This window comes from Streptosporangium sp. NPDC048047, from assembly GCF_040653115.1.
In the GTDB taxonomy this organism is placed as follows: domain Bacteria; phylum Actinomycetota; class Actinomycetes; order Streptosporangiales; family Streptosporangiaceae; genus Streptosporangium.
This window is the reverse complement of record NZ_JBEZNH010000022.1, coordinates 3,026-117,225: the sequence shown is the minus strand read 5'-3', so window position 1 is coordinate 117,225 and position 114,200 is coordinate 3,026. Positions and strand designations below refer to the sequence as shown.

The window sequence follows — 114,200 nt, the reverse complement described above, 5'->3', positions numbered from 1 at the left end:
GGAGGTGGGTGGGTGTTCCGGCCGGCTTCAAAACGCCCGCAACCATCGCGCCCGACACCAAGGCCGGAGGCCGGTCGGCACCGGACAGCAACCACAGCGCCGGCCGGAACACCCACCCACCGCAGCGCGAACCACCGCCCAGCACGACAACCCCCGACCCGCGCAAACCACAGGGGAAACGCCCCAGGCATGAAGAAAGCCGGAACACCCACAACCATCGGCTCGACCAGGTCACAGGGAAACTCCCCAGGCCGGAGGAAACCCGGAACACCCGCCGCAGCGGGAAGAGCCCCGGAACCGTCGGCGGGGACCCGTCCGAACCTCCGATGGGGAAAGGCTTAGGCGGCGATCAGGTCGGCGGCCCGTTCGGCGATCATGACGGTGGGGGCGTGGGTGTGCCCCCGGTTGATGGCCGGCATGACCGAGGCGTCGGCGACCCGGAGGCCCGCCACGCCGCGGACCCGGAGTGAGGGGTCCACCACCGACTCGTCGTCGGCTCCCATCCGGCAGGTTCCCACCGGGTGGTAGAGGGTCTCGCCGCGTTCGCGGACCCAACGGGCGAGTTCCTCGTCGGTCTCGGCGCCCCAGTAGGGGTCCATCGGCGGCCCGGCGTACGGCTTGAGCGCCACGGCGGCGAACAGCCCCTTGGCGGCCCGCAGCCCGGCCACCAGCCGTCCGACGTCGGCCGGGGCCGACAGGTAGGCGGGGTCGATCACCACGTCGCGGCCGTCGAGGCGGATCCGCCCCCGGCTCTCCGGGTGCAGCAGGACCGCGCCGATGGTCAGCCCGTGCCCCTTGGGGCGGGTCAGGCCGTGGTCGACGAAGGGGACGGGCGCGAAGACCAGCTCGATGTCCGGGGCGGGCTCGTCGGGTGCGGTCCGGATGAAGGCGACGGCCTCGCCGACGTTGGAGGTGAGCATGCCCCGGCGAGCGAGCAGGAAGCGCAGCAGGTTGCCGGTCGTCTCGGCTCCGGCCAGCGTGATCGGCTCGGGGCAGTGCAGGATGATCGCCGCCGCCAGGTGGTCCTGGAGGTTGTGGCCGACCTGGGGCAGGTCGCGGACCGGTTCGATCCCCTGGGCGGACAGCTCGTCGGCCGCGCCCACCCCGGAGAGCATGAGCAGGTGGGGCGAGCCGATCGCCCCGGCCGACAGGATCACCTCCCGGCGGGCCCGCACCACCGCGCCGTCGCCGTACTCGACGCCGACGGCGCGGCCGTCCTCGATGAGGACGCGGCGGGCGGGGGCGGCGGTAATGATCGTGAGGTTGGGGCGTTTCGCGGCGGGTCTGAGGTAGGCGTCGGCGGCGCTGCAGCGCCGGCCGCGGTCCTGTGTGACGGGGGTGGGGCAGCAGCCCTCGTTGGAGGGGCCGTTCAGCTCCGGCAGGCGCGCTATCCCCGTCTCCTCGCAGGCCCGCAGGAAAGCGGCGGTGGCCGGGTTGGGGCTGCGCAACTCGGAGACGACGATCGGGCCGCCGGTGCCGTACACGTCGCCGTGGTTGGAGCCGACGCGGCGCTCGGCCCGCCGGAAGTACGGCAGGACCTCCTCGTAGGACCAGCCGGGCACACCCCATCCGTCGTAGTCGGCGCGGTGGCCGCGCACCCACATCTGGGCGTTCATCGAGGAGGAGCCGCCGAGCATCCGGCCGCGCGGCCAGTACAGCCGCCTGCCGGACATGCCCGGCTGCCCGACGGTGGAGAAGTCCCAGTCGCGAGGGGTCTTGAAGAGCTTGGGGAAGGCGACCGGCACCCGGACCTCGAAGGCGTCGTCCCGGCCACCGGCCTCCAGGAGCGCCACGGTCACCGCCGGGTCGGCGGAGAGACGGCCGGCCAGCACGCAGCCGGCGGACCCGGCTCCCACGATCACGTAGTCGTACACCATGCGCCAGCACCCTTCGACATACGGACGGTGTCGGCTCGCCTCCCCCGTGAGCGGGCTCACATCTGCATACTCCTCCGTCGATTACCCGTCAATTTGTGACCTGGCTTACCTACCGGCAGGTATCTCAGACTGCGAGTATGGGCTCGTCAGAAGCCTGTCAGGAGGAGGACGCCCATGCTCAATCTGTCGATCGTGCTGGAGGACAGCGCCCGGCAGCAGCCCGATCGCACCGCCCTGGTCTTCGGTGATCTGCGGCTCCCCTACTCCCTGGTCGACACCATCGCCAACCAGGTCGCCAACCTGCTGGTCTCCCGCGGGATCGGCAAGGGCGACAAGGTCGCGCTGGCCTGCCCGAACCTGCCCTACTTCCCGTTCGTGTACTACGGGATCCTCAAGGCCGGCGCCGTGGTCGTGCCGCTCAACGTGCTTCTGCAGACGAGGGAGATCACCTACCACCTGGAGGACTCCGAGGCCAAGGCGCTGTTCTGCTTCGAGGGCACCCCGGAGCTGCCGCTGGGCGCGCGCGGCCGGGAGGGGTTCGAGGGGGCGGCGGGGACCGAGCACTTCTTCGTGCTGCCGGCGACCGCGTTCGCCACCGAGTCCGAGCACGGCGAGACCCTGTGGGCGGCGCTGGACGGCGTGTCCGGCGAGTTCGAGACCGTGCAGACCGCGCCGGACGACACCGCGGTGATCCTCTACACCAGCGGCACGACCGGCCAGCCGAAGGGCGCCGAGCTCAGCCACCAGAACATGGTGCTCAACGCCATGGTGTCGGACGAGATGTTCCCCCGGGGCGACGACGGCGACGCGTTCCTGGCGGCGCTGCCGCTGTTCCACTCCTTCGGCCAGACCGTCGTGATGAACCTCGGGTTCCGGCGCCGCGGCACCGTCGTGCTCATGCCGCGCTTCGATCCGGGTGAGGCGCTGACGCTGATGCGCGAGGAGAAGGTCACCCTGTTCGCGGGCGTGCCGACGATGTACTGGGCCATGCTGACGAAGGTCCACGCCGACGGCGACGAGGTGCCGACCACGCTCCGGGCGGCGGTCGCGGGTGGTTCGGCCTCCCCGGTCGAGGTTCTCAGGGACTTCGAGGCCACGTTCGGCATCGGCATCCTGGAGGGGTACGGCCTGTCGGAGACCTCCCCGGTGGCCTGCTTCAACCAGCCGAGCCGGCCGACCAAGCCCGGCACGATCGGCACGCCGATCTGGGGCGTGGAGATGAAGCTGATCGACGCCGACTGGAAGACTGTCGAGGGCGAGGGCCCCGGGGAGATCGCGATCCGCGGCCACAACGTGATGAAGGGCTACTACAACCGGCCCGAGGCGACCGCCGACGCGATGCGGGACGGCTGGTTCCGCACCGGGGACATCGCCGTCCGCGACTCCGACGGCTACTACTCGATCATCGACCGCGTCAAGGACATGATCATCCGGGGTGGTTTCAACGTCTATCCGCGCGAGCTGGAGGAGGTGCTGATGACGCACCCGGGGGTCTCCCTCACCGCGGTCGTCGGGGTGCCGCACGAGTCGCACGGCGAGGAGGTCAAGGCGTACGTCATCCGCACGCCGGACGCGACGGTCACCGAGCAGGAACTGTCGGAGTGGTGCAGGGAGAACATGGCGGCCTACAAGTATCCGCGGATCATCGAGTTCCGCGACTCCCTGCCGATGACCGCCACCGGGAAGATCCTCAAGCGCGAACTCCGGTAGCCGGCCGCCATTCCGCAGAAAACCGGAGTGCTTCGGTGTCCGAACTCCAAAGCGTTTCCCGGAGACGTGGGTTAGGCTGAAAACAGAACGCCATCGGGGGGCGTGACGGTTCTCATCGTGAGCCCCGACGCAGTCGGCCGGAAAACGCCGGAGGCGGACCGAAATGGCGACCAGCGAGTTGACGCCCCCCTGCGAGCGGCTGATCGGTGAGTGCCTCGACCGCGAGACCGGGCCGGGACGCGGTGAGCTGCCCGTCATCGTGCTTCTCGGCCCGCGCGGGAGCGGCCGGACGACCATCCTGGAGGAGGTCGCGGAAAACGCCGCGGCCTCCTTTTCATTGCCTTTCCTTCACTTCGACTGCGCACGGCAGCCCGAAATACGGCCCTGGGAAATGGCGGCGCAGGTCGCAAGGCGCGTCATGGGCGACCGGTGGCCGCAGTTCTCGCCCGTCAAACTGCCGCGGGTGGTGCTGGGAAACCTGGTGCTCTCCCTGGATCCCGAGCTGGGACAGGAGGAGGCGGAGCAGAAGCTCTATGAGCTCATCCGCGGCCGGCGCGGGATCCCGGACAACGCCAGGACCCTTCAGGAGATCTTCGATCTCCTCGGCGGGGTCCTGCCGATGCCGCCGGTCGGCCCGGTGATCACCGGGCTGATCGACAGGGTGGCGCGGGGACGGCGCCTGGTGGAGCTCCTGGAGCGCAGGGCCATGGACTGGTACCGCGACCGCCTCGGTCCCGGCGGCGCGCTCGGCCTGGTCCAGCTCGGCGAGACCAAGGAGGGGTTCCCGCTGGCCGGGCAGATCGTCTGCGAGGCGCTTCTGGAGGACCTGCGGGAGGGCTGGTCGCGGGGATGGCGGCCGCGCAACTGCCTGCTGCTGCTGGACGACGCCGACACCCCCTGCGGGCGGTCCTTCCTGTGGGCGCTGACGGCCGCAAGGACCCACCGGGCCGGTCTGCCGGAGCCGCCGGAGCACGACCCGCTCCTGGTGGTCGCCGCCTCGCGGTCGTGGCCCGACGTCGGCTCCCATTGGAACCTGCCGGGGACGCCCGAGCGGCTCACGGCCGGCGGCACCCGGTATCCCCCTCGGGTCCAGCGGGCGGGCCACGCCGACTGGCTCACCGGCCGCGCGCCGGGCCCGCGGGGCCGCTGGTGGTACCCGGTGCTGCTGCCCGATCTCAGCCGCGCCCAGGTGGCGCGGATGCGGGAGAGGACCCGGCAGCGGCCGGGCCCGGGCCACGCCGGGTTCGTGCACGCGCTGACCGGCGGGTACCCGCCGGCGGTCGAGCGCCTGCTGGCGGCCATGGCCGACCGTGAGCGCGGCTGGGGCGTCCGGGAGGAGAACGACGGCTGGACGGAGCAGGCGCTGCGAAAGCTGGCGGCCCTTGAGCTGGAACAGCCCCATGGCCTCTTCCGGGACCTCGACCGCGACCTGGACGACCTGGTCACGCTCTCCGCCGCGGCCAACCTGGCGGACGCCGAGGAGGCCGGCCTGCTGTCCCGGCGGTGGCGTTCGGTGTCCGTCAGCGAGGCACTCGACAGGCGCATGTGGCTGCGCACCGACCCGGCGCAGGACATGGCGCCGGTGCTCCATCCCTGGCTCCGGCGGTTGCTGCTGCGGAAGCTCACCCGCGGCCGGCGCGGCGGGAAGCCGTCGTGGGACGTCGCTCACGAGTGCATGGAGAGCCTGTACGGCTCTCCCCGCGAGGGGCCGCACGACGGGCTGGCCATGGTCATGCACCATCGGCTCGCCCGCGTCGACGCCGGGCCCGCGGGCCTGAGACGCCTGCGGGAGGTGGTGACGATGCTCGACGGGCGGTTCAACCGGATCGACATGGCCGAATGGGTCAGGCAGTACAACTGGATCACCTCGGCGCCGAACCGGCTTCCCACCGGCGTGCCGCTGGACGACCTGTACGGCAGGCTGGTCCTGGAGCCCGATGAGAAGCGGTCCGATGACAGCGGCGGGGACCGGCCGCGCGGCACCGACCGGATCGCGGTCGTGCGCGGTCTGGTGGTCGACCGCTGGTTCCTGACCGACCCCGTGCTGGACCCGCTGCGCGGCAGACGCCAGGGCGTACAGGTGAAACTGAGGATGCTCGCCCAGTACGCCGTCACGGGGGGAGCGGTCCTGGTCAACGAGGCCCGACGCTACGACCGGGAGGACGACGATGAGTGAACCGCGGCGCGCCGGCGGGGGCTTCAGCGGCAGGGCTCCCCTGTGGAAGGCGCACCCCTCCTGGTTCTGGCTGCTGTGCGTGCTGCTGGCCTGCGTCCTGGTCGCCGCCCTGGTCGTCGTCCTGCGGCCGCGTCCCACGGTCACCGACGGTTCGGGGAGCCATCCGGAGAACCTCGCCTCCGTCGCGGAGCTGATCCGCCAGGAGAACGAGTGGGTGCGGGCGCAGGCCGCGCCGTACGTGAGCATCGCGGTGATGCTGCCGCTGGACCCCGCCGCGGGCCCGGCGAGCACGCAGAGCACCGAGAGCGTCCGGCACGCCGTGCAGGGGTCGTATCTCGCCCAGCGCTGGAGCAACCACAACGAGGGGGACGCGAGCGCGCCGAACGTGCAGCTCCTGCTCGCCGACACCTCGGGCGACGCGGACGCCTGGCGGACCGCGGTGCGCGAGCTGAAGGAGAGGGCGGCGGGACCGGACCACCTGGTGGCGGTGACCGGCCTGGGCTCCAGCCTGGGCGGGACGAAGCGGGCGATCGACGAGCTGTCCGCCGCCGAGATCGCCCTGGTGGGCGCCGTCATCACCTCCGACGAGCTGTCCGGCAAGGCCACCATGGTGCGGGTGGCGCCCTCCAACGGCGCCGAGGCCAGGGCTCTCGCGCACTTCCTCGGCAGGCGCGGCTCCTTCACCGCGGTCATGGTGCAGGACGAGGACGAGGACGACTCCTACACCAGGACGCTGGCGGATTCCTTCACCGCGGCCTTCGGGGACGCCGTTCCCGCCGCGAAGGGGTCCGGCCGCCTCCTGGACGTCCCGCTCACCTACAACTCCGCGCTCGACGGCGCGGACACGGTGCTGGCGCAGATGACCGAGCGGATCTGCAACAGCGGCGCCGGCGTGGTCTTCTTCGCCGGGCGCTGGGGGAACCTGCCCGCCTTCCTGCGGGCGCTGACCCGCAGGACATGCGTCGACCGGAAGCTCACCGTCGTGACGGGCGACGACGCGAGCAACCTCAACCGGTCCGGGCAGCGGATCTGGGACGACACCGAGGCCGGCCTGGAGGTCTACTACACGGCGCTGGCCCACCCCGCCTCCTGGACCGCCCGCCCCGAGGCCGTCCAGCAGGTCATCGCCAACCGCTTCAGGCAGGGGGCCGACGGCTTCCCCGCGTTGTTCCCCGGCGAGAGCCTCGACGACGGGCAGGCCATCATGCATCACGACGCGATGCTGACCGCCATCAGGGCGGTGGACGTCCTGGCCGGGCAGGGGATCACGCAGCCGTCGGCGAGCGCCGTCGCGAACATGCTGACCAGCTCCTCGCTGATCGTGCCCGCCGCCAGCGGGTGGATCACCTTCGACCGGCGGGGCGAACCCGTCGGCAAGGCGATGCCCGTCGTCCGGCTCCTGCCGGACGGCACGGTCCGGTTCACGGAGCTGACCTCGGAGACCGGGAAGCCGCCCACGGGACCCGCCCGGTGAGACCGGGCGGGCCGTCGCGGGTGGATCAGGGCCAGTCGAGGGCGGGGCGCAGCGGCACGCGGGAGTCGCCCCGCGAGTCGAGTTTCACGCCGAGCACCTGGTGGAGCTGGACCTTGTTGCGTTCGAAGCCGACGATGCAGCCGGCCATGTAGAGCCGCCAGACCCGGGCCGTGCCCCGGCCGACCTCGGCGACCGCCTCGTCCCAGTGCTCGTCGAGGTTGTCGCACCAGTGGCGGAGGGTCCTGGCGTAGTGCTCGCGCAGGTTCTCCTCGTGGCGGATCTCGAAGCCGGTGTCCTCCATCTCGCGGACGAGGTGGCCGACCGACTCCAGCTCGCCGTCGGGGAAGACGTAGCGGTTGATGAACCCGCCCCCGTTGAACGTCTTCTCCTTGCCGGTGGGCCGGGTGATGCAGTGGTTGAGGAGCCGGCCGCCGGGGACGAGCTTGCCGTACAGGAAGCGGAAGTAGTTCGCCAGCTGGTCCTTGCCGATGTGCTCGGTGAGGCCGATGGAGCTGACCGCGTCGAAGCCGCTCTCGGTGACGTCGCGGTAGTCCATGTGGCGGACCTCGGCCAGCTCCTCCAGCCCGGCCTCGGCGATCGCCTTCTGCGCCCACTCGGCCTGCTGGCGCGAGAGGGTGACGCCCAGCACCTTGACGCCGTACTCGCGGGCGGCGTGCATGACCATGCCGCCCCAGCCGCAGCCGACGTCCAGCAGCCGCATCCCGGGCTTGAGGCCCAGCTTGCGGGCGACGAGGTCGAACTTGGTGAACTGCGCCTCCTCCAGCGTGGCGTCCTCCCGGGGGAAGGTCGCGCAGGTGTAGGCCATGGAGGGGCCGAGCACCCACTCGTAGAAGGTGTTGGAGACGTCGTAGTGGTGGTGGATCGCCTGGGCGTCGCGCTCCTTGGCGTGCCTGCTGCCCAGCCTGGCCAGCATGCTGCGGCGCACCTCCTGCGGGGGTGGGGGCACGCGCATCAGCAGGGGCTTGAGGCCCAGGGCGCGGACGGCCGCGACCTTCTCGCTCGCCGGGATGTCGTCGAGCGTGATCGACCACATCCTCGACAGCAGCGTGTACATGTCCCCGTGCACGTCGAGATGACCCGACACGTAGGCCCGCGCGAGACCGAGCTCGCCGGGGGCCTGCGCCAGGTAGGCGACGGCGATGGGGGACCTGATGTCGATGGCGAGGTCCGCGCTGGCGGGGCCGGCCTTGCTGCCGTCGTAGGCGGTGAGGCGGACGTTCGCCTCGGGCCCGACGACCTTTTCGAAGATCTCTGCGAGTTTCACAGAATCAACTCCTAACGCCCCCGAACACACTTGTCGTAGAGGTCGAGCAACCGGCCGGTGGCGTCGTATGCCCGCTTCACCGGCCAGTAGACCGGACCGTTATAAAACTTCCAGAACTCGTCCCGTTCGTAGAACGAGGTGGAGTACAGGGACTTGTGGCCGTCGAGCCGGTGGACCTCGTTCTCGATCATGCGGTTGTGGTAGCCGTCGAACTGGCCGCGGGGCAGCGGGACCGTTCCCCAGAACCCGAAGTTGACGTAGAGGCGGCCGGGCTCCAGCGGGTAGAGGGGCCACCGTCCCGACGACTTCAGCGGGCACATCCACACCGGGGTCATGCCGACCTTGTCGTGGAAGAACTCCAGGAACTCCGCGCCGCGCTCGACGGGCACCTCGATGTCCTGGATGACCGACTCCTGCACGGGCCGGCCGCGCCAGCGGTCCACCCGGGCGGTCACGCCGTACCTGCGGTCCAGGCCGACGAGCCTGCGGTAGACGTCGGAGCGCATCCACTTGCGGGGCATCATCGAGCGGACCAGGGCGCCCTGCACGCCGAAGGCGCGCGAGCACCAGAACCAGTCGGTGTCCCAGCGCCACAGGTAGTCGCGGACGGTCAGCCAGTCGCGCGTCCGGGTCTGGATCGACCGGTAGTAGATACGCATCCCGGTGTAGTCGGACAGGTACGGTGCCTTCTCCGCGAACTGCCCGACGGTGATGTAGAGCTCGTTCGGCCCGAAGTAGGTGCCGTCCACGAAGTCGGCCCGCTCGCCCTCGTGCTCGCCGCTCTCGCAGATCTCCCGCATCGCGGCCATGCACTTGTCGGCGTCGGTGAAGGGGATGTGGGTGAGCCGGACGTACGGCTGGACGGGCTTGAGCCTGATCCGGATCCGGAGGGCGTACCCGAGGGTGCCGTAGGAGTTGGGGAAGGCCCGGAACAGGTCCCGGTGCTCGTTGTCGTCGCGCGCCACGACGACCCGGCCGTCGCCGGTGAGGATCTCCAGTTCCTCCACCGACTCGTGCGGCAGCCCGTCGCGGAAGCTGGTGGACTCGATGCCGAGCCCGGTCACCGCGCCGCCCAGCGTGATCGTCTTCAGCTGCGGCACGACGTACGGCATGAGCCCGTGCGGGAGGGTGGCGTCCACCAGATGCTCGTAGGTGGTCATGCCCTGCACCTCTGCCGTCATGGTCACCGGATCGACCTCGATGACCTTGTCGAGGTCGCGGGCCGACAGCCTGGCGCCGCGGGAGGAGTCGCGGAAGCGGAACAGGTTGGTCGTGGCCTTGGCCAGCCGCGGCGCCGCGTCCTCGGGAATCTCGGCGTAGGCCTGCCTGATCTGTTCGACGGCCCGGCGGTGCGCCGCCATCTCCGTCATCTGTTCCACAGGACATTCACCCCCGGAGCACTCATAGGAAGATCGCCTCTAGCACGGTATATCTCGCATGTCGTCGGAGCCAGACGGGACACGTTAAACGCGCGGAAACTCTACGCCCGCCCCGTCCGGCGGCGGACGACCACCCCCGCCTCATTGACCACATCGGTCACAGGGCGGCCGTCGAGGGCGGCGCCGAGGTTGTCCAGGACCCGCCGGACCAGCCGCCCGGTGGCCTGCGCGGTCACCCCCGCCACGTGCGGCGACAGCAGCACCCTGGGGTGGCCGCGCAGCGGGTCGTCCGCGGGGAGCGGCTCGGTCTCGAACACGTCGAGCGCGGCTCCGCCCAGGTGCCCGGAGGAGAGGGCCGAAAGCAGGGCCGTCCCGTCGACCACTCCCCCGCGGGCCGCGTTGACCAGCAGCGACCCGGCGGGCATCCGCAGCGGGTCGACCAGCCCCCGGGTCTCCCCGGTCAGCGCGATCACCACCACCAGCACGTCGGAGGAGGCGACCAGCTCCGGCAGCGGCCGGTGGGCGTAGGGGGTCTCGCGGGGCCGCCGGGTCCAGTAGGACACCTCGCAGCCGTGCGCGGCGAACATCCGCCCGCACTCCCGGCCGATCGGGCCGAAGCCGACGATCCCCACGCGCGAGCCGTACAGCTCCCTGGGGCCGAGGTCGAGCTGCGGCCAGCCGCCGGCGCGGACCGCGGCGTCGGCCTCGGGCAGCCGCCGCGACAGCGAGAGCGCGGCGGCGAGGCACCATTCGGCCACCGCGACGGCGCTCACCCCGGCGGTGTTGGACAGCGGCACGCCGGCGGCGGCCAGCGCGGCGAGGTCGTGGCCGTCCACGCCCACCGAGGGCTGCTGCACGAACGCCAGCCGCGGGGCGGCGCGAACGGCCTCGGCGTCGAGCACGAGCCCGCCGCTCCAGTCGCCGACCACGATCTCGGCGCCGGCCAGCGCGGCGAGCAGCCCGGCGCGGTCACGGCTCTCCGGGACCGACACCTCCACCCGGCCGCCGAGCGGGCCGAGCAGGCCGCGCAGAGCCTCCGCGGGCAGCGGAGGCAGCGCCAGCACCCGCCAGGGGGCCTCAACGGTCATCTCATTCGCCTCCCCGCGGGTGGAAGCTCGCGAAGATCTTGTCCATGAGCCCGGGGCGCCCGTTCCACCCCTCGGCGGCCGTCCAGCTCAGCACGAAGACCGTGTCGCCGACGCCGACGAACCGGCGCGTCTCGCGGTAGGTCACGCCCGGCTTGGCCCACGGCGCGCCCCCGATCTGGTCCGTCTTCCAGGTGAACGTCCAGTCGAGCCCGGAGCCGTAGGCGAGCGGGATGTTCGCCGTCTTCTCGCTGAGGATCTCGCTCCACTGGGCGGTGTCGTCCCGGACGGTCTCCTGGAGCGAGCCCAGGTTCCCGGCGTTCTCGGGGAGCACCTCGACCCCGAGGTGGGCCTTGCCGTCGGGGCTGAGCCACTGGGTGTAGTTCGTCTCGGCGGCCCAGTCGCCCCGCCAGCCGGCCGGGTAGCCGATCGTCCAGTTGTCCGGGGCCTTGGCCTGCCAGAGCCGCAGCTGCTGGGCGGGCTTCCTGGGCTTGGTGGGGGTGGGGCTGGGCGAGGGCGAGGCGCTCGGCGTCGCCGTGTCGCCGGGCGTGCCGGTGCCGGCCGGTCCCACGGTGGCGGTCTGCGTGACCGGAGGCGCCGCGGAGGGGTCGGGCTCGCCGTTCCCGCTCATCGCCAGGGCCGCGGCGCCGCCTCCGCCGAGGACGGCCACGGCCGCCGCGATCAGCGCGATCCGCCCGGCGTGCCGCCGCTCCCGGGCGGGGGCGTGGGACCCGGTGGCCCTGGAGGACCGGGAGGTCCCGGTGGAGCCGGTGGAGCCGGTGGAGCCGGTGACTCCGGGAGCCCCGGAGAACGCGGGGGTCTCCGCCGTACGGTGCCGGTCGGCACGGCGGGGCCCCGTCGCGTCGCGTCGCGGCCCCGCGGGCGCGGCGCCGCTCGCCTCGGCCAGCAGCAGGTCGGCCTGCTCGGCGGTGAGCCGGTGGGCCGGGTCGCGCTGGAGTAGGCCGGTGAGCACCTCGCGCATCTCCGGCGGCACCCGGCTGAAGTCGGGCTCCTCGGTGATGAGCGCCCCGAGGGTGGCGATGGCCGTGGGCCGCTCGAAGGGGCCCTGGCCCAGCAGCGCCGCGTAGAGGGTCGCGCCGAGCGACCACAGGTCGGACCAGGGGCCGGAGGGGCCCGCGGTGGCACGTTCCGGCGGCAGGAAGCTGGGCGAACCGGTCACCATGCCGGTCTGGGTCAGCGAGGCGTCGCCCTCCAGGGTGGCGATGCCGAAGTCGGTCAGCACGGCCCGGCCGTCGTCGGCCAGCAGGATGTTGCTGGGCTTGACGTCGCGGTGCAGGATGCCCGCCTCGTGGGCCGCCCGCAGCGCCGACAGCACCTGGCGGCCGATCCCGGCGGCCTGGTGGACCGGCAGCGTGCCCGCCTGGTCCAGGCCGCGGGCCCGGACCAGCTCCATGACGATCCAGGGACGGCCGTCCTCCTCGGCGACGTCGTAGACCGCCACGATGCCCCGGTGGTTGAGCCGCGCCGCCGTCCTGGCCTCACGGGAGGTGCGGGCGAGCTGGCGCTCGCGCTCGTCCGGGGGGAGGTTCGGCGGCAGCAGCACCTCCTTGATCGCGACGGGCCGGTCGAGGAGGGTGTCGTATCCCTCCCAGACCACGCCCATGCCGCCCCTGCCGATCTCTCTCAGCAGCCGGTAGCGCCCGGCGACCACCCGTCCACCGTCCGGATACGTCATCACTGACCCCTAGATCCCATCGGATAAGCCGTAAGTTTCCCACACCGACCGGCCGCGGGTGGTCCGGCGCGGACGTCTTGCCACCCGGAGCCGAATGTTGTTCTACTTGGCCCCGGAGAGGAGATCGCATGGAGCGCGTGACCAGGAGCGGCCCGCTGTCCGGGGTCCGTGTACTGGAGCTGGCCGGCCTGGCCCCGGGACCGTTCGCCGGGATGATGCTGGCCGACCACGGAGCGGAGGTGCTGCGGGTCGACCGGGTGACCGCGGTCACGGCGGCCGGGGACCGGCCGCGCCGCGACGTGATGGACCGCGGCAAGCGGACGATCGGGCTGGACCTGAAGTCGCCCGAGGGGGTGGCCGCGTTCCGGGAGCTGGCCGCGCACGCCGACGTGGTCATCGAGGTCTTCCGGCCGGGCGTCGCCGAGCGCCTCGGCATCGGCCCCGAGGATCTGCGGGCCGTCAACCCCCGGCTGGTGTACGGGCGGATGACCGGCTGGGGCCAGGAGGGCCCGCTGGCCGCGACCGCCGGGCACGACATCGACTACATCGCCGTCGCGGGCGTGCTGTCCATGCTGGGCCGCGCGGGCGGCAAGCCCACCCCGCCGATCAACATCCTCGGCGACTTCGCCGGCGGCGGCCTCATGCTCGCCTACGGCGTGCTGCTCGCCCTGTTCGAGCGGGAGCGGACCGGCCGGGGCCGGGTGGTCGACGCGGCCATGGTGGACGGCGCCGCGACCCTGTTCGCCATGTTCTACCAGGGGGTGCAGAGCGGCTTCTGGGGGCCGCGCGGCACCAACCTCCTCGACACCGGCGCGCCGATGTACGACACCTACGAGACCGCCGACGGGGGGTTCGTCGCGGTGGGCGCGCTGGAGCCGCAGTTCTGGGCGGAGATGGTCGCGCTGATGGGCCTTTCCGACCTGCCCGACCGCGACGACCGGGCGCGCTGGCCGGAGCTGCGCGAGCGGCTGGCCGAGGCGTTCCGCTCCCGGACCCGGGCCGAGTGGGAGGAGGTGTTCGCCGGGTCGGACGCCTGCGTCGTGCCCGTCTTGGACCCGGCCGAGGCCGCCGAGCACCCGCACAACCGGGCCCGCGGCACGTTCGTCGAGGTCGGCGGGGTCCGCCAGCCCGCGCCCGCGCCGCGGCTGGAGGGCGCGGACTCTCCCGACCTGTCCCCCGCGACCCTCCTCTCCGACCTGTCGGACTGGGGGCTGGACCCGGAGGCCGCCGAACGGCTGCGCGCCGCGGGCGTGCTCGCCTGAGCCGGCCCGACCCCTACCTGAGGGCGGTGCATCCGCAGTGGATGTGCCGCCCTTTGTCATGCATGTTGTGTGGAATGTAGTAGATGTACTACGTTCGATGGCATGAGTACTGCGGTGAGCGTCCGCGGGTTGCGGATGGCGTACGGCACGGCCGAGGTGCTGCGGGGCATCGACCTCGACATCCGGCGCGGCGAGATCTTCACACTGCTCGGGCCCAACGGCGCGGGCAAGACCACCACGATCGAGATCCTGGAGGGCTTCCGGAACCGGTCGGCGGGCGAGGTGAGCGTGCTGGGCGCCGATCCGGCCCGCGCCGGCGACGCCTGGCGGGCCAGGCTCGGGATCGTGCTGCAGAGCTGGAGCGACCACGGCCGCTGGGGCGTCCGGGAGCTGCTGTCCCACGTCGGGGAGTTCTACGACCACCCCCGCGACCCCGACGAACTGCTCGCCGTGCTGGGGCTCACCGGGCAGGCGGCGCAGCGGGTGAGCCGCCTGTCCGGCGGCCAGCGCCGTCGCCTCGACGTGGGGCTCGGCATCGTGGGCCGGCCGGAGCTGCTGTTCCTGGACGAGCCGACGACCGGCTTCGACCCGGAGGCGCGCCGGGAGTTCCACCTGCTGGTGGAGAGACTCGCCGCCGACGGCATGACGGTGCTGCTGACCACCCACGACCTCGCCGAGGCCGAGAAGCTGGCGCACCGCACCGCCATCCTCGTCCGCGGGGAGATCGTCGCGTGCGGGAGCCCGGCCGAGCTGGCCGACGCCGTACGCGCCGAGTCGCAGGTGCGGTGGCTGGAGGACGGCCGCGAGCGGGTCCTCACCACGGCCGACCCGTCGCGGGCGGCGTGGGAGCTGCACGAGCGGTTCGGCGGCCCGGTGCCAGGCCTGCAGGTCCGGCGCCCGTCACTGGAGGAGAACTACCTGAGCCTCATCGGGAGGGCGGCATGACCGGAACGACCACGACACCCACGACGACCCCTCCGGGTGGCGCGGCCGCCGGGACGCCCCGGGCGGGAGGCGGCGTGAACGCCAGGGCGCTGCGCGTCGGGCTGCGGCGGGGCTGGACGGAGTACGTCCACCTGGTCAAGGACCGCAGAGAGCTGATCACCAACCTGGTCGGCTCGGTCGGGGTCTTCGCACTGCTGATCCTGTGGATCGGCGACGGCCCGGTGGAGGGCACCGGCGTCTCCCGGGCGACGTTCATGACCGTCGGCTTCCTGGCGTTCACCGTCTTCTCCAACGGCCTCATGGCGCTGCCGATGGCGCTGACCAACGACCGGGAGGACGGCACGCTGCTGCGGTTGCGCACCCTCCCCGGCGGCATCACCGCCTACCTCACCGGGCGGGCGGTGACCTTCCTCTGCCAGACCGTCGTGCAGGGCGCGCTGATCCTGGCCACCGGCGTGGTCGTCGGCGGCGTCGGCCTGCCCCGTGACTGGCTGACGCTGGCCTGGGTGCTGCTGCTCGGCACGGTCGCGGTGGTCCCGCTGGGCGCCGCCATCGGCTGCCTGCTGCCCAACCCGAAGACCGCCGCGGGCGTCGTGGGCCTGCCGATGATGATCCTGATGGTGACCTCCGGCGTCATGCTCCCGGTGACCTTCATGCCCGAGCCCGTCCAGTGGGTCTCGCAGGCGTTCCCGCTCTACTGGCAGGGGCTCGGCCTGCGGGCGGCGTTCATGCCCGACGGCATGCTCGCCGCGGAGATCGGCGGCGACTGGCGGCTGCCCTGGGTGGCCGTGGCGCTCGGCGCGTGGGCGGTCGCGGGGATGCTGCTGGCCCCGGGGCTGGTCCGGCGGGTGACCCGGCGGGAGTCGGGGTCCCGGCTCGCCGAGCGGCGACCGGCCGCCCAGGCGGCCTGAGAGCTGGGAGACTACCGTGGTGGCCACGGAAGACGTCTACAACAGGATCTCGGTGCTGCGGGCCGAGCGCGGCGTCTCGCGCAAGGACCTGGCCGCCGCGCTGGGCGTCCACTACCAGACGATCGGCTACCTCGAACGCGGCGAGTACAGCCCCAGCCTGCACCTGGCCCTGCGCATCGCCGAGTACTTCGAGGTGCCCGTGGAGATCGTCTTCTCCCTGAAACCGTTCCCCCGACTCGGCAGCGAGGTGAAGTGATGGGCGGGATGACCCCCGAGCAGGTGGAGAGGCACTCCCGCTCCTGGCCGCCGCGTTCCTGGTACGCCACCCGCCGCAGCCGCCGCACCCTGGCGGCCGTGGGCGCGGCCTCGGTCGCGCTGGCCTGGATCAGCGCGATCGTGTGCTGGTTCTTCGCACCCAGCTCCCTGGCGATGTGGACCACCTTCGTCCTGTGGGGAGCCGCGATAGTGATCTACACGACGGTCTACGCGGCCCTCGTCGGAGCCACCCGCGGCGTCATCGGCCTCGCCGGGCAGCACCTCGACGAGCGCCAGTCCCGCGAACGCCGCCGGCTCCAGGCCGACGCCCACCGGGGCACCACGATCATGCTCTACGCGGCCCTCGCACTCGTCCTCCTCGTCGTCACCGGCGCGAAGGAGTCGGTCGTCGAGGTCCCCGCGGCCGCCGCCGTCCTGTTCGTGTACGCCATGATCGTGACGCACCACATCCTGCCGTCCCTCCTGGCGGCCTGGCGGATGCCCGACCCGCCGCGGGACGACGACGAGGACGACTGAGGGACGGCCCGGCGGGAGGCCGGTCGGTCACCGGGTCAGCCCGGGTCAGCCCGGGTCAGCTCATCGAGGGGAAGACCGCGGCGTAGAGGTCCACGCCCTCGGGGCGGTGGACCTCCAGGTCGGTGGTGAAGGCCCGGGGCGGGGTGCCGCCGGACTCGGTGTGCTTCCACAGCCGCTGCCAGGCGTCCCGCAGCGTCTCGGGCATCTGCCCGCGCGCCTCCAGCTTCAGGCACGGCACGGCGGGCACCCGCACCGCGACCATCCCCTCGGGCATGGCGGCGGCACTGCGCACCGCCACCCCGACGATCACCGTGTAGGCGCCGTGGTGGCCGCTCTCGTAGTCGGTGTACACCGCGTAGACGTTCTCATCCACCCTGCCCGGGACGTGGGCGAACGCTCCGGGGACCCCGACCCGCGCCCACAGCGCGGCCAGCCGTCCCCGACCCTCCCCCTCCTCGGCGTTCGACGTCCGTACGGCACGGCCGACGACCAGCGACTCCGGCCGATCAACGACGATCACAACGCCTCCCATGGCCATCCCGCTTGATTCACGCAAACGGGATCCTAGCCGTAGCCCGGAGTGATGCTCCCCGTTCCCGACCGCCGGAACGGGGAAGGCTCCCGCTGCATTATTCACCGGATAAGGTGGGGGAACGTGAAGTTTCTCAATGGGATGACCCCGGCCTACGACCTCACGTACAGCGACGTCTTCATGGTCCCGGCGCGCTCCTCGATCGGCTCGCGCCTCTCGGTCGACCTCGCCACCCACGACGGCACCGGCACCACGATCCCGATCGTCGTGGCCAACATGACGGCCGTCGCCGGGCGCCGCATGGCCGAGACCGTCGCCCGCCGCGGCGGCATAGCCGCGATACCGCAGGACATCCCCATCGAGGTGGTGGCCGACGTCGTCGACTGGGTCAAGCGGCGCGACCTGGTCCACGACACCCCGCTCACCCTCACCCCGCACGACACCGTCGGCGAGGCGCTCAACCTGCTCCCCAAGCGGGCGCACGACGCGATCGTCGTCGTCGACCGGGACAACCGCCCGATCGGCGTGGTCACCGAGGTCGACTGCGGCGGCGTGGACATGTACACGCAGCTCTCGCAGGTCATGTCGTCCGGCCGCCTGCTCACCCTGCCCGCCGGCCTGGACCCGCGCGAGGCGTTCGACCGGCTCCACGAGGGCCGCCACCGGCTCGCCCCGATCGTCGACGGCGACGGCCGCCTGGTCGGCATCCTCACCCGCACCGGCGCGCTGCGGGCCACGCTCTACAAGCCCGCCGTGGACGCCTCGGGCCGGCTGCGCGTCGCCGCCGCCGTCGGTGTCAACGGCGACGTGGCCGCCAAGGCCGCCGAACTGCTGGAGGCCGGGGTGGACTGCCTGGTGGTGGACACCGCCCACGGCCACCAGGAGAAGATGATCAGTGCGCTGAAGGCGGTCCGGGCGCTCGACCCGGACGTGCCGGTCGCGGCGGGCAACGTCGTCACCGCCGGCGGGGTGCGCGACCTCGTCGAGGCCGGGGCCGACATCCTCAAGGTCGGCGTCGGGCCGGGCGCCATGTGCACCACCCGGATGATGACCGGCGTGGGCCGCCCGCAGTTCTCCGCCGTGCTGGAGTGCGCGACCGAGGCGCGCCGCCTGGGCCGCCACGTCTGGGCCGACGGCGGCGTCCGCCACCCGCGCGACGTGGCCCTCGCCCTGGCCGCCGGGGCGTCCAACGTGATGATCGGCTCCTGGTTCGCCGGCACGTACGAGTCGCCCGGCGACACCCGCACGGCCGCCGACGGCCGCAGGTACAAGGAGAACTTCGGCATGGCCTCGGCCCGCGCGGTGAAGCTGCGCACCGCGGAGGACTCTCCCTTCGAGCGGGCCCGCAAGGCGTTGTTCGAGGAGGGCATCTCCACCTCCAGGATGTACCTCGACCCGGCCCGGCCCAGCGTCGAGGACCAGATCGACGCCATCGTGGCGGGCCTGCGCTCGGCGTGCACCTACGCCGGGGCCGCCGACCTGGAGGAGTTCCACGAGCGCGCGGTCATCGGCGTGCAGAGCTCCTCGGGCTACACCGAGGGCATGCCGCTGCACCAGAGCTGGTAGCCCGCTCCCCCGCGCGTGCGCCCGCCGTACGGTGACACACCTGTACGGCGGGCGCACGCATCGTCGCCGCGCGCCGGGGTAGTCGCCTGAACGATCACCCACTGACACAGCGGGAAGGCGAGCGGACATGACACACGTACCCACCGCCACGACGCAGCCGGCGGAGCGGCTCGTCGTCGTGGACCGGAGAGTGCTGGTCGGCTACGACAACTACGCGGCGGCCCAGCGGACCGTGGACATGCTCTCCGACGCGGGGTTCCCCGTCGAGCACGTGGCGATCGTCGGCAGCGACCTGCGGCTGGAGGAGACCGTCACCGGCCGGATGACCAACGGCAGGGCCGCGCTCAAGGGCGCCGGCAACGGCCTGGCGTTCGGCGCCGTGGTGGGGGCGTTCCTCGGGCTCTTCACCTCCACCACGATGTCGTTCATCGTCCTCGTGCTCTGGGCCGCGCTCTGGGGCGCGGTGGTGGGGGCCGCGTTCGGGTTCGTCAACCACCTCTTCACCGGCGGGAAGCGGGACTTCGTCTCACGCAGCGCGATCGTCGCCGGCCGCTACGACGTGCTGGTCGCGGCCTCGCACCTGGACAACGCCCACGCCGTGATCGAGGCCGCCAGCGGCCCGGCCGACACCGTCGTCGTCGAGGTGCCGCCGTCCGCGGGCACCTACGACCCGGACGCCGTACGGCCCACCGCCCCGAGCGTCCGGTATCCCGGCGCCGCGGCCGACCGGCCGGCGGACGAGCGGCCCGAGGCCGAGCGGCGGGCGGAGGAGCGCCCCGTGACCGGGCGGCGGGCGGAGGAACACCTCGTGACCGGACACCGCGAGACCGAGGGAACGGCGGACGAGCACCCGGCGGACGGGCGTTCCCCGGTCACCGGGCTCACCGGCGGGCGGGACCTGCCGGAGGACAGGCCTCACTCGGTCCCCGCGCAGACGTCCCGGCCCGACCGCGACACGGCCGACCCGAGCCGCTCCTAGGACCCGTGGTTCCCTGCCGCGGCGAGGATCCGCGGAACGGGTACCGGCAGGGCTGATGAGAACGAAGGGCGCGGGGGCCGCGGCGAGCGCCGTGGCAGCCGCGCCCTTCGCCGTTCCGGTTCACGGCGACGACCCGCCGCTGCCGGCAGAGGGAGCTGACCAGCGCCGTGGAGGCCCCGGCGTGGCGGCCGTCCTGCTCCGAGGCGGAGCCGCGGTCCCGCCGGGGGAACGCGACGCCCCCGGCACCCGGTCTCCTCTCGGCCGTGTTCCCGCCGGTCAGGTGACTGACGGCGACCCCCACGGGGTTGTCGCCCACCTGGATCACCTTGACGATCTCGTCGGTCCGGGTGTCGACGACCAGGGCGGCGCCCAGGTCGAAGGCGGTGACGTAGAGGCGGCGGCCGTCGGAGGAGATCGTCATCCCGGTGGGGACGCCGCCGATCGGGATGTTCTCGACGACGGCTCCGGTCCTGGTGTCGACCACCGCCACGGCGCCGCCCCGGGGGTCGGTGACGTACAGGCGCCTTCCGTCGGGAGAGATCACCACTTCGCGGGGGGCGGCGCCGACGGGGATGACGCGGGTGACGGCACCGGTCCGCAACGCGACCACCGACACGGTGGCCGCCCGGAGGTTCGTGACGTAGGCGCGGGCGCCGTCCGGGGAGACAACCAGCCGCAGCGGGCTCTGGCCCGCCTCGATGGTGGCGGTCACGACGCCGGAGAGCGCGTCGATCACCGACACCGTCTCCGAGTACAGGTTGGCCACGTAGACACGGTCGCCCCGCGGGGAGACCGCCACCCCGACGGGCCCCCTGCCGACCGGCACGGTGCCGATGACGTCGTCGGTGGCGGTGTCGATCACCGATACGGTGTCGGAGACCTGGCTGGTGACGTAGACGCGACGACCGTCCGGGGAGACCGCCGCCCCGACGGGAGCGACGCCGACCTCCACGGTACGGACGGCGGCCCCGATTCCGGTGTCGATCGCCGACACCGTCCCCGAGTACAGGTTGGTCACGTAGACGCGGTCGCCCCGCGGGGTGACCACCGCACTGACCGGGGCCCTGCCGACGGTGACGACGGCGGTGACCGCGCCGGCCCGGATGTCGACCACCGAGAGGGTGCCCGCACCGAACCCGGCGACGTAGGCGGTCTCCGTGGGCCGGGCGGGCGGGCCGGCCGCTCCCGTCCCCGGCCGTTCCCGCACGGCCGGGGACACCCCGGTCGGGGACACCCCGGCCGGAGACACCGCGGACTGGGGCACCGCGGACTGGATGGGTGCAGCCACGGCGACCAGCGTGACCGCGACCACCGACGCCACGACCGTGACCGCAGGCACACGGAGCGACGACCGGTGGATCCTCCGGCGGACCGGGTGGCGGCCGGGCGGTCGCGGGTGGCGGCCTCCGGTCCCGTTCACCGTCCGGCTCCGGGGACTCCGCGGGTTCCGCGGGCTCCATGGGCCCCGTGGGCCCCGGCTCCGCCACATCCGACCTCCCCGGTGACGACGGCGGAGGTCTTTCTACGCCGTAGCGCCGGGCCGCCCGCGGCGCGACGCGCGGAGGACGGATTTTCCCTCCGCGGGCTTGGTCCGTTCATCGACGTGGCGGCGGCCGGAACGGAAGTGATCGGGCCGGGGTTGACCGCGACCTGGCACGACGCGGCGCCGCGGCCCGGTCCGGCGCCGTGATCCGACCCGACCCGGCACCGCGACCCGGCCCGGTCCGCCGGCGCTCTTGCCCGGCCGGCCCGCCACCCTGCCCTGGACCGGGCCACGGCGCCGGCCGGCGGGCCCCGGTGAAGTGACGGAGCGGCCTCGACTCGGCGGATCGAGGAGGGGATACTGGGAGTTCCCGCCTGCTGACGGTCCTGCCGGAGTGCCCGCCGTACCCGGTGGAGGGTGCGCGCCGGACCGGCGCGTCGCGGACCTCCGGAGAGGACGGTTCCGCCGTCCCGGGGATCCGCGCACGGTGACGGCGGGCGCCGGTCCGGCCGTACCCGCCGCCGGGAGGGTGGCGCGGGCTCGCCCCCGATGGACCCGCGAGAGACCGTGAGAGCGCTCTCTGGAAGAGTTGTCGGCCTTTTCCCTTGAAAACGATCTCCGTGACAGTACGGTTACCGTCGGGTTTTTTCTTGACACGCCTTCTCCGGGACGGGATTCTCGGGAGAGCGCTCTCACGCGCGTGCCCGACAGAATGGAGCCTTAGACATGACCACGTCCGCCGCAGGGGCCGGCGACACCGGCCCGCTGACCTTCCCCGAGGGGTTCCTTTGGGGGGCGGCGACCGCCGCCTACCAGATCGAGGGCGCGGCCGCGGACGACGGCAGAGGCCCCTCCATCTGGGACACCTTCTCCCGGACCCCCGGCAAGGTCCGCGCCGGCCACACCGGCGATGTGGCCTGTGACCACTACCACCGCCGCAGCGACGACGTCCGCCTGATGAGCGACCTGGACCTGGCCGCCTACCGCTTCTCCGTCTCCTGGCCCCGCATCCAGCCCGACGGGTCCGGTCCGGTCAACCCGCGCGGCCTCGACTTCTACGACCGCCTGGTGGACGAGCTGCGCGAGGCCGGCATCACCCCGATCGTGACGCTCTACCACTGGGACCTGCCGCAGAGCCTGGAGGACCGGGGCGGCTGGACCGTCAGGGACACCGCCGAGCACTTCGCCGACTACGCCGCGATCATGCACGCCCGGCTGGGCGACCGGGTGGAGACCTGGACCACCCTGAACGAGCCCTGGTGCTCGGCGTTCCTCGGCTACGGCTCCGGCATCCACGCCCCCGGCCGCTCCGAGCCCGAGCTGGGCTTCGCCGCCGTCCACCACCTCCTGCTCGGCCACGGGCTCGCCGTCGACGCGCTGCGGGCCGGCGGGGCGGAGAAGGTCGGCATCACGCTGAACCTCGCGCCGGTGGTCGGCGAAGACCCCCTCGCGGTCTCCCTGGTGGACGGCCTGCAGAACCGGATCTTCCTCGATCCGGTGCTGCGCGGCGAGTACCCGGCCGACGTGGTCGAGCGGGCCCGCCGCTTCACCGACTGGTCGTTCGTCGAGGACGGCGACCTGGAGATCATCAGCCGGCCCGTCGACCTGCTGGGCGTGAACTACTACACCCCGCAGACCGTCGCGGCCCGCCCCGGCGAGCCCGCCAGCCCGGTCTTCCCCGGCAGCGAGGGGATCGCCTTCGGCGGCGCCGACGCGCCGAAGACGGCGATGGGCTGGGCCATCCAGCCGTCCGGCCTGACCGACCTGCTCGTACGGCTGTCGCGCGACTACCCGGGCACCCCGCTGGTCATCACCGAGAACGGCGCGGCCTTCGACGACGAGGTGAAGGACGGCGCGGTCCACGACCACGACCGGGTCTCCTACCTCGACGCGCACCTGCGCGCCGCGCACGCCGCCATCGAGCAGGGCGCCGACCTGCGCGGGTATATGGTGTGGTCACTGATGGACAACTTCGAGTGGGCCGAGGGCTACGGCAAGCGGTTCGGCGTCGTGCACGTCGACTACACCACCCAGCGCCGCACCCCCAAGGACAGCGCCCTGTGGTATCGCGACGTCATCCGGCGGAACGGCCTGTGAGAGCACGCCCGACGCTGGAGAAGGTGGCCGCCCGGGCCGGAGTGTCCCGGGCGACCGCCTCCCGGGTCGTCAACGGCTCCACCCGGGTGGCCCCGCAGATCCGCGAGGCGGTCAACCGCGCCGTGGACGAGCTGGGCTACGTCCCCAACCAGGCGGCGCGCAGCCTGGTCACCCAGCGCGCAGACTCGATCGCCCTGGTCTTCCCCGAGCCCTCCACCAGGGTCTTCTCCGACGACCCGACCTTCGGCGGGATCATCCGGGGCGTCAGCATGGAGTTCGAGGAGGCCGACAAGCAGCTCGTGCTGATGCTCGCCGGCACCGAGGGCAGCTACCGCCGGGTCGAGCGCTACGCCACCAACGGGCACGTGGACGGCGTGATCGTGGCGTCGATGCACGGCTCCGACCCGCTGCCGGCGATCCTCGCCCGCCGGGGCGTCCCGGTGGTCTGCAGCGGGCGTCCCACCATGGCGGGCGAGCTGCCGTACGTGGACATGGACAACGCCGGCGGCGCCGAGCGCGCGGTGCGGCACCTGCTGGAGCGGGGACGCCGCCGGATCGCGGCCATCGCGGGCCCCCAGGACATGGTCGCCGGGATCGACCGCCTCGCCGGCTACCGGAACGTCCTGCGCGACTCCGACCGCCGCTCCATCGTCGCGGTCGGCGACTTCACCCGCGAGTCGGGAACGGCGGCCATGCGCCATCTGCTGGCCGACGACCCGGCACTGGACGCGGTGTTCGCCGCCAACGACCTGATGGCGCTGGGAGCGCTGCGGGCGTTGCGGGACGCCGGCCGCTCCGTTCCCGGCGACGTCGCCGTCGTCGGCTTCGACGACATCCCGGCCGCCTCCTACGCCGAGCCGCCGCTGACCACGGTCCGGCAGCCGACCGAGGAGATGGGACGGCAGCTCGCCCGGATGGTCCTGGGCCTGGAGGATCGGGGATCCGTGGTGCTCTCCACCGAGCTCGTCGTGCGGGAGTCCACGAAGGCCGTCTGACCGCCTCCGCGCGGGCCTCCCGCCGCTCCCCCCGGGGGGAGCGGCGGGCCGCTTTCCGCGTGGATCGCCCGGTCGGCTCCCCGGTGGACCCGCCTAGGTGGACTTCCTGACGACGAGACCGGCCGGCATGAGCACCGGCTCGGCCGGTCTCCCCTCCATCAGCGTGAGCAGCAGCCGCACCATGGTGGCGGCCTGCTCGGCGTGCGGGACGCTGACCGTCGTGAGCGGCGGGTCGGTGTAGCGGGCCGCCTCTATGTCGTCGTAGCCGACGACCGCGACGTCGGCGGGGACCCGGCGGCCGGCCTGGCGCAGCGCGTGCAGGGCCCCGATCGCCATCAGGTCGTTGGCCGCGAACACCGCGTCCAGTGCCGGGTCGTCCGCCAGGAGCTGCCGCGTCGCCGTCGCGCCCGACTCGCGGGTGAAGTCGCCGACCGCGACGATGGAGCGGCGGTCGGCCTCCCTCAGGACGTCCCGGTATCCGGCCAGGCGGTCCTGGCCGGCCACCATGTCCAGCGGCCCGGTGATGGTCGCGATCCGGCGGCGTCCCCGCTCCAGCAGGTGACGTACGGCGGTGGCGGCGCCCGCCGCGTTCTCGCCGTCCGCGTAGGGGATCTCGACCGGCACCGCGGGTCTGCCGTACGACACGACCGGGACGCGCAGCCGGGTGAACGTGCCGGGCAGCGGGTCGGCGCTGTGGCTCGACACGAGCATGACGCCGTCCACGTGGCCGCCGGCGATGTAGTTCTCCACCCGGGCGTGGCTCTCCGGCGACCCCGCCAGCAGCAGCACCGTCTGCCTGCCCGCGGCCTCCAGCTCCAGGCTGGCCACCCGGATGACCGTGGAGAACATCGGGTCGTCGGAGAACACCCGGTTCGGTGACTCCGACACCACCAGCGCGATCGAGTTGGTCCGCTGGGTGACCAGGTTCCGCGCCGCGCCGTTGGGGACGTAGCCCAGCTCGCGCACCGCCCGCATCACCGTCTCACGGATGTCCGGAGTGACGGTGGCCTGGCCGTTCACCACCCGGGAGACGGTCGCCCGGGAGACTCCCGCGCGGGCGGCGACCGCCTCCAAAGTGGGTCGTCTCATCTGCCACTCCCCCAGCAGTTCTTTTCCGTCGGGCGGCCTCGGGCGCCGCGGTGCGGTGCCCTCGCCCGGCGGCCGGTGTCCTCATCCGGCGGCCGGTCTCTTCTTCCGGCGGCCGGTGTCCTCGTCCGGCGGCCGTCCGGGACCGGGCGGCCGCTTCACCCGGGGTGGCTCACCCCTTCACCGCCCCCTGCATGATCCCTCCGATGATCTGCTTGCCGAGCAACGCGAACACCAGGAGCAGCGGAAGGGTGCCCACCGCGGTCCCGGACAGCCCGAGCACGAAGTCGTTGACGTATCCGCTGGCGAGCGTGGACAGGGCCACCTGCACCGTCGGGTTCTCCGGGGTCAGGACGACCAGCGGCCAGAAGTAGTCGTTCCAGGCGGTCATGAACGTGAGCATGCCGAGCACGGCCGCCGCCGGCCGGGCCGCCGGGATCACGACGTTCCGGAACAGCCCCCAGGTGGTGCAGCCGTCGATCCTGCCCGCCTCCAGCAGCTCCGTCGGCAGCGCGCGCTGCAGGAACTGCGTCATGAAGAACACGCCGAACGCGTTGACCAGCGCCGGGACCACCAGCGCGTACATGGTGCCGGTCCACTCGACCTTCACCATGAGCATGTACAGCGGGATGATGCCGAGCTGGGCCGGGACCATCATGGTCCCCACGGTGATCAGCAGCATGACGTTCCTGCCCCGGAACCGCAGCTTCGCGAAGGCGAACCCGGCCAGCGTCGAGAAGAACATCACGGTGACGGCGATCGAGCCGGAGACCACGAACGAGTTGAGCAGCGCCAGCCCGAACGGGACGGTGTCGAAGACCCGCTCCACGTTCGCGAAGAAGTTGCCGCCGGGCAGCAGCGGGGGCGGAACCTGGGCGAGCGCGGCGTTGTCGCGGGAGGCGACGACCACGCTGTAGTACAGGGGGAACGCGGAGAAGAACGCCACCGCGGTCAGCGTCAGATAGCGCAGCCTCATCGGCCGCTCACCTCCTTCGGCCCGTCGCGCCGGTCACCCCGGCCGTCCGGGCCGTTCCGGTCGTCCCCGGGTCCTCGGTGCGCCGGCCGGGTCATTTCAGGTCTCCCCGGGAACGGCTGATGAACAGGTAGTTGACGGCCGCGGCGACCACCACGAAGGCGAACATGACCCACGAGGCGGCCGAGGCGTAGCCGAAGTCGAAGTTGACGAAGCCGCGCTCGTACACGTAGAGCGCGAGTGTCTGGAACTGCCGGTCCGGTCCGCCGGTGACGATGTTGCCGCCGTTGGTGCCGGCGCCGAACAGCAGCGGCTCGGCGATGACCTGCATCGCCCCGATCGTGGAGACGATCACCACGAAGATGATCGTCGGCCGGATCATCGGGATGGTGATCCTCCGGAGCTGGGTGTACGGCGACGCGCCGTCGAGGGTCGCCGCCTCGTAGAGCTCCCGCGGTACGGCCTGCATGGCGGCGAGGAAGATCAGGGCGTTGTACCCCGTCCACCGCCACATGATCATGACGGAGAGGGCGATGTGGGAGGAGAGGGTGCCCTCGCTCCAGGCGACGCCGTCGGCGCCGAACCAGGAGAGCACCCAGTTGACCAGGCCGAAGTCGCGGCCGAACAGCTGGCTGAAGATCACCACGACCGCGACCACGCTGGTCACGTTGGGCAGCAGGAGCGTGATCCGGAAGAAGGTCTGCGCCCGCAGCGGACGGTTGAGCATGTTCGCCAGCCAGATCGCCATGACCAGCTGCGGGACGGTGGACAGCACCCCGATGGACAGGGTGTTGAAGGTGGCGTTCCAGAAGTAGCCGTCACCGAACAGCTTGGCGAAGTTGTCCAGGCCGATGAACTCGTGGACGTCCGAGAGCAGGGTCCACTCGTGCAGGCTCACCCAGGCGGTGTAGATGAGGGGGAACAGGCCGAACGCGCAGAACAGGGCGAGGAACGGAGCGACGTAGGCGTACGGCGAGACTTTCACGTCGAGCCGGTGGCGCAGGGAGCGCCGGGGCGGGCGGTGGGACGCCCGCCCCGTGATCGTGGCCGCCGGCCGGTCCGGGGCACGAGTGGCCATGGCTGGGCCTTTCAGGAGGTCGGATGATCACTTTTCGGAGGGCCGGCGGGCCGGGGAACCGGGACGCCGATCCGAGGCCGGGGGCGCCGGCCCGGGGCTCGGCGCGCCGGTGCGGGGCCTGGCGGGCCGGTGCGGGGATCCGGCCCGTGCCGGGTGGGGGAGCCGGCCCGGTCGTTCCGAGCCGGCCGCGCCGTCACTTGACGGTTTCGGCGTCCTTGAGGGCCTGGTTCCAGGCTTCCTCGGGCTGCTGCTTGCCCTGCTCGACACGGCCGATGCCGTCACCGAAGGCCGCACGGACCAGGGCCTCCTTCGGGCCGAGGTGCTGGGGCTTGAGCGCCTTGGCGGCCTCGGAGTAGATCTTGCCGACCGGGGCGTCGTTGAAGAACGGCTTGGTGAAGTCCTTGATCGACGGGTCGTCGTAGAGGGCGGGGATGGAGGGGAAGCTGCCCGTCTCCTTGAACACCTTGGCCTGGTTCTCCTTGGAGGTGAGGAAGTCGATCAGCTCGGCCGCCTCCTTGGGGTGCTTGCTCTGCTTGGGAACCATGAGGTGCGAGCCGCCGCTGTTGCCGGCGCCGCCGGGCACCGTGGCGATGTCCCACTTGCCCGTGGCGTCCTTGGCCTGCTCCTGGATGTAGGCGGTCATCCAGGCGGGGCAGATGATCGTGGCGAAGGAGCCCTTGGCGAAACCGGTGTTCCACGGCGGGGAGAAGGCGGCGAGCTTGGCCGACAGCCCGTTCTGGACGACCTTGACGGAGGTGTCCCACGCCTTCCGCACATCCGGGTTGCCGCTCGCGATGAGGTTGTCCTGCTGGTCGTAGAAGCCGGTCGGGGCCTGGTTGACCATGGCCCGGAACAGCTCTCCCGGGCTGTCGACGAACTTGGCGCCCGGAACCTTGGCCTCGGTGAACTTCTTGCCGGTCTCGATGTAGGCGTCCCACGTCGGCCAGAGCTCGGAGACCTTCTCCCGCTCGTCGGGCAGACCGGCCTTCTCGAACAGGTCCCTGCGGTAGCACATGGCCAGGCCGCCGACGTCGGTGCCGAGGCCGAGCAGCGTGGAGCCGTCCTTCGACAGGCCCTGCTGCCACTTCCAGTCGAGGTAGTCGCTCTTCCGCCGGTCCAGACCGAACTCCTTGAGGTCGTGGAACTTGGCGGGCTGGGCGGTGAAGGTGCTGATGAAGCCCACCTCGACGGCCTCGACGTCGGCGGCGCCCGCGTTGGTGGCCAGCTGCTTGACCAGGTTGTTGTGATGGTCGTCGAACTTCGTCACCCGCTCGACGATCTCCACGTCGGGGTGGGTCTTCCGGTACTCCTCGTACAGCGGCTTGAAGCCGAAGTCGCCGAAGAGGGCGACCGTCAGCTTGATCTTCTCTCCCGGCTTGGCGGCGTCCGCGCCGCCCGTGGCGGAACCGCCGCCACAGGCGGCGAGGCTCAGGGCGAGTGCGGACGCGGCGACCACCGGGGCGAGCAGACGGCGTGGGGTGCTCATGGAACCCTCCCTGGGTTCTCAAGATGATCATGGAGAGAGCGCTCTCAGGAAGAGAGGCTGATGGCACACGGGGGGCGTGTCAACATCTTCGGGGATAACGATCGCCGTTACCGAGCCGTGCGAAGCGGGGCGGCGCCCTCAGCGTTCCAGCCGCTTCCTCTTTATGTTTTTGCACTTCAAAGCCATTTTTAAGACAGCCGGCACGCTCCGCGGGAGCGCTCCCCCTGCGAGATGGAGCCGTACCGGGATCTTGTTCTGCAAGCGGGCCGGAGGCGGACGGACGCTCGACCGGGCCCGTTTGGGAAACCGCTCTCTCGTATGTGCCGGGCGGCTCACCCTCCCGTGGCGCCACGCCGGGAGCGGGAGGGGACACCTGCGTCCCTCGCGTGTCCGCCCGACCCCGTAGAGTCGTCCGGTCGGCCGGAAAACGGCCGGCGCGCAACCGATAAGGAGAACCACGTGGCACTGGAGAAGCCGGAGATCGACTTCCCCGAGGGCGAGGCCCCCTCGGAGCTGCAGATCACCGACCTCGTCGAGGGAAGCGGCCAGGAGGCCAAGCCGGGTGACATGGTCACCGTGCACTACGTCGGCGTCGCCTTCTCCACCGGCGAGGAGTTCGACGCCTCGTGGAACCACGGCGACACCTTCCAGTTCCCGCTGGGGGGCGGACGGGTGATCGCGGGATGGGACCAGGGCGTCGCGGGCATGAAGGTCGGCGGCCGCCGCCGGCTCGTCATCCCGCCCCACCTCGGCTACGGCAACCGCGGCGCGGGACCCCTCATCAAGCCTGGCGAGACGCTCATCTTCGTCGTCGACCTGCTCGGCGTGAACTGACGTCACCGCGGGCGGCCGCCCGTTCCGGATGACCGGACCCGGCCGGCCGCCCGTCGCCGGGTGAGCGCCCGGTCCCGGCCGCCCGCCCACCGCCGGTCCCCCCTGTCCCCGGGCAGGCGCCCGCCGCACGGCAGGGATCCGTTCCCGGGCAGGCATCCGGAAAGCGGCGGCCCTCGTCGCCGGAACACCGGCCGCGACTCGTAGGGTGATGGCTGTGTTGCTGATCGAGCTCGCACGCACCTCGGCCGCCGTGGCGGCCACTCCCGCACGCCTGGCGAAGATCTCCCAGCTCGCGGAGTTGCTCGGCAGGACCGAGCCCGGCGAGGCGGAGATCGCCATCGCCTACCTCTCCGGCGAGCTGCCCCAGCGCAACGTCGGCGTGGGCTGGGCCGCCCTGCAGGACCCGCCCGAACCCCGTCTGGCCGCGACCGCCACCCTGCGCGAGGTGAACGACCTCCTCGACCGCATCAAGGCCCAGGCCGGCCCCGGTTCCCAGCTCGCGCGCAAGACCCTGGTCGAGGAGCTGTTCGGCGCCGTCACCCGCCAGGAGCAGGTCTTCCTGTCCCGGCTGCTCCGCAGCGAGCTGCGCCAGGGCGCGCTGCACGGGGTGATGACGGAAGCCGTCGCCAAGGCCGCCGGGGTCCCGGTGGCGGAGGTCCGGCGGGCGCTGACCTTGCGCGGCTGGCTTCCCGCCGTGGGCGCCGCCGCACTGGCCGGCGGGGTCGACGCCCTGCGCGCCTTCCGCCTGGAGGTCGGCCACCCGGTCGCCCCGATGCTCGCCCAGAGCGCCGTCTCCGTGGCCGCCGCACTGGACAAGCTGGGCGGGCCGGTCGCGCTCGAATGGAAACTCGACGGTGTCCGGGTGCAGGCGCACCGCTCCGGCGACGAGGTCACCGTCTTCACCCGCACGCTCGACGACATCACCGCCCAGGTGCCCGAGCTGGTCGAGGCGGTCCGCGCGCTGCCCGCCGCGGATCTGGTCCTGGACGGCGAGGTCATCGCGCTGCGCCCCGACGGCCGCCCCCAGCCCTTCCAGGTCACCTCCGGCCGCGTGTCGAGCCGCCTCGACGTGCCGGGGGTCCGCGCGAAGACCCCGTTGAGCGTGTTCTTCTTCGACGCGCTGCGGGTGGACGGCGCCGACCTGCTCGACCTGCCCGGTGAGGCGCGCCACGCCGCCCTCGCGGCGGCCGTCCCCGCGGAGCTGGTGACCCCCCGCCTGGTGACCGACGACCTCGCGAGCGCCGAGACGTTCTTCAAGGACGTGCTCCGGAGCGGCCACGAGGGCGTGGTGGTCAAGTCCCTGCGGGCGCCCTACGCCGCCGGGAGGCGCGGCGCCGGATGGATCAAGGTGAAGCCCCGGCACACTCTCGACCTGGTGGTCCTCGCCGCCGAATGGGGACACGGCCGGCGTCAGGGCAGGCTCTCCAATCTCCACCTGGGAGCGCTCGACCCGGGCACCGGCGGCTTCGTCATGCTCGGCAAGACCTTCAAGGGGTTGACCGACGAGTTGCTGGCGTGGCAGACCGACCGCCTGCTGGAGATCGCCGAGGGTCCCGCCGACGGCTTGACGGTCACCGTCCGCCCCGAGCTCGTGGTCGAGATCGCGTTCGACGGGGTCCAGCAGTCGAGCCGTTATCCCGGTGGGATGGCACTGCGCTTCGCCCGGGTCATCCGCTACCGGCCCGACAAGAGCGCCGGCGAGGCCGACACCGTCGAGACGGTGCGCTCCCTCATGTTCTGAGGGCCGCGAGCCCCGCATCGGGGAAACGCCCCGAAGCCCGCACGGCTCCAGCGTCCCCGAAGATTCACCGCCCGGATCACACCGGCACGCCACGATGCGGATCACCATGTCCGGCGCGTGCGGCTGGCCTCATTCGATCTAGGCGGAAATCCGCGTACCACCGGCATTTCCAAGATTCACCGCGTACGCTCACAACCCCGCGGACCAGCCCGGAGATCGCAGATCCGGACAGCTGAATGATCTTTTATGATCCGCACACGATCATTTATTTGCATCTCCATCAAGATTCATTGACACAGTGATATGAATCACTTGCAACGCTTTAAGTTGCCTTTACCGGTTCTTTGTCGCATATGTTCGACCGCATCGCGCGGGTGACATTCCGTCTCCCCGCCCACGAGAACGGCCTGCATCCCCCTCGTCCCCTCGTGCCCCATGGCCGTCTCGCGTCCTGCCCCCGACCTTGGACCCGTGATCACCCTTGGGCCTGCATTCCGCTCCCCCGTCCGACAAGACCCTCCCCTTCCGGAAGCCGGAGACGAACCGGCGGCGCCTGGCCGTGCTGGCCGTCGGCGCCACCGCGGTGGTGGCGGTCTCGAGCACCGCCTGGGCGCTCTCGGCCGACGACCACGCTTCGCGGGCGTCCACGGCGGCCGTCTTCAGCCCCCGGCAGGCCGGTGCCCCCGGCGACACCACGCCGGACGGCCTCGCCTCCCCCTCCGCGTCCTCCTCGGAGGGGTCCTCCTCGGGGACGCCCGGTCCGAACGCCTCCGCGGCCGCCGACGAGGCGAACCCCCGGGTCTCCCCCTCCCCGGCGGCCTCCCCCGGGACCTCCACCACGACGGGGACGTCCCCCGGCACCCGCCCCACCGCCGAGGCCGCCCCGCGGTCGCGGTCCGGGAGCGGGCGGGACACCGCCTCCGCGCCGAAGGACACCGGGAGCACGGCCGCGAACACGGCCAGGAGCACCGCGCGGAACACACCGAAGAGCGAGACGACGGGCAAGCCGAAGACACGGCGGTCCGGCGCCCGCGACACGTCGAACGCGGGGCGCGTGCTCTCCAGCGGCGCCTGCGGCGCCTCCTACTACGACGAGCCGCAGATGACCGCCAGCGGCGAGCGCTTCGACCCGAGCGCGATGACCGCCGCTCACAAAACCCTGCCGCTGGGCAGCAAGGTCCGCGTGACCAACCCGGCCAACGGCGAGTCGGTGACGGTCCGGATCAACGACCGCGACCCCTACACGGGCGGGCGCTGCCTGGACCTGTCCAGGGCGGCCTTCTCCGCCATCGGCGACACCGGTGCGGGCGTCATGCGGGTCAAGTACGAGGTCCTCGCCACCTGACCGGCTCCCCCGCAGGCCGGTGAGGCCCCGATGGCCCACGAGGCCCCGGTTCAGGTCGGCATCCCCGGCACTCGGCCGGCGTCCCCTCCCGACCGGCGTCCCCTCCGGGGCGGCCGGCGCCTCCGGACCGGTCGGCGCCTACGGGCCGGCGGACGCCTACTTCACCGGGCGCATCGCCAGCGGGTACCGGAAGTCATCGTCGGTCAGCGCCTTGACCCCGCCGATCACCGACAGCACCATGCCGCCGATCCATACCGCCGGGATCAGGACGGCGCCCACGACGGTGATGGCCAGGAGCACGGTCGCACCCAGCAGGGTCAGCTGGAAGTTGAGCGCCTCGACCGCGTGCCTGCGGACGTGGGGCGAGGTCCTACCGGCGGCGAGCAGCATGATGAGCGGGCCGATCGCGAACAGTCCGGTCAGCGGCAGCAGATGCGCCGCGGCCGCGCCCAGCCGTTCTCCTCCGTCCTTCGCCCGCGCGGCGGGGTACGGGAGGGGCCGCCCGCCCGTCTGCGGGTGGAACGCGGGGACGGCGGGGCGGGAGCCGTACAGCTCGTACATGATCGGCATGAGGTCACCGTGGACGCGGGCCGTCATGGCCCGCTCCAGCCTGTCGTCGAACTCGAACTTGTCGAGCCGCCCTTCGGCATAGGCCGTCTTGACGTGCTCGACGACCTGCTCCCGGTCCTGGTTGCTGACCCGCAGACCGGCGTGGCCCGGCCCCGGAGCGGGGGACGCCCCGGTTTCGCGCCACGGGCTCGCCTCCGGTGTCGCTGTCCGTTCCATGAGACCGACATACCCTTCGTCGTTGGCTTACCTCCATGATCGCGGTGGGCTTCCGGCCGGTCCATCCGGATAAACCCTTGGATATCCCCTAGAGGGCACCCCGGCATGACCCCGTCGGACCCCTGGGAGATGTATATAAGAGGCATGAGATGGCGGGATCGCTACGGATTGAGGCGGCGAGGCGGCCCTAAGATCGCCAAGTTCGATCGTGAGGCCACCGACGCCGACATCGAGGCGCTCATCGCCTTCGCGAAGTCGCGCCGGGGTGTCGAGTTCTACGTCGAGCCGGAGACCTTCGCGACGGACACCACGGCGATGGCCATCGCGGACGACGGCGAGTGGACGAGGCGCCGGGTCGGCTCCCCCGCGGTGATCCGCAAGGTGGCCCGTGACCTGTCGCTTCCGGTCTACGACGTGCAGCTGACCGGCTACCCGCCCCGGATGCGCGCCTACAACGAGCGGCGCAGGCTCGCCGAGGACTGACCTCCGGGCATCCTGGGCCGGTCACCCGGCCTGTGCCGCGGGCTCCTCCAGCAGGGAGATCATGGGTAGCAGCCACGCGGCTCGGGGACTGCCCATCTCCTCGTCCAGCTCCTCGGGGCTGGGCATCCTGTCCTTCAGCGCCTGCGGCGGGACCAGGTGCCGCAGTGCGTGCATGAGCAGGTTGGCCATGGAGTAGCCGGGATCGGCCTCGTGCGCACGGGTCAAGGCCACCCCGGCCAGTGCGGAGTCACCTTCCCGCCAGGCGACCACGCCGAGCAGGGAGGCGGCCGGCGCGACGAACCGCGGCTCCAGCCGCAGGGTGAGGTCCTGCCATAACCGGCGGTGGACGTCGCAGGAGTCGTCGGTGACGAGCGCCCACGCCTCGTCGCGGACGCGGACCACCGCCAGGTCGAGCCCCAGCCTGGCCGCCTGCTCGTCGTCGAGCCGCCCGCCCGCGGCGTAGGCGCCGATGGCCGCGCGGACCCGGGTGACGCCGTCGGCCACGAACTCCGCCGCGAACCCCTCGACGTCGCCGCAGGTGGCGAGCCTCTCTCCGACCTCCCTCGTGACCCGGGCGGTGGCCCGTCGCATGGCCTCCCGCGCGGCGCCGCCGACGGGGTCGAGCGACCTGGCCAGAGACTCCCGGTCGGGGAAGGCGACCAGCCCCCGCACGGTCGCCTGGGCGGCGATCTCCCCGGCCCGGGGGTCGTACGGTGTGCCGTCCGGAGGACAGCATCCGGACCGGGAGCAGAGATAGGACCAGTAGCGGCCGTCCTCCACCCGCAGGGCGTCGACGACGACGAGGCCGCCCCGGCGGAAGAGCGCGACGGTCTCGTCCATGACCGGGGTCACCAGGGGGCCGGTGCCGTATCCGGCCAGGATGACCTGGGTGACCCCCTCCCGGCGGAAGACCGCGGCGACCTGGGCGGCGTCCGGGTCGACGGGCGGCAGGTCCCAGCGGACGGTGAGATGCAGCCGCCCCCGGGGAGGACGGCCCCTCAGGCCGATCGCGACGAGGCTGTCGGCGGGGTGGAACCCCAGGAGGTATGGAACGGCGCCGAGGACGTCCTCGGTGGACCTGAGCAGGAGACCGGGCTGGTCGGCGAGGGAGACGGACTGGACGGACGGGGCCGGCGAGGCCGGGAGGTCGGTTGTCATGGCCCAGAGCCTCGCGCGTCCCCCGCCTCCTCCGTCCGGCCGAATCCCGTTCTGTGGACGGCCGGACGGGATCGGGCCGGCCTGTGGAAAACCTCCCGGCGGCCCGGAGCGCGCCGCGCCCGGCACGCAGGCCCGGCGGCCCGGCGGCCCGGCGGCCCTGTCTCAGCCCCGCCGGTGGAGAGGCTCCGCGGGCGCCAGGCGCGCCCGCACCATGACGGTCGCCCCCGCCACGGCGGCGGGCATCGCGGCCACCGCCGCCAGCGGGATCAGGAAGATGACGAAGAGCGGTACCCCGAAGCCGAGCACGACCGCCTTGTCCGCTCTGAGCAGGGCGAAGCGTGTCCTGCGCCGCATGCCCCTGCGCTCCATGGCCAAAGTGGTGAGCTCGGCGGTGAGGAAGAAGCCGGACACGATCGCACCCAGGACCGGCGCCACCGTCTGGCCGACCACCGGCACGAAGCCGAGGAAGAACAGCGGGATCGTGAACAGCAGCGTGTACCCGAGGATGATCAGGCTGTCCCTGATCGAGCGGGGGATCGATCTCCAGAGCGGGACCTCGGGCCCGTCCGGCACCTCCCCGTGGCTCTCCTCGACCTTCTCGGAGAGCTTCTCGTAGAAGGGCTCGCCCAGGATCAGCGTGACCGCGGTGAAGGTCACCACGGCCAGGACCACTCCCGCGCCGAAGAGGGCCACGCCGAGCAGGGTGTACAGCGTGGAGCGCGCCGCCTCCCCCCACCCCGCGGCGAACGGCGTCATCCATTCGGCGATGTCCCGCGCGCTGGAACCGAGGAAGTAGAGCGCGACGGCGTAGAGCACGAACGCGATCAGCGCCGGGACCAGACCGAACAGCCACCACCGGGGGTTGCGCGCGACCCAGCGCAGTCCCTGGAGGAAGAAGCCGGCGCCCTTCGCGAAGGAGCGGAAATGACCCATGGCCGGAAGATTAGCGGGAGCGGCCGATCGCCGTACGCCGCCGCCGCCCCGGCCGGAAGGCCGGAAGGCCGGAAGGTCAGGCGCGCCGCCACAGGCCCGGCACGGAGACCCCCAGTGTGGCGAGGAGACGGCGCAGGAGGGGCAGGGAGATGCCCAGGACGTTGCCGTGGTCGCCCTCGATGCCCTCGACGAACCAGCCGCCGGGGCCGTCCAGGGTGAAGGCGCCCGCGACCCGGCAGGGCTCGCCGGTGGCGACGTAGGCGGTGATCTCGTCATCGGAGGGCGCGCCGAAGCGCACGACCGTGGCCCCCACCTCCGACACCTGTCCGCCGCTCGCGGTGTCGATCACGCAGTGGCCGGTGAGCAGGCGGCCCTCGCGGCCGCGCATGGACCGCCAGCGGGCGACGGCCTCCTCGGGCGAGGACGGCTTGCCGTAGGCCCGGCCGTCGAGTTCCAGCACCGAGTCGCAGCCGATGACCAGGCCGCCGGTCACGTCGCGCGCCACGGCCGCCGCCTTGGCGCGCGCCAGGGTGAGGCAGAGCTCTCCGGGGCTGGCGGCGGTGACGGCCTCCTCGTCGACTCCGCTGACGATGACTTCGGGGTCCAGCCCCGCACTGCGCAGGAGGGCGAGACGGGCGGGCGAGGCGGAGGCGAGAACGATCCTGGTCACGTCTGCCGAGCCTAGCGTCCACCGCGACCCGTGCGGACGGCCCCTCCCGAGGGCGGGGCACGGCATCGATCGGGCCGGGTGGAGGACGCCGGGTTGGAGGACGCCGGGTTGGAGGACATGGCGCCGGTGGGAGGGCTCCGGAGCGGACGGCCCGTCCCGCGCGGGACGGGCCGTCCGCGCGGGCGCCGCGGCCGGGCCTACTCCGGCTTGATCGTGGAGATCGAGGAGATCGCGGTGTTGATGTCGCGCCAGTGGGAGCGCTGGACGTCGGGGATGGTCACGAAGACGAGGGCCGGCTTGTCCACGCCGGGGACCTCCTTCACCGCGACCGCGGCCATGGAGCGATGGGACTTGCCCTTGACCTTGTACCTCACCTGGTAGGCCAGCATCCACCCGTCCTTGATCGACTGGGAGGCCGTCCAGGTGATCTCCCCGCCGCGGGGGTGATGGTTGAGCGTCCAGCGCGCGGCCAGCAGCGCGGTGTCCTTGTCGGTCTCCTGCACGTTGATCGGCACCGGGCAGCTCACGAGCATCCCGCGTGAGGCCGCGCCCCTGACCTTCGGCAGGACCTGCCTGGTGGCGAACGGCGCGGCGCCGTAGCCCTTCCACGGCTTGCCGAAGCGGATCAGCGACACCCCGGAACGGGTGTCGCGGACACGGCGCTTGGCGGGGTGCTCCTTGCCGGGCAGCCGGCCGAGCCGTTTGTCGTCCGGCAGTTCGGGGACGCGGGGATCGGCCAGGGCGGCGAGCACCGCGGCGCTCTGGGGCGGCGTGGCGGGGGCCGCGCTCGCGGTCGGCGAGGCGGAGGGGGACGCGGAGGCGGACGCCGACGCCGACGCCGATGAGGACGCGGAGGCCGACGCCGGCGCCGACAGCGGCTCGGGCGAGGAACCGGGACCGGGCGGGGGCGTCGCGGCAGATGGCGCGGCGATCGGCCCCGGCGCCTCTCCGCCCGGTCGTTCTGAGGAGCCGGACGACACGAAGCCGATCACCGCCGCCACGGCGGCCACGATCACGGTGACGGTCACGGCCAGGAACCGGTAGATCACGCGCATCGGCAGGTCGCCGATGCGCGACCGCTTCACCGCTGAGACCGGAGGATTCTTGGGCCCGGGCCCGGCGACGATCTTCGGCAGCTCGGAGGTCTCCGCCTCGGCCACCACGTATGTCGGCATGGAACCCGTCCCACGGGTCCCTTCGGTCCCACCCACCCCATCGAGCACGATCGGGAGCGTACGACAAATCGGCTTATCCCGTGCGGGATACCCATCACACTTAGAAAACGAGTGATTTTTTCACGTTTGGTCAGACACCTGCCGAAAGGCGAACCGCAGCCACGGGACGTCCGCGACGACCGTACGGGAGCCGGGCTCGATCTCGGTGAACCCCGCGTCCCTGACCACGGGCAGACCGGAGCCGGCCAGCGCCCCCCAGTCGCCGGGCGCGGCGGTCCGCACGGCCACCGCCAGGCCGCGCTCCCGCCAGGCGCGGCGCGCGTCCTCGTCTCCGGCCCACCAGGCGAGCTGGGCGGCGTGCCCGGCCTGGGCCATCGCCTTGCCCGCCGACATCGCAAGGCCCGGGTTCACCCACAGGACCGGCTCCCCGGGCGCGGGCGGCGCCGGTTCGGCGGAGTCGGACAGGTCGGTGCCGGAGACCTGGAGACGCGACAGGTCCCTGGGCCAGGCGTCGAGCGGAACCGGCGGGTGGATCCGGACCTCGGCGGTGCCGTGGGTGACGGTGAGGCCGGGCAGGGCGAGCACCCGGCGCCACTCGGCTCCGCGCGCCCGCCGTACGACCTTTCTGATCCGGCCGTCCTCCCAGGCGCGGACCGCCTCGGCCCACTCGCCTCCGGGGGCCGCCTGCGGAGCGTCGAGCAGCGTCAGCACGGCCAGTGCGGCGGCCTCCAGGGCGTCGGTGCGCTCGGGCGGAGCCGCCCGTTCGATGCGGACCACGAGCGGGAGGACCCGCTGCCCGGCCACGTCCTCGTCCCGCCGGGGCCGTCCGGCCTCCGAGACCGCCCCGGGGGTCTCCGGGGCCCCCGTGAAGGTCCTCCCCGCCTCCGCCGTCCCCTCGGTCCTCACGTCCTCCGCCGCCTCCCCGGTCTCCCCGGCCCCCGCCTCCCCGGCCCCCGCGGCCTCCGCTGCGCCGTACCCGTCCCGCTGCCCGCTCGGCTCGTTCACGCCTTCCAGGGTGCCCGTCCGGCGGGGGTGCGGGGACCGGCGGGTCACGCCGTACCGGACGGACCGTCCCGGGCCGCCGGGCTCCCTCCACCGGAACGGGATCATCAGCCGCCCGATCGCGGAGAGTGACGACGATCCGGCCCGTCCACATCCCGGCGGGCCGTCCACCTGCGGATCCATCGCTTCCCCACTCCCGCCGGGCCACATCCGAGCACTATGCGTTACCGGACATAGCGGACTTCGCAGACATAAGGAACTTTCCTCCTTATTTTCGCAATTGCGTAGTTTCCCGATTACCGGCCCGCTTTGTTACAGGATGGGACGCCGCCGGTATCAGGTCTGCAACACCCAAGTCGCCCCACTTGTCCAGGGGAGACTCCCGATGCTCAGCTTTGTTCGACCATTGCTGACGGCTGACCCCAGACCGGACGATAAAAGGAGTGCTGCCGTGTTCCATGCGCGGACATCTGGCAAGTTTCTAGTAGCAGTGGCAGGAGGTGCACTCCTGCTGAGCGCCTGCGCGGGCACCGACTCGGCGAGCAAGCCCACCACGTCGGGCTCGGCCGCAGCCTCTTCGGGCTCCGGTGCGGGGAAGACGGTCACCTTCGCCTTCGACCAGGAGTTCAGCTCCTACAACGGCAACACCGGCGCTGAGAACGCCTCCCGCAACAACCTGCCGCTGCAGCGCGTGCTGACCGCTTTCTGGTACTTCGGTGGCGACGGCACGGTCACCCCGAACAAGGACTTCGGGACCTACGAGAAGATCTCCGACGACCCGCTGAAGGTCAAGTACACGATCAACCCCGCGGCCGTCTGGTCCGACGGCACGCCGATCGACTGTGACGACCTGATGCTGGCCTGGGCCGCCAACTCCGGCAAGATCAAGGGCTTCTCCACCGCCGGCACCACCGGCTACGAGCTCACCGACGTGCCGAACTGCGAAAAGGGCGGCAAGGAGATCACCCACACCTACAGCGAGCCGTTCGGTGACTGGGCCGGCGCGCTGTACGCGCAGGGCCAGATCATGCCGGCCCAGGTCGTGGAGAAGAAGGGCGGCCTGTCGGAGGACGAGTTCATCGAGGCCGTCAAGAAGAAGGACGCCAAGAAGCTCGCCGACGCGATCAAGTTCTACAACGACGGCTGGCTCATGAAGGGCCAGCTGCTCAGCGAGGACCTGATCCCCTCCTCCGGCCCGTACAAGCTGTCGAAGTTCGACGCCGGCCAGTCGCTGACCTTCACGGTCAACGACAAGTACTGGGGCCCCAAGCCGCAGGTGCAGACCATCGTCGAGCGCTTCATCGCGCTGGACCAGCAGGCGCAGGCGCTGCAGAACGGCGAGGTCAACATCGCCGTGCCGCAACCCGGCCCGGACGTGCTGAACCAGCTGAACGCCCTTGAGGGCGTCACCGTCAAGACCGGTCCGCAGTACTTCTACGACCACCTTGACTTCAACATGGACTCCAGCCCGTTCAAGGACCGCACCCTGCGCGAGGCCTTCGCCAAGTGCGTTCCGCGGCAGCTGATCGTCGACAACCTGATCAAGCCGCTGAACCCGAACGCCACCATCCTCCAGGCCCGTCTGGTCTCCAGCGTCCAGCCGAGCTACGCCGACGTCGTCAACGGCATCGGCGGCGAGGACAAGAAGTACGACCAGGTCGACATCGAGGGCGCCAAGGCCCTGCTGAAGAAGGCCGGCAAGGAAGGCGTCGAGATCAAGATCGGCTACCAGTCGCCGAACCCCCGCCGCACCTCGGTCACCCAGCTGATCAGCGACTCCTGCAGCAAGGCCGGTTTCAAGATCAAGGACAACGGCGACGAGAACTTCTTCGGCAACGGCCTGACCAACAACACCTACGACGTGGCCCTGTTCGGCTGGATCGGCTCCGACCTGATCAGCGGCAGCACCTCGACGTACACCTCGCCCAGCAAGTGCGACAGCGAGCACAAGGGCAACAACAACGGCTGCTACTCGAACAAGAAGGTCGACGAGCTGCTGAAGAAGGTCAACGCGACCACCGACAAGGCCGCGCAGACCCCGCTCATCGCCGAGGCCGAGAAGATCATGTGGCAGGACCTCGCCACGATCCCGCTGTACGAGAACCCGAACCTGACCGCGTGGTCCGAGGGCGTCAACAACGTCATCCCGAACCCGACCCAGGCCGGCATCAGCTGGAACATGGACAAGTGGACGATCGAGTAGTCCCACCCGTTCCGACCGCGGGCCACGGCCACGGCCACGGCCGCGGTTGACGGAAAACAGCAGTCCCCACGGGGCCGGGACCGGGAAGGCCACAAGCCCTCCCGGTCCCGGCCCTGATCCACGCAGTCCCTCTTCCATGAACGGGAGGTGACGAAGTGATCGTCTTCATCGCGCGGAGACTGGTCATCTCGTTCTTCGTCCTCCTGGCGGCGACCTTCATCATCTTCGTCCTCACCGCTTTCGCGGGCGACCCGCTTGAGGACCTCCGCCAGGACAACAGCCCTCAGAAGCTCACCAAGATCGCCGAGCGGTCCGAGCGGATGCAACTCGACGTCCCCGTCGTGCTGCGCTATCTGGGCTGGCTGGGCCGGATCGTCCGCGGCGATCTCGGCGTGAACCGCGACGGCCAGGCCATCGCCCCCATCCTGAGCGACGCGCTCTCGGCGACCCTGCAGCTCGTGCTCGCCGCGACCGTGCTGGCCATCACGGTCGGCATCGTCATCGGCATCATCTCCGCGCTCCGCCAGTACAGCGGTTTCGACTACACCGTCACCTTCGCCGCCTTCATCTGCTTCTCCCTGCCGCTCTTCTGGGTGGCGGTCATGCTCAAGCAGTACGTCGCCATCGAGTTCAACAACTGGCTGAAGGACCCGGTCATCCCGCCCGCGGTGATCGGCGCCCTCGCCCTGCTCGGCGGCCTGATCTTCGGCGCGCTCACCGTCGGCGACCGCAGGCGCCGGCTCGTCGCCTTCGCCGTCGGCCTCGTGGCCGGCGGCGCGCTGTTCACCCTCCTGTCGGTGACCCGCTGGTTCGCCGACCCCGGCCTGGGCACCCCCCTCATCCTGGCCTTCGGCCTGGCCGCCGCGGTCGGCTTCACCGCCCTGACCGCCGGCCTGCAGTACCGTGGCCCGCTGTACGCCACCCTCGCAGCCGCCGTGATCGGTGCGATCTGCTCGCAGATCCTCGGCCCCGTGCTGACCGACCCGACCTGGCTGGAGATCGGCGGCCTGCTGCTGCTGACGATCGCCGTCTGCCTCGGCCTCGGCTACGTCCTCGGCGGCCTGCAGCGCCGCCAGGCGATGACCGCCGCCACGCTGACCGGCGTTTTCACCGGCGCCATGGTCTTCCTGGACCGGATGTTCCAGGCGTTCGCCGGCTACAGCGACACCGTGCGCCACCGCCCCATCTCGACGATCGGCGCCCGCACCCCCAACTATCAGGGCGACTTCTGGCAGACGGGCCTCGACAGCGCCGGCCACCTGCTGCTGCCGACGATGGCCCTCATCCTGATCTCGCTGGCCACCTACACCCGGTTCAGCCGGGCCAGCATGCTGGAGGTCATGAACCAGGACTACGTGCGCACCGCCCGGGCCAAGGGCCTCCCCGAGCGCACCGTCGTCCTCAAGCATGCCTTCCGCAACGGCCTGATCCCGGTCACCACCATGATGGCCTTCGACCTCGCCGGCGTGATCGGCGGCGCGGTGGTCACCGAGAACGTCTTCGGCTGGCGCGGCATGGGCTTCATGTTCACCAAGGGACTCATGGAGGTGGACCCGGGGCCGGTCATGGCGTTCTTCCTGGTCACCGGGGCCACGGTGGTCGTGTTCAACATGATCGCCGACATCCTCTACGCCTACCTCGACCCGCGCATCCGGCTGTCGTGAAAGCATCGGAGACCCACTCATGACACTCAGCGCACAAGCGCAGGCACCGGATGGCGGCGCCGAGCAGGGCATGACGATCGTCGCCCGCACCCAGGCCCAGATGGTGCGACGGCGGTTCTTCCGGCACCGGGCCGCGCTGGCCGGGATGATCGTCTTCGGCCTGGTCCTCGTGCTCGCTTTCAGCTCCATCGGTTTCGCCGGCATCCCGGGCTGGTGGCACCAGAGCTACATCACCACCGGGGCGCTGGTGAACCAGGGCAAGCCGACGCTCAGCCTGTCGCCGTTCACCATCGGCGACCATCCGTTCGGCCAGGACGACATCGGCGTCGACTACTTCGCCAAGTCCATGCGCGGCGCCCAGCAGTCGATCATCGTCGCCTTCCTGGTCGGCATCGTGGCCACCGTGGTCGGCGCCGTCGTCGGCGCGGTGGCCGGCTACTACCGCGGGCGCGTCGAGGCCGTCCTGATGCGCGTCACCGACGTGATGATCACCATTCCGGTCCTGGTCATCGCCGCCGTCCTCGGCCGCAAGTTCGGTGACGCCGGCGTGGTGCCGCTCGGCATCGTCCTCGGCCTGACGATCTGGCCCACCATGGCCCGCCTGCTGCGCGGCGAGTTCCTCTCGCTGCGGGAGAAGGAGTTCGTGGAGGCGGCCCGCGCGGTCGGCACCCCGGCCCGCCGGATCATCTTCCGGCACATCCTGCCCAACACCATCGGCGTGATCGTGGTCAGCGCGACGCTGGCCACCGCGAACGCGGTGCTGCTGGAGTCGGCGCTGTCGTTCCTCGGGCTGGGCGTGCAGCCCCCCGACACCTCCCTCGGTCAGCTGATCAACGAGTACCGCACCGCGTTCAGCACCCGTCCGTGGCTGTTCTGGTGGCCGGGCATCTTCATCATCGCGATCGCGCTGTCGATCAACTTCATCGGCGACGGCCTGCGCGACGCGTTCGACCCACGACAGACCCGGGTGCGTGCCTGATGACGACTCCTCCCAACGTGCCGATCGAGCCCCGCAAGGGCGACGTGCACACCTACGACATCGCCAGCACCATCCTCGACTCCGCCGGGGAGGTGCACACCGGCCTGCAGCGGGACGCCGTACGGCCCCCGTCGGAGGACGAGATCCTCCGGGTGCAGGACCTGAGCGTGGAGTTCCCGACCGAGGACGGCGTCGTGCACGCGGTCCGCGGCGTCTCCTACAGCCTGCGCGAACGCGAGGTGCTGGGCATCGTCGGCGAGTCGGGCTCCGGCAAGTCGGTCTCCTCCATGGCGGTCATGGGCCTGCTGCCCAAGAGCGCCCGGGTCAAGGGCCGGATCCTGTTCCGCGGCGACGACATGCTGAAGATGTCGCCCCGCAAGCAGCGGGGCCTGCGCGGCCGCAAGATCGCGATGATCTTCCAGGACCCGATGACCGCGCTGAACCCGGTGCACTCGATCGGCGACCAGCTCGCCGAGGCGGTGCTCGCGCACGAGCTGATGCCCCGCAAGAACGCGCTGGCCCGCGCCAAGGAGATGCTCGACCTCGTCGGCATCCCGCAGGCCGAGGCGCGGCTGCGCAGCTACCCGCACGAGTTCTCCGGCGGCATGCGCCAGCGCGCGATGATCGCCATGGCGGTCATCAACAACCCGGACGTCATCATCGCCGACGAGCCGACCACGGCCCTCGACGTGACCGTCCAGGCGCAGATCCTGGAGAAGCTCCTGGAGGTCAAGGACGCGGTCAACGCGGCGATCGTGCTCATCACCCACGACCTCGGCGTCATCGCGGGCATGGCCCACCGGGTGCTGGTGATGTACGCCGGGCGGCCGGTCGAGATCGGCGAAACCGACCCGGTCTTCGAGGGGCCCCGCATGCCGTACACGGCGGGCCTGCTGGGGTCGATCCCGTCGCTGGAGACCTCCGGCAGCCGGCTCCGGCCGATCAAGGGCACTCCCCCGTCGCTGATCAACCTGCCGACCGGCTGTCCCTTCTCGCCGCGCTGCCCGCTGGCCGACGAGGTGTGCCGGACCACCGAGCCGGAGCTGGCCGAGACCGACAGCGGCGGGCACTTCGCGGCCTGCCACCACTGGGACCGGCTGGCCGCGGTCGAGGACCCGACCGTGTTCTTCCGCACCGAGAGCGAGACCAAGGCATGAGTGTGACGACCGAGGAGACGCCCGCCCCGCAGCGGGAGCCGGACAGCGGCGACCATCTGCTCAAGGTCGAGGACCTGGTGATGAACTTCCCGGTCCGCGGCGGCGGTTTCCTGCGCCGGGTGGTGGCGCAGGTGCAGGCGGTCAGCGGCGTGTCCCTGCACGTGGACGAGGGCGAGACCCTCGGCGTGGTGGGCGAGTCGGGCTGCGGCAAGTCCACGACGGGCCGGGCGATCCTGCAGCTGCACAAGCCCACCTCGGGCTCGGTGCGCTTCCAGGGCAAGGAGCTGACCGCCATGTCGGTCAAGGAGCTCCAGCCCGTACGGCGCGACATGCAGATCGTCTTCCAGGACCCCTACGCCTCGCTCAACCCGAAGATGCCGGTCAACGACATCATCGCCGAGCCGCTGAAGGTCCACGAACGCTGGAAGGACGGCGGCCCCGACCGGGTCGCCGAGCTGCTGCGGCTGGTCGGCCTGAACCCCGAGCACGGAAACCGCTACCCGCACGAGTTCTCCGGCGGCCAGCGCCAGCGGGTCGGCATCGCCAGGGCCCTGGCCCTGGAGCCGAAGCTGCTGATCCTCGACGAGCCGGTGTCCGCGCTCGACGTGTCGGTCCAGGCGGGCGTGGTGAACCTGCTGGAGGACCTTCAGGACGCGATGGGGCTGGCCTACGTCTTCATCGCCCACGACCTGTCGGTGGTGCGGCACATCTCCGACCGGGTCGCGGTGATGTATCTCGGCAAGGTCATCGAGACCGGCCTGCGGGACGACCTCTACGACCGTCCCGCCCACCCCTACACCCAGGCGCTGCTGTCGGCGGCTCCCATGGCCAACCCGAAGGAGGAGCGCGCCCGCGAGCGCGTCATCCTCACCGGTGACGTGCCGAGCCCGCTGAACCCGCCGAGCGGCTGCCGGTTCCGGACCCGCTGCTGGAAGGCGCAGGACATCTGCGCCACCGAGGAGCCCGCTCTCGTCGACCGCGGCAACGGCCACCCCGTGGCCTGCCACTTCGCCGAGGTCGCCGGAGCCTGACGAAAGCCCCCCGGGAGATCTCCCGGCACCCCCCACAGACGCGTGAGCCGTACGGGACGCCCCCCACCCGTACGGCTCGCGCCTTGTCCGGGCCCCGCGCCGTACCTGACAGGAGCCGACAGGTACGGGCGGCAGGATGAGGTCCGTTCCACGGGCGCGGAAGACCGGGCCCGTGCCGTACGACGACCGAGGAGTCCCTCAGATGCCCCGTGCCACCGGTACCTTCTCCATCGACAGCTGGGAGCCCGCCCCCTACGACGAGGCGGAGGGGGCCGCGCTCTCCCGGGTCCACGTCGTCAAGACCTTCGACGGCGGTCTGAAGGGCGCCAGCACCACCGACATCATCACCGCCGTCGTCAGTGAGGACTCCGCGGCCTACGCCGGCTTCGAGCGGTTCACCGGCGTCCTCGACGGCCGCGAGGGCACCTTCGTGCTCCACCACAACGCCACCGCCCACGCCGAGGAGTCGGCCCTGAGCTGGACCGTGCTCCCCGGCTCGGGCACCGGCGGTCTGGCCGGCCTCAGCGGCGGAGGGCAGATCGTCAACGACGGCGGCGCCCACTCCTACCACCTGGACTACGAGCTCGGCTGAGCCCTCGCGGGCCGTCCCGCCGCGACCGTCCGGGCGGCCCCGGTCTCCCGGTCTCCCGGGAGCCCAGGAGATCCGGGCCCGGGGCGGGGATCGACTCCTCGGAGGTCCGGCCGGGGCTCAGGCGCCGAGCAGCGCCGCGACCGCGCCGACCGCCGCCGGATACCGGCCGAGCAGGGCCCGCACCCGCTCCTCCCCCGCGTCCGGCACGCCACCCGCGGGCCCCTCCGGCCACTCCGGCGGGCAGCCGAGCAGTCCGGCCACGGCGTCGCACGCCGCGGGGTGCCGGGCCAGCAGACCGGTCACCGGGCCGCTCGGCGCGGGCGCCGCCCTGCCGGGCCGGCCGGTCCGGGCGGGACCGGCCGGACGGTCCCACGGCGGGGTCCATCCGTCCAACTCGGCCAGCCCGCCGGGGAAGCTCCGGCCCGCCTCCCGGACGAGCACCGGCACCAGCTCCGGCACGTTCCGGCGCAGCGTCGCGATCAGCGTCGGCAGCCACGGCAGCAGGACGGGGTCGGGCAGCCGCGCGAACGCCTTGGACAGCGCCTCCACCACGAACGGCGCCAGGCCCGGGACCGGATCGAGCGCCTGGACGAACCCGCTCAGGTAGAGCGGGAAGGCGGGAACGACCAGCGGGTTGTCCAGCAGTCCGTCGCACCGGGCGCGCAGCTCCTCCCTCGGGAGCAGGCCCAGCTGCGTCTCGGCGGCCCACAGCAGCGCCACCTTGGCCGGGGCCTCCGGGTGCGACTGCCGTACGGCCAGCTCCAGCTGGGTCCGGTCGCAACCCAGGGACAGCGCCAGGCCCTCCATGGAGAACAGGAAGCCCAGCATCGCGCCGACCTGGCGGACACCGCTGTCGTCGGCGAAGGCGGACGGCAGCAGCGTGCAGTAGTGGGCGTACCCGGCGGTGACGAACGCCTCGCACCAGGCCGGCAGACCCGGCGCGGCGGCGCGGTAATGGGCCAGCAGCCGCCGCATCCGGCGCAGCACCTCGGGGGCGTCGTCGACGGTGCGCTCGGCGGCCAGCAGCTCCACCGCGCGGGCGCCCAGCTCGTCGGCGAAGCGGCCGCCGCCCAGGTAGAGGATGGCGTCCTCCACCGCCTCCAGCGCGGTCCCCGCGGTGGCCCGCGGGTCCCGGACCTTGCGGCGCAGCCGCTGCTCCAGCACCTGCTCGACGGTGACGCCCTCGTAGCCCAGCTCGACGATCGACCGCTGGTGGCGGCCGATCGCCAGGTCCCAGCTCTCCTGGATGGGCCGCTCGCCGAGGCGCCGCACCCCCATGATGGGCCGGGCCGCGTCGTCGGGCAGCAGGTAGCGCAGCATCCACAGCAGGTCCGAGCACGGCCGGAGCTCCGGGTTCGCCGTCAGGTCCAGCAGAACCCGCTGCTGGGTGCGCCGGCCCAGGTCGATCCCCAGGGGCTCCAGCCGGTCGTAGACATCACGGGCCAGCGGGGGAAGCGCCTCGTAGCCGACCACGCCGACCCGGTCGCCGCCCAGCAGGATCTCGCACAGGCGGCGGACGTCGCGACGGCCGGGCACCGCGTCCTTCTCGATGCAGGTCACCGCGGCGTCGGCGAAGTCGTACGGCGTCGGCCTGGCCCGGCCGCGCACCCCCGCGAGCAGGATCGACGTCTCGAACACCGCGATGGCGTCGGCCGTGCTGGCGAGGTAGCCGTTGCGGCGGGCCAGCCGCACGATGTCCACGCACCACCCGCGCAGCTCGTCCTCGTCCAGGCCGTCCAGCGCGGGCGGGGCGGCCAGGAATCCCGACAGCCGGTCGGGAGCCGGCTCCGGCTCCGGCGCCGCCGCCGTGACCGCCTTCCCGCTCTTCCCGTTCTTCCCGGCTTTCCCGGTTCTGGCGCGGCCGCCCTGCTGCCCCGCCAGCCGGTACGGCGTGACACCACCCCGGGCCGTGGCCTTGGCCCAGGTCGCCGCGGCGATCGACACCGACCCCTGGGCCAGGCCGAACTGCGCCTCGATGGCCGAGTGGCTGGAGGGGATGAGCCCGTACAGCCAGTCGGTGGCCGTGCGGGGGGTGATGACGTACGGAGGCGCGCCGGACTCCAGGCCGAACTCGGCGACCCGGCTGACGGCGTGGAAGGCGCCGCACACGTACAGGCACTCCGCCGGGTCGGCGCCGGAGGCGGCGAGGTGCTCGCGGATCCGGGTCCACATGTAGCGCTCACGCTCCTCGTCGACGGCCAGGCGGTCACCGTCGGAGGGGCGCAGCCGGCGGAACAGGCTGCCGATCAGCGCCATGGCCTGCCGGTAGGTGTCGTGGTCCGCGCCGGTCAGCGGCTGCTCGACGTACTGGTCCCACCACTCCGACCAGTGGCGGACCTTGCCGTGGTGCAGCAGGTACGCCTCCAGCTCGGCGAAGCCGGGCCGTAGGTCGCCGATCTCCACACCCACGGCGTCGCCGTGCAGGGCCACCTCCTCGTCCCGCCCGTCGTCGGCCTCACCGGCCGGGGAGGCCGGACCGCCCGGAGCAGCCGGACCGCCCGGGGAAGCCGGGGCGGCCGGGGAAGCCGGGGCGCCCGGGGAAGCCGGGGCTCCCGGGGAGGCGTGGCCGTCCGGAGCGGCCCCGGACCCGTCGCCGGCCGGCTCCCGGGGCAGCCACTGGAAGACGTGGTCCACCGAGCGGTCCACCAGCACCAGCTCGACGCCCGGGGTCTCCAGCGCGTAGGCGATGGCCTGGTACTCCGCCGACGCCTCGGTCACCGGCGCCACCACGCTGAGCGGGCCGGAGCCGGCCGGGAAGCCGTCCAGCCGGGTGGCGAACGCCTGCAACGCCACCGGCAGCCTGCAGTTGCGCAGCTCGGAGAGGAGCGGCTGCAGGTCCTCGCACAGCTCCAGGTAGACGACCTTGGGCCGCTTGCCGCGCAACCGCCGCGTCATGGCCAGCGCGGAGGCCGGCGAGTGGTGGCACACCGGGAAGATCTCCAGCTTCTCCCCCAGCATCCGGTCGACGTCGTCGACCATGCCGGCCAGGATGCCGGACAGGGTGTCCCCGCCGCCGGAGAACGCCTCGGCGGCGTCGAGGAGCTGCTCGCGCAGTGCGTCGAAGGCGCTCATGACAGCGTCGAGATCGCCTGGCGGCCGCCCTCGAGGAAGCCGGTCCACTCCCCGCCGTCCTTGCGGCTGCGCGGCTCGACGACGCCGTGCCAGTACTTGTTCAGGATCGCGAGGTCCTCGGGGGAACGCCTGGCCAGCGACCCCACCAGGGCGCCGCCCAGCGTCTCGGCGCGCAGCGCCCGGTCTCCGAAGAAGTGGCTGTGCAGGATGGCGTCCTCCAGCACGCCGATCTGCTCGGCGGTGGACAGCGCCGACTCCAGCTTCTCGTCCTCGCTCGCGGCCGACGCGGCGGCGGCGCGCAGGTCGGCGAAGCTCTGCAGCAGGACGTCCAGCAGCGTGGGCGGCACGTCCAGCTCGATGCTGTGGCGGCGCAGCAGCTCCGTGGTGCGGAAGCGGACGATCTCCGCCTCGCTGGTCCTGTTCGTCACCACCGGGATGCGGACGAAGTTGAACCGCCGCTTCAGCGCCGAGGACAGGTCGTTGACGCCCCGGTCTCGGCTGTTGGCCGTGGCGATGATCGAGAAGCCGGGCCGGGCGAACACGGTGTTGTCGGTTTCGAGCTCGGGGATGGACACGTACTTCTCGGACAGGATCGAGATCAGCGCGTCCTGCACGTCGCTGGTCGAGCGGGTCAGCTCCTCGAAGCGGCCGATCATGCCCCGCTCCATCGCCGTCATCATCGGCGAGGGGATCATCGACTCGCGGGACTGCCCTTTGGCGATGACCATGGAGACGTTCCAGGAGTACTTGATGTGGTCCTCGGTGGTGCCCGCCGTACCCTGGACGACCAGGGTGGAGTTGCGGCAGATGGCCGCCGACAGCAGCTCGGCCAGCCAGCTCTTGCCGGTTCCCGGGTCGCCGATCAGCAGCAGGCCGCGGTCGGAGGCGAGCGTCACGATGCTGCGCTCGACGAAGCCGCGGTCACCGAACCACTTCTGCGGGATCTCCCGGTCCAGGCCGTCGGAACGCTCGGATCCGAGAATGAAGAGCCGGACCATCTTGGGGCTGAGCCGCCAGGAGAACGGCTTGGGCCCGTCGTCCACGGACTCCAGCCAGTCGAGCTCCTCGGCGTACTTCACCTCGGCGGGCGCGCGCAGCATCTCGTTGTTCATCAGGGGTTTCTCCTAAAACGGGGAAGTTCTCAGGCGAGGAAGTTCTTCAGCTCGAAGACGAGCTTGCGGATGTGGCCGGAGATGACGGGCGCGCCGAGGTTCTTGAGCTTCTGCCGGAACCACGGGTTGACGCTCTGCTGGCCGCCGCTGTTCACCGAGCCCACGGGGATGATCCGGACGCCGGAGCGGTGCAGCGCCTCCATCCCGGCGAAGACGGCGTCGCAGTTCCACTCGTAGAAGTCCGAGATCCACACGACCACGGTGTTGCGCGGGTCGGCGACCTTGGGCTGGGCGAGGGCCAGGGCGGCCGTGCCGTCGGTGCCGCCGCCGAGCCGGGTGCGCAGCAGCACCTCGAACGGGTCGTGCACCCAGGGGGTGAGGTCGAGCGCGCGGGTGTCGTAGGCGATGAGGTGCACGTCCACCTTGGGCAGCCCGGCGAAGATCGAGGCCAGGATGGTGCAGTTCACCATGGCGTCGACCATCGAGCCCGACTGGTCGACGACCACGATCATCCGGGCCGGGACGGTGCGCTTGGCGGTGCGCCGGTAGTACAGCCGGTCGACGTAGAGCCGCTGGTCCTCGGGGTTGTAGTTGACGAGGTTCTTCCAGACGGTGCGCTCGACGTCGAGGTTGCGGAACACCCGCTTGGGCGGCACCGACCGGTCGACGACGCCCGCGCCGGCCTTGACGACCTGCGTGCGCAGCACCTCGGCGACCTCGTCGACGAACCTGCGGATCAGCGCCTTGGCGTTGGCCAGCGCCACCCCCGACAGGTTGGCCTTGTCGCGCAGCAGCTGCTCGACGAGCGACATGCTGGGGGTGAGCCGCCTCGCCAGGGCGGGGTCGGCGAGGACCTCGCGCAGCCGCATGCGGCGCACCAGGTCGGCCTCCAGGTCGGCCAGCACCCCGGACAGCTCGCCGCCGCTCTCGCCGTACCCCGTACCGGGGCCGTGTCCCGCGCCGGGGCCGCCGCCGGGCCCGCCGGAACCCGCCGCGGCGCCCGGAGCACCGCCCTGGGCGCCGCACGCCCCGAGGGCCTGTGTCAGCCAGTCGGCGTCCTGCTGCCAGGCCGCCAGCTGGGTCGCGGTGACGTCGCCCGTCCCGGTGCCGAAGACGTTGAGCAGCAGCTTCGACACCAGGGCCGCCCTGCGCACCTCGTCGCCGGGCACGTGCTCCCCCGGTGCGAGCAGGTCCCGGAACTCGCCGGCCAGCTCGGGGAAGCGCTGCACCAGCGTGTCGACCGACACCGAGGGGTCGAGCAGCGCCGCGGGCAGGCCGAGGTCGCCGACGACCGCCATGCTCGCGGTCTCCAGCGCGGGCTGCTCGTCGTGGTCGAAGAGACGGGCGAGGAGCCGCCAGTAGAGCACCTGCCGCCGGTTCCGCGCGGCGCCCGCGGGGAGGCCGTCGCCGTCGGTCGCGGGGCCGCCGCCGCCCACCGGAGCGTCCGGGCCTTCGGGAGCGCCCTCGTCCGTGAGGATGTCCTCGTCCGTGCGAATGTCGTCGCTCATCTCCGCAGCAACCGCCCGGCTCGCTCGCGCAGCACCGCGACCGGGTCCCCAGCCCTGGCCTCGGCCTTCACCGCCTTGGGATCGGTGGGGCCGAGCGCCCAGTCGCCGGTGGCGACCTCGACCGTCTCCTTCTTCACCTTCGCCTGTACGGCGAGCGGCTGCAGCAGCCATCGGCCGCCGTCCCAGCGGACGAGCCCGACGCACGCCGTGGAGCCCGCCACCAGCTTCGGGGTGAGCGGGCCGCAGGCGGGCAGCCGCTCGGTGTCCACGGCGAGCACGCCGCCGCCCAGGTCGAAGGAGCCGTCCTTGGTGACCTTGTAGTCCTCCACCAGCACGGGTTCGGCGACGCGCACCGGGACGCGGTCCAGGGGCGGCACCGCCGGGGCGAGCGCGCCGGCGAGGTGCAGCCGGGCGGTGGTGAAGGGGTCGGCGGGCTTGCCCAGGAGGGCCCGGTCGTCGTCCCAGAGCAGGTCTCCGCTGTCGAGCAGCGGCAGGTCCGTGACGTCCAGGCAGCGGCGGTCCGCCAGCGCGGCCAGCAGCGCGCCGTGGCGGTGCGGCAGCTTCCACACCGCGGGACCGGTGATGGTGTCCACCTTCGCGGCGGTGACGCCGGTCCGCACCAGCCTGGGCCGGCCGCCGCCGGCGGGTTCCAGGACGGCGTGGACCTGGAACTGGACGGCGGTGCCGTGCTCGTGCACGTCGACGCCGAGGATCAGCAGCCGCCCCGACACCGCCTCCGCGGGCCGGGGGGCGCCGGACGGGACGGCTTCGTGCGACAGCAGCACGGCCCGGGTCCACAGGTCGGCCCAGCGGCGGACCGGCAGGTGCTCCATCGTGCCGACCGGGCAGGAGGCGCGCAGCTCGGCGGCGAGGCCGTCCAGCAGCACCGCGAGCCTGCGCCGCCCCGGCAGCGCCGGCAGTCCCTCGATGGCCTGGTCCGCGGCGGAGACGAGGTCGTGGTCGACGCCCCGCCATCCGGTGATGGCCAGCTCGCGCAGCCAGGAGCGGACCCCGCCGAGCGGGCCCCCCTCGTCGCCGTCCTCGGGCTCCGGCCCGGCGCTCCAGGGGGCGCGCTCGCGGCCCAGCGTCGCGTCCAGGTCCGCGAGCAGGGCGTCGTGCACGGCGCCGAGCAGTGCGGCCCGGCCGCCGGCCAGGGCCGTCAGGTGGTCCTCGGTGATCGATCCGGAGGCGACCCCGGCGGCGGCCTCGGCCAGCCGCCCGCCGATCGGGGTGGCCGCGAACGCGCCGGCCAGCGCGGCCAGAGCCTCGGCGCGTTCCTCGGCGAGCCGGGCCAGGCCGTGCACGAGGGCGTCGTCGAAGCCGGTCACCAGGTCGAGCGCCTCCGCGGTGCCCTCGGGGTCGCCGTCGAGCAGTGCGGCCAGCTGTACGGCGAGCATCAGGCCACCGTCCCCGCGGCCGGGAACCAGTGCAGCTCGGGGATCGGCGCGGTGGTGTCGGGGACCTCCAGGTAGGCCAGGTGGCGCAGGAAGCGGCTGAACACCATGGCGGCCGGAGCCGGCTCGTGGGCGCCGTCCAGGCAGTCGATCAGGTCGGCGCCCTCGGGGACGTCGGCCCGCAGGTAGCGGGCCACGCGGCCGAGGCCGTACTGCAGCACCGCCTCGGCGGCGAGGGCGCGCAGGTGTTTGCACGGCGCGCCGTACAGGCCGCCGCACGGGCGGTTGTTGTTGGTGCTGCAGTTGTAGGCGTGGGTGCCGGCGGCGACGGAGGAGACGTAGACCCGGCCGATGTCCGAGCCGCTCGACACCACGCCCTGCAGCCGGCCGTCCGCCAGCTCGACGAAGGGCACCTTCGCCAGCTTCCGGGGCTGGACGGGCGGCACCACCCGCACCCTGCTCAGATGCTCCCGCGCGGCGCCGCCGCCGGGTGAACGTTCGATCATGATCAGGGAACGTAGTGGATCACTCCGACAGAAATCCGCGGAGAGGACGTCCCGCCGACGCGAAGATGTCTCCCCGGCACGGGGGCGTCCCGCCGGGGAGGGACCCGCGGGCCCACCTTTACGCGCGCACCGCGCCGTCCGCGGTGTCTCCGGTGGCGGCGATGCCGGCCTCGATGCCGTCGAGGAGCCGGGTCAGGCCGAGGACCGAGCCGGTGTCCCAGTCGCCGCCCATGGCGGGGCGGCCCTGTTCGCCGGCAGAACGCCGCTGCTCGGCGCGAGGCGCGGCCCTCCTTTTGACACCTCATGACCTACGCCGTACCGTGCGGCGCACGGAAAAGGTAGGCCGCCGTACTCGAAGCTGACCAGCCGACGGGTGCGGCGCCGGTGTGGTCGAGGAGCAACGGTGGCGAGTGTTTACGAATACCCGGTCGACGGTTTCACCCCGACGGCCGAGGACGTCGCGAGCGTCGAGGCGTGGTTCGCCCGGTACGACGACCTCGCCATGAAGGTCGACGGCGAGGCCATGGCCGACATGGCGATGTTCCCGCTCAACGAGGTGACCGACGACTCGGCGGGGAACGGTTTCGCCGAGCAGGTGACGCGCGAGGAGTACGTCAGGCAGATGGCCGAGACGATGGGCGCGCCGGGCGAGGTGTCCATGGAGTCGGTCAGGAAGCCGATCTTCCTGTCGAAGAACCTGGTCTTCGTCGTGACCGACGCCGTGATGACGTACGGCGGGCAGTCCCACATCGCGCGCTACGGCGACCTGCTGGTGAAGAAGGACGGCGAGTGGGTGTTCCAGACCATGGTCCAGGGCGGCTGGGGCGACATGCGTAAGGCCGCCCGGCAGGGCGCCTGAGGCAGCGGGCCGACACCCGGCCGGGGACCGTGGGGCGTGTCCCGCGATCACGCCGGCCGGGTGGCGGAGAGATCCCGACGGAGGCGATGTCAAGGGCGTCCTGATGGGTGGGGCGCCCTTGGCGTCACGGGTGCCGGCGGCACGACGCCGGTGGGACCTGTTGACGCGCCACCGCACCGTGCCGCGTTCCCTGTGGCGGTCGCGGCCGGAAGACCGATGGCCGGTCCCCTTCGGAGCCGAGTTCGAGGCGGTCGGTGTACCGACCCGACGAGATGATCAGTGATGCGCCCGCAGTGGCCGCACACCGCCGGCGCCCTTCTCCGCGGTCGGCACGCACGATCGGACGATCCGTCGACAGCCACGTCAGCCGGGAGAAAAGCGAGATCCCGCCCGATCAGGTGATCGGGCGGGATCTCGTCAACCACTTCCGGGCCGTCCCGGGAACGGCCCCGCGGTGGAGCTATGGGGATTCGAACCCCAGACCTCCTCCATGCCATGGAGGCGCGCTACCAGCTGCGCCATAGCCCCTCGGTGCTCCACCCGGCCTTCCGCCCGGCGGCACCAGGCCAGTGTATAGGACATCGGACCGTGAGCCGTCCTCGATTCGGCGCGGCACGGCACGGTGCGGTGCGGAACGGTGCGGTGCGGAACGGTGCCCGACCGGCTCGGTGCCGCCGGAGGAGCGGCGCGGTGCGGCGTGACCCGGTACGGCCCCCCGGCGTTCAGCGGAGGGAAGCGGCCCGGCCGACCAGGCCGGCGAGCTCGCGCACGGCGGCGTCCGAGGGCTCCGGGTAGTCCTGCCGGAAGGAGTTGACGAACTCCTCGGGCCTGATCCGGGCCGGTTCCGGCCGCTGCCCCTCCTTCAGCAGCCGCCTGGCGTAGTCGTAGGACGCGGTGTCCACGTCGAGGGCGAAGCGGGAGCGTTCGGACCGCCTCACTTCGGTGCCGGTCGCGCCCGTCACGGCGTCTCGATCCGTTCATGGCGTCCAGGCTTACGACAGATACCTATATGTCTGGAAAAAGACGTCATAAGATCTCTCACCATGCGCGTGTATCTCGGCTTGGCGGTCAGACACCCGGGGGCGGTGATCCCGGAGGAGACGCTGCACCTCGTGCGGAACGCGATCGACACCGCGTTCCCCGTCCCCCCCGAGGTCATCAGGTCCCGGGAGTGGCACCGTCCCGGCGTCTCGATGTTCGCCTGGACCAACGAGCCGGACGACTCCCGCAAGCCGCACCTGCTGGTGACCGGGCCGGACCGGGTGACCGGGGTGAACGGCTACCTCGCCGTGCCCGGCGAGGTGGACCGGCTGGCGGGCGCGGCGGACCTGGACACCCAGGCGGTGAGCGGGTGCTTCGCGGTGTTCCGGGCGACCACGGCGGAGCTGTCGGCCGCCACGGCGATCCACCGTGCCGGCCCCGTCTACTACGCGGAGACCCCCGACCTGCACATCGTCGGCAGCCGGGCGCTGCTGGTCCACCTCGCCGCCTCGGGTGAGCGGATCGAGTGGGACGTCCTCGCGCTGCAGTCGATGGTGCGCCAGGGCTACTTCCTGTCCGACGAGACCCCCTACCGGGGGGTGAGCGCGCTGCCCCCGGCCTCGGTCGTCACCGTCGCGGGCGGGCGCCGTACGATCACCGAGAACCCGCTGCCCACCGCCGGGCCCGCGCCCACCTCGCGCAGGCAGAAGAAGGCGCTGGTGGAGGAGCTGGCCGATGCCCTGCTCGCGACCGTGGAGCCGCTGCGCGCGGCCGGCGAGCCGGTGAACCTGGCCCTGACCGGCGGCCGTGACAGCCGTCTGGTCGCGGCGGTGCTGCACGCGGCCGGTCTCCCGCTGCGCGCCACCACCAACGGTCTGGACACCCACCCCGACGTGGTCATCGCCGGGCGGATCGCCCGCGCGCTCGGCATCGAGCACACGGTCATCCCCCCGGTCCGCGCGGAGAAGAAGGACGCCATCGTCGTCGAGCACCCGCTGGCGCGGACGTACGAGACGCTGCGGGCGTGCGAGGGCATGACGTCGGCCTACGAGTCGATCGTCGGCTACCTGCCCTACAACGCCAAACCCACCATGTCGGGGCAGAGCGGGGAGATCCTGCGGGCGGGCGGGTTCCTGCTGCTGCAGTCCGACCTGAGCGCCGAGGCGCTCGGCCGCCGGATCGACACGACGTTCCTGCGGGAGAAGGCGCTGTTCCGCGGGGAGGCCAACGAGCACGCCCGTGAGCTGGCCCGCCCCTGGCGGGAGCGGCCGGCCCTGGAGGCGCTCGACCACATGTACATCGCCTACAAGGTCGGCCGCTGGCAGGCCGGGGCCCGCGCCGGGGCCCACCGCCGGGGCGACCCCGTCTGGCCGTTCCTCGACAACCGGGTGGTGCGGGCGGCGCTGGGCCTGGACCAGCTCTGGCGGCTGTCGGAGGAGGTCATCTACGAGCTCATCGGCCGGCTCGCGCCGCCGCTCAGGCACATCCCGATCGAGGGCAAGCCATGGCGGTTCACCGCCGGGAGACGCTACTACCCCTGGCAGCGCAGGCCGCAGACGCTGTCGGCGCCGAAGACCGGCGGCGGCGGGTGGAACTGGCGGACGAGCCCCGGGGAGGAGCTGACCGGCCTGCTGCGGGACCATGTGCTCGGCCACCTCGACCTGCTGGCGCCGATCGTGAACCCCGACGCGGTCCGCGCGCTGTTCGACGGGCCGTCGCTGAAGAAGCCCACCCAGGTCTGGCATCTCTACACCGTGGCCACGATGCTGTCCGGTGCCTACCCCGGTAAGGCTCCCGAGGGTCTGGAGCCGGTCACCATCCCGATTCCGTCCTGAGTCCCCGCCGGGGCGCGTCCGGCCGGTACCGGGTTCGCCCGGCGCGCCGCCCGCGGGTCCGCCGGAGCGGTTACCTAAAGTCATCCCTGGACAACGAAGAGTTTTCCCTCTTTATTGGTAGGATACCTGCCCCGGTTCAGGAGTCCGCGATGGCGCTCATCCAGCCCGATCCCACCTTCTATCCGTCCGCCCGCGAGGCCATGCTCGCGCCCCGGGAGGAACTCGCCTACGTCGCCCTGCTCGACGCGGACGGCGGCGGGCGGCCCGACGCGATCGCCACCGTCGACCTGTCCGACGGGTCGGTCGCCGCCACACTCGACATGCCGGTCCCCGGCGACGAACTCCACCACTTCGGCTGGAACGTGTGCAGCGCGGCCCTGTGCCCGTACGCGCCGCACCCGCACGTCGAGCGGCGCTACCTCGTCGTGCCGGGACTGCGTTCCAGCAGGATCCACATCCTCGACGTCAAGGACGACCCGAGACGCCCCCGGATCGTCAAGACGATCGAGCCGGAGACGCTCTTCGCCAAGACGGGTTACAGCCGCCCGCACACCGTCCACTGCGGCACCGACGCGATCTACGTCAGCGCCCTCGGCGACGTGAACGGCGACGCCCCCGGAGGGATCTTCACCCTCGACCACGACACCTTCGAGCCCAGGGGCCGCTGGGAGGTCGACCGCGGGCCGCAGGAGCTGCACTACGACTTCTGGTGGCACCTGGGCCACGACACGATGATCACCAGCGAGTGGGCGACGCCCAACCAGATCGAGCCGGGACCGTCGCTGGAGATGCTGGCCGGCCGCCGGTACGGCCACCGGCTGCACGTCTGGGACCTGGTCAAGCGCCGGCACCTGCAGGAGATCGACCTGGGCGACGAACACCAGATGGCCCTGGAGCTGCGCCCCTCCCACGACCCGACGAAGACCCACGGCTTCGTCAACACGGTGATCAACGTCGAAGACCTGTCGGCCGCCGTCTTCACCTGGTACCTGGAGGACGACGTCTGGAAGGCCCGCAAGACCATCACGATCCCGGCCGAACCGGCGCCCGCCGAGGCGCTCCCGGAGCCCCTCCGGCGGTTCGGCGCGGTCCCGCCGCTGGCCACCGACATCTCGCTGTCCCTCGACGACCGGTTCCTGCTGGTCTCCTGCTGGGGCACGGGCGAGCTGCGGGCCTACGACGTCTCCGACCCGTTCGCGCCGCGCCGGACCGGCTCGGTACGGCTCGGCGGCATCGCCCGGCGCGCCGCCCACCCCGCCGCCCCCGGCCGGGCACTGAACGGCGGCCCGCAGATGGTCGAGACCAGCAGGGACGGCCGGCGGGTGTACTTCACCAACTCCCTCTACCGCTCCTGGGACGACGTCTTCTACCCTGACGGCGTCTCCGGCTGGATGGTCAGGGTGGACGTCGGCGAGGACGGCTCGCTCTCCCTCGACGAGTCGTTCTTCGTCGACTTCGCCGCCGACGGCCGGCGCGCACACCAGGTCCGGCTGCAGGGCGGCGACTCCTCCTCCGACTCCTACTGCTTCCCGTGAGACGGAGCCGCGGTCGCCGAAGGAGACGGGGCGGATACGGCCGACGCCGCGGACGCCCAAGGGGCGGGGCAGGCCGATGGACCTGACGGCCCTGCTCATCCTGGCCGGGCTCGGCGCCTTCCACGGCCTGAACCCGGCGATGGGCTGGCTGTTCGCGGTCGCCCTCGGCCTGCAGGAGCGCTCGCGGGCGGCGGTGCTGCGGGCGCTGCCGCCCATCGTGCTCGGCCACGCGGGCTCGGTGCTGGCCACGCTGGCGCTGGTGTCGGCGGCCCGGCTGGCGGCCCCGCCCCGGCTCGTCACGTACGGCGTCGCGGCGCTGGTGGCCGGGTTCGGCGTCTGGCGGCTGCTGCGGCGCCACCGCCACCGGCGGACGGGCATGCGGGTCAATGCCTGGCAGCTCGCCGGGTGGTCGTTCCTGATGTCCACCGCCCACGGCGCGGGCCTGATGGTCGTCCCCGTCACCCTGCACGAGGGCGACGGGGCCGCCGCGCTGACCTCGCAGAGCCTGGCCGCCACGGCGACCCACGCGCTGGCCATGCTGGCCACGACCGCCGTCGTGGCGCTGGTCGTCTACGACCGGCTGGGCGTGGCGGTGCTGCGCAGGGCGTGGTTCAACCTCGACCTCGCCTGGGCCGTCGCCCTCATCGGCGCCGGCGCCTTCGTGGCTCTGTCCTGAGCGAACGCCCTCACCGCCGGGGCCCGCCGCGGACCGCCCCGGTGACGCGTCCCGGCCGGGCCGTGCCCGTTCCCGGCCGGTGACCCCCGGCCGGTCTGGGCGCGGAGAGCGCCGGCTCCGGCCGGGGAGGCGGGGCGGCGTCAGCTCCGGCCGTCGGACCGGCCGGGCGGGTGCTCGCGGTCGCCCGGGTGCTCCACCGTCCGGTCGTCCTTCTCCGCGGCGACGGGGACGCGGACGGTGATGCCGCCGGGCACGACCTTGGCCTTCAGCTCGGTGACGGTGCCCTTGGCGCCCCCGTCCAGCTCATACGGCATCGGCGCGGCGAGCTTGACCTTGATCTTGCGTGCCCGGGTCATCCGGACGAAGGGGGACTCGTCGGAGCGCCCGGCACTCATCCGGCCGAGCACCCGCGCCCACTGGATGGGGCCGCTGGCCGTGGTGATGCCGATCTCCAGCCACCCGTCGTCGGGCTGCGCGTCGTCGAACGCCTCGATGCCCCCGGTGATGGTGCCGACGTTGCCCAGCAGCAGGCAGCTCGCCTCCCCCTCGAACCAGGTGGTCTTGTCGAGCTTGACCTCCATGTGCACGAGCTCGCCGCGGACGTGCCGCAGGCCGGTCCAGAAGTAGGCCGCCCGGCCCAGCCGGTCCTTCAGCCCCCGGTCGGCGTCTTTGATCATCTCGGCGTCGAAACCGAGGCCGGCCATGACGGCGAAGTGCTCCCCGTTGACCTTGCCCAGGTCCAGCTTGCGGCTCTCCCCGTGGAAGGCGATCCGTACCGCCTCGGGGAGGTCCTCGGGGATGCCGAGGTTGCGCGCGAAGAGGTTGGCCGTACCCGCCGGGATGATCGCCATGGTGACGCCGGAGCCGGCGAGCACGTCCACGCAGCGCTGCACCATGCCGTCACCGCCCCACACGACCACCAGGTCCGCGCCCTCCTTGAGCACCTTGCGCACCTGCTTGGGCGCCTTCTTGCTCTTGGGCACCTCGTGCCAGAGCAGGTTCTCGACGCCCTCCTCCGCGAGAAGCCTGCGCAACTCGTCCAGCCCGCCGCCGATCGTCTTCCGCTGGTGGGCGATCACCGCGACCGTGCCGACCTTCCGCTCCTGCCGCAGCATGGGAACCTCCGTAACACCGCGTCGATCCCGACGATCGACCCAGCGGACGGCTTCCCTCCCCGGTAACCGGCAAACACCGCTGACCTCCCCGTCCCCGTACGGCGGCGGCCCCGGTGTCATAGGCGGAGCGCGCCGCGGCGATGCGGTTCTGGTGCTCCTCGGTCCAGAGAATGACCGATATGCTACACGTGCAAGAAATGTTACAGATGTCGTTTTTTGTGAGGATGGCGAGCGTGGCCGGCCCCAGAGTCAGTACCACCGCATCGAGTGACCGGCGCGTACGCCGCACCCGCTCCGCCCTGGCCCATGCGCTGATCGAGCTGGCCGAGGAGCGGGATCTGTCCCGAATCAGCGTCTCGGACGTGGCCGAGGGCGCCGGGGTGAGCCGTTCGGCCTTCTACCACCACTACCGGGACGTGCACGAACTGGCCGAGGACGCCTGCACCGCGATGATCGACAACCTGATCGACTCCGTACCGGGCCCCGCGCTCGACTCGGCGGAGCTGAGGCGGGAGGCGATCGAGTCGCTGACGGCGTTCTTCGACAGCCTGCTCGGGCACGCGGGGTTGTATCGCGCGCTGCTGGGCTCGCACGGCAGCGCTCGCGTCATCGGGCACCTGCGCCGCCGCGTCGCCGCGGTCATCCATGACCGCCTGGCGCACGCGGACGCCGGCAGGTGGCCCGAGCGCGTCCCGTACGACGTGATGGCCGCTTTCACCGCGGGCGCGCTCGTCGGCGTGGCCGTCGAGTGGCTCGAAGGCGCGTGCTCCCGGCCCTCGGCCGAGATGGCCGAGGTGACCTGGCCGCTGCTGAACGCGCACTACCGCGTCAACGAGAGCAGCCACTGAGTCCCACCCTGATCCTCGAAACAAAGGAGAGACCCTTCATGACCACTGCCGATGTCTCGGGCAAGTCCCTGGCCCAGCTCATCTCCCTGAAGGGAAGGCGTGCCGTCGTCACCGGCGGCGGTCGCGGCCTGGGCAAGGCCATCGCCGCCCGCCTGGCCGAGGCCGGCGCCGACCTGCTGATCGGCGACCTCGACGAAGAACCGGCCTCGGCCGCCGCGAAGGAGCTCGCCGAGCGCCACGGGGTGCGCGCGATCGGCGCCGCCATGGACGTCACCGACGCCGCGGCCGTGGCCGCCGCGGCCGACCGCGCGGTCGCCGAGCTCGGCGGTCTGGAGATCTGGGTGAACAACGCCGGCATCTTCCCGGCCGTCCCGCTTCTGGAGATGACCGAGGAGACGTGGGACCAGGTGTTCGCCGTGAACGCGCGCGGCGTGTTCGTCGGCGCACGGGAGGCGGCCCGGCGCATGCCGGCCGCCGGCCCGGACGACGGCAGGGGCGGCGTCATCGTGAACATCGTCTCGACCGCCGGCTTCCGGGGCAGCGCGCCGGGCCTGGCCGCCTACGTCGGCTCCAAGCACGCCGCTCGCGGCCTCACCCGCGAGCTGGCCCTCGAACTCGCGCCGATGGGCATCCGCGTGCTGGGGGTCGCGCCGAGCTTCATCCCCACGGAGGGCAACCTGGCGATGGCCGCGGCCGCGGGTGTGGACCTCGCCGGCCTTCCGCCGACCGACCTCATGCTGAACAGCCCGATCGGCCGGGTCGGCACCCCGGACGACATCGCGCGCGTCGCACTGTTCTGCGCCTCGGACCTGTCGGCCTTCATGACCGGCAGCACCCTGCTCGCCGACGGGGGCGACACCGCCTGAGCGGACGCCGGCCGAGCCGCACCGGTCTTCGCGGGACCTTCGCGGGACCTTCGCGGACCGGTGCGACTCGGCCGGCGGACGGCCGCTTCCCGGCCCCGGCCCCGGCGCCCGGTGAAGGGCCGCGGGGCGGGTCAGAGGGAGAGCGCGCAGCGGAAGCCGCTGTGCCCGGTGGAGGAGTCCGGCGTGTTGCCGGTCCGCGCGGCCACCCGGTAGCGGTTGCAGTAGGACTCGTGGCACATGTAGGAGCCGCCGCGGATCACACGTGCCTCGCCGGTCGGCGGGCCCTGCGGGTCAACCCGGGTGAGCGCGGACTCCGCGACGTGCCAGTCGGTGCTCCACCGGTCCAGGCACCACTCCCAGACGTTGCCCGAGGTGTTGTAGAGGCCGTACCCGTTCGGCGTGAAGGACTTGACCGGCGCGGTGCCGACGTACCCGTCGGCACCGGTGTTCGAGCGTGGGAACGTTCCCTGCCAGATGTTGCACCGGTGCCGCCCGCGCGGCGTCAGCTCGTCACCCCAGGGGTAACGGGCCTGGACGAGTCCGCCGCGCGCCGCCATCTCCCACTCGGCCTCGGTCGGCAGCCGCTTGCCCGCCCAGGCCGCGTAGGCGGCCGCGTCGTTCCAGGAGACGTGGACGACCGGGTGGTTCTGCCGCGACGTGACGTCCGATCCGGGGCCCTCCGGGCGACGCCAGTCGGCGCCCGCCACCGCCACCCACCAGGGGGCGCCCGGGACGGTGCCGTCGATGACGTGGCGCGGATCGGCGAAGTGCCGGAAGACGAACGACCAGCCGTACCGTTCGGCGTCGGTCCGGTGACCGGTGGCCTTGACGAAGGTCGCGAACTTGGCGTTGGTCACGCACACCGGGTCGATGAGGAACGGTGACAACGTCACCTCCCGCACCGGCCCCTCGCCGTCCGCCGCCCAGCCGTCGGGGTCCTCGCCACCCATGAGGAAGGCGCCTCCCGGGATGGCCGCCATGCCGCCGCCGGCGTTCGCGCGTCGCGCGGGGGCCGGGGCGGAGGCGGAGCGTTCCCGGGCGGGACCCCGGCCCGGCGCGCAGCAGGCGTCCGTCATCAGCCGCTTGCCGCGTTCCGGTACAGATCGGCGGTGAAGTAGGTGCCGGGGTCGGGCGACTCCGTGATCTTGCCCATTCCGACGAAGACGTCGGCCAGGTTCTTGTACCAGCCGCCCACCGTTCCGTCACCCGCGAGCTTGGTCAGCTCGGAGGTCGGAAGGACCTTGGTGACCGCGGACGCGCCCTTGAACTGCTCGGCGGGCGCCTTCAGGAAGGTCGCGGTGAGCTGTTCGGCCTCGGCGGTGTGCGCGGCGATCCAGTCGTCGGCCTCCTGGATCACCTTGATGACCTTGGTGGTCGTCGCGGGGTCGTCCTTGACGATCTCGTTGCGGGCGACGAACGAGCTGGGGAAGCTGACCCGGGGGTAGAAGTCCTCGCTCTTGGTCAGTTCGACCAGGTCGGGGACGTTCTTCTTGATGTTGTCGATCAGCGGGTACCAGATGGCCGCCGCGTCGACCTGCTTGGCGGAGAACGCCGTGACCACGGTGCTCGGGTCCATGTTGACCTTCTGCACGTCCTTGATGGTCAGCCCGGCCTGCTTGAGGGCCAGTTGCAGGATCATGTCGCCGGAGGTGCCCTCGGGAACCCCGATCTTCTTGCCCTTCAGGTCGGCGATCCCCTTGATGCCCGAACCGGCGTGAGTGATCACCCTGTCGGCTACGCCGAGCATGTTCGGGGCGATGATCTTCGCCTTGCCGCTGGCCGGCAGCCAGGCCGCACCGGAGCCGATGTAGCCGAAGTCGAGGTCGCTCGAGCCGAGCGCCTGGACCTGCAGCGGGCCGTTGGTGAACACCTTCAGGTCCGGCTTGAGGCCGTGCTTGGCCCACAGGTCCTGTTTGTCGGCGACGGCCAGGACGGCCGCGCCGGAGAAGTCGGCGATGTAGCCGAACCGCACCGTCTTGGAGCCGTCGTCGTCGGCGGAGGAGCAGCCGGTCAGGGGCAGCAGGAGGACCAGAGCGGCGGCGGCCACCCGGAGGGGGAACTTCATCAGGGGGATCCTTCGCGTGTGGTGGGCTGGTGGTAGACGGCGTGCCAGACCTGCCGGCGCAGTTCGGCGAACTCGGGTGACAGCCTGATCTCCTCCGAGCGGGGGTAGGGCAGGCCGACGTCGATGACCTGGTGGACGCGGCCCGGCCGGGCGGCCATGACGATCACCCGGTTGGCCAGGTAGACCGCCTCGTCCACGTCGTGGGTGATGAACATGACCGTCCGCCGTTCCCGGCTCCAGGTGTCCAGGAGCCGGTCCTGGAGCTGGACCCTGGTCAGCGCGTCGAGGGCGCCGAAGGGCTCGTCCATCAGCAGGACGGTGGGGTCGACGGCGTAGGCGCGGGCGATGGCGCAGCGCTGCTTCATCCCGCCGGACAGCGTCCTGGGCAGCGCGTCGGCGAAGTCGGTGAGGCCCACCAGGTCGATGAAGTGCCGGGCCTTCGCCCGCCGCTCGGCCTGGCCGACCCCGGCGATCTTCAAGCCGAACTCGACGTTCTTGCGGACGCTCATCCAGGGGAAGAGCGCGTACTGCTGGAAGATCACCCCGCGCTGCGGGCTGGGCCCGTGCACGGCGGCGCCGTCCACCAGGACCTCGCCCCCGGTCGGGGTCAGCAGGCCGGCGGCCGCGTTCATCAGCGTGCTCTTGCCGCATCCCGACGGGCCGACCACGGTGACGAACTCGCCCTCGGCGATCGACAGGTCGACGTTGTCGAGCGCGGCGAAGTCGCCGTCGCCGAGTTCGAAGCGATGCGAGAGCCCGCGAAACTCGATCTTGGGAGTCACCGTGCTCACCTCCGTTCCTGCCAGCCGGTCAGGCGTCGCTCGGCCAGCAGCAGGGCGCGGTCCATGAGCAGGCCGACGAGGCCGATGACGATCAGTTGGACGAAGATCGTGGAAAGGTCGTAGTACAGCTGCGCCTGCTGCATCCGGTAGCCGAGCCCCTCCTGGGCCGCGATGAGCTCGGCGGCGACGACCGTGGCCCACGAGGCGCCGAGGCCGATCCGCATGCCGACCAGGATGAAGGGGGTGGAGGCCGGGATGACCACGCCGGTGAAGACGGTGCGGTCCCTGGCGCCGAGCACCCGGGCCGCGTTGATCAGCGTGTTGTCGACCGAGACCACGCCCTGGAAGGTCGAGACGACCGAGGACAGGAACGAGGCCAGGAAGATGACGAAGATCTTCGGCGTCTCGCCGATGCCCAGCAGGACGATGGCCAGCGGGATGATCGCCAGCGGCGGGACCATGCGGAAGAACTGCAGCCACGGCTCGACCAGGCCGCGGATCGCCGGATACCACCCCATGAGGAAACCGACGGGTACGGCGAGCGCCACGCCGAGCACGAAGCCGGTCAGCACCCTGCGGAGGCTGGCGAGCAGGTCGAGGGGGAGCGTCCCGTCGCCGACCAGCGTGCCGAAGCGCTCGACGACCGACAGCGGGCCGGGGAAGCCCTGGATGCCGCTGCCGGCGAGCAGGGTCCAGACGAGCAGGCCGAGCACGCCCGAGCCGGCGGTGAGCAGCAGGGCCGACCGCTTCGCGGGCCTCTTCGCGGGCCTCTTCGCGGGTTCGTTCACGGGCTCGCTCATGGTGCGACCTCGTCCGCGACGCCGTCCACATCGGCCGCGCGGTCACCGCCGATGTCGGCCATGTAGCTCATCCAGGTGTAGGCGGGGTCGCCCCGGCACTGGAGCTCCCGGTACAGCCGCAGGGTGAGGTCACGGCGCACTTCCGCGTAGGCGGGGACGGTGTAGACGTTGTTGAGCTCGTGCGGGTCGCTTCGCAGGTCGTAGAGCTCGTGCACGCTCTCGGGGTTGAAGACGAACTTGTGCCGTCGGTCCCTGATCATGCGCTGGGAGTAGGGGAAGTGGTGGCCGTGGAACTCGGTGACGACCTGGTCGCGGCCGTCCGCCGCCTCACCTCTGATCAGCGGCAGCAGGCTCTCGCCGTCGCACGGCGACCGCGGGGGGAGCCCGGCCAGTTCGAGGATCGTCGGGTTGAGGTCGATGAGCGTGGCGAAGTCGTCGACGACGCGGGGAGCCGCGCCGGGCACGCGCACGATGCCGGGGATGCGGTAGATGTCCTCGTACATCGCCGGCCCCTTGTCGTTGAGGCGGTGGGAGCCGGTGAACTCGCCGTGATCGGCGGTGAACACCACCGTGGTCTCGTCCCACAGGCCCAGCTCGCGCAGGCGGGTCAGCAGCCGGCCGATCTGGTCGTCGATCATCGTGACGTAGCCCCAGTACACCGCGATCAGCTTGCGCCAGGCGTCGGCGTCGAAGTGGTCGGCCGACCAGTACTCGGCGTAGCGGCGCTGCACCTCGGGCTTGCCGTGGAAGGTCTCGGCCATCGAGGCGGGCAGCCGGACCAGCGACGGGTCGTACATGTCGTAGTAGTGGTCGGGGATCAGGTACGGCAGGTGCGGGCCGTACCAGTGGCAGGAGAGCATGAACGGCCTGCCGCCGTCGTGGAAGTCGCGGGCGTAGCGTTCCAGGAGCTCGACGGTCCCGTCGGTGAGGAAGGTCTCGACGGTGGCCTCGGCCGGCTGCCGGAGCCGCCCGGCGATCAGGTGGCCGCGGCCGGAGTCGTTGGGGGCCTTGCCGAATACCGCCTCGCGCACCGCGAAGGGCGGGTGGCCGTTCTCCTTCAGCCACCGCTCGTAGGACGGGTGGTGGAAGGGGTTCAGCGCGCCCGGCAGGTGCTCGCCGTCCATGGCGTAGAACTCCGGGCCGCGGTTCCGCCCGATGTGCCACTTGCCCACGTGGCCCAGGTTGTATCCGGCTTCCAGCAGCGGCCCCGGCAGGACCGGGTGCTCGTCGGCCACCTCGTCGCGGGCACCGCCGTTGCGCTCGGGGTTGACCAGCAGGCCGTGCCTGAACGGGTGCAGGCCGGTGAAAAGGGACGCCCGGGCGGGGGTGCAGATCGCGGTCGGGGTGTAGAAGCGGTCGAACCGAGCACCCTCCGCGGCCAGGCCGTCCAGCGCCGGGGTGCGCACCACCGGGTTGCCGTAGCAGCCCAGGGTGTCGGTCCGGTGCTGGTCGGTCATGAGGAACAGGACGTTGCGTGGGGTACTCAAGCTCACCCTCCGGTCAATTTTTTCCTGAGACTTGACGTTAATTGGCGGAGAGGTGAACCACAAGAGGCGGGAGAGAGATCTTTTTGTCAGCCGACCGTCGGACGCAGGTGCTCGGCGACGACCGGCTCCTCGTGCAGCATCAGCGCGATCGCGCCCAGGGCGGAGGCGCTCGATCCCAGGTCGCCCGGGACCACGTCGATCCTGCGCGGCGAGTTGGGCAGCGACAGGGACGCGACGGCGCCGCGGACCGGGTCCAGCACCAGGCTGCCGAGGGCGGACAGCTCGCCGCCCAGGACCACCCGCTCCGGGTCGAGCTGCACCACGGTGTCGGCCAGGACCCTCCCGAGGTCGCCCGCGGCGGTGGAGACCACCTGGCAGACCTCGGGCACGCGGTCCTGGGCCGCGGTGACCAGCTCGGCGAGGCCGGGTAACGCCACGCCGCGGGCGGCGCAGGCCTCCAGCAGCGCGGGGCCGCCGATGCGGCCCTCCAGGCAGCCGCGGCCGCCGCAGTGGCAGGGCGGCCCGTCCGGGTCCAGGGAGACGTGGCCGAGCTCCCCGGCCGCGCCGTGCGCGCCGCGCACCAGCCGGCCGCCGAGGATGTAGCCCCCGCCGACGCCGACCGACCACCGCACGTAGACCACGTTGTCGACGGATCTCGCCGCACCCCAGGTGCGTTCCGCCAGCGCCGCCAGCCTCGCGTTGTTGTCGACCGCCACCCGGACCCCGAACTCCCGCTCCAGGCGTGCGGCGATGGGAGAGTAGCGGGCCGGCACCAGGCCCAGCGGCACGGCCGGGTCGTCCACGACGCCGACGATCCCCAGCCCGATCGCCTCCAGCGCGCCCAGGCGCACGCCTCGCTCCAGGGCCACCCGCCGGACCAGGGAGACGGCGATCTCGGCCTGCGCGTCGAGGTCGCTCTCCCCCGGCAGGTCCGTCGCGTCGGTGGCGACGATCTGGTGGGAGACGTTGGCGACGGCGACGCGGACCTGCTGCCGGGCGAGCTCCAGCCCGATGAGCTGGCCGGCCTCGGGGTTGAGCCTGACCCGCGCCGCCGGCCGGCCCCGGCCCCGCGGGCCGGCCTCCGGGTCGCGGGTCTCGACGATCGCCCCCTGCTCGACCATGTCCGAGATGATCGCGAACAGGGTGGTCCGGGACAGGCCGGTGCGCGCCATCAGCTCCGCCCGGCTCAGCGCGCCGCCCGTCCGGAGGTTGTCGAGCACCGCCTCCTCGTGAACTCGTCGGAGGCGCTGCAACGCGTCGGCGGGCCTGCTCATGCCCGCATGATGACAGTCCGGTCAATTTTTGTCAAGTCTTCGGAATAAAGGTGACACGCCTCGGAAGGCTATATTCCGAACTATTGACTAAATAGGAGTCGAGGCGAAGACTCTGGCGTTACCGACCGGGCCCCCGGCGCCACCGGCCGGTCACCGTCCCCGAGGAGACTCATGCCCGACGCCCCCCGTCGCTCGATCCCCCCGATCACACGCCTCTCCCTCGCCGCCCTCCTGGCCGCCGCCCTCCCCCTCGCCGCGCCGGCGCCGTCCACTGCGACGGCCGTACCGGAACCCGTCAACCTGGCGTCGGCCGGCACCGCCGCCGCCTCCAGCGTGGAGCTGGACCGGCCGGACTTCGCGGCCGCCCACGTGATCGACGGAGACGCCGCCACCCGCTGGTCGTCCGCGTACGCCGACGACAACTGGGTGCAGGTCAAGCTCGCCGAGCCGTCGAAGGTCGACCACGTCACGCTCAGGTGGCCCAACGCCTGCGCCCGCGACTTCGTGCTGCAGACCTCGGCCGACGGTCTCACCTGGACCGACGTCGCCTCCCTCCAGCGCGACACCTGCCCGCGCGTCGACGTCATCGACATCGGCACCGACCAGCCGGTCTCCTACGTCCGCATGCAGGGCCGCAAGCGGTGGGCGGCCTACGGCTACTCGATCTCGGAGTTCGAGATCTGGAACCTACCTCAGACACCCAGGCCGACGCTCGGCCTGCTGCCCAAACCCGTCTCCCTGACCGAGGACGGCGGGCAGCCGTTCGTCCTGCACGCCAACACGCGCATCGTGGCCTCGGGCACCGGCGCGCAGGCCCCCGCCGAGTACCTGGGCCGGCTGCTGCGCACCGCGACCGGATACCGGACCCGCGTCGCCGCCCACGGCAACGGCCCCTCACCGATCCTCCTCTCCGTCGGGCCGGGCAAGGGACCCGCCGGGCACGAGGAGGAGGGCTACACCCTCAAGGTGACCTCCGGCGCCGTCACCATCGAGGCCGCCACCGCCAACGGCGCGCTCAACGCGGTGCAGACGCTGCGCCAGCTCCTGCCGCAGTGGACCCCGGCCGGCGGAACGCCGTCGGTACCCGCCGTGACGATCACCGACTACCCCCGGTTCGCCTACCGGGGCGTCATGCTCGACGTGGCGCGCAGCTTCTACCCCGTCGCCGACGTCAAGCGCTACATCGACACGGCCGCGCAGTACAAGATCAACCGGCTGCACCTGCACCTGACCGACGACCAGGGCTGGCGCATCGCCATGGACACCCCGGCCGACAACCCAGCGGGCATCGACTACGGGCTGCTCACCCAGGTCAGCGGCGCCACCGCGATGACCCGGGACGCCAACGGCAACCTGATGGGCACCGAACTCGGCCACACCGGTTTCTACACCAAGGCCGACTACACCGAGATCGTCCGGTACGCGGGCGAGAACGGCATGGTCGTCGTGCCCGAGATCGACCTGCCCGGCCACACCAACGCGGCGCTGCACGCCATCCCGCAGCTGAACACCGCGGGGGCGCGTCCCCGTCCGGCGCCCGGCCAGACCACCGTTCCGGCCAACGGCACCGGCGCGGTCGGCTACTCCTCGCTGGACTCCGCCTCGCCCGCCACCTACGAGTTCGCCGAACAGGTGCTGACGCAGCTCGCCCGGCTCACCCCGGGACCGTACCTGCACATCGGCGGCGACGAGGCCCACTCCACCGGCCACGACGACTACACCAAGATGGTCGACGCCTTCACCGCGGACGTCGCCGGCCTCGGCAAGACCGTGATGGGGTGGAACGAGTACTCCTCCACCGCGCTCCCCCGGGACAAGGCGATCGTCCAGTACTGGAACGGCGACAAGGCGCGGGTGGCCGGCGCCGTCGCCCAGCGCGGAGCCCGGGTGGTGCTCTCCCCCGCCCCCAACACCTACGTGCCCCAGAGGCAGGACCCGCGCCAGCCGCAGGGCGGCACCTGGGCCTGCGGCGGGGTGTGCGGGCTCGACCGGCACTACGGCTGGGACCCCGGCACGTTCCTGCCCGGCGTGGCCGAGTCCAGCGTGCACGGTGTGGAGTCGGCCCTGTGGGGTGAGTGGATCCGCGGCGTCCGCCAGGCCGAGTACTGGAACTACCCCCGGGTGATCGCCACCGCGGAGGTCGGCTGGACCCCCCAGGCGCAGCGCGACTACCAGGACTTCAAGGAGCGGCTGGCGGTCGCGGGCGGCCGGCTGACGGTCGCGGAGGTCAACTTCTTCCCCACGGCCGACGTCCCCTGGCGGATCGCGATCCTGGGCACCTCGGGCTCACCCGGCCGGGCGCGGTGGACCGTCACCGCGCCCGGGTACGCCGCGGGCGATCTGCCCGCCACGATCTCCTGGAGCGACGGCGTCCGGGAGACGGTCACCCTGACCACCGACCGGCCGGGCAGCATCCCCGAGATGTGGAACAACGGCGTCTTCACCGCGGTCTCCACCCGCGCCTTCCCCGATGCGGGACGCTACACCGGCACACTCCGGATCAAGAGACCCGGCTGGGCCGCGGTCGAGGGGACGCTCACCGTGACGGCGGGCTGACCGCGGCCGGGTGGGCCCGATCGCGGGAATCGGCGCCCACCCGGTCGCCCGGGGAAAGACGCCCGGGCCCGGGGATCAGGCGCGCCGGCCGGAGGGGGGCGTCGAACACGATGACCTGCCGGATGGCCTCGACCCCCGAGCCGCCCCGCCCGGCGGCTCGGGGCGGTCGGCCAGGCGACCTCACCGGTCCCGTCTCAGTCGTCGTGGGCGATGAGCATGAGCTGCCGCCACAGCAGCACGACGAACACCGCGGAGCCGGCGAAGGCGAACCAGAAGGGCGCCGTGACGCCGAAGCGGGCGGCCAGGATGCCGCCGATCAGCGAGCCGACCACCAGACCGGCGTAGACGCAGACGGTGTTGACGCTGCCCACCCGGCCCTGGAGTTCGCTCGGGACCGCGCGCTGGCGGATGGTGACCGAGGTCGTGCCCCAGATGAACGCGTGCGCGCCGAAGGCCAGGAAGATGGCCCCGGCGACCCACGGCGAACGGGTCAGGGCCAGGCCCAGATGGGTGAACGTCTCGATGACGAGCCCGATCCGCATCAGGGCGCCGAGGCTCACGCTGCGGGTGATGACCCCGTACAGGCCGGTGCCGATCAGGCCGCCGATCCCGCCGACGGTGGTCATCAGGCCGAACCCCACGGCGCCGAGGCCGAGCCGTTCCCGGGTGTAGAGGACGAGAACCGACCAGGCCGCGCCGAACGTGAAGTTGAAGATCAGGATGGTGAGCGCCAGCGTGCGGACCGCGGCGTGCCGGAAGGTCCAGGTGAACCCGGCGACGAGTTCCCGTACGGTGCCGGGCCCGGAATCGCCGGCCCGCCGGCCGTGCGGCGGCAGCGTGATCCGGGAGACCATGACGATCCCCGCCAGCACCAGGAGCAGCTGGGCCGCGAACGGCCAGGTGAAGCCCAGGCCGAACAGCGCCGCGCCGATCGGCGGCCCGGCGAGCTGATTGAGCGTGATGAACCCCGTGCCCAGGCGGGCGTTGGCGATGACGAGATCGTCCTTGCCGACCATCATGGGCGTCAGCGTGGCCGTCGCACTGTCGGCGAACACCTCGGCGACGGAACGGAGCGTGAGCGCCACCAGCGCCGTCGCCACGGTCACGGTGCCGGTCACCATGAGCGCGACGAGCGCCGCCAGCACCACGGCCCGTGCCGCGTTCGCGACGAGCACGATCCCGCGCCGGTCGTGCCGGTCCGACAGCACTCCGGCGTACAGGCTGAACAGCAGCGGCGGCGCCCAGCTCACCAGGGCCGACAGGGAGATCATCAGCGGGTCGCGGGTCAACGTCGCGATCAGCAGCGGACCCGCGGCGGCCGCGACCCCGTCACCGAGATTCGTCAGCCAGCTCGAGGCCAGCAACCACCGGAACCCCGTCCCCAGCCGGGCGGGCAGGGCTCTTTCCACCACTGCGATCACGAACGCAGAACCATACGTTCCGCGGGAGCCCGTGGCAACGCGTTTTCACGGCCGCGCGCTCCGCCGTGAGGACGAGGGCATGGAGGGGATGCCGAGGCGGCGCCGGCGCGGCTTCGCGGCCACGGGCGGATGGGCCGCGCCGGGATCGATGGCGGCCCCGGTCCGCCCCGAGTCCCGTGGAGCCGGGACGGACCACGGCTCCGGTAAACACGTTGCGCGGCCTGGAACGGGCAGGGCATGCTGGGGCGATCGAGCGGCGGAGAGCGCTGCCTGGACTAAGGAGGGCTGACGGATGGCCATCACTGCGCTGCGGCATGTCCGCATCGGTCCCATCTCTCTGTTCAGGAGCACACCCGTTGTCTTCCGAGTACGAACTCTCTGACGCCTCCTTCGATGTCGACCCCCGCCGGTCCGAATCCACCGGTGAGGAATCCTGGCCGGATCCGGCCGCGGCCTTCGTCTTCACGTTCCATTCGGTGAGCGAGGAGCTGGGCCCGGACCAGCGATGGTCCACCTGGCTGGAGGTCGAGCGCGGTTGCCGCGGCCCGGAACCACGCCCCTCGTGGGTCGTGACGGAGCAGGCCGCGATCGACACCGAGCTCGGTGTCCTCAAAACCGGTAAGGAAGCCGATGTCTTCCTGCTCGAACGGGCCGTCGAGGCCATCGGCGACAATCCGGCGAAGTCCTCCCTACTGGCCGCGAAACGGTACCGCACCGAGGAGCACCGGTCCTTCCACCGCAGTACGTCGTACGTCGAGGGCCGCCGTACCCGCAACAGCCGCGACAGCCGGGCGATGGCGAAGAAGACCTCGCACGGCCGCGGTGTCGCGGCCGGTCAGTGGGCATACGCCGAATGGGACGCCCTCAACCGGCTGTGGAAGGCCGGCGTCCCGGTGCCGTATCCCGTGCAGGTGGACGGGACCGAGCTGCTGATGGAGTTCATCGACGACGGCGAGGGCGGCGCCGCGCCCCGGCTGGCCCAGGTCCGGCCGCCTGCGGAACTGCTCGGCGTGTACTTCGAGCAGCTCCGCGACGGCATGCGTGAGCTGGCCCGCGCGGGGCTCGCGCACGGCGACCTGTCGCCGTACAACGTCCTCGCGCAGGCCGAGCGGATCGTGATGATCGACCTGCCCCAGGTCGTCGACATCGTCGGCAACCCCAAGGGCATGGACTTCCTGATGCGCGACTGCCACAACATGGCCACGTGGTTCACGAACCGCGGGTTCGAGGTCGACGAACAGGAGCTGTTCGCCGACCTGCTCACAATGGCGCTCTGATCGCCCTCCGCCCGGCGACGCACTCCGGCGGCGACGGGTCCGCCCGGAGCCTCCGGAGGTGCGGCGAGGTGGATGACGCCCCGCCGGATCCGGCGGCGGCCACGTCAGCCGGGAGAACGACGAGATCCCGCCCGATCGAGCCGATCGGGCGGGATCTCGTCAACCACCTTCGGGCCGTTTCGAGAACGACCCCTTCGGTGGAGCTATGGGGATTCGAACCCCAGACCTCCTCCATGCCATGGAGGCGCGCTACCAGCTGCGCCATAGCCCCTCGCGGTGCAGATGAAATCTTAACCCACTTCGGACACCTCGCGTGCCATCCGGCCGGAGACGAGGGCGACCGCCGCGGAGACCACGGTGCCCACCGTGATGACGGCGAAGCACAGGACGTAGGCGTCCCGGGACGGCACGGCGGTCCCGGCGATGGTGACCGAGGTCAGGATCGCCGCCGTGACCGCCCCGGAGACACTGCCGCCGATCGCGCGGACCAGGGAGTTGATGCCGCTGGCGATGCCGCTCTCGCTCATCGGGACGTGCTGTACGGCCAGCGTCCCCAGCGCCGCGTAGGCGATCCCGAAACCCAGGCCCTGTAGCGCGTTGGAGCAGACCAGGTCGAGCACGGAGGAGTTGGAGAGGGTGAACCAGCCGAATCCGGCCGCGGTGAAGGCCGCGCCGAGGGCCAGGCAGTGGGCCGCCCCGAGCCGCGCGGACAGGCGGCCGGCCATGAAGGAGGCTCCGAGCATGGTCACCGTACTGGGCAGGGCGTAGACGCCGACGTCGAGGACCGACCCGCCGAAGCCGTACCCGGCCGCGGGCGGCGTCTGGACGAAGCTGGAGACCAGCGTGAAGAAACCGAACATCGCAAAGCCCAGCAGCAGCGAGGCGAGGTTGGCCTGCAGGGAGTGGCGCCCGGCGAGCAGGTGGAGCCGTACCATCGGCGCCCGTACCCGGAGCTGGCTGAAGACCCACACCGCGCACAGCGCCGCGGCACCCGCGAACAGGCCGAGGACGGGCCCCGAGGCCCACCCCCAGTCGTTGCCCTTGGAGATGCCCAGGAGCAGGCAGACGAGCCAGCAGGACAGCAGGACCGCGCCGATGACGTCGGGGCGGCCTCCGGCCCTGGCCCCGCCGTCGCGGGCGGTCAGCGCGATGAGCGCGATCGCGGCCGCCGCCAGGGCCGCGGTGATCCAGAAGACCGGGTGATGGCTGGTGGTGCGGTCGGCGATGACCCCGGTGACGATCATCCCCATGTTGCCGCCGACACCCATGGTGGCGCTGACCACGCCGATGGCCGTCATCACCCGGGTCCGCGGGAAGCTGTCCCTGATCATGCCGATGGCCAGCGGGATCACCGCCGCCGACGCGCCCTGCAGGGCGCGGCCGGCGATCAGCGCCGCGAGGGTTCCGGACAGGGCGCAGACGACCGACCCCAGGACGAGCAGGCCGACGGTGAAGAGGATCATCCGCTTCTTGCCATACATGTCCCCCATACGGGACAGCAGGGGCGTGGCGACCGCTCCGGCCAGCAGTGAGGCGGTGAAGACCCAGGTCACCTCGGCGACCGGCACCCCGAAGGAGACCATCAGGCGGGGCAGCAGCGGGATCACCACGGTCTGCTGGACGGAGACCACCATTCCGGCGATCGACAGGGCGAGCAGGGTCGGCCACAGCCGTCCGCTCCGCCGTTCGACGCCCGGCTCGACGACGACTGTTCCCGCCACGGTCCCCCCGTTTCCCGGCCCTTCGCAAAGGAATGGTAGATCGTAGCCGGAAGGCGCCCAACGGGTTTTCGTGCGATACCGGGAAACCGTGACAGAAGCCGTGTCAGCCCGTGACGGTGTGCATGGTCAGCTCGGCGCCGTCCTCCGACAGCTCCAGGGTGACGCCGGCCGAGCCGAGCTCGGAGGTGCGCGACAGGTGCGTGCCCCCGCAGGGGATGGAGACCTCCGCGCCGGGCAGGCCGCAGTGCCAGGTCCGGCGGGCGGTCAGCTCGGGGCCGGGGCTGTCGATCCGGACCGGGGCGTCCGCCGCGACCCACTCCTTGAGCAGGGCGTCCACCCGCTGGGCGATCTCCGGCAGCTCCGCGGCCAGTCCCTCGGCCGAGAACCCCCTGCGGCGCAGCGACTTGCCCAGGCGGTAGACGTCCACGCTGCCGTCCGGCACGATCCGCGAGGACGTGATGGCCGCCTGGTCGAAGTCGGGGTGGCCCAGCCCGTCGGCGGGGACCTCCTTGCGCCACCGTCCGGCCAGCGCCGCGTTGAGCGCGAGCGCGGCGAGATGGCAGGCGGTGTGCCCGGCCGACAGGGCCCGGCGGACCTCGGCGTCCACCGCCAGCTCGACCTCGGCGTCCGTCACCGGGTCGTCGGTCACGTGGACGACCAGCCAGCTCCAGCCGGGCGCGCCGCGGCGCACCGGGATGTCCGGGCCGAGGTGGACGGTCTCCTCGCCGTCCATCACGGCACCGGTCACGCAGTCGGCGACGGGCAGACCGCCGATCGTGCCGGTGTCCGCGGGCTGGTCGGGCCAGGTGTGGTCGAGGGGGTGGAACGGGGTCTCGGCCACGACCGTGCCGTGGCGCCCGTCCACCGGGAAGGTCGCCACGACCGCCGAGCGCCCCCTGACCTCGCCCCGCGGGAAGCTGACCGATGTCGATCCGCCGATGTCCATCCCCACATCATGCAGCATGCCGGTACGGCCCGCGCCGCCCCCGTCGGGGCGCGGGCCGTACCGGCGCGCACGGAGGAAGGTCAGCGGGACAGGACCCGCTCGTCCTCCAGGTAGCGGTCGCGGCCCGCGTACCAGCCGGCCGCCAGCTGCACCAGGACCACCGCGACCAGCAGCAGGTAGCTGGTCGTCCAGCCGCCGGTGGCCTCGTGCATCACGCCGACCAGCAGCGGCCCGGCGCCCGCGATGAGATATCCGGCGCTCTGCCCGAAGCCGGACAGCGCGGCGGTGGCCTCGGGGGTGCGGGTGCGCAGCGCGAGCATGGTCAGCGCCAGCGGGAAGGACCCCATGCCGATGGCGATGAGCACGGTGGACAGCCAGGCCAGGGCGGGCGGGGCGAGCCAGAGGGTGAGGAAGCCGGCCAGGTAGAAGACCACGAAGGCCGCCACCACGGGCCGCTGGTCGGCGAACCTGGTGGCCACCGCGGGCACGGCCATCGAGACCGGGATGCTGATCGCGGTGAAGACGCCCAGCAGCAGCCCGGCCTGCCCGGTGGTGTAGCCGCCGTCGATGAGGATCTTCGCCAGGAACCCGAACATGATGTAGGCCACCATGCTCTGGGTGCCGAAGTACGCGGCGACGGCCCAGGCGAGCCTGCTGCGCACCAGGGCCCGGGCGCCGAACGTCTTGCTGCCCGCGTGCCGCTCCGGCTCACTGCGCAACAGCGCAAGCCACGGAATGACGGCGACGGCGGCCAGCGCCGCCCACACTCCCAGCGCCACGTGCCAGTTGCCGTCGGCGGCCCGCTCGATCGGCACCGTCGCGGCGGCGGCGAGCATCGTGCCGACCGCGAGCGCTGTGGTGTAGACGGTTGTCATGGTCCCGGCCCTGCCGGGGAAGTGGCGCTTGATCAGGGTGGGGATGAGCACGTTGCCCACCGCGCCGCCCGACAGCGCCAGGGCACTGCTGACCAGGAAGATCCCCGCCGAGCCCACCACCGCGCGGACCAGCAGGCCCGTGCCGAGCACGACCAGGGCGGCCAGCAGCAGCCGGTGCTCGCCGACCCTCCTCGCCAGTGCCGGCGTCACCGCGCCGACCGTGGCGAAGATCAGTACGGGGAGGGTGGTGAGGAGGCCGATCCCGGCCCCGGACATGCCGAGTCCGGAGGAGATCTGGTCGAGAACCGGCCCCACGCTGGTGACGGCGGTGCGCAGGTTCAGGGCGGCGAGGATGATCCCCGCCACGAGCAACCAGGCCAAAGATCCTGACGATCCACCGGTGCGGCTGCGCGTCTCCTGGGTGAGCACGCTCATGCGGTTCCAGACCTCCGTCAGTCGAGTCGTCGAATCGTAGGATGATTGGCAGACTCAACTGTAACAGGGGCCAAACGGTGATTTGTTCCTGACCCGGGAAACCCGTGACAACGTGAAAACCGGGCCACCGCGCCTCTTACAGGGCGTGGCCCGGCTCTCCCCTCCTCCGAGGTCTCCGGCATCTCCGGCGCGGGACGGCGGGGCCCGCCGTACCGCGCTCCGGGAGATCGGCCTTTCCCGCTCCGGCCGCGTCAGATGACCGGACCGGGGGCGGGCGGCGGCTCCTCACCGAGCCGGCGGCCGGCCGGCGGCACCGGGCCGCCACCGGGCGGGGGAAGCGAGGGGCTCGGCGGGAAGTTCTGGCCGCCGACGGTGCCCGGCGGAACCGGCTCACCGAAGCCGCCGCCGACGTCGGTCACCCCGCCGGTGCCGGTCACGCCGCCGGGAACGCCGCCGACGCCCGCCTCCCTGTCCTGCGGGCCCGGCACGTCACCGCGCCAGGAACCGGTCTCGCCGCCGCGCGCCTCGATGAACGTCTTGAAGCGCTCCAGGTCGCCGCGGACGCGCGTGCGGACGATCTGCAGCCAGTCGCCCACCTTCTCGACGAGGCCCTCCGGGTCGTACTCCATCTGGAGCGTGACCTTGGTGGTCTCGGGACCCAGGTGGTGGAAGGTCACCACACCGGCCTGGTGGGGGCGGTCCAGCGACTTCCAGGCCACCCGCTCGTCGGGGTGCTGCTCGGTGATGTCCGCCTCGAACTCGCGGCGGACCCCGGCGATCTCGACGACCCACGCCGTACGGGTGTCCGTCAGCTGCTTGACCGACTCGACGCCTTCCATGAACTCGGGAAAGCTCTCGAACTGGGTCCACTGGTTGTAGGCCGTACGGATCGGCACGTTCACGTCGATCGACTGTTCGATCGTGCTCACAGTCCTGCCTCCCTTTTCGTGTACGGGGTGCAGACCTGCCCGATGCGGTACCGGTCTAACTAGCGGCGTCTCAAAAGCCAGTAAAGCCCCACGAACGGCAGGACCAGCGGGATGAACACGTAGCCGCTGCCGTAGCCGGACCAGACCGTGGCGCTCGGGAACGCCGCTGGGTCCGCCATGCTGAGCGTCCCCACCACGAGCACCCCGGCCAGCTCCACGCAGCACGCGGCCAGCGCCAGCCTGCGGTTCCCCCTGGCCAGCGCGATCGTGAGCACCAGGTAGACGGCGGCGGCGAAGGCCGACAGCGTGTAGGCCACCGGCGCCTCGGAGAACCGCGTCGCGATCTGCACGGCGGCGCGCGCGCCCGCGGCCAGTGTGAACAGCCCGTACACCGCGACCAGGGCGCGCCCCGGCCCGCTGCCGATCGCCGGCTCGCCCCCGCCGGTTCCGGCGCGGCGGCCGCCGTGCCGTTCCTCGCCTCGGTCGTGCCCGTCTCCCCCGGCCACCTGCTCCTCCCCCTCCGCCGCGCCGCTCACGCCGCGCCCTGCCAGAGCTGCAACAGCCGGCCGACCATGACGCAGACGGCGAAGCCGCCCACCGCGACCACGACCGCCCCCCAGCGCGAACGTTCGGCGAGCCCGAGGAACGCCGCCGCGGGCGGGATGACCAGGACCCCGATGAGATAGCCGACGAAGGTGGCCGTCTCCCCGATCTCCTGACCGCCCGCCAGCGCGGCGATCGCGAGCCCCGCCTGGACGAGCAGGGCGGTCTCCAGCACCGCCAGCGCGCCGAGCAGCACGGTCCCCATCGCGCGGCCCCGGGCGGCGGTGACGGCGCCCGCCACGACGATCAGCAGCGACAGCGCGATCAGCGCCGCCGCGAACGGGCCGATCACCGGATCATCACAGGGCCTGCGGACATGGTCATCAGCGTACTGCCCGCCCACCCCGCCCTCCGCGTCGGCGGCCTAGGCTTGGGCGGGTGGAGAGAATCCTGGTCAGCGCCTGTCTGATGGGGCGCCGGGTCCGCTACGACGGCGCCGCCAAGACGAGCGGTGACGCGCTGCTGGCCGCCTGGCGGAAGGAGGGGCGGCTCATCGCCTTCTGCCCCGAGGTGTCGGGCGGCCTGCCCGTTCCGCGGCCCGCCGCCGAGATCGAGGGCGGCGCCGGGGGCGAGGCCGTGCTGGACGGCCGCGCCCGGGTGCTGACCGCCGCCGGAGCCGACGTCACCGGGGCGTTCCTGGCGGGCGCGCACGCGGCGCTGGAGGCCGCCCGCGCGTCCGGCGTCAGGCTGGCGATCCTGAAGGAGGCGAGCCCCTCCTGCGGCAGCCTCGTCGTCCACGACGGCGCCTTCGGCGGCGGACGCGTGCCCGGCGACGGCGTCACCACCGCGTTGCTGCTGCGGCACGGCATCGCGGTCTACGGCGAGGACCGCATCGCCGAGGCGGGACTGCGGCTACGCGAGCTGGAGCGGCCGCACCCCTGACCTCACCCCGGAGGGCACGCCTCGCCGGACGGCATACGGTGGAGGCCGTTCCCGAAACCATCCGCAGGAAGCCGCCGTGACCGCCTCCCGTGCCACCTCCGACGCCGACGACGCCGCCGACGCCGCTGCGGCCCGGCCGCCGGCCGCCGCCTCGCAGGCGTCCTCCGGCCCGGAGGCCCCTCCCGCCCCCGCCCGGGGTGCCGCCCGCCTCCTGCTGTCGCCGTGGGCGCGTCTGGCGCTGCTCGTCCTGCTCCTCGGAGCGGCCGCCGGGGCGGTGCTGCTCTGGGAGCCCCAGCGGTCGCTCGCCTCCGGCGCGGGCGGCCTCACGTCCGGGATCTGGGCGGGTCCGGCCTTCGTGGCGGTCTACGCGCTGGGCACGTTCGCCTTCGTTCCCAAACCCGCGCTGAGCGCCGCCGCCGGCGCCCTGTTCGGCATCGCCTACGGCCTGCCCCTCGCCGTGGCGGGCACCACCGCGGGCGCGGTGACCGCCTTCGCCGCCGCCCGGCTGCTCGGCCGGGACGCCCTGCGGCCGCTGCTGCGGGGCCGGGTCCTGACCGCGCTCGACCGGCGGCTCACCCGCCACGGATTCGGCGGCGTGCTGGCGCTGCGCCTGCTGCCGGGGGTGCCGTTCGCCGCGGTCAACCTCGGCGCCGCCCTCTCCGGGGTGCGGCCGTGGCCGTTCGCCGCCGCGACGCTGCTGGGCACGGTGCCGGGCAACGCCGTCTACGTGATCGCCGGGGCGTCTGCCACCGCGCCCGCCTCCCCCGTGATGTGGATCGCCGGCGCCGGGTGCGCCGTCCTGCTGGGCGCCGTCCCCCTGTGGCGGGCCGTACGGCGCCGCACCGCGCGTTCCGCTCCGCCCGCCCCCTCGTGATCCGGGCCGGACGGCTTCACAATGGCGGGTGGAGTTTCGCTGGAAGGAGTAGGTGAATGACCGGCACCAGAGCCGATTTCCTGTCCACCGCCCGCTCGGCCGCCGATCTGCTGCGCGGCCCGGAGGTCGCCGCCGCCTGGAGCCGGCCGAGCGCGCTGCCGGAGTTCGGTGTGGCCGGTCTCGCGGGACACCTGGCCTACCAGATCCTGGCCGTCCCGCCGCTTCTGACCGGGCCGGTGCCGCGGGAGGAGACCATCGCCCTGCTGGAGCACTACACCCGGGTGGACTGGATCGGCGCGAGCCTCGACGACGACATCAACGTCCGTATCCGGCGAGGCGGCCGGGAGGTCTCGGCCGAAGGACACGCGGCGCTGGTGGCGCGCGTTGACGCGGCCCTCGCAGAACTGGACGGAGCCCTCGCCTCGGCGGAGAACCGGCCGGTGCGCATCTCGTTGTGGGGACCGTGGTCACTGACGCTCGACGACATGCTCATCACCCGGATGATGGAGCTCGCCGTCCACTCCGACGACCTGGCGGTCAGCGTGGGCGTGGCGACACCCGCGCTCCCGCCCGGCGCCGCCGACACGGTGATCGGCCTGCTGGCCCGCCTGGCCGTGCGCCGTCACGGCCCGACCGGCGTCCTGCGGGCGCTCAGCCGCGCCGAACGTGCCCCGGCCACCATCACCGCCTTCTGACCCGGTGACCCGGTCCGCCGCCGGCCCCATGGTCGCCGTGGCGGTCCGGGTGACGCTCGGCCGGGCATGCCCGGCCGAGCCCGGCGGCGACCTGATCAGCCGGGAAACGGCGAGATCCCGCCCGATCGAACCGATCGGACGGGATCTCGTCAGCACTTCCGGGCAGTTTCGGGAACCACCCTTCGGTGGAGCTATGGGGATTCGAACCCCAGACCTCCTCCATGCCATGGAGGCGCGCTACCAGCTGCGCCATAGCCCCTGGTCACCGCTCCGAGTGCTCTCGTCGCGGCGCTTGGGAAGCATATAGGGATCCGGCACGATCGCCTAATCGCCGCGGTACGGCCCGCACCCGGCGCGGCAGGGCGCGGGTCCGGGCGGCGGCGGGACGGCCGTCGCCGATGACGACGGCGAGTCCGTGGGGCCGTGGGGCCGTGGGGCCGTGTGGCCGTGTGGCCGTGTGGCCGTGGGGCCGTGTGGCACCGGCCGACGCCGGCGGGGCCGCGGGTGGCCGCGGGCCCGCGCGACGTCAGGACTGCGTCGCCTCGGGGCTGTCGTCGCTCTGCACCGGCTCGGGGAGGGTGCCGGCGTTGTGCTCCGTCAGGCGCCAGCCCTTGCGGCCCTCCTCCAGGACCGACCACGAGCAGTTGCCCAGACCGCCCAGGGCCGGCCACAACTCCTCCGGCAGGCCCATGAGCCGGGCGATGCCCAGGCGGATCGCCGCTCCATGGGAGGCGACCACCAGCAGCCCGTCCGGCGTCAGGCGATCCGCCCAGCGGCGGATCGCCGCCGACACCCGCTCGGCGACGTGGGTGACGGGCTCGCCGCCGGGCGCCTCCCAGTCGGCGAACTCCCGGGGCCAGCCGGCGGCGATCTCCGCGCGGGTCAGCCCCTCCCACTCGCCGCCGCCCCTCTCGCGGAGGTCCTTGTCCACCGCCACCTCGAGACGGGTGAGACGGCCGAGCGCCGAGGCGGTGTCGTACGCCCGCCGCAGGTCGGACGAGACGATCAGGGTGGGCCTGAGGGCGGCGAGCAGCGACGCGGCGCGGGCCGCCTGCGCCAGGCCCGTCTCGTCCAGCGCGATGTCCGTGTGCCCCTGGAAGCGCTTCTCGACGTTCCAGAGGGTCTGGCCGTGCCTCAGGCAGACGACACGGCGGCTCACTCAGATACCGCCCGGCGGGCGCGCTGGGCCGCGACCTGGGCCACGCTGTCCGGCAGGGAGATGGAGGGACAGTCCTTCCACAGGCGCTCGAGCGCGTAGAAGGTGCGGTCCTCCTCGTGCTGGACGTGCACGACGATGTCGATGTAGTCGAGGAGGACCCAGCGGCCCTCACGCTCGCCCTCCCGGCGGACGGGCTTGGCGTCGGCCTGGAGCCGCAGCCTCTCCTCGATCTCGTCGACGATGGCGCGGACCTGGCGGTCGTTGGAGGCGGAGCACAGCAGGAACGCGTCGGTGATGACGAGCTGGTCGCTCACGTCGTAGGCGAGGATGTCGTCGGCCAGCTTGTCGGCGGCGGCCTCTGCGGCGATCCTGATGAGCTGGACGGATCTGTCGGTTGCGGTCACGTGTCGGTCAGTCCTCCTGTAGTCGGCACCGTCGGCTTCCAAGGGTGCCCCATCAGAGTGGTTCCCGGAAACCACCGGAGCGCGGCGCCTAACGGTGTTACCACCCCATTACAACGCCTGTCGTGTGCCAGCCGATTCCACACCGTGGACTCCCGCCGCCCGCCGGGCGGGCGTCCGCGGGAGAGCCGCGGCGGGTGACCTCGCGGGCCGTGGGGAGACCGTGGAGCCCTCCGGCGTCGCGGGACACCCGCCGGGGGCGTGCCGGCGGGCGGCCGTACCGGCGAAAACGTCAGCCGGGGCGGTGGTGGAGGAACTCCCCGGCGATGGCCGGGAGCGCGCGCGGCTCCGCATCGTGCAGCGCGCTCAGGGCGGCCGTCCAGGCCGGTCCGCTCAGCACTCGCGCCAGCAGCCGCCGGGCCCGGGGCGGCTCGACGGTCCTCGCCAGGGCCATCAGGATCTGCGCCCGCCGGTCCTCGTCCTCGATCCCGAGGGCCAGCTCCTCGATCCTGTCCGCCAGGCCACCCGCGGCGGACGGCCCCGCGCCGTCCGCGACGGCCCGCAGCACCTCCACGAAGGCCGGGAGCTGCCGGTCCGGATGGGTGATGCGGGCGGGGAACTGGGACTCCAGCCGCCTGACCATCTCCGCGACCATCCCCCCGCCGTCCCCGCCGTCCCCGCCGCCCGGGTCCGCCCTGAGCAGGACCGTGAACGCGTGAGCCATGTGGTCGGCCGTGGGGATCTCCTTCGCGGCGACCTCGAACGCGGCGGCCACGTCCCCACGCTCGGAGAGCGCCCTCACCACGGCGACGTAAGCGTGCGCCCTGGAGGACGGCGCCACCATCTTCCGGACCATGGCCAGGGCTTTCCTCACCTCTCCCCGGGCGACGAGCGCGGCCGCCACGTCGGCCAGCGCGCCCTCCCGCTTCTCGGGAGACGGGATGCCGCGAGCCAGGCGCTCCGCGTGACCCGGCCGGCCGGCGCCGGCGAGCGCCCTCACCAGGGAGGCCAGCAGCCTGGTCCTCCTGCCCTCGTCCGGGACCCGCCGGATCAGCTTCTCGACCTCCTTCAGCGGTTCGCGGTCGATGCCTCCCCCGCCCGCCGTGGCCACGGCGAGCAGCGCGTTCGCGCGGTGGTCCGCCGCCGTCAGCCCACGCGCCAGAACCGTGGCCCGGCGGAGCGCCCCACGGGCGGCCATGGTCTGGACCAGGCCGACCCTGACCTGGTCACGCCGGTCCGCGTGGGGGATCCTCCGCGCCACGGCGACGGCCCGTTTCACGTCGGGGATCTCCCTCACCACCAGGGCCAGCGCATGTGCCCGGAGGTCCGCGCTCGACAGCGACAGCGCCAGCTCCTCAGCCCGGTCGAACTCCCCACGGGCGGCGAGCGCCCCGGCGACCCACGCCAGCGCCCTGTCCCGGTCCTCGGCGCCGGAGATCCGCTCACGGGCCACGGACTCGGCCCGTGCCACGTCCCGGCCGGCGAGCAGCCTCACCAGGCCGGTCAGCACCCTCGTCCTGACGGCCGGCTCGGGGATCGCGAGGGCCAACTCCTCGGCCCGGTCGAGGTCCCCGCCCGCCGCGACCGCGTCCGCGACGGCGGCCGGCACCTGTGCCCAGGGGGTGGACGGCGCCCGCGTACGAGCCAGTGTCTCCGCCTGCTCGGCCAGTTCGCGCGCCCGGCCGGGATCCGGCGTCGCCCCGGCCGCCGCGGCGAGCGCCCGGACGCGGTGGTGGGGGCTGTCCATCGCCGAGGCCACGGTCTCGGCCCTGGGATCCGCGCACGCGCCGAACGCCTCGGCCACGGCGACCATCGCCCGGATGCGTCGTCCCCGGGTGGCGACGCCGCGGGTCAGCGCCTCGGCCTCCTCCGCCAGGTCCGCCGCCCACGGCCTGTCGCCCCGCCCGGCGACCTCCTTCGCCAGGGCGCAGAGCGCGTGCGCGCGCCGGAAGTCGAGGGGAATGGCGTCCACCAGCTCCTGGGCGCGTTCCGGATCGCCGTCGGCGCCGACCGCGCCGGCCAGCGCGGCCAGCGCGGACGACCGCGGGTAGGGAGGCAGGCGGTCCGCCAGGGCCACGGCCCGTGCGACGTCGCCGCAGCGGGCGATGGCCGTCACCAGCGCGCCCAGGGCCCGATCCTGACCGCGTTCGCGGAGGATCGTCTCGGCCGCCTCCTCGGCCTCCTTCATGACGGCCGGGATCCGATCGCGGTCGCCTCCGGCGAGCGCCCTCAGGACGGCGCTCAGCGCCGGCACCCGCTGGCCCATGCGCGGGATCCGGTGGACGAGGACCTCGGCCCGCGCCACGTCGCCGCATTCGGCGGCGGCCCTCACCAGGGTGACCACCGCCTGTGCCTGCGTGTCCGGATCCGTGACGGACGGGATCAGCCGCTCCGCCTCGTCGAGGAGCCCGGCCGACCGGCTCGCCCGCGCCACCGCGGCCAGCGCCCAGATCCGCCGGTCCGTCTCCTCGATGGACCGGGCCAGGGTCTCCGCGGCGCCCGGCTCGCCCGCCTCCGCCATCGCCTTCACGACGGCGGCCAGGGCCCATGACCGCTGTTCCACCCGGTCGATGGAGCGCGCCAGGGTCTCCGCGGCGCCCGGCTCGCCCGCCTCGGCCATCGCCTTCGCGACGGCCGCCAGGATCTTGGCGCGCGCGTCCGCGTCCACGACGGAGCGGGCCAGCCTGACCGCCCGGCCGGACTCGCCGAGCCTGACCCACAGGACGGGCAGTTCCACCGGCGGCGGCAAGGTGGCCACGCTGAGCCGGTCGCGGGCGACGGCCAGGCGCGCCAGGGTGAGCAGGTCGGGTTCGGCCTCGCCGAGGACGGCCCGCTGGGCGGCGGTGATCTCGCGGACGGCGGCCGACCCGCCGCCCACGAGGCCGCGCATCCGCTCGTGGCGGGCGTGGTCGAGCGCGTGGTCCACCAGGCGCGCGCGGTCGGTCAGGAGCCGGCCGTAGGAGAGGAGGAGGTAGGCGGGCGTGTCCTCGGGCCAGCCCCGCGCGCGGTGGGAGTCGGCCCATTCGTGGATCCGCTTCCGATGTTCGCCGAGGCCGGGGGCGAGGTACTCCTCGGCCATCCGGTACAGCGTCTCGTGGGCGTACAGGTAGCCGTCGTCGGTCCGGGTGAGGATCCGGTTGCCGAGCCGGCGCTCGACCTCGTAGCGCGGCAGACCCGTCAGCGCGGCGAGATCGTCCCGCGTGAGCGCGCCCTGGGCCGCGGCGACGAAACCCAGCAGCTCGCCGTTCTGCGGAACCCCGATCAACCAGTGGAAATCGTTCTTGGCCTCGATCTCCACGTGTGTGGCGTGCGCGTTCGGGGTCAGCTCCCGTACACGGCAGGTGCGGAGCGGATGGCCGGACGGCACGTCGTCGGGTACGCCGGGGTGGGGCCGGCCGGTGACGAGCACCCGGGCCCCCTCCGGCGGATGGTGGGGCAGCAGGGCGGCGATGCTGCGGTCCGTCCCCTCGTCCTCGTCCAGCCCGTCCACCAGCAGGAGCAGGCGCTCCCCGTCCTCCCGGCAGCGGCGTGCCGCCTCCTCCAGGAGATCGTCCAGATGGGCCGTCTCGCCCGGCGTCCCCGTGACGGCCTCCAGCTGCCTGCTCACGGCCTGGAGGAAGGCGTCGGCGTCGGCGTGATCGGAGACGAAGAAGGCGACGACCCGCACCCCCGGCGGAGGGGCCAGGGCGAAGGAGGCGGCCAGCGCGGTCTTGCCCGACCACGGGCGTCCCCGCACCCACAGGTACGGCTCCTCGCCCCGGCAGAAGGCGGCCAGCTCCGCCAGGTCCCCGTCACGGTCCCGGAGCCCTCCGGCGGGGGCCAGGTGACGCATCCGGGCCAGGTAGTCGTTGGTTTCCCGCCGGGGCGGCGGGTTGACGACGACGGCCCCGGCGCAGCCGATCTCCGCCTGCCGCTCCGGCGTCAGCGCCGACGCCCAGTCGACACGCAGAGCGGTCAGGTGCCCGGCTCCCTCGCGGAGGTGATGTTCGGAGATGACGCCGACGAGCCTGTCTCCGACGAAGAGGGCGGCCCCCGACATGCCCTGCCAGGGGGATTCGGTCCGGTCCTCGGCCGGCGGGCGGTCGACGGCGACGCCCAGGGTGCCTCCGTACCGGTTCTCCAGCGGCAGGACGACACCGGTCACCTGAGCGCTGTCCCGCACCGTGTCACGGTGCTTCCACAGGGGGAAGCCGACCGCCTGGCAGCGCAGCTCGGTGGTGCCGCCGGGGTCCACCAGTCCGTAGCGCACCGGCGGGAGAGCGCCCTCCGAGGGGACGCGGAGGGCGGCGAGGTCGCCTTCCGTCCACAGCGGCGTCGCGGGCAGTTTGCGTGTCCGGTCCGCGGTGAAACGCACGTGTATGTCCCGCGCGTTCTCGATCACGTGGGCGGCGGTCAGGACCACCTCGGAGGTCACGCGGTAGCCCGAGCCGTACCGTTTCTTCTCGTTCGGCAGGTCGACGATGACCTGCCCGGCGCGTTCGCCGTTCAGTCCTCGCCCTCCTGTCCGTAGCCGCCGATGTACGGTGACCCGCCCTCCGACTCGGGGGTGAGGGTGAGCTTCACCCGGTGGGTCTGCACGTCGACCGCCTTGGCGTCCGCGCCGGTCTCCACGACCCAGAACCTGACCTTGCCGTTCAGCGCGGCCTCATGGGTGACCGCCATCGTCATCTCCAGCTCGATGGGCCCCACCCCGAACCTCAGCCGCTCGCCCCCGGCCGATTCCATCGACTTCGTCAGCTCGGCACGCAGTTCCTTGATGACGGCCGACAATTCGAGCACGGACCCTCCAAGAGCAGGCTAATTTCGTGTGATTATGTCAGTGAATCTACGGCGTAATCTATATAGAGGTAAGTATCGTGGCGAAGCGGAATAGCCAGATAGCCGTCGTCTGGCCGGAGCCGATGTCCCCGACACGGACTAACACCCTCACGGTCGACCTCCCCCCCGATCCCGGCGACCACGTCGCCGCCGTCATCGAAGCGTGGACCGGCCGGGGCCTGACGATCGCCGACCGGCGCTCCAGGATGTCGTTCGTCGCCGGAGACGACCCGGATGTCATCCCCTACTACGCGGCCGTCTGCGGCCTGGTGGGCCGATGGGTCGAGGCACAGGTCAGAGGGGTTCCGCTCGACCTCGGACGGACCTACGACGAGGGCCGCGGGCTGACCGACGCGGGCCGGCCGGCGGAGATACCGACCTGGGCCCAGGTCGGCGGGGATGATCCCGGTCACCTGCCGCACGTGCCCTTCGATCCGGAAACACGACTCAGCCCGGAGGACGTGTCGCTCATCCGCCACGCGTACCGGTTGCGCATGGTCCCACCCGGCCGGGTCAAGCCCGCTCTCCTGTGTTTCGCGCTCGTGTCCGGAATCCGGCATCTCGGACGGGAACGCCTCCCCTTTCTTTCAACCGGCCGTGAACCGGAGCCACTGCGCAAGGATTCCCCCGGCCAGGGAGTCGACCTCCACCGGATCCGGAGTGGCGCCGGCACGCACCGAAGGCTCCGTCAGCGGCACGCGTACGAGGTCGTCGAGCCCGTCGCCGACCTGACGACCTACCAGAAGCTGGCGCGGGCGAACGCCACGCCGATCGAGACGGTCCTGTCCCGGCTGGGGTGCTCCGCCGCCGCCGACGATCCCACCCGATGGAGCTGCCCCCGGCCCGGCAGGCACCCGTTCAAGGACGCCAGGCCGTCGTTGGAGATCCGGCGGAACCAGGCTCGATGCGGGTTCTGCGGCGACAGGGTACGGCTGACCCCGACGCAGTTGGTGGCGGACACGCTGCGGATCACCCCCGACGAGGCCGCCTCGTTCATCGTCGACCTGAAGTGCGTCACAGGCCGTCCCGCCCTCGGTTACCGCCAGCCGAACCTGGCCGCTCCACCGCGCCGCGGCACCCTCGTCACCGCGTACGTCTCCGCCAGCAAACCGGACCGGTTCGACTGCGTGTTCCACGACGCGGGGGTCGGGTACTCGCGCAAGGCGGTGATCTGGCGCCCTGACACGGCCAACCTCCCGGAGGGGGTCGTTCCGGTGCGACTGCGGCCGGGAGACGTCGTCACCGCCCTCACCGTGGAGTTCCAACCGGCCACGGCCGGTGGACCGGGCCGGTGGCTGCTCTCCATCACCGCCTCCGAGCTGGCGGAACGGGCGATGGCGTCCCAGGTACAGGAGATCATCGACGGCAGGGCCGTCGTGACGGCCGTCGAGCGGGTCATGGGAGCCCGCACCAAGGTGGTGGTGGCCCCGACGAAGCCGCACCTGGACGCGGTGGGCGCGTGCGTGGGTGTCGAGAACACCCACGTCGACGCCGCGCAACGCCTCCTGAACAGACCCGCCCGCACCGAGCGGATGGAGATCATCGCCTACTCCAGCGACCTGCGCACCTACCTCGCCAACGCCCTGCACCCCGCCGAGATCGTCGACATGCGCGTCAATGACGACAACGCGGTCGTGGCCGTGACGCCGCAGCAGTTCCGCAACGCCGTCGGGGAGGGAGGCCTCAACGCGCAGCTGGCCGGATGGCTGACCAACAGGTACGTCGAGGTCGTCGTGGCGGGCACCGACCTGGACGCCGCCCTCGCCGCCCTGGAGGAACGCAGGAGGCCGAAGGATCTCCCGGAGACGTGAGCGACCCCTCTCAGTCGTCCTCCGGCCGGTACAGGCCGCGCTTGTTGATGTACTGCACGATGCCGTCGGGCACGAGATACCAGATGGGCTCGCCCGCAGCCACCCGGTCGCGGCACTCCGACGACGAGATGGCCAGCGCCGGGATCTCCACCAGGCTGACCCGGCCCTCGGGGAGCCCGGGGTCGTGCAGCACGTGGCCGGGCCGGGTGGCGCCCACGAAATGGGCGATGGTGAACAGCTCGTCGATGTCACGCCAGCTCAGGATCTGCGCCAGCGCGTCGGCCCCGGTGATGAAGAACAGCTCGGTGTCCGGGCCGCGCTCGGCGGAGATCTCCCGCAGCGTGTCGATGGTGAAGGTCGGCCCCGGCCGGTCGATGTCCACCCGGCTCACCGAGAAACGCGGGTTGGAGGCCGTCGCGATGACCGTCATCAGGTAGCGGTCCTCCGGCGCGGAGACCGTCTTGTCGGCCTTCTGCCAGGGGCGCCCGGTGGGGACGAAGACCACCTCGTCGAGATCGAAGTGGTGGGCGACCTCACTGGCGGCCACCAGGTGGCCGTGGTGGATGGGATCGAAGGTGCCGCCCATGACGCCCAGGCGCCGCTTCCCCCCGCGGCCGGATGCGTTCCTCATGGCAAGGACCCTAGCGCGCGGCCCGTGACCGGCTTTCCCCGGTCCCGCGCACACCAGGCGGGTCCGACGTAGCATGCCGGGCATGACCACCACCCCGGATCGCAACCGCGTGCAGCTGCCAGGCATAAGCTCCCGCGCCTACGAACATCCCGCTGATCGGTCCGCGCTGGTCGCCCTGCGCTCGCTCAGCGGCTTCGACACGGTGCTCAAGCAGATGTCCGGCCTGGTCAGCGAGCGCCGTCTGCGCCTGATCCATCTCGCCTCGGCCGTGCGCACCGGCGACACGCAGTTCCGCGCCCTGCACGACATGGGCCGCGACGCGGCCTACGTCCTCGATCTCCACCGCATCCCGGAGATCTACGTCCAGCAGAGCCCGGCGGTGCAGGCAAAGGCGATCGGCTTCGACGACCCGTTCATCGTCGTCACCACCGGCCTGCTCGACCTGATGGACGCCGAGGAGCTGCGCTTCGTCATCGGCCACGAGACCGCGCACATCCTGTCGGGTCACGCCGTCTACCGCACCATGCTCGACATCCTGACCCGCCTGGCCAGCCGCGTGGCGTGGATCCCGCTGGGTTACATCGGCCTGCGCGCCATCGTCGCGGGGCTGGAGGAGTGGCACCGCAAGTCGGAGCTGTCGGCCGACCGCGGCGGTCTGCTCTGCGGTCAGGACCCGGAGGCCGCGCTGCGCGCGCTGATGAAGCTGGCCGGCGGCTCGCGCCTGCACGAGATGAACATCGAGGCGTTCCTCGACCAGGCACGCGAGTACGACACGGCCGGCGACGTCCGCGACGGCCTGCTGAAGGTCCTCAACCTGCTGGGCACCACCCACCCGTTCGCGGTCTCGCGGGTCGCCGAGCTCGACAGGTGGCGCCGCAGCGGTGACTACGAGCGCATGATCGGCGGTGACTACCCCCGCCGGGCCGACGACGCCGACGCGAAGATCACCGAGGAGATCAAGGCCGCCGCCCGCTCCTATCGTGAGTCCTGGTCGCAGTCGCAGGACCCCTTCATCGGCGTGCTGCGCGACGTGGCCGAGGGCGCGGTCAACGCCGGGGAGCGCATCTTCAACCGCTTCGCCCGCCGCGACGGCAACTGATGCAGGCCCAAAGGCCCGGGAGAGACGTTCCCGGGCCTTTCAGGGGCGTCATCGTGAACACCGCGGAGACGGGCCGCCGTACCGGCCGCGACCCCGGTTCCCACGGGCGGCGTCCGTCCCGTCCGTGAGAGACGGCCGTCGGATACGGCGAGCCGTGACCGCCGTCACGCCTGCCGCGCCCCGTCAGGGTTCGAGGTCGGTCACCCCTTCGCCGCTCGCCATGTCGAACGGCACGGAGACCTGGTCGTGTGCGATCAGCCAGCGGCCGTCGACCTTCCGGAAGCAGAAGGTGGCCCGGACCCACATGCCGCTCGTCGCCGTCCCGTCCTTCAGCGTGCCGCTGAGCCGGCCGAAGCCGTGCCCGAACGCCACATCGTCACCCATGGTGAACGCCAGGTCGCGGACCTCGTAATCCACATCCTGGAAGAACGCGAACACATTCGCCCAGTTCTTCAGTTTCGCGTCCACCCCGACGTGCTGCAGCGGTGGCTCGACGTCGAAGGACACGACGTCCGTCGTGTAAAGCCGCCGCAGGGCCTCCAGATCCTTGGCCCGCAGCCCCTCGATGATCTCGTCGATCCGCCGCCTGATCCCGGCTTCTTCCACCTCGCGTCGTGTGGTCATCGCTGTCCGTACCTTCCCTTCGGTCTGGCGCTTCGGCCTCTCACCGGTACGACGACACGGCGCCCCGGAATGTCAGGGGCGCCGCGACACGACCCGCACCGCCCGCCGTGACGGTCGGCGTCCGGAACCGCGAGCCGCCCCGTGAACCCGTCATCCGCGTTCGTCCCGCGATCGGCCGGCGGCCCAGTCCCAGCCGGTGATCGTGGCGCGCATCAGGCGGGCGGCGGTGGACAGGTGACTGCCTGCGCTCCAGTGCAGGTTGACCGTGCGGCGGCAGTCGGGACTGTCGACGGCGATCCAGACACCGGGGACACGTGTGGCGTTGCGGCGGGCGAAGGCGGGGACGAGACCGATGCCGAGTCCCGCGCCGATCAGCTCCGCGATGGCGCCGAGCTCGTCGACCTCACAGACGATCTTCGGCGTGTGGTCCAGCGCGGCGAAGATCCGGTCGAGCAGCCGCCGCTGCCAGTGCCCCTCGCGGGCGGCGACGAAGTGCTGGCCGACGAGTTCGTCGACGCGCACGGACGTACGGCCCGCCAGCGGGTGATCGAGCGGCACGCCCACCCCCACCGCCTCGTCGAACAGCCGCACCGACTCCAGTCCTTCGGCGTGGATCGATTGTGAGGCGACGCACAGGTCGACGTCCTGGGCCCGCAGGCGGCGGGCCATGTCCTCGGCCGGTGACCAGTGGAGCTCGACCTCGACGGAGGGGTGGGCCCGCTTGTAGGCCGCCAGCGGGCCGGTGAGGGTGAGGAAGGTCTCCGACGCCAGCCGTACGGTGCCGCGTCCCCCGCCGGCGGCCTCGGCGACGGCTCGCCGTCCCGCGTCGAGCTCGCCCAGGGAACGTTCGACGTGGTCGCGGAAGAGCCTGCCCGCGTCGTTCAGCCGGAGGCGGCCGCTCCGGTCGAACAGCGGGGCGCCGAGCTCACTCTCCAGCCGGGCGATGGTCCGGCTCAGCGACGGCTGGGCGATGCGCAGTTCCTCGGCCGCCCGGCTGAGGTGTTCCAGCCGCGCCACCACCAGGAACTGCCTGAGCGGGCCCAGCTCCATCATGCCTCCCAGGACATAACATCATAGCAATATTGATCTTAGACGAAATAACCACCAGAACATAATGTCGGGTCGTTCCCCAACCAAGGTCAGAACGAGGAGAAATGCGACATGCTCCCCGGGGCCGCGAATCGGCCGAAACCCGCAGAGTGGACGTTGCGAGCCGTCGTCAGCGCGCACATGGTGGCGATCGCCGGCCAGCCGGTGTTCGCCGGGGCGTATCTGACCGGTGACTTCGACGGCCTGCACCGGCACGCGGTCGGCGCCGACGTGGTCACCTCCATCGGGTACCTGCAGGTGATCGTGGCGATCGTGGTGTGGGTACGGCTGCGCCAGGCATGGCCGTTCCTGTCCACGGCGGCGGTGGTGACGGCCGAGACGGTGCAGTACCTCGCCGGCGTGAACGGTGCCCTCTGGCTGCACGTCCCGCTGGGCGTGATGACCGTCGCCGCGCTCACCGTGCAGTTCATCGCCGTCTGGCGCCGGCCCCTCCCATGGCGGGAGGCCCGTGATGCGTGAGGACCACGACGAGGGCCGCGGCCTGACCAGGCGGCGGATGCTGGGCATCGGCGGGGCGCTCGGGCTGACGGCGGCCGCCGGGCTGACGGCCGCGGCCGCGCTGGCCCGCCGGCCGTCGGTCACCGGCGCCGAGCTGCGCAGCGCCGTACCGCTGCCGCCGCCGTTCCGGGTGCCGCTGCCGATCCCACCCGTGCTGAAGCCGGTCGGCGCCGGCCGTTACGAGATCACCCAGCGCGAGGCGAGCGCGGAGATCCTGCCCGGGATCAGGACACCGCTGTGGACGTACGAGGGCACCTTCCCCGGACCGACGATCGAGTCGCGCCGCGGCCGGCCGGTCACCGTGACGCACCGCAACGAACTGCCCGTGCCGACCGTCGTGCACCTGCACGGCGGACGGACCCCGGCGGCCTCCGACGGGTACCCGACCGACCTCGTCCTGCCCCGAGTCCGGCAGGAGCGCTCCACGCACACGGGGCACGGCTCCGGGCACGGCACGCGGGGCATGCACGATCCGCGGGCCGTGGTGACCGAGCTGACGCGGGACTACACCTTCCCGCTGGACCAGCGGGCGGCATTGTTGTGGTACCACGACCACCGGATGGACTTCACCGCCCCCGCGATCTGGCGCGGCCTGGCCGGGCTGCACATCGTCCGCGACGACGCCGAGGACGCCCTCGGCCTGCCCGCGGGGCCGCGCGAACTGCCCCTCGTGATCACCGACCGCGCGTTCGCCGCCGACGGCACCCTCGCCTATCCCGCCCTCGACCCCGCCCTGCGGGAACGGCCGGGCGTACGCGAGCCCTATCTCGCCGGCGTCCTCGGTGACGTGATCCTGGTCAACGGCGTCCCCTGGCCCGTGCACGAAGTCGACGCGACCCGCCACCGGCTGCGTGTCCTGAACGCCTCCAACGCCCGGCACTACGAGCTCGAAGCGGTCACCGATGACGGACGCCGCCTCGATCTCGTCCAGATCGGCGCCGACCAGGGGCTGCTCGCCGCGCCGGTCACCCACCGGCTCCTGCCCATCGCGCCGGCCGAACGCCACGACCTGATCGTCGACTTCTCCGGCGTCCCGATCGGCGGCCGCGTCAGGCTCCTCAACCGGCTCGGCTCGGGCCGTACCCGCGACGTGATGGCCTTCCGCGTCGCGCGCCGCGCCGCCGACGACAGCCGCGTCCCCCGCACCCTCTCCACCGACCTGCCGGCCTGGCGCCGGTCGGACGCCGTCAGGGTGCGCGACCTCTCCTTCCGCGCCGGCCGTATGGACGGCGGCCACGGCTGGCTGATCGGCGGGCTGCCGTTCGCCCCCGCCCGCTCCGACGTCGTCACCCGTCTCGGCGATGTCGAAGTGTGGCGGCTGGTCGCCGACGTCCACCACCCCGTCCACCTGCACCTGGCCGGTTTCCGGGTGCTCTCGCGCGGCGGCCGTCCGCCGCTGCCGCACGACGCGGGCCTCAAGGACACGGTCTCCCTGCGGCCGGGTGAGTCAGCCGAGATCATCACCCGTTTCGACGGCTATCGCGGCCGCTACCTCTTCCACTGCCACAACGCCGAACACGAGGACATGGGCATGATGGCCAACCTTGAGATCGTCTAGGAGCACGCGCCGTGCCCGCCGGCCGCCGGTCAGAGGCCGAACGCGAGGGCGACAGCCCGCACGGCCGTCGCGCAGAGCGCGACGAACCCACCCAGCACGGTCAGCGCGCGCAACCCCTGCCTGCGCAGGTCACGAAGCTCGGGGATCCGCGAGCTGACCCTCTCGATCTCACGACCGGCGCCCCAGCCGCAGACGACGCCGAACACGACGCCGGCGACGGCGACGGGCCCGGGCCGCAGCCACCATTCGGGCGGCAGCTCCCCGCCCAGGATCGCCCACAGCGTGAACCCGGCGAGCCCCGCGGCCGGCAACCCGGGCCAGGCCAGCACGGTCACCAGCGACACCGCGAAGGTCGGCGGAAAGGTCACCGCGCGCAGCACGCCGCGCGTCCCGGCCGAGCCGCACCGCCGTACCAGCCAGTGCCCCATCCAGATCGCGCGGGCCAGCCCGGCGAAGACCGCGGTGACGGCGAAGGTCGCCAGCGGCCAGATCACCGTGGCCACCACGCACGGTACGGCCAGCACGGCCAGCAGGAGCAGCGCCGCGCTCCCCGCGGGCAGCGGGCCCGTCCTGACCGGGGCGCCCTCCGCGGCCGGGGCGGTCCGTCTCCTCACCGCCCGGCGGGCGGGCACGGACCCGTCCGCCACGGCGGGGTGCCCGCCCCGCGGCGGCTGCGGCTCACCGGGGACCGGGGTCCGCTCGTCGTCTCCGGGGCGGCTCCCCCGGACCGTCCGGTCCGGCGCGGGACCCGGCCGGGTCCCGCGGGCCGCCTCCGCCGTCTTCGCCGCCGTCCTGGCGGTCTTCGGGGGATCCGCCGTCTTCGCCGCCGCCCTCGCGGCCTTCGGGGGCTCCTCCGCGGTGGCGGTGGCGGTCCGGGCCTCCGGTTTCCGTGCCACGACGCGCTCCCCGGCGTGCGCGCTCCGCTCCCCCTCACGCCCCGCGCTCTTCGCGGGCGCGGCCCCGGCCGAGGCGATGGCGGTGGCGCGGGCCAGGCGGCCGAGGCGGGTGGCGAGGACGGCCGCGGTGGGGCGTTTGCCGGCCTCGCGGTGCAGGGCCGCCCGGACCAGGGGCAGCAGCGCGGCGGGCACCCCCGCGAGGTCCGCCTGGCCGTTCAGGATCGCGTACATCTGCGCCTCGACCGTGCCGCGGCCGAAGGTGGGGCGCCCGGTGGCGGCGAACGCGACCGTGGCGGCCCAGGCGTGCACGTCGACGGGTTCCCGCACCGGCTCGTCGGCGAACAGCTCCGGAGCGGCGTAGCCGGGGGTGCCCAGGAAGGTGCCGGTGAGGGTGAGCCGGGTGGCGTCGAGGACCTGGGCGATGCCGAAGTCGATCAGGACGGGCTCGCCGCCGGGACCGAGCAGCACGTTCGAGGGCTTGAGGTCGCGGTGCACGACCCCGGCCGCGTGGATGGCCGACAGCGCGGTCGCCAGCCCCTGCGCCAGGGTGACGAGCCCGGCTCCCCGGAGCGGACCGTCACGCCGCACCCGCTCCAGGAGGGTGTCGCCCTCGATGTACTGCATGACCAGGTAGGGCCGCTCGCACGCGAGGTCGGCGTCGAGGACCCGGGCGACGTAGGGGCTTTCGATCCGGCGCAGGGCGCGGACCTCGCGTTCGAGCCGCGCGCGGGCCTCGGAGTCGGCGTCGACGACGTCATGGAGCATCTTGAGCGCCACGATCTCGCCGCGGCGGTTGGCGGCGAGGTAGACCTCGCCCATGCCGCCCCGGCCGAGGCGCTCCATCAACGTGTAGGGGCCGATCCGCCCGAGTCGCCCCACGTGCCCTCCCGTGTCGGCCACATGGGTCCGAGACCGCCTGTGCCTGTCGGGTCGCTCGCTCGCGCTCGCTTCCCTGCCTCCAGCCCAAAGGAGACAACACCATAGCGGGCGGGGACGACGAATTTACGGCGGCGCGCCGTACTTGGGGGAAACATCAGTGGCCCGTGGTGTCTCCCCGAGGAGGGCCGGACCCGCCCGCCGACGCGGGCGGCTGCCCCGGCGACGACTCCGGCAGGCCAGGAGACCCCTCCGGCGAGCGATCCGCCGGGGCGGCCGGCTGATCCGGCGACCGGTCCGCCGGAGCGGGCTGCCGGGGCTCGGCCGCGAGCGGCGGAACGTACGGCAGGCCCGCCTCGTCCCGCCGCCGCCGCTCCCTCCGGCGGCCGAAGAACAGGTGATCCAGGCTGATCCGGCCCGCGCCGCCGGCGGCCAGCAGCAGCGCGGCCGAGCCGAGTGCCCCGGCCAGCTCGAAGCCGCCCTCGCCGACGAACAGAGCGCGCCGGTGCACGAACAGGACGGCGCCGAGCATGTCGATCGCGAGCAGGAGCCCGGCGAGCGGGGTCAGCAGGCCCAGGATGAGCAGGATCCCGCCGATCAGCTCGACGACGATGGCGTACCACGCCGACGCCTCCGGCAGGGGCACGCCCATCCCGGCGAACTGCGCCGCGGTGGCGCCGGCCCCGCCGCCCGTGAGCTTCTGCCATCCGTGCGCGACGAAGACCACGCCCACCACGATCCGGGCGATCAGCGCCGCCACGTCGTAGAGGGAGCGCCTCATGGCCGGACCCGCCCGCCGCGCGGGTCACCGGACGGCCTTCCCGGAGCCACGGCTTCCCACGGGGGCCGGCCGGCGGCCGGAATCGTGATCACTGCGTCCATGTGACCAAGTCAAACGGCACCCGGCCGTGATCACACGGAGCGACACGCCATCACGGAAGGTCACGAAGGGTCGCGGAAGGCCGCGGGGTGGTCGTCGGCCCCGCGGCGGGTCCCGGACACCGGAGGTGTCCGGGACCCGCCCGGCTGTCCGGTTGCCAGGCCGCGCGGCTACCCGGCGCGGGGCTCCGGCCGGGCGAGGACCGTGCCGGTCGCGGTGCGCAGGTGGCCCTCCCCGGTGTAGATCCACTTGGTGGAGGTCAACTCGGGCAGGCCCATCGGGCCGCGCGCGTGCAGCTTCTGGGTGGAGATGCCGATCTCCGCACCGAACCCGAACTCGCCGCCGTCGGTGAACCGGGTGGAGGCGTTGACCGCCACCGCCGCGGAGTCGACCGTCGCGACGAACCTGCGCGAGGCGGTGACCGAGCGGGTCACGATCGCATCGGTGTGGCCCGAGCCGTACTCCCTGATGTGCGCGACCGCGTCCTCCAGCGAGTCGACCACGGCCGCGGCGATGTCGAGGGAGAGGTACTCCTCGCGGAAGTCGGCCTCACCGGCCGGGACCACGTCGCCGTAGGCGGCGATCCGCTCGTCACCGTGCACCGTCACCCCCGCGGCGGCCAGCGCGGCCAGCGCGCGCGGCACGAACGCGTCGGCGACGGCCGCGTGCACCAGGAGCGTCTCGGCGGCGTTGCACACCGAGGGCCGCTGGACCTTGGCGTTGAGGAGGATCTCGACGGCGAGGTCGAGGTCGGCGTCGGCGTCGACGTAGACGTGGCAGTTGCCGACACCGGTCTCGATCACCGGGACCGTGGACTCCTCGACCACCGAGTTGATCAGCGAGGCCCCGCCGCGCGGGATCAGCACGTCGACCAGGCCCCGGGCCCGCATGAGCTCCTTGACCGAGTCGCGGGTCTGACCGGGCACCAGCTGCACCGCCCCGGCCGGGACCTCGGTGCCGGCCAGCGCCTCCTGCATGACCTTCACCAGCGCGGTGTTGGAGGAGTACGCGCTGGACGACCCGCGCAGCAGTACGGCGTTGCCGCTCTTCAGGCAGAGCGCCGCGGCGTCCACCGTCACGTTGGGGCGGCCCTCGTAGATGATGCCGACCACCCCGAGAGGCACCCGGACCTGGCGCAGCTCCAGCCCGTTGGGCAGCGTGCTCCCCCGGATCACCTCGCCCACCGGGTCGGGCAGGTCGGCGACCTGGCGGACCGCCTCGGCGACGGCCCGGACACGGGCCTCGTCGAGCCGGAGCCGGTCGATCATGTACTCGGAGGTGCCGCCCTCCCTCGCCCGCTCCACGTCGAGCGTGTTGGCCTCGACGATCTCGGCGGCCCTGGCCACCAGGGCGTCGGCCACCGCCCGGAGCGCGGCGTCCTTGGGCGACCGCGGCAGCGGGGCCAGCTCGGCGGCGGCCTCTTTGGCCGCCCGGGCCACCTTCAGGAATTCCTCGGACATCTCGCGCTCCATGCGAACCGGAAACTAGTGCTGGGTCTCCAGTATGACGATGTCGTCGCGATGAATCAGCTCACGCTCATATTCCGGACCGAGGTCGGCGCCCAGCTCCCTGGTGGAGCGGCCCAGCAGGCCGGGGATCTCCCCGGCGTCGAAGTTCACCAGACCGCGGGCGACGACCCGGCCGCGCGGCCCGCACAGGTCCACCGGGTCGCCCGCGGCGAACTCGCCCTCGACGGCGGTGACCCCGGCGGGCAGCAGCGACTTGCGGCGGCCCACCACCGCCTCGACCGCGCCGGAGTCCAGGTGGAGGCGGCCCCTGCCGGTGGTGGCGTGCGCCAGCCACAGCAGGCGGGTGCCGGGGTGGCGGCCCTCGGGGTGGAAGTAGGTGCCGATGTCGGCGCCGGCCAGGGCCTGCGCGGCGTGCGCGGCGGCGGTCAGCACGACGGGCACGCCCGCGCCGGTGGCGATCCGGGCCGCCTGCACCTTGGTGACCATGCCGCCGGTGCCGACCGCGCCGCCCCTGCCCAGCTCGACGCCCACGAGATCGGCGGGCCCGCGCACCTCGGTGAGCCTGCGGGCGCCCGGACGGCGCGGGTCGCCGTCGTAGAGGGCGTCCACGTCCGACAGCAGCACCAGCGCGTCGGCGCGGGTCAGGTGGGCGACCAGCGCGGCGAGCCGGTCGTTGTCGCCGAAACGGATCTCGTCGGTGGCCACGGTGTCGTTCTCGTTGACCACCGGGACGATGCCCAGCTCCAGCAGGCGGCCCAGCGTGCGCTGGGCGTTGGCGTGGTGGGAGCGGCGCATCATGTCGTCGGCGGTCAGCAGCACCTGGCCGACGCGCAGGCCGTAGCGGGCGAAGGAGGAGGTGTAGCGGGCGACCAGCACCCCCTGCCCGACGGAGGCCGCCGCCTGCTGGGTGGCGAGGTCGCGCGGCCGCGCGGGCAGGCCCAGCGGCCCCAGACCCGCCGCGATCGCCCCGGAGGACACCAGCACGAGCTGGGTGCCGGCCGCGCGGCGGGCGGCGAGCACGTCGACCAGGGCGTCCACCCGGTCGACGTCGATCGTCCCCTGCGGGGTGGTGAGCGAGGACGAGCCCACTTTCACGACCAGGCGTGCGGCCGTACGGATCCGATCGCGCCCATCGTCCACGACACGTACCTTCCTCGAAAAAGGGGTCCCCGCGGCCCGTCACGACGGCCCGTACGCCGGGGGACGCCGGGGGCCGTGGAAAGCAGGTTATCCGAGCCGGTTGTCCGTACCCCGCGGCCCCTGGTGCACGGCCTCGGCGTTGAGCGTCGGCTGCCAGTCGAAGATGTAGCCGTTCTCCATGGACCCGATGATCACCTCGGCGCCGGCCTTGGCGCCCGCCTTGGTGAGCTCCTCCTCCACACCGAGCCGCTCCAGCCGGTCGGCGAGGTAGCCGACGGCCTCGTCGTTGGTGAAGTCGGTCTGGCGGATCCACCGCTCCGGCTTGGCCCCGGTGACCTGGAAGGTGTTGTCGTCCACCCGGCGCACCGCGAAGCCGGTGTCGCCGAGCTGGCGGGGCCGGATGACCAGGCGGGTCGGCTCGGGCACGGGCGCGGCGGCCCGGGCGGCGGCGACCATCTCGGCCACGGCGTAGGTCAGCTCCGGCAGGCCCTCGTGCGTGGCCGCCGAGATCTGGAAGACCCGCAGCCCCCGCTCCTCCAGCATCGGCCGGACGATGTCGGCCAGTTCCCGGGCGTCAGGCACGTCGGCCTTGTTGAGCACGGCCAGGCGCGGCCGGTCCTCCAGCTTGCCGTACGCCGCGAGCTCGGCCTCGATCGCCTCGTAGTCGCTGACCGGGTCGCGGCCCGGCTCCATGGTGGCGCAGTCGATCACGTGCACGAGCGTGTTGCACCGCTCGACGTGCCGCAGGAACTCGTGTCCCAGGCCCTTGCCCTGCGACGCGCCGGGGATGAGACCGGGCACGTCGGCGACGGTGAAGACCGTGTCGCCGGCGCTGACGACGCCGAGGTTGGGCACCAGCGTGGTGAACGGGTAGTCGGCGATCTTCGGGCGGGCCGCCGACAGCGCGGCGATCAGGGAGGACTTGCCCGCGCTGGGGAAACCGACCAGCGCCACGTCGGCGACGCTCTTCAGCTCCAGCATCACGTCGAGGGCGTCGCCGGGCTCGCCGAGCAGCGCGAAGCCGGGGGCCTTGCGCTTGGTGGAGGCCAGGGCGGCGTTGCCCAGCCCGCCGTGACCGCCCTCGGCGATCACGTAGCGGGTGCCGGCGCCGACCAGGTCGACCAGGACCTCCCCGGTGGAGGCGTCCTTGACCACGGTGCCGTCGGGCACCGGCAGGATGACGTCCCCGCCGTTGGCTCCGTCGCGGTTGCCGCCCGAGCCCTGCTTGCCGTTGGCGGCCTTGCGGTGCGGACGGTGGTGGTACTCCAGCAGCGTGGCGGTGCTGGGGTCGACCTCCAGGATCACGTCGCCGCCGCGGCCGCCGTTGCCGCCGTCGGGACCGCCGAGCGGCTTGAACTTCTCCCGATGGACAGAGGCGCAGCCATGTCCCCCGTCACCGGCCTTGATGTGCAGGACCACCTGGTCCACAAAGTCCGGCATGTCTGCCTTCTTACCCCTATCTCAGGAAAAACCGCTCATAAAGCGAACAGGGGTGGATCGCCTATGCGACCCACCCCTGCCGTTGACGTCTGGCGGCGCGAACCTACTCCGCGACCGGGACGATGCTCACCGCGCGGCGACCGCGCTTGACACCGAACTGCACGTGACCCGCGGCCAGCGCGAACAGGGTGTCGTCACTACCGCGGCCGACGTTGTCGCCCGGGTGGAAGTGGGTGCCGCGCTGGCGGACGATGATCTCGCCGGCGTTGACCAGCTGGCCGCCGAAGCGCTTCACGCCAAGCCGCTGCGCGTTGGAGTCACGGCCGTTCCGAGTGGACGACGCGCCCTTCTTGTGTGCCATCTCGCAAAACTCCCGAAACTCAGGCCTGGTCGATGCCGGTGATCTTCACCTGCGTGTAACGCTGGCGGTGACCCTGGCGCTTCTTGTAGCCGGACTTGTTCTTGTACTTGAGGATCCTGATCTTCGGACCCTTGGTCTCACCGAGAATCTCGGCGGCGACGGTGAACTTGCCCGCCTCGGTGGTCACGTCGCCATCGTTGACGACGAGCACCGTCGGCAGCGAAACCTTGGAACCGACCTCGCCGGCGACCTTGTCCACCTCAAGGACGTCACCGACGGAGACCTTCTGCTGCCTGCCGCCGCAACGAACGATCGCGTACACCGCGGAACCCTTCTTCTGACTACTTGCTCGCTGGATGCTGCGCCCCGCATCCGGCTATGGTCACTGATGTCGACCGACGAACCGGGTAGACGCGCGAACAGGGCGCGCCACGAGCGCACCGGTTCACCAGCTTACCGGATTACCGGTGTCTTGGTCGAACCGGGCGGAACGCCGGAGCTGTCGGCCACCGACCGTGCCCCGCGGGCTCCCCGCCGCCCAGGGCGCCTGTACGGCGCCGCCGGACGACGGGATTCGCGAGGCGGCCCGGTCAGTCGGCCGACCTGGCCTTCCGGGAGCGTCGCCGCCCCCGGCCGGAAGTCTGCATGGCCTGAGCATCTCCGTCAGGAGCGTCATCAAGCGCATCGGTCACCGTATCACGGCCGGACTGGTCGTTGGCCGCGACCGCCTGACCGCCGTCCTTGGTGAGCTTCTCCGCGACGGCCTTCTCGACGGCCATCTTGCCCTGGGTGCCGCGCGGCTCCGGCTTGCCCTCGACCGGTTCGGCCGAGACGTGCAGGCCCCGGCCGTTGCAGCACTCGCAGACGGTGGAGAACGCCTCCAGCAGGCCCTGCCCGACCCGCTTACGGGTCATCTGGACCAGCCCCAGCGAGGTCACCTCGGCGACCTGGTGCTTGGTGCGGTCACGGGCCAGGCACTCCAGCAGCCGCCGCAGCACCAGGTCACGGTTGCTCTCCAGCACCATGTCGATGAAGTCGATGACGATGATGCCGCCGATGTCCCGCAGCCTGAGCTGGCGGACGATCTCCTCGGCCGCCTCCAGGTTGTTGCGGGTCACCGTCTCCTCGAGGTTGCCGCCCTGACCGGTGAACTTGCCGGTGTTGACGTCGACCACCGTCATGGCCTCGGTCCGGTCGATCACCAGCGAACCGCCGCTGGGCAGCCAGACCTTGCGCTCCATCGCCTTGGCGATCTGCTCGTCGATGCGGTAGGCGGCGAAGACGTCGCCGTCGCCGTCCCACTTCTTGAGCCGGTCGGCCAGGTGCGGGGCGACATAGCGGACGTACTCGTCGACCGTCTCCCACACCTCGTCGCCCGCCACGACCAGCGAGGCGAAGTCCTCGTTGAAGACGTCGCGGACCACCCTGACGGTCAGGTCGGGCTCGGAGGACAGCAGCTCCGGCGCGCTGGCCGACTTGGCCTTGCGCTGGATGTTCTCCCACTGGGCCGACAGCCTGGCCACGTCGCGGCTGAGCTCCTCCTCGGAGGCGCCCTCGGCGGCCGTGCGGACGATGACGCCGGCGTTCTCCGGCATCACCTTCTTCAGGATGCTCTTGAGGCGGGTGCGCTCCTTGTCGGGGAGCTTGCGGCTGATCCCGGTCATCGAGCCGTCGGGCACGTAGACCAGGTAGCGGCCCGGCAGGCTGACCTGCGAGGTGAGCCGCGCCCCCTTGTGACCCATGGGGTCCTTGGTGACCTGCACCAGCACCGACTGGCCGGACTTCAGCGCCACCTCGATCCGCTTGGGCTGACCCTCCAGCCCCACGGTGTCGAAATTGACCTCACCGGCGTACAGGACCGCGTTGCGGCCCTTGCCGATGTCGACGAACGCCGCCTCCATGCTCGGCAGGACGTTCTGCACCTTGCCGAGGTAGACGTTGCCGACGTAGGACTGCCCGGCCTCGCGGTTGACGTAGTGCTCGACGAGGACGCCGTCCTCCAGCACCGCGATCTGGGTCCGGCCGCCGGTGCGGCGGACCACCATCATGCGCTCGACGGACTCGCGGCGGGCCAGGAACTCCGACTCGGTGATGACCGGCGGACGCCTGCGGCCCAGCTCGCGCCCCTCGCGGCGGCGCTGCTTCTTGGCCTCCAGGCGGGTCGAGCCGCGCACGCTCTGCACCTCGTCCAGCAGGCTGCGGCCGGCACGGGGCGCGCGGATCCGCACCACGGTGTTCGGCGGATCGTCCGGGCCCTCGTCCGTCTCCTCGGTGCCCCTGCGGCGGCGGCGACGGCGACGGCGCGAGCCGCCCGTCTCCTCCTCGGCCTGCTCGGCGGCCTGGGGCTGGGACTCCTCCTCGGCCTGCTCCGGCTCCTCCTCCTCGCCCTCCTCCAGGTCACGAATGCGGCCCCGGCCGCGCCCGCCCCTGCGGCGGCGACGGCGACGGCCACCGGCCTCGTCGTCACCCTCGGCCTCGTCGTCGACGCCCTCCGGGGACGTCTCCTCCTCGGCCTGCTCGGCGGGCTCGGGCTGGGCCTCCGGCTGCGCCGGCGCGGGACGCGCGGCGGGCGCCTCGGCCCGGTGCGGATCGGGGGCCTGGAAGAGCGGCTGGAAGATCGCCGCCGGCGGCTGGAAGCTCACCGCCGGGACCTCCGGGCGCTCACGCTCGGCCATCCCGAAGGGGTCGGAGAACAGGCCGGGACGCTCCTCGACGATGTCCTCACCGGCGGGCTCGTCGTCCAGTGCCTCGTCGACGGGCGGCTCCGGAAGCAGGTCCGCGGCGTCCTCCCCGGGCAGCGCGGCCTCCGGAGCCTCGGCGCCGCCCGTGATCCACGCGGTGCCGGCGGCCTCCGCCGGCGCCGCGGCCGGGGACTCGCCCGCCTCGGCGACCGGCTCGGCCTCCGGGGCCTCCTGCCGCGCCGCCTTCCTGCGGGTACGGGTGCGCTTGGCCGGCGCGGGCTTCTCCTCCGCCTGCCGGGTCTCGTGTGTCTCCGGCGCCTGCGGGGCCTCCGGTGTCTCCGGCTCAGCCGGCGTGGCCGCCGCCTGCGCGGGCTCCTGGGCCTGCGGCACGGAGGCCGTCTCGGCGGGCGCGCCGGCATCCGGCTCGGCCACCGGTTCGGCGGTCGCCTTCTTCGCACGGCTGCGCCGGGGCTTCGCGGGCGCCGCCTCGGCCGCCTCAGCCTCGGCGGTGGTGGCCGCCTTGCGCCGGGTCGCGCGCTTGGGCTTCACCGGCTCCGGCACGGCCTCGGGCTCGGCTCCGGGCTCCTGGGCGGCGGGCCGTACGTCCCCGGTCCCGGCGGGTCCGGCCGGCGTCACCACCGGCTCGGGCGGCAGGACCGCCGCGGACGCCGCGGGCTCCTCCCGCTCGGCGGCAGGCGGGGCCGTCACCGGCGCGTTCAGCACCGCGGGCGGGGACTCCGGCTCCTCCGGCGGAGGGCCGGCCGGCCTGCTGGCGGACCGCCTGCGGCGGGCCGACTGGATCTGTTCTGTTCTGTCCTCGCCGGGGCCGTTCGCCCCGGCGCCGGGCTCGTTGTCGAGCATGCGGGCGCTCTCCCGTCAGCTCCCGGGCGCGTCTCCGCGCCGCGCGGGAGCTCTCGTCTCTCGCTGTACGCCGAGCCGCGCGGCCCGGCGCCAAGTCCTATAGATCGCCGCCGACGTGCCGGCCCACCGGTTCCGTTTCGCCGCCGCGCGTCATGTCGCGGTCCAGGCCGAACGGGTCGGCGGGCCCACCGGTACTCGCGTCCAGCGGTCCCTGCGCCAGCCTGGTCACCTCGGGGGGCACCGGCGGCGCGAAGCCTGCCAGAAGACGCAGTCCGGTGAGAACGTCGTCGGGTCGAACGGCAGGAGTTGCGTGCCGTACAACCATGCGAAGTATGACACATGGCCGACCGGACCCCTGACCTGCTGTTGTCTCGGTTCTCTCTGTTCCCTCGGTCACCTCGAGGCCCAGCACCGCCTCCCGCGCGTCGAAGCGGCGCAGACCCTTCTTGGTCATGCGCTCCACCTCGATCCGCTCGGCGGCGACGAACCGCTCGACCGCCTCCTTCGCAAGGACGGGGTCGGCCTGCGGAAGGCGTATCTCCCACGCCGAGCACTCCAGCCGGTCGGCCAGGCTCTCGGCACCCGCCACGACGACGTCGAGCACGTCGACGCCCGGCGGCAGGGAGTCGTCGAGCGCGGTGCGCAACCACTCGGGGTCGCACTCCCGCGTCACGCTGATCTCAAGGTATTCGGCCTCGCTCGCCACCCCGGTGGCCGCGACCGCGCCCACGTAGGAGATCCTGGGGTGCGGCGAAAAGCCCGCGCTGAACGCGACCGGGACGCCGGCGCGCCGAACGGCGCGCTCCACGGCCCGGGAGACGTCACGGTGACTCGTGAAACGCAGGCGGCCACGCTTGGCGTAGCGGACACGCAGCCGCTGCGCCACGGGTGCGGGCGGAGGCCCGTCGGGAACGGGTTTCAGGGTGGTGTCGTCCTTCCATGGTCGTGGTTCGTCGAAGGGCGGCCGCGCTCACGCACGGCCTACCTCAGACAACCGTCAGTGGCAGCAGCTTCTTCCCCGTGGGCCCGATCTGGATCTCGGTGCCCATGGTGGGGCACACGCCGCAGTCGTAGCAGGGGGTCCAGCGGCAGTCCTCGACCTCGACGTCGTTGACGGCGTCCTGCCAGTCCTGCCAGAGCCATTCGCGGTCGAGGCCGGCGTCGAGGTGGTCCCAGGGCAGGACCTCGTTCTCCTCACGCTCGCGCGTGGTGTACCAGTCGATGTCGATGCCGGCCTCGACCGCGCAGTCCATCCAGCGCCGGTAGGAGAAGTGCTCGCTCCAGCCGTCGAACCGGCCGCCGCCCTCCCACACCGCGCGGATGACCGCGCCCACCCGGCGGTCGCCGCGGGAGAGCAGGCCCTCCACGATCGACGGCTTGCCGTCGTGGTAGCGCATGCCGATGGCCCGGCCGTACTCCTTGTCGCCGCGCAGGGCGTCCTTGAGGGCCTTGAGCCGGCGGTCCACCGTCTCGTGGTCGGCCTGGGCGGCCCACTGGAACGGCGTGTGCGGTTTGGGAACGAAGCCGCCGATGGAGACCGTGCAGCGAACGTCACGCGACCCGGTGGCCTCCCGGCCCGCCTTGATGACCTTCCTGGCCAGGTCGGCGATGCCGAGGACGTCGGCGTCCTCCTCCGTGGGCAGGCCGCACATGAAGTAGAGCTTCACCTGCCGCCAGCCCTGGCTGTAGGCGGCGGTCACCGTCCGGATCAGGTCGTCCTCGGTGACCATCTTGTTGATCACCTTGCGCATCCGCTCCGAGCCGCCCTCCGGGGCGAACGTCAGGCCGGAACGGCGGCCGTTGCGGGAGAACTCGTTGGCCAGGTCGATGTTGAAGGCGTCGACCCGGGTCGAGGGCAGCGACAGCGAGGTGTTGGTGCCCTCGTAACGGTCGGCCAGGCCCTTGGCCACCTCACCGATCTCGGAGTGGTCCGCCGACGACAGCGACAGCAGCCCGACCTCGTTGAACCCGGACGCGCTGACGCCCGCCTCGACCATGTCGCCGATCGTGGTGATCGAACGCTCACGCACCGGGCGGGTGATCATGCCCGCCTGGCAGAACCGGCAGCCGCGCGTACAGCCGCGGAAGATCTCCACGCTGAACCGCTCGTGCACGGTCTCGGCCAGCGGGACCAGCGGCTTCTTCGGATAGGGCCACTCGTCGAGGTCCATCACCGTGTGCTTCTGCACCCGCCACGGCACCCCGGACCGGTTCGGCGCGACCCGCTGGATGCGGCCGTCCGGGTGGTAGGTGACGTCGTAGAACCTGGGCACGTAGACCCCGCCGGACTCGGCCAGCCGCAGCAGCAGCTCGTCGCGCCCGCCGGGCGAGCCCTCCTCCTTCCACTCGCGGATCACCTCGCTGATCGCGATGGCGATCTGCTCGCCGTCGCCCAGCACCGCGGCGTCGAGGAAGTCGGCGACCGGCTCGGGGTTGAAGGCCGCGTGGCCCCCCGCCAGGACGATCGGGTCGTCGTCGGTCCGGTCGGCGGCCATCAGCGGGATGCCGGCCAGGTCCAGCGCGGTCAGCATGTTGGTGTAGCCCAGCTCGGTGGCGAAGGAGATCCCGAGCACGTCGAACGCCCGCACCGGCCGGTGCCCGTCGACCGTGAACTGCGGGACGCCTTCGGACCGCATGAGCGCCTCGAGATCGGGCCAGACGGCGTAGGTGCGCTCGGCCAGCGTCCCGGGCAGCTCGTTGAGGATCTCGTAGAGGATCTGGACGCCCTGGTTGGGCAGGCCCACCTCGTAGGCGTCCGGATACATCAGAGCCCAACGGACCGTGGACTCGTCCCAGTCCTTGACGGTCGAGTTGAGCTCACCCCCGACGTACTGGATCGGCTTCTGCACCCTGGGCAGGAGCGCTTCCAGGCGGGGAAACAGCGACTCGACAGACATGCCCCAAGCCTATCCGGCTACGGGAGGTGCCACAGGCGGTCGTCCCCCGCGCGCAGCGATCCCAGCCGGTGCCTCAGCTCGTCACGCGCCCAGGCGTCCAGGTGCGCCCGGCGCAGCAGGGCCGTCAGGGTCTGGAGATCCCGGATGTCCCGCAGCACCGGATACCCCGCCTGGGACCTGGCGTCGTGGCCGTACGCCTCGCTGAAGTTCGCCAGCTGCCGCTCGGTCAGCCCGAACCGCGCGCCGTGCAGGGTCGGGACCAGATCGGCCTCCCGCGGCCCCGAACACGCCCACTGCCAGGACCGCAGCAGGAACCCCCGCGGCGTGCGGATCATGTTCTCCCGGCGGGCGTCGCCGTGCACCAGCCCGTACGGCAGCGCGAACTCCACCCGCCCGTACGCCTCGGCTAGCGCGTCACAGCGTCCCAGCAGCCATCCCCGGTCCTCGTGGTCCAGCACCGGGCACTCCCCGGCCGCCCGGCGCACCGCCCCGAGCGGGTCGCAGACCGGCAGGTCGAACGGCACCGGCGGCAGGGCGTGCAGCCGCCGCAGCAGCGGCCCCAGCAGCGCCGGGTCGGGCGGCGGCCCGATGTGCTCCTGCCGCCGCCAGAAGGTCGCCAGGAACCCCTCGGCGGCGATCGGCTGCTCCACGTCCAGGGGGCGGTCCGCCGGGAACCCCCGGTCCGCCAGCCATCGCGCCACCCGAACCGAGACGGCCGGCCGTTCGGCCTCGTCCGGCGCGTCCTCGCGGGCCAGCCGTACCGTCACCCCCTCGGCGGCCAGGTGGCAGACCAGCCCGGCGGCGTCGTGCCCCACCCTGAATCCGCTCGCGTCCAGCCCGGCCTGCCGGCACGAGCGGGTGAGCGCCCCGGTCACCCGGGGAAGAAGCGAACCCTCCACGGCGATCGTCATCGTCCACTCCTGTCTGAAATCCGCGCCGGCCCGCCCACGGGCCGGCGACGCCGGTGAGCGGGGGAGGGTCCGAGACCGGGGACGGGCGGGCGGCTTCCATCGCGGCCGGTCTCAGAACGGCCGCTGACGGATGTGGATCGCCTGGAGCAACCCGACGGCGATCATGTTCGCGAAGGTCGCGGTGCCGCCGTAGGAGACGAACGGCAGGGGCAGCCCGGTGATCGGCATGATCCCGATCGTCATCCCGACGTTGACGAAGGACTGGAAGCCCAGCCAGCACACGATCACCCCGGCCGTCAGCGCGCCGAACCGGTCGTCGCACCGGCGGGCGATCCGCATCCCCCGCAGCAGGATCACCGCGAGCAGCGCCACCACCGTGACCGAGCCGAGGAAGCCGAACTCCTCCCCCGCGACGGTGAAGACGAAGTCGGTGTGCTGCTCGGGCACGAACCGGCCGGTGGTCTGGCCGCCGCGGAACAGTCCCTTGCCGAACAGCCCTCCCGAGCCGATCGCGATCAGCGACTGGGTGCTGTTGTAGCCGACGCCCCGCGGGTCGCTGGCGGGGTTGAGGAAGGCGGTGAACCGCGCGATCTGGTACGGCTCCAGCACTCCGAGGAACCACACGCCCACGGCACCGGCGACCACGAGCAGGCCCAGCCCGAGGACCCACCGCTTGCGCACCCCCGCGATGACCATCGCGGCGGCGGTGATCACTCCCAGGACCATGGTGGTCCCCAGGTCCGGCTGGAGCATCACCATCCCCATGGTCAGGGCGGCCACCGCCAGCGACACCACGACGTCCAGGCCACGCGGGCGCTCACCGCCCTTGGCCGGCTGGGCCATCAGCATGGCGAGCATCAGCGCCAGCCCGAGCTTGGCCATCTCCGACGGCTGGAAGGCGAACCCGCCGCCCAGCAGGATCCACGAGTGCGCGCCGTTCACCGTGGAACCCAGCGGCGTGATCACCAGGATCAGCCCCATGAACGTCACGGCGTACACCAGCGGCGCGTACGCCCGCAGCCTGCGGTGGTTCACCATCGTCGCCAGGCCGGTCAGCACCGCGCCGATGGCGAGGTTGAGGACGTGCTTCTTGACCAGCCCCGTGGAGCCGGGCGCCCAGGTCCGGGTCGACGACCACACCAGCAGCGTGCCGATCACCGAGAGCGCGGCGACCGCGACGAGCAGCACCCCGTCCATCCGGCCCACCACCGAGGAGGCGGCCATCGCCCGGCGGGCCAGCGACCTGCGCGGCGGGTTGATCACCCGGGCGGTCACCGCGCCACCGTCCCGTCCCGCACGGTCGCGATCTCGGTTTCGGTCGCCGCGGTCACCGCGCCACCGTCCCGTCCCGCTTGATCACCGGCGGCTCGGACGCCGGACGCCCGGCCGGCAGCGCCGCCGGAACCTGCCCGCCCTTGGACGAGATGCCGTAGATGCCCTCGTAGATCTTCCGCACGGCCGGGGCGGCGGTCTCGGCGCCCATCCCGCCCTGGGAGACCATGACGACCACCACGAACCTCGGGTCGCCGGCCGGCGCGAACGACGCGAACCACGAGGTGTCGGCCTTGCCGTACACCTCGGCCGTGCCGGTCTTGCCGCCGATCCGCACCCGGTTCATCGGGAAACCGGCGAAGGCGCCCGCGGCCGTGCCGTCGGAGGGCACGTCGCTCAGCGCCGCCCTGATGTAGTTGCGCTCCCGCGCCGAGATCGGCAGCCGGCCCACCACCGGCGCCTTGATCTCCTTGACCATGGTGCCGTCGGGCCTTACCAGCGCCCAGCCGAGCCGGGGACTGCGCAGCCTGCCGTCCCCCGCCAGCGCGGCGTAGGCCGCGGCGAGCTGCAGCGGGGTCACCAGGACGTCACCCTGGCCGATGGAGAAGTTCGCCGCGTCACCCGGCCGCAGCAGATAGCCCTCCAGGCAGTTCTCGTACGCCAGCTGCTTGAGGAAGGCGGCCCGGCTCTGGTCGGTCCTGGCGACCTCCGGGTAGCCGGTCTTCGCGCGGCGGCAGTTGACCTCCTTGCTGGCCTCCCAGATCTGCTTCTTCCAGTCGCGGTCCGGGATCCGCCCGGCCGACTCGCCGGGCAGGTCCACGCCCGTCGGCCGGCCGAACCCGAAGGCCCGCGCCATGGTCGCCATCGGCTGCTTGGTGGTCCCCTTCGGCCGCAGCCCGCCGTCACGCAGCCACTCCTCGTAGGCCGCCCGGTAGAAGATCGTGTCGCAGGACTTCACCAGCGCGGTGTGCAGGTTCATCGTGCCCATGCCGATGCCGTGGAAGTTGCTGAACGCCCGGCTGCCGACCATGAAGGAACCCGGGCAGTCGTACTGGCCGTGCAGCGGGTAGCCGTCCCGGAGCATCGCCGACACCGAGGAGATCTTGAAGGTCGAGCCCGGCGCGAACTGTCCCTTGATCGCCCGCGACACCAGCGGCTTGCGCGACTTCTCGGACAGCAGACGCTGGTACTCCGCCTCGGAGATGCCGCCCGTCCAGACCTTCGGGTCGTAGGTCGGCGCACTGGCCAGCGCGATGACCCTGCCGGTCCGCACGTCGAGCACCACGCCCGCCGCGCCGTCCGCCCTGGGCGCGGACTTCATGGCCTCGGCCAGGGCCTTCTCGGTCACCGCCTGCACCCTGGCGTCGATGCTGGTGATGAGCGTGTCACCGGGGATCGGCGCGACCTGCCGCTCCACCCCGATGACCTTGCCGAGCCGGTCGACCTGCACCCGCCGGATCCCTGGCACCCCTCGCAGCTCCGCGTCGTAGACCGCCTCCAGCCCGTCGCGTCCCACCAGGTCGACGCCGGAGAACGACGCCTTGAACCCCTCGCGCTTCTCCAGCTCCTCCTGCGTGATCGGCTGAAGGTAGCCCAGCGCCTGGGCCGCCGCGCTGCCGTGCGGGTACTGCCGCACCGCCTGCACCTCGGCGGTCACCCCGGGGAACTCCTCCTGCCGCTCCAGGATCTGCAGGGCCTCGCGCGTGGTGACCTCGTCGTCGATCGGGATCGGCTGGTACGGCGAGCCCGGCCAGCACGGCCGGGTGACCCCGGGACCGCAGGACCTGATGCGCTCGCGCAACCGCTCGGGACTGCGGTTCAGGACCGCCGCCAGCTTCTGCAGGACGGTCCTGCCGTTGCCCGCCATCCGGTTCAGGCTCGTCCTGTCCACCGAGACCACCAGCCGGGTCCGGTTGCGCACCAGCGGCCGCCCCGCCGCGTCGAGGATCTGCCCCCGCACGGCCGGCACGACCACGTCACGCGTCCGCGTCTCGGTCGCCGCCTCCGTGAACTCCGCGTAGCGCACCACCTGCACCTGCCAGAGCCGTACGGCGAGCAGCGCCATCAGCGACATCACCAGCGCCTGGATCACGACCAGCCGCCCCCGCATCCGGATCATGCCCGCCCCCCGTCACACCCGGCCCACGGCCTCCCCCGCCCGTCACACCGGGTCCCGCACGTCCCCAACCCGTCCCGCCGGATCCCGCACGTCCCCAACCCGTCCCGCCGGATCCCGCACGTCCCCAACCCGTCCCGCC

General features: G+C 72.4%; 95 protein-coding genes and 3 tRNA genes. 37 read left to right on the top strand and 61 right to left on the bottom strand.

Annotation, left to right across the window (positions count from 1 at the left end):
- Both AB0D67_RS20595 and AB0D67_RS20590 read right to left on the bottom strand, forming a co-directional pair.
- Window positions 1-235, bottom strand: a 235-nt coding sequence (locus tag AB0D67_RS20595; RefSeq protein ID WP_362937727.1) for a hypothetical protein, incomplete at its 3' end; no start/stop codon positions are given.
- A 103-nt stretch (window positions 236-338) separates the two neighbouring features.
- Window positions 339-1,877 (bottom strand): GMC family oxidoreductase N-terminal domain-containing protein, encoded by a 1,539-nt coding sequence (locus AB0D67_RS20590; RefSeq protein ID WP_362937724.1) that lies wholly within the window; start codon window positions 1,875-1,877, stop codon window positions 339-341.
- A gap of 174 nt (window positions 1,878-2,051) precedes the next feature.
- Between AB0D67_RS20590 and AB0D67_RS20585 the strand changes: the two genes are divergently transcribed.
- The 3 genes from AB0D67_RS20585 (at window position 2,052) to AB0D67_RS20575 (ending at window position 7,237) form a co-directional block, all read left to right on the top strand.
- The gene (locus AB0D67_RS20585; protein WP_362937721.1) at window positions 2,052-3,587 is read left to right on the top strand and encodes a long-chain fatty acid--CoA ligase; all 1,536 of its coding nucleotides are present in this window, start codon (window positions 2,052-2,054) and stop codon (window positions 3,585-3,587) included.
- Window positions 3,588-3,750: 163 nt separating this feature from the next.
- Window positions 3,751-5,763, top strand: a complete 2,013-nt coding sequence (locus tag AB0D67_RS20580; protein WP_362937718.1) for a hypothetical protein — start codon at window positions 3,751-3,753, stop codon at window positions 5,761-5,763.
- On the top strand, window positions 5,756-7,237 hold the full coding sequence (locus AB0D67_RS20575; RefSeq protein WP_362937715.1) for a hypothetical protein: 1,482 nt from the start codon (window positions 5,756-5,758) through the stop codon (window positions 7,235-7,237). Before AB0D67_RS20580 ends, AB0D67_RS20575 begins: the two co-directional genes overlap by 8 nt.
- Before the next feature lie 25 nt (window positions 7,238-7,262).
- Here the strand turns inward: AB0D67_RS20575 and AB0D67_RS20570 are convergent, their stop codons facing one another.
- From AB0D67_RS20570 to AB0D67_RS20555, 4 genes are all read right to left on the bottom strand, one after another.
- Complete coding sequence (locus AB0D67_RS20570; RefSeq protein WP_362937712.1) at window positions 7,263-8,522, bottom strand: cyclopropane-fatty-acyl-phospholipid synthase family protein; 1,260 nt, start codon at window positions 8,520-8,522, stop codon at window positions 7,263-7,265.
- Window positions 8,523-8,533: 11 nt separating this feature from the next.
- Window positions 8,534-9,892 carry an FAD-binding oxidoreductase gene (locus tag AB0D67_RS20565; protein WP_362937739.1) on the bottom strand — a complete coding sequence of 453 codons (1,359 nt, stop codon included), beginning with the start codon at window positions 9,890-9,892 and terminating at the stop codon, window positions 8,534-8,536.
- 110 nt (window positions 9,893-10,002) lie between these two features.
- The gene (locus AB0D67_RS20560) at window positions 10,003-10,989 is read right to left on the bottom strand and encodes an NAD(P)-dependent oxidoreductase (RefSeq protein WP_362937709.1); all 987 of its coding nucleotides are present in this window, start codon (window positions 10,987-10,989) and stop codon (window positions 10,003-10,005) included.
- A gap of 1 nt (window position 10,990) precedes the next feature.
- Window positions 10,991-12,682, bottom strand: coding sequence for a serine/threonine-protein kinase (locus AB0D67_RS20555; protein ID WP_362937706.1), 1,692 nt, complete (start codon window positions 12,680-12,682; stop codon window positions 10,991-10,993).
- A gap of 128 nt (window positions 12,683-12,810) precedes the next feature.
- Here AB0D67_RS20555 and AB0D67_RS20550 point away from each other — a divergent pair, with 128 nt between their 5' ends.
- The 5 genes from AB0D67_RS20550 (at window position 12,811) to AB0D67_RS20530 (ending at window position 16,592) form a co-directional block, all read left to right on the top strand.
- Complete coding sequence (locus AB0D67_RS20550) at window positions 12,811-13,944, top strand: CaiB/BaiF CoA-transferase family protein (RefSeq protein ID WP_362937703.1); 1,134 nt, start codon at window positions 12,811-12,813, stop codon at window positions 13,942-13,944.
- Window positions 13,945-14,046: 102 nt separating this feature from the next.
- Window positions 14,047-14,889 carry an ABC transporter ATP-binding protein gene (locus AB0D67_RS20545; protein ID WP_362937700.1) on the top strand — a complete coding sequence of 281 codons (843 nt, stop codon included), beginning with the start codon at window positions 14,047-14,049 and terminating at the stop codon, window positions 14,887-14,889.
- Window positions 14,886-15,800 (top strand): ABC transporter permease, encoded by a 915-nt coding sequence (locus AB0D67_RS20540; RefSeq protein ID WP_362937697.1) that lies wholly within the window; start codon window positions 14,886-14,888, stop codon window positions 15,798-15,800. Before AB0D67_RS20545 ends, AB0D67_RS20540 begins: the two co-directional genes overlap by 4 nt.
- Window positions 15,801-15,819: 19 nt before the next feature.
- A complete protein-coding gene (locus AB0D67_RS20535; protein ID WP_362937736.1) occupies window positions 15,820-16,056 on the top strand; it encodes a helix-turn-helix transcriptional regulator in 237 nt (78 codons plus the stop codon).
- Complete coding sequence (locus tag AB0D67_RS20530; RefSeq protein ID WP_362937694.1) at window positions 16,056-16,592, top strand: hypothetical protein; 537 nt, start codon at window positions 16,056-16,058, stop codon at window positions 16,590-16,592. The genes AB0D67_RS20535 and AB0D67_RS20530 overlap by 1 nt, the downstream gene beginning before the upstream one ends.
- Before the next feature lie 55 nt (window positions 16,593-16,647).
- On the opposite strand, the gene AB0D67_RS20525 is transcribed toward AB0D67_RS20530, so the two are convergent.
- Window positions 16,648-17,112: a GyrI-like domain-containing protein gene (locus tag AB0D67_RS20525; protein ID WP_362937691.1), complete on the bottom strand. Its 465-nt coding sequence runs from the start codon at window positions 17,110-17,112 to the stop codon at window positions 16,648-16,650.
- A 135-nt stretch (window positions 17,113-17,247) separates the two neighbouring features.
- Between AB0D67_RS20525 and AB0D67_RS20520 the strand changes: the two genes are divergently transcribed.
- Complete coding sequence (locus AB0D67_RS20520; protein ID WP_362937688.1) at window positions 17,248-18,690, top strand: GuaB1 family IMP dehydrogenase-related protein; 1,443 nt, start codon at window positions 17,248-17,250, stop codon at window positions 18,688-18,690.
- 127 nt (window positions 18,691-18,817) lie between these two features.
- Entirely contained in the window at window positions 18,818-19,669 is an 852-nt protein-coding gene (locus tag AB0D67_RS20515) for a general stress protein (RefSeq protein WP_362937685.1), read from the top strand.
- On the opposite strand, the gene AB0D67_RS20510 is transcribed toward AB0D67_RS20515, so the two are convergent.
- Window positions 19,572-21,008: a YncE family protein gene (locus AB0D67_RS20510; RefSeq protein ID WP_362937682.1), complete on the bottom strand. Its 1,437-nt coding sequence runs from the start codon at window positions 21,006-21,008 to the stop codon at window positions 19,572-19,574. The genes AB0D67_RS20515 and AB0D67_RS20510 overlap by 98 nt on opposite strands.
- An 870-nt stretch (window positions 21,009-21,878) precedes the next feature.
- Here AB0D67_RS20510 and AB0D67_RS20505 point away from each other — a divergent pair.
- Window positions 21,879-23,249, top strand: a complete 1,371-nt coding sequence (locus AB0D67_RS20505) for a GH1 family beta-glucosidase (RefSeq protein WP_362937679.1) — start codon at window positions 21,879-21,881, stop codon at window positions 23,247-23,249.
- On the top strand, window positions 23,246-24,244 hold the full coding sequence (locus AB0D67_RS20500; protein ID WP_362937676.1) for a LacI family DNA-binding transcriptional regulator: 999 nt from the start codon (window positions 23,246-23,248) through the stop codon (window positions 24,242-24,244). Before AB0D67_RS20505 ends, AB0D67_RS20500 begins: the two co-directional genes overlap by 4 nt.
- Before the next feature lie 93 nt (window positions 24,245-24,337).
- On the opposite strand, the gene AB0D67_RS20495 is transcribed toward AB0D67_RS20500, so the two are convergent.
- The 4 genes from AB0D67_RS20495 to AB0D67_RS20480 all read right to left on the bottom strand — a co-directional run bounded on the left by AB0D67_RS20495 (window position 24,338) and on the right by AB0D67_RS20480 (window position 28,867).
- Window positions 24,338-25,333 carry a LacI family DNA-binding transcriptional regulator gene (locus AB0D67_RS20495; RefSeq protein ID WP_362937673.1) on the bottom strand — a complete coding sequence of 332 codons (996 nt, stop codon included), beginning with the start codon at window positions 25,331-25,333 and terminating at the stop codon, window positions 24,338-24,340.
- Window positions 25,334-25,502: 169 nt separating this feature from the next.
- Complete coding sequence (locus AB0D67_RS20490; protein ID WP_362937670.1) at window positions 25,503-26,306, bottom strand: carbohydrate ABC transporter permease; 804 nt, start codon at window positions 26,304-26,306, stop codon at window positions 25,503-25,505.
- Between the two features lie 91 nt (window positions 26,307-26,397).
- Complete coding sequence (locus AB0D67_RS20485; RefSeq protein ID WP_362937667.1) at window positions 26,398-27,381, bottom strand: sugar ABC transporter permease; 984 nt, start codon at window positions 27,379-27,381, stop codon at window positions 26,398-26,400.
- Between the two features lie 193 nt (window positions 27,382-27,574).
- A complete protein-coding gene (locus tag AB0D67_RS20480; protein ID WP_362937664.1) occupies window positions 27,575-28,867 on the bottom strand; it encodes an extracellular solute-binding protein in 1,293 nt (430 codons plus the stop codon).
- 459 nt (window positions 28,868-29,326) lie between these two features.
- Between AB0D67_RS20480 and AB0D67_RS20475 the strand changes: the two genes are divergently transcribed.
- The 3 genes from AB0D67_RS20475 (at window position 29,327) to AB0D67_RS20465 (ending at window position 32,787) form a co-directional block, all read left to right on the top strand.
- Entirely contained in the window at window positions 29,327-29,701 is a 375-nt protein-coding gene (locus tag AB0D67_RS20475) for an FKBP-type peptidyl-prolyl cis-trans isomerase (protein WP_362937662.1), read from the top strand.
- 214 nt (window positions 29,702-29,915) lie between these two features.
- Window positions 29,916-31,442, top strand: a complete 1,527-nt coding sequence (locus AB0D67_RS20470) for an ATP-dependent DNA ligase (protein WP_362937659.1) — start codon at window positions 29,916-29,918, stop codon at window positions 31,440-31,442.
- A gap of 481 nt (window positions 31,443-31,923) precedes the next feature.
- Complete coding sequence (locus tag AB0D67_RS20465) at window positions 31,924-32,787, top strand: septal ring lytic transglycosylase RlpA family protein (RefSeq protein WP_362937656.1); 864 nt, start codon at window positions 31,924-31,926, stop codon at window positions 32,785-32,787.
- Between the two features lie 156 nt (window positions 32,788-32,943).
- Here the strand turns inward: AB0D67_RS20465 and AB0D67_RS20460 are convergent, their stop codons facing one another.
- Window positions 32,944-33,573, bottom strand: coding sequence for a DUF1707 and DUF4870 domain-containing protein (locus AB0D67_RS20460; protein ID WP_362937653.1), 630 nt, complete (start codon window positions 33,571-33,573; stop codon window positions 32,944-32,946).
- A 144-nt stretch (window positions 33,574-33,717) separates the two neighbouring features.
- Between AB0D67_RS20460 and AB0D67_RS20455 the strand changes: the two genes are divergently transcribed.
- Window positions 33,718-34,056 (top strand): hypothetical protein, encoded by a 339-nt coding sequence (locus tag AB0D67_RS20455; RefSeq protein WP_189245595.1) that lies wholly within the window; start codon window positions 33,718-33,720, stop codon window positions 34,054-34,056.
- A 21-nt stretch (window positions 34,057-34,077) separates the two neighbouring features.
- Here the strand turns inward: AB0D67_RS20455 and AB0D67_RS20450 are convergent, their stop codons facing one another.
- From AB0D67_RS20450 to AB0D67_RS20430, 5 genes are all read right to left on the bottom strand, one after another.
- A complete protein-coding gene (locus AB0D67_RS20450) occupies window positions 34,078-35,214 on the bottom strand; it encodes a DUF4192 domain-containing protein (RefSeq protein ID WP_362937649.1) in 1,137 nt (378 codons plus the stop codon).
- 162 nt (window positions 35,215-35,376) lie between these two features.
- Entirely contained in the window at window positions 35,377-36,147 is a 771-nt protein-coding gene (locus AB0D67_RS20445) for an EI24 domain-containing protein (protein WP_362937646.1), read from the bottom strand.
- Window positions 36,148-36,223: 76 nt separating this feature from the next.
- Window positions 36,224-36,817, bottom strand: coding sequence for a nucleoside triphosphate pyrophosphatase (locus AB0D67_RS20440; RefSeq protein WP_362937643.1), 594 nt, complete (start codon window positions 36,815-36,817; stop codon window positions 36,224-36,226).
- A 197-nt stretch (window positions 36,818-37,014) separates the two neighbouring features.
- Window positions 37,015-37,992, bottom strand: a complete 978-nt coding sequence (locus AB0D67_RS20435; RefSeq protein ID WP_362937640.1) for a hypothetical protein — start codon at window positions 37,990-37,992, stop codon at window positions 37,015-37,017.
- A 120-nt stretch (window positions 37,993-38,112) separates the two neighbouring features.
- On the bottom strand, window positions 38,113-38,997 hold the full coding sequence (locus AB0D67_RS20430) for a peptidyl-tRNA hydrolase (RefSeq protein ID WP_362937637.1): 885 nt from the start codon (window positions 38,995-38,997) through the stop codon (window positions 38,113-38,115).
- 487 nt (window positions 38,998-39,484) lie between these two features.
- Here AB0D67_RS20430 and AB0D67_RS20425 point away from each other — a divergent pair, with 487 nt between their 5' ends.
- From AB0D67_RS20425 to AB0D67_RS20400, 6 genes are all read left to right on the top strand, one after another.
- The gene (locus AB0D67_RS20425) at window positions 39,485-41,197 is read left to right on the top strand and encodes an ABC transporter family substrate-binding protein (protein ID WP_362937634.1); all 1,713 of its coding nucleotides are present in this window, start codon (window positions 39,485-39,487) and stop codon (window positions 41,195-41,197) included.
- A 155-nt stretch (window positions 41,198-41,352) separates the two neighbouring features.
- Entirely contained in the window at window positions 41,353-42,861 is a 1,509-nt protein-coding gene (locus tag AB0D67_RS20420) for an ABC transporter permease (protein ID WP_362937631.1), read from the top strand.
- A gap of 19 nt (window positions 42,862-42,880) precedes the next feature.
- Window positions 42,881-43,840, top strand: a complete 960-nt coding sequence (locus tag AB0D67_RS20415) for an ABC transporter permease (protein WP_362937628.1) — start codon at window positions 42,881-42,883, stop codon at window positions 43,838-43,840.
- Window positions 43,840-44,997: an ABC transporter ATP-binding protein gene (locus AB0D67_RS20410; RefSeq protein WP_362937625.1), complete on the top strand. Its 1,158-nt coding sequence runs from the start codon at window positions 43,840-43,842 to the stop codon at window positions 44,995-44,997. Before AB0D67_RS20415 ends, AB0D67_RS20410 begins: the two co-directional genes overlap by 1 nt.
- Window positions 44,994-46,028 carry a dipeptide ABC transporter ATP-binding protein gene (locus AB0D67_RS20405; RefSeq protein ID WP_362937622.1) on the top strand — a complete coding sequence of 345 codons (1,035 nt, stop codon included), beginning with the start codon at window positions 44,994-44,996 and terminating at the stop codon, window positions 46,026-46,028. The genes AB0D67_RS20410 and AB0D67_RS20405 overlap by 4 nt, the downstream gene beginning before the upstream one ends.
- 202 nt (window positions 46,029-46,230) lie before the next feature.
- Window positions 46,231-46,620: a DUF3224 domain-containing protein gene (locus tag AB0D67_RS20400; RefSeq protein WP_362937619.1), complete on the top strand. Its 390-nt coding sequence runs from the start codon at window positions 46,231-46,233 to the stop codon at window positions 46,618-46,620.
- Window positions 46,621-46,737: 117 nt separating this feature from the next.
- Here the strand turns inward: AB0D67_RS20400 and AB0D67_RS20395 are convergent, their stop codons facing one another.
- The 5 genes from AB0D67_RS20395 to AB0D67_RS20375 are packed head-to-tail and all read right to left on the bottom strand — an operon-like array spanning window position 46,738 to window position 54,212.
- Entirely contained in the window at window positions 46,738-49,692 is a 2,955-nt protein-coding gene (locus AB0D67_RS20395) for a DUF5682 family protein (protein WP_362937616.1), read from the bottom strand.
- Entirely contained in the window at window positions 49,689-50,804 is a 1,116-nt protein-coding gene (locus tag AB0D67_RS20390) for an AAA family ATPase (protein ID WP_362937613.1), read from the bottom strand. Before AB0D67_RS20390 ends, AB0D67_RS20395 begins: the two co-directional genes overlap by 4 nt.
- A 29-nt stretch (window positions 50,805-50,833) precedes the next feature.
- On the bottom strand, window positions 50,834-52,312 hold the full coding sequence (locus AB0D67_RS20385) for a VWA domain-containing protein (protein WP_362937610.1): 1,479 nt from the start codon (window positions 52,310-52,312) through the stop codon (window positions 50,834-50,836).
- Window positions 52,309-53,709 carry a hypothetical protein gene (locus AB0D67_RS20380; protein ID WP_362937607.1) on the bottom strand — a complete coding sequence of 467 codons (1,401 nt, stop codon included), beginning with the start codon at window positions 53,707-53,709 and terminating at the stop codon, window positions 52,309-52,311. Before AB0D67_RS20380 ends, AB0D67_RS20385 begins: the two co-directional genes overlap by 4 nt.
- On the bottom strand, window positions 53,709-54,212 hold the full coding sequence (locus AB0D67_RS20375) for a hypothetical protein (protein ID WP_362937604.1): 504 nt from the start codon (window positions 54,210-54,212) through the stop codon (window positions 53,709-53,711). Before AB0D67_RS20375 ends, AB0D67_RS20380 begins: the two co-directional genes overlap by 1 nt.
- A gap of 403 nt (window positions 54,213-54,615) precedes the next feature.
- Here AB0D67_RS20375 and AB0D67_RS20370 point away from each other — a divergent pair, with 403 nt between their 5' ends.
- Window positions 54,616-55,071: a nuclear transport factor 2 family protein gene (locus AB0D67_RS20370; RefSeq protein ID WP_362937601.1), complete on the top strand. Its 456-nt coding sequence runs from the start codon at window positions 54,616-54,618 to the stop codon at window positions 55,069-55,071.
- A 455-nt stretch (window positions 55,072-55,526) separates the two neighbouring features.
- Here AB0D67_RS20370 and AB0D67_RS20365 read toward each other — a convergent pair.
- Together AB0D67_RS20365 and AB0D67_RS20360 are read right to left on the bottom strand one after the other, a co-directional pair.
- Window positions 55,527-55,599: transfer RNA gene (locus AB0D67_RS20365), tRNA-Ala, on the bottom strand.
- A 194-nt stretch (window positions 55,600-55,793) separates the two neighbouring features.
- Window positions 55,794-56,033 carry a von Willebrand factor type A domain-containing protein gene (locus AB0D67_RS20360; RefSeq protein WP_362937598.1) on the bottom strand — a complete coding sequence of 80 codons (240 nt, stop codon included), beginning with the start codon at window positions 56,031-56,033 and terminating at the stop codon, window positions 55,794-55,796.
- Window positions 56,034-56,114: 81 nt separating this feature from the next.
- Between AB0D67_RS20360 and AB0D67_RS20355 the strand changes: the two genes are divergently transcribed.
- The 3 genes from AB0D67_RS20355 to AB0D67_RS20345 all read left to right on the top strand — a co-directional run bounded on the left by AB0D67_RS20355 (window position 56,115) and on the right by AB0D67_RS20345 (window position 60,098).
- Window positions 56,115-57,887, top strand: a complete 1,773-nt coding sequence (locus AB0D67_RS20355) for an asparagine synthase-related protein (protein WP_362937595.1) — start codon at window positions 56,115-56,117, stop codon at window positions 57,885-57,887.
- A gap of 149 nt (window positions 57,888-58,036) precedes the next feature.
- A complete protein-coding gene (locus AB0D67_RS20350) occupies window positions 58,037-59,422 on the top strand; it encodes a selenium-binding protein SBP56-related protein (RefSeq protein WP_362937592.1) in 1,386 nt (461 codons plus the stop codon).
- 76 nt (window positions 59,423-59,498) lie between these two features.
- Entirely contained in the window at window positions 59,499-60,098 is a 600-nt protein-coding gene (locus tag AB0D67_RS20345; protein ID WP_362937589.1) for a hypothetical protein, read from the top strand.
- Window positions 60,099-60,238: 140 nt separating this feature from the next.
- Here the strand turns inward: AB0D67_RS20345 and AB0D67_RS20340 are convergent, their stop codons facing one another.
- The gene (locus AB0D67_RS20340) at window positions 60,239-61,213 is read right to left on the bottom strand and encodes a diacylglycerol kinase family protein (RefSeq protein ID WP_362937586.1); all 975 of its coding nucleotides are present in this window, start codon (window positions 61,211-61,213) and stop codon (window positions 60,239-60,241) included.
- Between the two features lie 233 nt (window positions 61,214-61,446).
- Between AB0D67_RS20340 and AB0D67_RS20335 the strand changes: the two genes are divergently transcribed.
- Together AB0D67_RS20335 and AB0D67_RS20330 are read left to right on the top strand one after the other, a co-directional pair.
- Window positions 61,447-62,061 (top strand): TetR/AcrR family transcriptional regulator, encoded by a 615-nt coding sequence (locus AB0D67_RS20335; protein ID WP_362937583.1) that lies wholly within the window; start codon window positions 61,447-61,449, stop codon window positions 62,059-62,061.
- A 38-nt stretch (window positions 62,062-62,099) separates the two neighbouring features.
- Window positions 62,100-62,927, top strand: a complete 828-nt coding sequence (locus tag AB0D67_RS20330; RefSeq protein ID WP_362937580.1) for an SDR family oxidoreductase — start codon at window positions 62,100-62,102, stop codon at window positions 62,925-62,927.
- 131 nt (window positions 62,928-63,058) lie between these two features.
- Here AB0D67_RS20330 and AB0D67_RS20325 read toward each other — a convergent pair whose 3' ends face one another.
- The 6 genes from AB0D67_RS20325 to AB0D67_RS20300 all read right to left on the bottom strand — a co-directional run bounded on the left by AB0D67_RS20325 (window position 63,059) and on the right by AB0D67_RS20300 (window position 69,335).
- Window positions 63,059-63,907 carry a formylglycine-generating enzyme family protein gene (locus AB0D67_RS20325; protein ID WP_362937577.1) on the bottom strand — a complete coding sequence of 283 codons (849 nt, stop codon included), beginning with the start codon at window positions 63,905-63,907 and terminating at the stop codon, window positions 63,059-63,061.
- A gap of 95 nt (window positions 63,908-64,002) precedes the next feature.
- A complete protein-coding gene (locus AB0D67_RS20320; protein ID WP_362937574.1) occupies window positions 64,003-64,992 on the bottom strand; it encodes an aliphatic sulfonate ABC transporter substrate-binding protein in 990 nt (329 codons plus the stop codon).
- Window positions 64,992-65,783, bottom strand: coding sequence for an ABC transporter ATP-binding protein (locus AB0D67_RS20315; protein ID WP_362937571.1), 792 nt, complete (start codon window positions 65,781-65,783; stop codon window positions 64,992-64,994). Before AB0D67_RS20315 ends, AB0D67_RS20320 begins: the two co-directional genes overlap by 1 nt.
- A complete protein-coding gene (locus tag AB0D67_RS20310; protein ID WP_362937568.1) occupies window positions 65,780-66,574 on the bottom strand; it encodes an ABC transporter permease in 795 nt (264 codons plus the stop codon). The genes AB0D67_RS20315 and AB0D67_RS20310 overlap by 4 nt, the downstream gene beginning before the upstream one ends.
- Window positions 66,571-68,061: a sulfatase-like hydrolase/transferase gene (locus AB0D67_RS20305; RefSeq protein WP_362937565.1), complete on the bottom strand. Its 1,491-nt coding sequence runs from the start codon at window positions 68,059-68,061 to the stop codon at window positions 66,571-66,573. The genes AB0D67_RS20310 and AB0D67_RS20305 overlap by 4 nt, the downstream gene beginning before the upstream one ends.
- Before the next feature lie 86 nt (window positions 68,062-68,147).
- Window positions 68,148-69,335: an ROK family transcriptional regulator gene (locus AB0D67_RS20300; protein WP_362937562.1), complete on the bottom strand. Its 1,188-nt coding sequence runs from the start codon at window positions 69,333-69,335 to the stop codon at window positions 68,148-68,150.
- 171 nt (window positions 69,336-69,506) lie between these two features.
- Here AB0D67_RS20300 and AB0D67_RS20295 point away from each other — a divergent pair, with 171 nt between their 5' ends.
- Window positions 69,507-71,891 (top strand): family 20 glycosylhydrolase, encoded by a 2,385-nt coding sequence (locus AB0D67_RS20295; protein ID WP_362937559.1) that lies wholly within the window; start codon window positions 69,507-69,509, stop codon window positions 71,889-71,891.
- Window positions 71,892-72,085: 194 nt separating this feature from the next.
- Here the strand turns inward: AB0D67_RS20295 and AB0D67_RS20290 are convergent, their stop codons facing one another.
- Entirely contained in the window at window positions 72,086-73,312 is a 1,227-nt protein-coding gene (locus tag AB0D67_RS20290) for an MFS transporter (protein ID WP_362937556.1), read from the bottom strand.
- A 476-nt stretch (window positions 73,313-73,788) separates the two neighbouring features.
- On the opposite strand from AB0D67_RS20290, the gene AB0D67_RS20285 reads away from it, so the two are divergent.
- Window positions 73,789-74,589 (top strand): RIO1 family regulatory kinase/ATPase, encoded by an 801-nt coding sequence (locus AB0D67_RS20285; RefSeq protein ID WP_362937553.1) that lies wholly within the window; start codon window positions 73,789-73,791, stop codon window positions 74,587-74,589.
- Window positions 74,590-74,787: 198 nt separating this feature from the next.
- Here AB0D67_RS20285 and AB0D67_RS20280 read toward each other — a convergent pair.
- From AB0D67_RS20280 to AB0D67_RS20250, 7 genes are all read right to left on the bottom strand, one after another.
- A tRNA-Ala gene (locus tag AB0D67_RS20280) sits at window positions 74,788-74,860 on the bottom strand.
- Window positions 74,861-74,879: 19 nt separating this feature from the next.
- The gene (locus tag AB0D67_RS20275; RefSeq protein WP_362937550.1) at window positions 74,880-76,310 is read right to left on the bottom strand and encodes an MFS transporter; all 1,431 of its coding nucleotides are present in this window, start codon (window positions 76,308-76,310) and stop codon (window positions 74,880-74,882) included.
- Window positions 76,311-76,413: 103 nt separating this feature from the next.
- Complete coding sequence (locus AB0D67_RS20270) at window positions 76,414-77,274, bottom strand: metal-dependent hydrolase (RefSeq protein WP_362937547.1); 861 nt, start codon at window positions 77,272-77,274, stop codon at window positions 76,414-76,416.
- A 62-nt stretch (window positions 77,275-77,336) separates the two neighbouring features.
- The gene (locus AB0D67_RS20265; RefSeq protein WP_362937544.1) at window positions 77,337-78,566 is read right to left on the bottom strand and encodes an MFS transporter; all 1,230 of its coding nucleotides are present in this window, start codon (window positions 78,564-78,566) and stop codon (window positions 77,337-77,339) included.
- Window positions 78,567-78,817: 251 nt separating this feature from the next.
- Window positions 78,818-79,495, bottom strand: a complete 678-nt coding sequence (locus AB0D67_RS20260; protein WP_362937540.1) for an SRPBCC family protein — start codon at window positions 79,493-79,495, stop codon at window positions 78,818-78,820.
- Between the two features lie 59 nt (window positions 79,496-79,554).
- Window positions 79,555-79,920 carry a hypothetical protein gene (locus tag AB0D67_RS20255; RefSeq protein WP_362937733.1) on the bottom strand — a complete coding sequence of 122 codons (366 nt, stop codon included), beginning with the start codon at window positions 79,918-79,920 and terminating at the stop codon, window positions 79,555-79,557.
- 107 nt (window positions 79,921-80,027) lie between these two features.
- Complete coding sequence (locus tag AB0D67_RS20250) at window positions 80,028-80,390, bottom strand: hypothetical protein (protein ID WP_362937537.1); 363 nt, start codon at window positions 80,388-80,390, stop codon at window positions 80,028-80,030.
- Window positions 80,391-80,476: 86 nt separating this feature from the next.
- On the opposite strand from AB0D67_RS20250, the gene AB0D67_RS20245 reads away from it, so the two are divergent.
- The 3 genes from AB0D67_RS20245 to AB0D67_RS20235 all read left to right on the top strand — a co-directional run bounded on the left by AB0D67_RS20245 (window position 80,477) and on the right by AB0D67_RS20235 (window position 82,549).
- Window positions 80,477-80,980, top strand: a complete 504-nt coding sequence (locus tag AB0D67_RS20245; RefSeq protein ID WP_362937534.1) for a DUF523 domain-containing protein — start codon at window positions 80,477-80,479, stop codon at window positions 80,978-80,980.
- Between the two features lie 76 nt (window positions 80,981-81,056).
- Window positions 81,057-81,854 carry a TVP38/TMEM64 family protein gene (locus AB0D67_RS20240; protein WP_362937531.1) on the top strand — a complete coding sequence of 266 codons (798 nt, stop codon included), beginning with the start codon at window positions 81,057-81,059 and terminating at the stop codon, window positions 81,852-81,854.
- Between the two features lie 56 nt (window positions 81,855-81,910).
- On the top strand, window positions 81,911-82,549 hold the full coding sequence (locus AB0D67_RS20235) for a maleylpyruvate isomerase N-terminal domain-containing protein (protein WP_362937528.1): 639 nt from the start codon (window positions 81,911-81,913) through the stop codon (window positions 82,547-82,549).
- Between the two features lie 186 nt (window positions 82,550-82,735).
- Here the strand turns inward: AB0D67_RS20235 and AB0D67_RS20230 are convergent.
- From AB0D67_RS20230 to AB0D67_RS20210, 5 genes are all read right to left on the bottom strand, one after another.
- Window positions 82,736-82,808: transfer RNA gene (locus tag AB0D67_RS20230), tRNA-Ala, on the bottom strand.
- A 267-nt stretch (window positions 82,809-83,075) separates the two neighbouring features.
- Window positions 83,076-83,708, bottom strand: a complete 633-nt coding sequence (locus tag AB0D67_RS20225) for a histidine phosphatase family protein (protein ID WP_362937524.1) — start codon at window positions 83,706-83,708, stop codon at window positions 83,076-83,078.
- Window positions 83,705-84,112, bottom strand: a complete 408-nt coding sequence (rsfS, locus tag AB0D67_RS20220; RefSeq protein WP_362937521.1) for a ribosome silencing factor — start codon at window positions 84,110-84,112, stop codon at window positions 83,705-83,707. The genes AB0D67_RS20225 and rsfS overlap by 4 nt, the downstream gene beginning before the upstream one ends.
- Window positions 84,113-84,401: 289 nt before the next feature.
- A complete protein-coding gene (locus tag AB0D67_RS20215; RefSeq protein ID WP_362937730.1) occupies window positions 84,402-88,562 on the bottom strand; it encodes a trypsin-like peptidase domain-containing protein in 4,161 nt (1,386 codons plus the stop codon).
- A 32-nt stretch (window positions 88,563-88,594) separates the two neighbouring features.
- Window positions 88,595-88,888, bottom strand: coding sequence for a trypco2 family protein (locus AB0D67_RS20210; RefSeq protein WP_362937518.1), 294 nt, complete (start codon window positions 88,886-88,888; stop codon window positions 88,595-88,597).
- 77 nt (window positions 88,889-88,965) lie between these two features.
- On the opposite strand from AB0D67_RS20210, the gene AB0D67_RS20205 reads away from it, so the two are divergent.
- A complete protein-coding gene (locus AB0D67_RS20205; RefSeq protein ID WP_362937515.1) occupies window positions 88,966-90,738 on the top strand; it encodes a hypothetical protein in 1,773 nt (590 codons plus the stop codon).
- A 10-nt stretch (window positions 90,739-90,748) separates the two neighbouring features.
- Here the strand turns inward: AB0D67_RS20205 and nadD are convergent, their stop codons facing one another.
- Complete coding sequence (gene nadD / locus AB0D67_RS20200) at window positions 90,749-91,369, bottom strand: nicotinate-nucleotide adenylyltransferase (protein ID WP_362937512.1); 621 nt, start codon at window positions 91,367-91,369, stop codon at window positions 90,749-90,751.
- A gap of 82 nt (window positions 91,370-91,451) precedes the next feature.
- Here nadD and AB0D67_RS20195 point away from each other — a divergent pair, with 82 nt between their 5' ends.
- Window positions 91,452-92,468, top strand: a complete 1,017-nt coding sequence (locus tag AB0D67_RS20195; RefSeq protein ID WP_362937509.1) for a M48 family metallopeptidase — start codon at window positions 91,452-91,454, stop codon at window positions 92,466-92,468.
- A 183-nt stretch (window positions 92,469-92,651) separates the two neighbouring features.
- Here AB0D67_RS20195 and AB0D67_RS20190 read toward each other — a convergent pair whose 3' ends face one another.
- Both AB0D67_RS20190 and AB0D67_RS20185 read right to left on the bottom strand, forming a co-directional pair.
- Window positions 92,652-93,092 carry an SgcJ/EcaC family oxidoreductase gene (locus tag AB0D67_RS20190; protein ID WP_362937506.1) on the bottom strand — a complete coding sequence of 147 codons (441 nt, stop codon included), beginning with the start codon at window positions 93,090-93,092 and terminating at the stop codon, window positions 92,652-92,654.
- A gap of 150 nt (window positions 93,093-93,242) precedes the next feature.
- Window positions 93,243-94,145: a LysR substrate-binding domain-containing protein gene (locus AB0D67_RS20185; RefSeq protein WP_362937503.1), complete on the bottom strand. Its 903-nt coding sequence runs from the start codon at window positions 94,143-94,145 to the stop codon at window positions 93,243-93,245.
- Between the two features lie 153 nt (window positions 94,146-94,298).
- Here AB0D67_RS20185 and AB0D67_RS20180 point away from each other — a divergent pair, with 153 nt between their 5' ends.
- Together AB0D67_RS20180 and AB0D67_RS20175 are read left to right on the top strand one after the other, a co-directional pair.
- Window positions 94,299-94,661, top strand: coding sequence for a hypothetical protein (locus AB0D67_RS20180; RefSeq protein WP_362937500.1), 363 nt, complete (start codon window positions 94,299-94,301; stop codon window positions 94,659-94,661).
- Window positions 94,654-96,258 carry a multicopper oxidase domain-containing protein gene (locus tag AB0D67_RS20175; RefSeq protein ID WP_362937497.1) on the top strand — a complete coding sequence of 535 codons (1,605 nt, stop codon included), beginning with the start codon at window positions 94,654-94,656 and terminating at the stop codon, window positions 96,256-96,258. The genes AB0D67_RS20180 and AB0D67_RS20175 overlap by 8 nt, the downstream gene beginning before the upstream one ends.
- Before the next feature lie 29 nt (window positions 96,259-96,287).
- On the opposite strand, the gene AB0D67_RS20170 is transcribed toward AB0D67_RS20175, so the two are convergent.
- The 13 genes from AB0D67_RS20170 to mrdA all read right to left on the bottom strand — a co-directional run bounded on the left by AB0D67_RS20170 (window position 96,288) and on the right by mrdA (window position 114,061).
- On the bottom strand, window positions 96,288-98,033 hold the full coding sequence (locus AB0D67_RS20170; protein ID WP_362937494.1) for a serine/threonine-protein kinase: 1,746 nt from the start codon (window positions 98,031-98,033) through the stop codon (window positions 96,288-96,290).
- Window positions 98,034-98,187: 154 nt separating this feature from the next.
- Window positions 98,188-98,811 carry a DoxX family membrane protein gene (locus AB0D67_RS20165; protein ID WP_362937491.1) on the bottom strand — a complete coding sequence of 208 codons (624 nt, stop codon included), beginning with the start codon at window positions 98,809-98,811 and terminating at the stop codon, window positions 98,188-98,190.
- A gap of 269 nt (window positions 98,812-99,080) precedes the next feature.
- Window positions 99,081-100,370 carry a glutamate-5-semialdehyde dehydrogenase gene (locus tag AB0D67_RS20160; protein ID WP_362937488.1) on the bottom strand — a complete coding sequence of 430 codons (1,290 nt, stop codon included), beginning with the start codon at window positions 100,368-100,370 and terminating at the stop codon, window positions 99,081-99,083.
- Window positions 100,371-100,394: 24 nt separating this feature from the next.
- Window positions 100,395-101,519 carry a glutamate 5-kinase gene (gene proB / locus AB0D67_RS20155; protein WP_362937485.1) on the bottom strand — a complete coding sequence of 375 codons (1,125 nt, stop codon included), beginning with the start codon at window positions 101,517-101,519 and terminating at the stop codon, window positions 100,395-100,397.
- A gap of 87 nt (window positions 101,520-101,606) precedes the next feature.
- Window positions 101,607-102,959 carry a GTPase ObgE gene (obgE, locus tag AB0D67_RS20150; RefSeq protein WP_362937482.1) on the bottom strand — a complete coding sequence of 451 codons (1,353 nt, stop codon included), beginning with the start codon at window positions 102,957-102,959 and terminating at the stop codon, window positions 101,607-101,609.
- Between the two features lie 103 nt (window positions 102,960-103,062).
- On the bottom strand, window positions 103,063-103,320 hold the full coding sequence (rpmA, locus tag AB0D67_RS20145) for a 50S ribosomal protein L27 (protein ID WP_355641020.1): 258 nt from the start codon (window positions 103,318-103,320) through the stop codon (window positions 103,063-103,065).
- Between the two features lie 19 nt (window positions 103,321-103,339).
- Window positions 103,340-103,642: a 50S ribosomal protein L21 gene (rplU, locus tag AB0D67_RS20140; protein ID WP_362937478.1), complete on the bottom strand. Its 303-nt coding sequence runs from the start codon at window positions 103,640-103,642 to the stop codon at window positions 103,340-103,342.
- 268 nt (window positions 103,643-103,910) lie between these two features.
- Window positions 103,911-106,862: an Rne/Rng family ribonuclease gene (locus AB0D67_RS20135; protein ID WP_362937475.1), complete on the bottom strand. Its 2,952-nt coding sequence runs from the start codon at window positions 106,860-106,862 to the stop codon at window positions 103,911-103,913.
- A gap of 97 nt (window positions 106,863-106,959) precedes the next feature.
- Window positions 106,960-107,748, bottom strand: a complete 789-nt coding sequence (locus AB0D67_RS20130) for a TIGR03936 family radical SAM-associated protein (RefSeq protein ID WP_362937472.1) — start codon at window positions 107,746-107,748, stop codon at window positions 106,960-106,962.
- Between the two features lie 100 nt (window positions 107,749-107,848).
- Window positions 107,849-109,759, bottom strand: coding sequence for a TIGR03960 family B12-binding radical SAM protein (locus tag AB0D67_RS20125; protein ID WP_362937469.1), 1,911 nt, complete (start codon window positions 109,757-109,759; stop codon window positions 107,849-107,851).
- 17 nt (window positions 109,760-109,776) lie between these two features.
- The gene (locus AB0D67_RS20120; protein WP_362937466.1) at window positions 109,777-110,670 is read right to left on the bottom strand and encodes a phosphotransferase; all 894 of its coding nucleotides are present in this window, start codon (window positions 110,668-110,670) and stop codon (window positions 109,777-109,779) included.
- A gap of 111 nt (window positions 110,671-110,781) precedes the next feature.
- Complete coding sequence (gene rodA, locus AB0D67_RS20115) at window positions 110,782-111,945, bottom strand: rod shape-determining protein RodA (RefSeq protein WP_362937463.1); 1,164 nt, start codon at window positions 111,943-111,945, stop codon at window positions 110,782-110,784.
- A gap of 52 nt (window positions 111,946-111,997) precedes the next feature.
- Complete coding sequence (mrdA, locus tag AB0D67_RS20110) at window positions 111,998-114,061, bottom strand: penicillin-binding protein 2 (RefSeq protein WP_362937460.1); 2,064 nt, start codon at window positions 114,059-114,061, stop codon at window positions 111,998-112,000.
- Window positions 114,062-114,200: the final 139 nt, after the last annotated feature.

What these genes read in the sequence shown, in the direction of transcription:
- AB0D67_RS20590 (WP_362937724.1), bottom strand. Translation starts at nt 1,877, where the DNA reads ATGGTGTACGACTACGTGATCGTGGGAGCCGGGTCCGCCGGCTGCGTG.
- AB0D67_RS20585 (WP_362937721.1), top strand. Translation starts at nt 2,052, where the DNA reads ATGCTCAATCTGTCGATCGTGCTGGAGGACAGCGCCCGGCAGCAGCCC.
- AB0D67_RS20580 (WP_362937718.1), top strand. Translation starts at nt 3,751, where the DNA reads ATGGCGACCAGCGAGTTGACGCCCCCCTGCGAGCGGCTGATCGGTGAG.
- AB0D67_RS20575 (WP_362937715.1), top strand. Translation starts at nt 5,756, where the DNA reads ATGAGTGAACCGCGGCGCGCCGGCGGGGGCTTCAGCGGCAGGGCTCCC.
- AB0D67_RS20565 (WP_362937739.1), bottom strand. Translation starts at nt 9,892, where the DNA reads ATGACGGAGATGGCGGCGCACCGCCGGGCCGTCGAACAGATCAGGCAG.
- AB0D67_RS20560 (WP_362937709.1), bottom strand. Translation starts at nt 10,989, where the DNA reads ATGACCGTTGAGGCCCCCTGGCGGGTGCTGGCGCTGCCTCCGCTGCCC.
- AB0D67_RS20555 (WP_362937706.1), bottom strand. Translation starts at nt 12,682, where the DNA reads ATGACGTATCCGGACGGTGGACGGGTGGTCGCCGGGCGCTACCGGCTG.
- AB0D67_RS20550 (WP_362937703.1), top strand. Translation starts at nt 12,811, where the DNA reads ATGGAGCGCGTGACCAGGAGCGGCCCGCTGTCCGGGGTCCGTGTACTG.
- AB0D67_RS20545 (WP_362937700.1), top strand. Translation starts at nt 14,047, where the DNA reads ATGAGTACTGCGGTGAGCGTCCGCGGGTTGCGGATGGCGTACGGCACG.
- AB0D67_RS20540 (WP_362937697.1), top strand. Translation starts at nt 14,886, where the DNA reads ATGACCGGAACGACCACGACACCCACGACGACCCCTCCGGGTGGCGCG.
- AB0D67_RS20530 (WP_362937694.1), top strand. Translation starts at nt 16,056, where the DNA reads ATGGGCGGGATGACCCCCGAGCAGGTGGAGAGGCACTCCCGCTCCTGG.
- AB0D67_RS20515 (WP_362937685.1), top strand. Translation starts at nt 18,818, where the DNA reads ATGACACACGTACCCACCGCCACGACGCAGCCGGCGGAGCGGCTCGTC.
- AB0D67_RS20505 (WP_362937679.1), top strand. Translation starts at nt 21,879, where the DNA reads ATGACCACGTCCGCCGCAGGGGCCGGCGACACCGGCCCGCTGACCTTC.
- AB0D67_RS20495 (WP_362937673.1), bottom strand. Translation starts at nt 25,333, where the DNA reads ATGAGACGACCCACTTTGGAGGCGGTCGCCGCCCGCGCGGGAGTCTCC.
- AB0D67_RS20490 (WP_362937670.1), bottom strand. Translation starts at nt 26,306, where the DNA reads ATGAGGCTGCGCTATCTGACGCTGACCGCGGTGGCGTTCTTCTCCGCG.
- AB0D67_RS20485 (WP_362937667.1), bottom strand. Translation starts at nt 27,381, where the DNA reads ATGGCCACTCGTGCCCCGGACCGGCCGGCGGCCACGATCACGGGGCGG.
- AB0D67_RS20480 (WP_362937664.1), bottom strand. Translation starts at nt 28,867, where the DNA reads ATGAGCACCCCACGCCGTCTGCTCGCCCCGGTGGTCGCCGCGTCCGCA.
- AB0D67_RS20460 (WP_362937653.1), bottom strand. Translation starts at nt 33,573, where the DNA reads ATGGAACGGACAGCGACACCGGAGGCGAGCCCGTGGCGCGAAACCGGG.
- AB0D67_RS20455 (WP_189245595.1), top strand. Translation starts at nt 33,718, where the DNA reads ATGAGATGGCGGGATCGCTACGGATTGAGGCGGCGAGGCGGCCCTAAG.
- AB0D67_RS20450 (WP_362937649.1), bottom strand. Translation starts at nt 35,214, where the DNA reads ATGACAACCGACCTCCCGGCCTCGCCGGCCCCGTCCGTCCAGTCCGTC.
- AB0D67_RS20445 (WP_362937646.1), bottom strand. Translation starts at nt 36,147, where the DNA reads ATGGGTCATTTCCGCTCCTTCGCGAAGGGCGCCGGCTTCTTCCTCCAG.
- AB0D67_RS20435 (WP_362937640.1), bottom strand. Translation starts at nt 37,992, where the DNA reads ATGCCGACATACGTGGTGGCCGAGGCGGAGACCTCCGAGCTGCCGAAG.
- AB0D67_RS20415 (WP_362937628.1), top strand. Translation starts at nt 42,881, where the DNA reads ATGACACTCAGCGCACAAGCGCAGGCACCGGATGGCGGCGCCGAGCAG.
- AB0D67_RS20410 (WP_362937625.1), top strand. Translation starts at nt 43,840, where the DNA reads ATGACGACTCCTCCCAACGTGCCGATCGAGCCCCGCAAGGGCGACGTG.
- AB0D67_RS20405 (WP_362937622.1), top strand. Translation starts at nt 44,994, where the DNA reads ATGAGTGTGACGACCGAGGAGACGCCCGCCCCGCAGCGGGAGCCGGAC.
- AB0D67_RS20400 (WP_362937619.1), top strand. Translation starts at nt 46,231, where the DNA reads ATGCCCCGTGCCACCGGTACCTTCTCCATCGACAGCTGGGAGCCCGCC.
- AB0D67_RS20395 (WP_362937616.1), bottom strand. Translation starts at nt 49,692, where the DNA reads ATGAGCGCCTTCGACGCACTGCGCGAGCAGCTCCTCGACGCCGCCGAG.
- AB0D67_RS20390 (WP_362937613.1), bottom strand. Translation starts at nt 50,804, where the DNA reads ATGAACAACGAGATGCTGCGCGCGCCCGCCGAGGTGAAGTACGCCGAG.
- AB0D67_RS20385 (WP_362937610.1), bottom strand. Translation starts at nt 52,312, where the DNA reads ATGAGCGACGACATTCGCACGGACGAGGACATCCTCACGGACGAGGGC.
- AB0D67_RS20380 (WP_362937607.1), bottom strand. Translation starts at nt 53,709, where the DNA reads ATGCTCGCCGTACAGCTGGCCGCACTGCTCGACGGCGACCCCGAGGGC.
- AB0D67_RS20375 (WP_362937604.1), bottom strand. Translation starts at nt 54,212, where the DNA reads ATGATCGAACGTTCACCCGGCGGCGGCGCCGCGCGGGAGCATCTGAGC.
- AB0D67_RS20355 (WP_362937595.1), top strand. Translation starts at nt 56,115, where the DNA reads ATGCGCGTGTATCTCGGCTTGGCGGTCAGACACCCGGGGGCGGTGATC.
- AB0D67_RS20350 (WP_362937592.1), top strand. Translation starts at nt 58,037, where the DNA reads ATGGCGCTCATCCAGCCCGATCCCACCTTCTATCCGTCCGCCCGCGAG.
- AB0D67_RS20345 (WP_362937589.1), top strand. Translation starts at nt 59,499, where the DNA reads ATGGACCTGACGGCCCTGCTCATCCTGGCCGGGCTCGGCGCCTTCCAC.
- AB0D67_RS20340 (WP_362937586.1), bottom strand. Translation starts at nt 61,213, where the DNA reads ATGCTGCGGCAGGAGCGGAAGGTCGGCACGGTCGCGGTGATCGCCCAC.
- AB0D67_RS20330 (WP_362937580.1), top strand. Translation starts at nt 62,100, where the DNA reads ATGACCACTGCCGATGTCTCGGGCAAGTCCCTGGCCCAGCTCATCTCC.
- AB0D67_RS20325 (WP_362937577.1), bottom strand. Translation starts at nt 63,907, where the DNA reads ATGGCGGCCATCCCGGGAGGCGCCTTCCTCATGGGTGGCGAGGACCCC.
- AB0D67_RS20320 (WP_362937574.1), bottom strand. Translation starts at nt 64,992, where the DNA reads ATGAAGTTCCCCCTCCGGGTGGCCGCCGCCGCTCTGGTCCTCCTGCTG.
- AB0D67_RS20310 (WP_362937568.1), bottom strand. Translation starts at nt 66,574, where the DNA reads ATGAGCGAGCCCGTGAACGAACCCGCGAAGAGGCCCGCGAAGAGGCCC.
- AB0D67_RS20300 (WP_362937562.1), bottom strand. Translation starts at nt 69,335, where the DNA reads ATGAGCAGGCCCGCCGACGCGTTGCAGCGCCTCCGACGAGTTCACGAG.
- AB0D67_RS20295 (WP_362937559.1), top strand. Translation starts at nt 69,507, where the DNA reads ATGCCCGACGCCCCCCGTCGCTCGATCCCCCCGATCACACGCCTCTCC.
- AB0D67_RS20270 (WP_362937547.1), bottom strand. Translation starts at nt 77,274, where the DNA reads ATGCTGCATGATGTGGGGATGGACATCGGCGGATCGACATCGGTCAGC.
- AB0D67_RS20265 (WP_362937544.1), bottom strand. Translation starts at nt 78,566, where the DNA reads ATGAGCGTGCTCACCCAGGAGACGCGCAGCCGCACCGGTGGATCGTCA.
- AB0D67_RS20235 (WP_362937528.1), top strand. Translation starts at nt 81,911, where the DNA reads ATGACCGGCACCAGAGCCGATTTCCTGTCCACCGCCCGCTCGGCCGCC.
- nadD (WP_362937512.1), bottom strand. Translation starts at nt 91,369, where the DNA reads ATGAGGAACGCATCCGGCCGCGGGGGGAAGCGGCGCCTGGGCGTCATG.
- AB0D67_RS20195 (WP_362937509.1), top strand. Translation starts at nt 91,452, where the DNA reads ATGACCACCACCCCGGATCGCAACCGCGTGCAGCTGCCAGGCATAAGC.
- AB0D67_RS20190 (WP_362937506.1), bottom strand. Translation starts at nt 93,092, where the DNA reads ATGACCACACGACGCGAGGTGGAAGAAGCCGGGATCAGGCGGCGGATC.
- AB0D67_RS20185 (WP_362937503.1), bottom strand. Translation starts at nt 94,145, where the DNA reads ATGATGGAGCTGGGCCCGCTCAGGCAGTTCCTGGTGGTGGCGCGGCTG.
- AB0D67_RS20175 (WP_362937497.1), top strand. Translation starts at nt 94,654, where the DNA reads ATGCGTGAGGACCACGACGAGGGCCGCGGCCTGACCAGGCGGCGGATG.
- AB0D67_RS20165 (WP_362937491.1), bottom strand. Translation starts at nt 98,811, where the DNA reads ATGAGGCGCTCCCTCTACGACGTGGCGGCGCTGATCGCCCGGATCGTG.
- AB0D67_RS20160 (WP_362937488.1), bottom strand. Translation starts at nt 100,370, where the DNA reads ATGTCCGAGGAATTCCTGAAGGTGGCCCGGGCGGCCAAAGAGGCCGCC.
- obgE (WP_362937482.1), bottom strand. Translation starts at nt 102,959, where the DNA reads ATGCCGGACTTTGTGGACCAGGTGGTCCTGCACATCAAGGCCGGTGAC.
- rpmA (WP_355641020.1), bottom strand. Translation starts at nt 103,320, where the DNA reads ATGGCACACAAGAAGGGCGCGTCGTCCACTCGGAACGGCCGTGACTCC.
- AB0D67_RS20135 (WP_362937475.1), bottom strand. Translation starts at nt 106,862, where the DNA reads ATGCTCGACAACGAGCCCGGCGCCGGGGCGAACGGCCCCGGCGAGGAC.
- AB0D67_RS20125 (WP_362937469.1), bottom strand. Translation starts at nt 109,759, where the DNA reads ATGTCTGTCGAGTCGCTGTTTCCCCGCCTGGAAGCGCTCCTGCCCAGG.
- AB0D67_RS20120 (WP_362937466.1), bottom strand. Translation starts at nt 110,670, where the DNA reads ATGACGATCGCCGTGGAGGGTTCGCTTCTTCCCCGGGTGACCGGGGCG.
- mrdA (WP_362937460.1), bottom strand. Translation starts at nt 114,061, where the DNA reads ATGATCCGGATGCGGGGGCGGCTGGTCGTGATCCAGGCGCTGGTGATG.